114 protein-coding genes, 2 tRNA genes and 1 riboswitch (2 of these 117 cut by a window edge) are annotated in these 115,343 nt (G+C 36.7%); of the genes, 48 read left to right on the top strand and 68 right to left on the bottom strand.

The genetic code is table 11. From position 1 onward, the window contains the following. The 4 genes from AC3FI7_RS22890 to tpiA all read left to right on the top strand — a co-directional run. A protein-coding gene (locus tag AC3FI7_RS22890) for a BT_3928 family protein (RefSeq protein ID WP_142725909.1) crosses the window boundary here: on the top strand, positions 1-45 show its 3' portion. It extends 1,065 nt beyond the left edge of the window; only the last 45 of its 1,110 coding nucleotides appear in the window; its start codon lies off the left edge, out of view; the stop codon is at positions 43-45. A 110-nt stretch (positions 46-155) separates the two neighbouring features. After that, positions 156-503, top strand: coding sequence for a TerB family tellurite resistance protein (locus tag AC3FI7_RS22885; protein ID WP_123870468.1), 348 nt, complete (start codon positions 156-158; stop codon positions 501-503). A gap of 20 nt (positions 504-523) precedes the next feature. After that, positions 524-2,650 carry a S9 family peptidase gene (locus tag AC3FI7_RS22880; RefSeq protein ID WP_491460993.1) on the top strand — a complete coding sequence of 709 codons (2,127 nt, stop codon included), beginning with the start codon at positions 524-526 and terminating at the stop codon, positions 2,648-2,650. Positions 2,651-2,713: 63 nt separating this feature from the next. Then, a complete protein-coding gene (gene tpiA / locus AC3FI7_RS22875; RefSeq protein WP_062671267.1) occupies positions 2,714-3,472 on the top strand; it encodes a triose-phosphate isomerase in 759 nt (252 codons plus the stop codon). A gap of 77 nt (positions 3,473-3,549) precedes the next feature. Here tpiA and AC3FI7_RS22870 read toward each other — a convergent pair whose 3' ends face one another. Beyond that, positions 3,550-4,818, bottom strand: coding sequence for an esterase-like activity of phytase family protein (locus tag AC3FI7_RS22870; protein WP_491460992.1), 1,269 nt, complete (start codon positions 4,816-4,818; stop codon positions 3,550-3,552). Between the two features lie 223 nt (positions 4,819-5,041). After that, positions 5,042-5,232, top strand: a riboswitch (cobalamin riboswitch). Between the two features lie 63 nt (positions 5,233-5,295). On the opposite strand from AC3FI7_RS22870, the gene AC3FI7_RS22865 reads away from it, so the two are divergent. Further along, complete coding sequence (locus tag AC3FI7_RS22865; protein ID WP_142725912.1) at positions 5,296-6,399, top strand: T9SS type A sorting domain-containing protein; 1,104 nt, start codon at positions 5,296-5,298, stop codon at positions 6,397-6,399. Between the two features lie 350 nt (positions 6,400-6,749). On the opposite strand, the gene clpP is transcribed toward AC3FI7_RS22865, so the two are convergent. Next, positions 6,750-7,436, bottom strand: a complete 687-nt coding sequence (gene clpP / locus AC3FI7_RS22860; RefSeq protein ID WP_050021502.1) for an ATP-dependent Clp endopeptidase proteolytic subunit ClpP — start codon at positions 7,434-7,436, stop codon at positions 6,750-6,752. 110 nt (positions 7,437-7,546) lie between these two features. After that, on the bottom strand, positions 7,547-9,529 hold the full coding sequence (dnaG, locus tag AC3FI7_RS22855; RefSeq protein WP_343660887.1) for a DNA primase: 1,983 nt from the start codon (positions 9,527-9,529) through the stop codon (positions 7,547-7,549). 126 nt (positions 9,530-9,655) lie between these two features. Here dnaG and AC3FI7_RS22850 point away from each other — a divergent pair, with 126 nt between their 5' ends. From AC3FI7_RS22850 to AC3FI7_RS22805, 10 genes are all read left to right on the top strand, one after another. Next, positions 9,656-10,261 carry a transglycosylase domain-containing protein gene (locus tag AC3FI7_RS22850; protein WP_491460991.1) on the top strand — a complete coding sequence of 202 codons (606 nt, stop codon included), beginning with the start codon at positions 9,656-9,658 and terminating at the stop codon, positions 10,259-10,261. Next, positions 10,261-10,668, top strand: coding sequence for a tRNA (adenosine(37)-N6)-threonylcarbamoyltransferase complex ATPase subunit type 1 TsaE (gene tsaE, locus AC3FI7_RS22845; protein WP_491460990.1), 408 nt, complete (start codon positions 10,261-10,263; stop codon positions 10,666-10,668). The genes AC3FI7_RS22850 and tsaE overlap by 1 nt, the downstream gene beginning before the upstream one ends. 68 nt (positions 10,669-10,736) lie before the next feature. Continuing rightward, on the top strand, positions 10,737-11,927 hold the full coding sequence (locus AC3FI7_RS22840; RefSeq protein WP_491460989.1) for an alanine dehydrogenase: 1,191 nt from the start codon (positions 10,737-10,739) through the stop codon (positions 11,925-11,927). Further along, positions 11,927-12,298 (top strand): hypothetical protein, encoded by a 372-nt coding sequence (locus AC3FI7_RS22835; protein WP_343660885.1) that lies wholly within the window; start codon positions 11,927-11,929, stop codon positions 12,296-12,298. Before AC3FI7_RS22840 ends, AC3FI7_RS22835 begins: the two co-directional genes overlap by 1 nt. Before the next feature lie 19 nt (positions 12,299-12,317). Further along, on the top strand, positions 12,318-13,091 hold the full coding sequence (locus AC3FI7_RS22830) for a histidine kinase (RefSeq protein ID WP_291902252.1): 774 nt from the start codon (positions 12,318-12,320) through the stop codon (positions 13,089-13,091). Next, positions 13,066-13,776: a LytR/AlgR family response regulator transcription factor gene (locus AC3FI7_RS22825; RefSeq protein ID WP_142725918.1), complete on the top strand. Its 711-nt coding sequence runs from the start codon at positions 13,066-13,068 to the stop codon at positions 13,774-13,776. The genes AC3FI7_RS22830 and AC3FI7_RS22825 overlap by 26 nt, the downstream gene beginning before the upstream one ends. 110 nt (positions 13,777-13,886) lie before the next feature. Then, complete coding sequence (locus tag AC3FI7_RS22820; protein ID WP_491460988.1) at positions 13,887-14,276, top strand: hypothetical protein; 390 nt, start codon at positions 13,887-13,889, stop codon at positions 14,274-14,276. 95 nt (positions 14,277-14,371) lie between these two features. Next, positions 14,372-16,651 carry a cation:proton antiporter gene (locus AC3FI7_RS22815; RefSeq protein WP_491460987.1) on the top strand — a complete coding sequence of 760 codons (2,280 nt, stop codon included), beginning with the start codon at positions 14,372-14,374 and terminating at the stop codon, positions 16,649-16,651. A gap of 103 nt (positions 16,652-16,754) precedes the next feature. Continuing rightward, a complete protein-coding gene (locus AC3FI7_RS22810) occupies positions 16,755-17,237 on the top strand; it encodes a hypothetical protein (protein ID WP_491460986.1) in 483 nt (160 codons plus the stop codon). A 48-nt stretch (positions 17,238-17,285) separates the two neighbouring features. Then, the gene (locus tag AC3FI7_RS22805; protein WP_228451318.1) at positions 17,286-17,813 is read left to right on the top strand and encodes a hypothetical protein; all 528 of its coding nucleotides are present in this window, start codon (positions 17,286-17,288) and stop codon (positions 17,811-17,813) included. Positions 17,814-17,819: 6 nt separating this feature from the next. Here the strand turns inward: AC3FI7_RS22805 and AC3FI7_RS22800 are convergent, their stop codons facing one another. Continuing rightward, positions 17,820-18,467 carry a hypothetical protein gene (locus tag AC3FI7_RS22800; RefSeq protein WP_491460985.1) on the bottom strand — a complete coding sequence of 216 codons (648 nt, stop codon included), beginning with the start codon at positions 18,465-18,467 and terminating at the stop codon, positions 17,820-17,822. A gap of 429 nt (positions 18,468-18,896) precedes the next feature. Here AC3FI7_RS22800 and AC3FI7_RS22795 point away from each other — a divergent pair, with 429 nt between their 5' ends. Beyond that, positions 18,897-19,739, top strand: coding sequence for a prephenate dehydrogenase (locus tag AC3FI7_RS22795; RefSeq protein WP_343660876.1), 843 nt, complete (start codon positions 18,897-18,899; stop codon positions 19,737-19,739). Between the two features lie 112 nt (positions 19,740-19,851). Here the strand turns inward: AC3FI7_RS22795 and AC3FI7_RS22790 are convergent, their stop codons facing one another. The 7 genes from AC3FI7_RS22790 to AC3FI7_RS22760 all read right to left on the bottom strand — a co-directional run bounded on the left by AC3FI7_RS22790 (position 19,852) and on the right by AC3FI7_RS22760 (position 26,691). Next, positions 19,852-21,270 (bottom strand): L-serine ammonia-lyase, encoded by a 1,419-nt coding sequence (locus AC3FI7_RS22790; RefSeq protein WP_142725924.1) that lies wholly within the window; start codon positions 21,268-21,270, stop codon positions 19,852-19,854. A gap of 101 nt (positions 21,271-21,371) precedes the next feature. Next, positions 21,372-22,715, bottom strand: a complete 1,344-nt coding sequence (locus tag AC3FI7_RS22785) for an ammonium transporter (protein WP_343660874.1) — start codon at positions 22,713-22,715, stop codon at positions 21,372-21,374. Positions 22,716-22,818: 103 nt separating this feature from the next. Next, entirely contained in the window at positions 22,819-23,466 is a 648-nt protein-coding gene (locus AC3FI7_RS22780; RefSeq protein WP_142725926.1) for an alpha/beta hydrolase, read from the bottom strand. Positions 23,467-23,549: 83 nt separating this feature from the next. Then, positions 23,550-24,176, bottom strand: a complete 627-nt coding sequence (locus tag AC3FI7_RS22775) for a YceI family protein (protein WP_142725927.1) — start codon at positions 24,174-24,176, stop codon at positions 23,550-23,552. A gap of 78 nt (positions 24,177-24,254) precedes the next feature. Continuing rightward, the gene (locus tag AC3FI7_RS22770) at positions 24,255-24,821 is read right to left on the bottom strand and encodes a YceI family protein (RefSeq protein ID WP_142725928.1); all 567 of its coding nucleotides are present in this window, start codon (positions 24,819-24,821) and stop codon (positions 24,255-24,257) included. A 140-nt stretch (positions 24,822-24,961) separates the two neighbouring features. Further along, the gene (locus tag AC3FI7_RS22765) at positions 24,962-26,011 is read right to left on the bottom strand and encodes a glucokinase (RefSeq protein ID WP_491460984.1); all 1,050 of its coding nucleotides are present in this window, start codon (positions 26,009-26,011) and stop codon (positions 24,962-24,964) included. A gap of 116 nt (positions 26,012-26,127) precedes the next feature. Next, a complete protein-coding gene (locus tag AC3FI7_RS22760) occupies positions 26,128-26,691 on the bottom strand; it encodes a hypothetical protein (protein ID WP_142725930.1) in 564 nt (187 codons plus the stop codon). 356 nt (positions 26,692-27,047) lie between these two features. Here AC3FI7_RS22760 and AC3FI7_RS22755 point away from each other — a divergent pair, with 356 nt between their 5' ends. Both AC3FI7_RS22755 and AC3FI7_RS22750 read left to right on the top strand, forming a co-directional pair. Beyond that, positions 27,048-28,430 carry a DUF1800 domain-containing protein gene (locus tag AC3FI7_RS22755; protein WP_343660870.1) on the top strand — a complete coding sequence of 461 codons (1,383 nt, stop codon included), beginning with the start codon at positions 27,048-27,050 and terminating at the stop codon, positions 28,428-28,430. Positions 28,431-28,480: 50 nt separating this feature from the next. Continuing rightward, positions 28,481-29,665, top strand: a complete 1,185-nt coding sequence (locus AC3FI7_RS22750; RefSeq protein WP_142725932.1) for a DUF1501 domain-containing protein — start codon at positions 28,481-28,483, stop codon at positions 29,663-29,665. Positions 29,666-30,064: 399 nt separating this feature from the next. On the opposite strand, the gene AC3FI7_RS22745 is transcribed toward AC3FI7_RS22750, so the two are convergent. From AC3FI7_RS22745 to AC3FI7_RS22735, 3 genes are all read right to left on the bottom strand, one after another. Next, positions 30,065-30,202, bottom strand: coding sequence for a hypothetical protein (locus AC3FI7_RS22745; RefSeq protein ID WP_002980888.1), 138 nt, complete (start codon positions 30,200-30,202; stop codon positions 30,065-30,067). A gap of 104 nt (positions 30,203-30,306) precedes the next feature. Then, positions 30,307-31,326: a helix-turn-helix transcriptional regulator gene (locus AC3FI7_RS22740; protein ID WP_142725933.1), complete on the bottom strand. Its 1,020-nt coding sequence runs from the start codon at positions 31,324-31,326 to the stop codon at positions 30,307-30,309. 139 nt (positions 31,327-31,465) lie between these two features. Continuing rightward, positions 31,466-31,801, bottom strand: a complete 336-nt coding sequence (locus tag AC3FI7_RS22735) for a HopJ type III effector protein (RefSeq protein WP_491460983.1) — start codon at positions 31,799-31,801, stop codon at positions 31,466-31,468. Positions 31,802-32,544: 743 nt separating this feature from the next. Here AC3FI7_RS22735 and AC3FI7_RS22730 point away from each other — a divergent pair. From AC3FI7_RS22730 to AC3FI7_RS22720, 3 genes are all read left to right on the top strand, one after another. Continuing rightward, a complete protein-coding gene (locus AC3FI7_RS22730) occupies positions 32,545-33,345 on the top strand; it encodes an RtcB family protein (RefSeq protein WP_491462110.1) in 801 nt (266 codons plus the stop codon). Between the two features lie 102 nt (positions 33,346-33,447). Further along, positions 33,448-33,559: transfer RNA gene (locus tag AC3FI7_RS22725), tRNA-OTHER, on the top strand. Between the two features lie 241 nt (positions 33,560-33,800). Further along, a complete protein-coding gene (locus AC3FI7_RS22720) occupies positions 33,801-35,555 on the top strand; it encodes a hypothetical protein (protein WP_491460982.1) in 1,755 nt (584 codons plus the stop codon). Between the two features lie 153 nt (positions 35,556-35,708). Here the strand turns inward: AC3FI7_RS22720 and AC3FI7_RS22715 are convergent, their stop codons facing one another. Then, a complete protein-coding gene (locus AC3FI7_RS22715) occupies positions 35,709-36,263 on the bottom strand; it encodes a histidine phosphatase family protein (RefSeq protein WP_491460981.1) in 555 nt (184 codons plus the stop codon). Then, positions 36,248-37,030: an adenosylcobinamide-GDP ribazoletransferase gene (locus AC3FI7_RS22710; RefSeq protein WP_491460980.1), complete on the bottom strand. Its 783-nt coding sequence runs from the start codon at positions 37,028-37,030 to the stop codon at positions 36,248-36,250. The genes AC3FI7_RS22715 and AC3FI7_RS22710 overlap by 16 nt, the downstream gene beginning before the upstream one ends. A 165-nt stretch (positions 37,031-37,195) precedes the next feature. On the opposite strand from AC3FI7_RS22710, the gene AC3FI7_RS22705 reads away from it, so the two are divergent. Further along, positions 37,196-38,203, top strand: a complete 1,008-nt coding sequence (locus tag AC3FI7_RS22705; RefSeq protein ID WP_491460979.1) for a hypothetical protein — start codon at positions 37,196-37,198, stop codon at positions 38,201-38,203. A gap of 56 nt (positions 38,204-38,259) precedes the next feature. On the opposite strand, the gene cobT is transcribed toward AC3FI7_RS22705, so the two are convergent. After that, positions 38,260-39,267 carry a nicotinate-nucleotide--dimethylbenzimidazole phosphoribosyltransferase gene (gene cobT, locus AC3FI7_RS22700; RefSeq protein ID WP_343660860.1) on the bottom strand — a complete coding sequence of 336 codons (1,008 nt, stop codon included), beginning with the start codon at positions 39,265-39,267 and terminating at the stop codon, positions 38,260-38,262. Positions 39,268-39,553: 286 nt separating this feature from the next. On the opposite strand from cobT, the gene AC3FI7_RS22695 reads away from it, so the two are divergent. The 5 genes from AC3FI7_RS22695 (at position 39,554) to AC3FI7_RS22675 (ending at position 45,547) form a co-directional block, all read left to right on the top strand. Next, positions 39,554-40,300, top strand: a complete 747-nt coding sequence (locus tag AC3FI7_RS22695) for a nucleotidyltransferase domain-containing protein (protein ID WP_491460978.1) — start codon at positions 39,554-39,556, stop codon at positions 40,298-40,300. Between the two features lie 39 nt (positions 40,301-40,339). Then, positions 40,340-41,071, top strand: coding sequence for an ATP-grasp domain-containing protein (locus tag AC3FI7_RS22690; RefSeq protein ID WP_491460977.1), 732 nt, complete (start codon positions 40,340-40,342; stop codon positions 41,069-41,071). A gap of 209 nt (positions 41,072-41,280) precedes the next feature. Beyond that, a complete protein-coding gene (locus tag AC3FI7_RS22685) occupies positions 41,281-41,706 on the top strand; it encodes a hypothetical protein (RefSeq protein ID WP_491460976.1) in 426 nt (141 codons plus the stop codon). An 86-nt stretch (positions 41,707-41,792) separates the two neighbouring features. Beyond that, positions 41,793-44,420 (top strand): P-loop ATPase, Sll1717 family, encoded by a 2,628-nt coding sequence (locus AC3FI7_RS22680; protein WP_491462109.1) that lies wholly within the window; start codon positions 41,793-41,795, stop codon positions 44,418-44,420. Between the two features lie 53 nt (positions 44,421-44,473). Further along, positions 44,474-45,547 (top strand): nucleotidyltransferase domain-containing protein, encoded by a 1,074-nt coding sequence (locus AC3FI7_RS22675; RefSeq protein WP_491460975.1) that lies wholly within the window; start codon positions 44,474-44,476, stop codon positions 45,545-45,547. Positions 45,548-45,657: 110 nt separating this feature from the next. Here the strand turns inward: AC3FI7_RS22675 and AC3FI7_RS22670 are convergent, their stop codons facing one another. Next, positions 45,658-45,999: a TfoX/Sxy family protein gene (locus AC3FI7_RS22670; RefSeq protein ID WP_491460974.1), complete on the bottom strand. Its 342-nt coding sequence runs from the start codon at positions 45,997-45,999 to the stop codon at positions 45,658-45,660. A gap of 164 nt (positions 46,000-46,163) precedes the next feature. Here AC3FI7_RS22670 and AC3FI7_RS22665 point away from each other — a divergent pair, with 164 nt between their 5' ends. The 4 genes from AC3FI7_RS22665 to AC3FI7_RS22650 all read left to right on the top strand — a co-directional run bounded on the left by AC3FI7_RS22665 (position 46,164) and on the right by AC3FI7_RS22650 (position 51,250). Further along, on the top strand, positions 46,164-46,679 hold the full coding sequence (locus AC3FI7_RS22665) for a DUF2975 domain-containing protein (RefSeq protein WP_491460973.1): 516 nt from the start codon (positions 46,164-46,166) through the stop codon (positions 46,677-46,679). A 1-nt stretch (position 46,680) separates the two neighbouring features. Then, complete coding sequence (locus AC3FI7_RS22660) at positions 46,681-46,884, top strand: helix-turn-helix domain-containing protein (protein ID WP_002980904.1); 204 nt, start codon at positions 46,681-46,683, stop codon at positions 46,882-46,884. Positions 46,885-47,132: 248 nt separating this feature from the next. Beyond that, the gene (locus AC3FI7_RS22655; protein WP_491460972.1) at positions 47,133-48,005 is read left to right on the top strand and encodes an ABC transporter ATP-binding protein; all 873 of its coding nucleotides are present in this window, start codon (positions 47,133-47,135) and stop codon (positions 48,003-48,005) included. Positions 48,006-48,007: 2 nt separating this feature from the next. Further along, entirely contained in the window at positions 48,008-51,250 is a 3,243-nt protein-coding gene (locus AC3FI7_RS22650; protein ID WP_491460971.1) for an ABC transporter permease/M1 family aminopeptidase, read from the top strand. A 114-nt stretch (positions 51,251-51,364) separates the two neighbouring features. Here AC3FI7_RS22650 and AC3FI7_RS22645 read toward each other — a convergent pair whose 3' ends face one another. After that, positions 51,365-53,620, bottom strand: coding sequence for a polyribonucleotide nucleotidyltransferase (locus AC3FI7_RS22645; protein WP_142724508.1), 2,256 nt, complete (start codon positions 53,618-53,620; stop codon positions 51,365-51,367). A gap of 438 nt (positions 53,621-54,058) precedes the next feature. On the opposite strand from AC3FI7_RS22645, the gene AC3FI7_RS22640 reads away from it, so the two are divergent. Continuing rightward, positions 54,059-55,480: a sugar MFS transporter gene (locus AC3FI7_RS22640; protein ID WP_228451252.1), complete on the top strand. Its 1,422-nt coding sequence runs from the start codon at positions 54,059-54,061 to the stop codon at positions 55,478-55,480. A gap of 123 nt (positions 55,481-55,603) precedes the next feature. After that, a complete protein-coding gene (locus AC3FI7_RS22635; RefSeq protein WP_142724510.1) occupies positions 55,604-55,963 on the top strand; it encodes a DUF4260 domain-containing protein in 360 nt (119 codons plus the stop codon). An 86-nt stretch (positions 55,964-56,049) separates the two neighbouring features. Here AC3FI7_RS22635 and AC3FI7_RS22630 read toward each other — a convergent pair whose 3' ends face one another. After that, complete coding sequence (locus tag AC3FI7_RS22630; protein ID WP_343660845.1) at positions 56,050-56,820, bottom strand: hypothetical protein; 771 nt, start codon at positions 56,818-56,820, stop codon at positions 56,050-56,052. A gap of 186 nt (positions 56,821-57,006) precedes the next feature. Next, complete coding sequence (rpsO, locus tag AC3FI7_RS22625) at positions 57,007-57,276, bottom strand: 30S ribosomal protein S15 (protein WP_002980912.1); 270 nt, start codon at positions 57,274-57,276, stop codon at positions 57,007-57,009. A 173-nt stretch (positions 57,277-57,449) separates the two neighbouring features. On the opposite strand from rpsO, the gene AC3FI7_RS22620 reads away from it, so the two are divergent. The 8 genes from AC3FI7_RS22620 to AC3FI7_RS22585 all read left to right on the top strand — a co-directional run bounded on the left by AC3FI7_RS22620 (position 57,450) and on the right by AC3FI7_RS22585 (position 61,875). Beyond that, positions 57,450-57,998: a pyruvate decarboxylase gene (locus AC3FI7_RS22620; RefSeq protein WP_142724512.1), complete on the top strand. Its 549-nt coding sequence runs from the start codon at positions 57,450-57,452 to the stop codon at positions 57,996-57,998. Positions 57,999-58,305: 307 nt separating this feature from the next. Further along, the gene (locus tag AC3FI7_RS22615; protein WP_291902087.1) at positions 58,306-58,446 is read left to right on the top strand and encodes a bacteriocin-like protein; all 141 of its coding nucleotides are present in this window, start codon (positions 58,306-58,308) and stop codon (positions 58,444-58,446) included. 29 nt (positions 58,447-58,475) lie between these two features. Further along, positions 58,476-58,622, top strand: a complete 147-nt coding sequence (locus AC3FI7_RS22610; RefSeq protein WP_491460970.1) for a bacteriocin-like protein — start codon at positions 58,476-58,478, stop codon at positions 58,620-58,622. A gap of 148 nt (positions 58,623-58,770) precedes the next feature. Next, positions 58,771-58,920, top strand: coding sequence for a bacteriocin-like protein (locus tag AC3FI7_RS22605; protein ID WP_172617068.1), 150 nt, complete (start codon positions 58,771-58,773; stop codon positions 58,918-58,920). A 19-nt stretch (positions 58,921-58,939) separates the two neighbouring features. Further along, positions 58,940-59,101: a hypothetical protein gene (locus AC3FI7_RS22600; protein WP_172617069.1), complete on the top strand. Its 162-nt coding sequence runs from the start codon at positions 58,940-58,942 to the stop codon at positions 59,099-59,101. A 164-nt stretch (positions 59,102-59,265) separates the two neighbouring features. Then, positions 59,266-60,588 carry a magnesium transporter gene (gene mgtE / locus AC3FI7_RS22595; protein ID WP_002980917.1) on the top strand — a complete coding sequence of 441 codons (1,323 nt, stop codon included), beginning with the start codon at positions 59,266-59,268 and terminating at the stop codon, positions 60,586-60,588. Between the two features lie 26 nt (positions 60,589-60,614). Next, positions 60,615-61,355, top strand: coding sequence for an ABC transporter substrate-binding protein (locus AC3FI7_RS22590; protein ID WP_142724513.1), 741 nt, complete (start codon positions 60,615-60,617; stop codon positions 61,353-61,355). A 52-nt stretch (positions 61,356-61,407) separates the two neighbouring features. Next, positions 61,408-61,875, top strand: a complete 468-nt coding sequence (locus tag AC3FI7_RS22585; protein ID WP_142724514.1) for a cupin domain-containing protein — start codon at positions 61,408-61,410, stop codon at positions 61,873-61,875. Between the two features lie 52 nt (positions 61,876-61,927). Here the strand turns inward: AC3FI7_RS22585 and AC3FI7_RS22580 are convergent, their stop codons facing one another. After that, positions 61,928-62,377 carry a GAF domain-containing protein gene (locus AC3FI7_RS22580; RefSeq protein ID WP_101238988.1) on the bottom strand — a complete coding sequence of 150 codons (450 nt, stop codon included), beginning with the start codon at positions 62,375-62,377 and terminating at the stop codon, positions 61,928-61,930. Positions 62,378-62,389: 12 nt separating this feature from the next. Then, positions 62,390-63,817 (bottom strand): TonB-dependent receptor, encoded by a 1,428-nt coding sequence (locus AC3FI7_RS22575; protein ID WP_142724515.1) that lies wholly within the window; start codon positions 63,815-63,817, stop codon positions 62,390-62,392. Between the two features lie 54 nt (positions 63,818-63,871). On the opposite strand from AC3FI7_RS22575, the gene AC3FI7_RS22570 reads away from it, so the two are divergent. Beyond that, positions 63,872-64,639: an MBL fold metallo-hydrolase gene (locus AC3FI7_RS22570; RefSeq protein WP_142724516.1), complete on the top strand. Its 768-nt coding sequence runs from the start codon at positions 63,872-63,874 to the stop codon at positions 64,637-64,639. Positions 64,640-64,731: 92 nt separating this feature from the next. Beyond that, positions 64,732-64,811 (top strand) — tRNA-Leu (locus AC3FI7_RS22565). Between the two features lie 219 nt (positions 64,812-65,030). Here AC3FI7_RS22565 and AC3FI7_RS22560 read toward each other — a convergent pair. From AC3FI7_RS22560 to AC3FI7_RS22520, 9 genes are all read right to left on the bottom strand, one after another. Further along, the gene (locus AC3FI7_RS22560) at positions 65,031-65,936 is read right to left on the bottom strand and encodes a helix-turn-helix domain-containing protein (protein WP_343660825.1); all 906 of its coding nucleotides are present in this window, start codon (positions 65,934-65,936) and stop codon (positions 65,031-65,033) included. A gap of 183 nt (positions 65,937-66,119) precedes the next feature. Then, positions 66,120-66,620 (bottom strand): hypothetical protein, encoded by a 501-nt coding sequence (locus AC3FI7_RS22555; protein WP_491460969.1) that lies wholly within the window; start codon positions 66,618-66,620, stop codon positions 66,120-66,122. Between the two features lie 227 nt (positions 66,621-66,847). Further along, positions 66,848-67,666: an oxidoreductase gene (locus AC3FI7_RS22550; RefSeq protein ID WP_491460968.1), complete on the bottom strand. Its 819-nt coding sequence runs from the start codon at positions 67,664-67,666 to the stop codon at positions 66,848-66,850. Between the two features lie 278 nt (positions 67,667-67,944). Beyond that, positions 67,945-68,382, bottom strand: a complete 438-nt coding sequence (locus AC3FI7_RS22545) for a DUF2147 domain-containing protein (RefSeq protein WP_491460967.1) — start codon at positions 68,380-68,382, stop codon at positions 67,945-67,947. Positions 68,383-68,831: 449 nt separating this feature from the next. Further along, a complete protein-coding gene (locus AC3FI7_RS22540) occupies positions 68,832-69,947 on the bottom strand; it encodes a glycoside hydrolase family 43 protein (protein WP_142724586.1) in 1,116 nt (371 codons plus the stop codon). 11 nt (positions 69,948-69,958) lie between these two features. Further along, on the bottom strand, positions 69,959-72,427 hold the full coding sequence (locus AC3FI7_RS22535) for a glycosyl hydrolase 115 family protein (RefSeq protein WP_491460966.1): 2,469 nt from the start codon (positions 72,425-72,427) through the stop codon (positions 69,959-69,961). Positions 72,428-73,059: 632 nt separating this feature from the next. Continuing rightward, a complete protein-coding gene (locus AC3FI7_RS22530; protein ID WP_291903823.1) occupies positions 73,060-73,542 on the bottom strand; it encodes a MaoC family dehydratase in 483 nt (160 codons plus the stop codon). 299 nt (positions 73,543-73,841) lie between these two features. Continuing rightward, positions 73,842-74,036 carry a cold-shock protein gene (locus AC3FI7_RS22525; protein WP_142724588.1) on the bottom strand — a complete coding sequence of 65 codons (195 nt, stop codon included), beginning with the start codon at positions 74,034-74,036 and terminating at the stop codon, positions 73,842-73,844. Between the two features lie 52 nt (positions 74,037-74,088). Then, complete coding sequence (locus tag AC3FI7_RS22520; protein ID WP_491462108.1) at positions 74,089-75,207, bottom strand: DEAD/DEAH box helicase; 1,119 nt, start codon at positions 75,205-75,207, stop codon at positions 74,089-74,091. A gap of 457 nt (positions 75,208-75,664) precedes the next feature. Between AC3FI7_RS22520 and AC3FI7_RS22515 the strand changes: the two genes are divergently transcribed. Beyond that, positions 75,665-76,609 carry a beta-1,6-N-acetylglucosaminyltransferase gene (locus AC3FI7_RS22515; RefSeq protein ID WP_491460965.1) on the top strand — a complete coding sequence of 315 codons (945 nt, stop codon included), beginning with the start codon at positions 75,665-75,667 and terminating at the stop codon, positions 76,607-76,609. Positions 76,610-76,697: 88 nt separating this feature from the next. On the opposite strand, the gene AC3FI7_RS22510 is transcribed toward AC3FI7_RS22515, so the two are convergent. The 18 genes from AC3FI7_RS22510 to AC3FI7_RS22425 all read right to left on the bottom strand — a co-directional run bounded on the left by AC3FI7_RS22510 (position 76,698) and on the right by AC3FI7_RS22425 (position 93,646). Next, positions 76,698-78,416: a S41 family peptidase gene (locus AC3FI7_RS22510; RefSeq protein ID WP_491460964.1), complete on the bottom strand. Its 1,719-nt coding sequence runs from the start codon at positions 78,414-78,416 to the stop codon at positions 76,698-76,700. 71 nt (positions 78,417-78,487) lie between these two features. Further along, positions 78,488-78,850, bottom strand: a complete 363-nt coding sequence (locus AC3FI7_RS22505) for a hypothetical protein (RefSeq protein WP_142724591.1) — start codon at positions 78,848-78,850, stop codon at positions 78,488-78,490. Then, complete coding sequence (locus tag AC3FI7_RS22500) at positions 78,847-79,686, bottom strand: tetratricopeptide repeat protein (protein ID WP_491460963.1); 840 nt, start codon at positions 79,684-79,686, stop codon at positions 78,847-78,849. The genes AC3FI7_RS22505 and AC3FI7_RS22500 overlap by 4 nt, the downstream gene beginning before the upstream one ends. 55 nt (positions 79,687-79,741) lie before the next feature. Further along, positions 79,742-80,134 (bottom strand): hypothetical protein, encoded by a 393-nt coding sequence (locus AC3FI7_RS22495; protein WP_491460962.1) that lies wholly within the window; start codon positions 80,132-80,134, stop codon positions 79,742-79,744. 6 nt (positions 80,135-80,140) lie between these two features. Next, the gene (locus AC3FI7_RS22490; protein WP_491460961.1) at positions 80,141-80,716 is read right to left on the bottom strand and encodes a hypothetical protein; all 576 of its coding nucleotides are present in this window, start codon (positions 80,714-80,716) and stop codon (positions 80,141-80,143) included. A 149-nt stretch (positions 80,717-80,865) separates the two neighbouring features. After that, entirely contained in the window at positions 80,866-81,810 is a 945-nt protein-coding gene (locus tag AC3FI7_RS22485; RefSeq protein ID WP_343660809.1) for a hypothetical protein, read from the bottom strand. Between the two features lie 282 nt (positions 81,811-82,092). After that, on the bottom strand, positions 82,093-82,923 hold the full coding sequence (locus AC3FI7_RS22480; protein WP_491460960.1) for a tetratricopeptide repeat protein: 831 nt from the start codon (positions 82,921-82,923) through the stop codon (positions 82,093-82,095). 67 nt (positions 82,924-82,990) lie between these two features. After that, positions 82,991-83,425 carry a hypothetical protein gene (locus AC3FI7_RS22475; protein ID WP_142724597.1) on the bottom strand — a complete coding sequence of 145 codons (435 nt, stop codon included), beginning with the start codon at positions 83,423-83,425 and terminating at the stop codon, positions 82,991-82,993. Next, positions 83,425-84,141, bottom strand: a complete 717-nt coding sequence (locus AC3FI7_RS22470; RefSeq protein WP_172617075.1) for a tetratricopeptide repeat protein — start codon at positions 84,139-84,141, stop codon at positions 83,425-83,427. The genes AC3FI7_RS22475 and AC3FI7_RS22470 overlap by 1 nt, the downstream gene beginning before the upstream one ends. Further along, a complete protein-coding gene (locus AC3FI7_RS22465) occupies positions 84,134-85,399 on the bottom strand; it encodes a glycoside hydrolase family 19 protein (protein ID WP_491460959.1) in 1,266 nt (421 codons plus the stop codon). The genes AC3FI7_RS22470 and AC3FI7_RS22465 overlap by 8 nt, the downstream gene beginning before the upstream one ends. A gap of 89 nt (positions 85,400-85,488) precedes the next feature. After that, complete coding sequence (locus AC3FI7_RS22460) at positions 85,489-86,193, bottom strand: hypothetical protein (RefSeq protein WP_491460958.1); 705 nt, start codon at positions 86,191-86,193, stop codon at positions 85,489-85,491. Further along, positions 86,193-88,019, bottom strand: coding sequence for a phospholipase effector Tle1 domain-containing protein (locus AC3FI7_RS22455; protein WP_491460957.1), 1,827 nt, complete (start codon positions 88,017-88,019; stop codon positions 86,193-86,195). Before AC3FI7_RS22455 ends, AC3FI7_RS22460 begins: the two co-directional genes overlap by 1 nt. A 21-nt stretch (positions 88,020-88,040) precedes the next feature. Next, the gene (locus AC3FI7_RS22450; protein WP_491460956.1) at positions 88,041-89,045 is read right to left on the bottom strand and encodes a DUF2931 family protein; all 1,005 of its coding nucleotides are present in this window, start codon (positions 89,043-89,045) and stop codon (positions 88,041-88,043) included. A gap of 135 nt (positions 89,046-89,180) precedes the next feature. Then, positions 89,181-89,477 carry a hypothetical protein gene (locus AC3FI7_RS22445; protein WP_343660801.1) on the bottom strand — a complete coding sequence of 99 codons (297 nt, stop codon included), beginning with the start codon at positions 89,475-89,477 and terminating at the stop codon, positions 89,181-89,183. A 1-nt stretch (position 89,478) separates the two neighbouring features. Continuing rightward, entirely contained in the window at positions 89,479-91,338 is a 1,860-nt protein-coding gene (locus AC3FI7_RS22440) for a type VI secretion system Vgr family protein (protein ID WP_491460955.1), read from the bottom strand. A 220-nt stretch (positions 91,339-91,558) separates the two neighbouring features. After that, positions 91,559-91,972 (bottom strand): type VI secretion system tube protein TssD, encoded by a 414-nt coding sequence (tssD, locus tag AC3FI7_RS22435; protein WP_142724605.1) that lies wholly within the window; start codon positions 91,970-91,972, stop codon positions 91,559-91,561. 244 nt (positions 91,973-92,216) lie between these two features. Continuing rightward, entirely contained in the window at positions 92,217-92,912 is a 696-nt protein-coding gene (locus AC3FI7_RS22430) for a VIT1/CCC1 transporter family protein (RefSeq protein ID WP_142724606.1), read from the bottom strand. Positions 92,913-93,322: 410 nt separating this feature from the next. Next, positions 93,323-93,646, bottom strand: coding sequence for a low affinity iron permease family protein (locus tag AC3FI7_RS22425; protein ID WP_142724607.1), 324 nt, complete (start codon positions 93,644-93,646; stop codon positions 93,323-93,325). A gap of 374 nt (positions 93,647-94,020) precedes the next feature. Between AC3FI7_RS22425 and lgt the strand changes: the two genes are divergently transcribed. Further along, a complete protein-coding gene (gene lgt / locus AC3FI7_RS22420) occupies positions 94,021-94,857 on the top strand; it encodes a prolipoprotein diacylglyceryl transferase (RefSeq protein ID WP_142724768.1) in 837 nt (278 codons plus the stop codon). A gap of 73 nt (positions 94,858-94,930) precedes the next feature. On the opposite strand, the gene AC3FI7_RS22415 is transcribed toward lgt, so the two are convergent. Beyond that, positions 94,931-95,686, bottom strand: coding sequence for an SDR family oxidoreductase (locus AC3FI7_RS22415; protein ID WP_142724608.1), 756 nt, complete (start codon positions 95,684-95,686; stop codon positions 94,931-94,933). A gap of 684 nt (positions 95,687-96,370) precedes the next feature. On the opposite strand from AC3FI7_RS22415, the gene AC3FI7_RS22410 reads away from it, so the two are divergent. Then, positions 96,371-96,799 (top strand): cold shock domain-containing protein, encoded by a 429-nt coding sequence (locus AC3FI7_RS22410; protein WP_142724609.1) that lies wholly within the window; start codon positions 96,371-96,373, stop codon positions 96,797-96,799. 228 nt (positions 96,800-97,027) lie between these two features. Here AC3FI7_RS22410 and AC3FI7_RS22405 read toward each other — a convergent pair whose 3' ends face one another. The 8 genes from AC3FI7_RS22405 to queG all read right to left on the bottom strand — a co-directional run bounded on the left by AC3FI7_RS22405 (position 97,028) and on the right by queG (position 106,515). Beyond that, on the bottom strand, positions 97,028-98,479 hold the full coding sequence (locus AC3FI7_RS22405) for a TolC family protein (protein ID WP_491460954.1): 1,452 nt from the start codon (positions 98,477-98,479) through the stop codon (positions 97,028-97,030). Beyond that, positions 98,460-101,582, bottom strand: coding sequence for an efflux RND transporter permease subunit (locus tag AC3FI7_RS22400; RefSeq protein ID WP_491460953.1), 3,123 nt, complete (start codon positions 101,580-101,582; stop codon positions 98,460-98,462). The genes AC3FI7_RS22405 and AC3FI7_RS22400 overlap by 20 nt, the downstream gene beginning before the upstream one ends. A gap of 28 nt (positions 101,583-101,610) precedes the next feature. After that, positions 101,611-102,699, bottom strand: a complete 1,089-nt coding sequence (locus AC3FI7_RS22395) for an efflux RND transporter periplasmic adaptor subunit (RefSeq protein WP_491460952.1) — start codon at positions 102,697-102,699, stop codon at positions 101,611-101,613. A 61-nt stretch (positions 102,700-102,760) separates the two neighbouring features. Beyond that, positions 102,761-103,093, bottom strand: a complete 333-nt coding sequence (locus AC3FI7_RS22390; RefSeq protein WP_491460951.1) for a hypothetical protein — start codon at positions 103,091-103,093, stop codon at positions 102,761-102,763. A gap of 284 nt (positions 103,094-103,377) precedes the next feature. Further along, a complete protein-coding gene (locus tag AC3FI7_RS22385; RefSeq protein WP_491460950.1) occupies positions 103,378-103,830 on the bottom strand; it encodes an SRPBCC family protein in 453 nt (150 codons plus the stop codon). A gap of 51 nt (positions 103,831-103,881) precedes the next feature. Next, a complete protein-coding gene (locus AC3FI7_RS22380; RefSeq protein WP_491460949.1) occupies positions 103,882-104,529 on the bottom strand; it encodes a murein L,D-transpeptidase catalytic domain-containing protein in 648 nt (215 codons plus the stop codon). A gap of 3 nt (positions 104,530-104,532) precedes the next feature. After that, positions 104,533-105,216, bottom strand: a complete 684-nt coding sequence (locus AC3FI7_RS22375; protein WP_142724616.1) for a TIGR02117 family protein — start codon at positions 105,214-105,216, stop codon at positions 104,533-104,535. 360 nt (positions 105,217-105,576) lie between these two features. Then, positions 105,577-106,515: a tRNA epoxyqueuosine(34) reductase QueG gene (gene queG / locus AC3FI7_RS22370; RefSeq protein ID WP_491462107.1), complete on the bottom strand. Its 939-nt coding sequence runs from the start codon at positions 106,513-106,515 to the stop codon at positions 105,577-105,579. A 170-nt stretch (positions 106,516-106,685) separates the two neighbouring features. Between queG and AC3FI7_RS22365 the strand changes: the two genes are divergently transcribed. Both AC3FI7_RS22365 and AC3FI7_RS22360 read left to right on the top strand, forming a co-directional pair. Continuing rightward, positions 106,686-106,985, top strand: a complete 300-nt coding sequence (locus AC3FI7_RS22365; protein WP_142724617.1) for a rhodanese-like domain-containing protein — start codon at positions 106,686-106,688, stop codon at positions 106,983-106,985. A 27-nt stretch (positions 106,986-107,012) separates the two neighbouring features. Continuing rightward, a complete protein-coding gene (locus AC3FI7_RS22360) occupies positions 107,013-107,630 on the top strand; it encodes an HD domain-containing protein (RefSeq protein WP_491460948.1) in 618 nt (205 codons plus the stop codon). A gap of 88 nt (positions 107,631-107,718) precedes the next feature. Here AC3FI7_RS22360 and AC3FI7_RS22355 read toward each other — a convergent pair whose 3' ends face one another. From AC3FI7_RS22355 to AC3FI7_RS22315, 9 genes are all read right to left on the bottom strand, one after another. Next, complete coding sequence (locus AC3FI7_RS22355; protein WP_491460947.1) at positions 107,719-108,495, bottom strand: alpha/beta fold hydrolase; 777 nt, start codon at positions 108,493-108,495, stop codon at positions 107,719-107,721. A gap of 15 nt (positions 108,496-108,510) precedes the next feature. Continuing rightward, positions 108,511-109,500, bottom strand: a complete 990-nt coding sequence (locus AC3FI7_RS22350) for an NAD(P)H-dependent flavin oxidoreductase (protein ID WP_491460946.1) — start codon at positions 109,498-109,500, stop codon at positions 108,511-108,513. A 70-nt stretch (positions 109,501-109,570) separates the two neighbouring features. Next, a complete protein-coding gene (locus AC3FI7_RS22345) occupies positions 109,571-110,068 on the bottom strand; it encodes a hypothetical protein (protein WP_491460945.1) in 498 nt (165 codons plus the stop codon). A 62-nt stretch (positions 110,069-110,130) separates the two neighbouring features. After that, positions 110,131-111,498, bottom strand: coding sequence for a peptidylprolyl isomerase (locus AC3FI7_RS22340; RefSeq protein WP_142724621.1), 1,368 nt, complete (start codon positions 111,496-111,498; stop codon positions 110,131-110,133). 86 nt (positions 111,499-111,584) lie between these two features. Further along, positions 111,585-112,508 (bottom strand): PfkB family carbohydrate kinase, encoded by a 924-nt coding sequence (locus tag AC3FI7_RS22335; protein ID WP_142724622.1) that lies wholly within the window; start codon positions 112,506-112,508, stop codon positions 111,585-111,587. Between the two features lie 27 nt (positions 112,509-112,535). Beyond that, complete coding sequence (gene gldD, locus AC3FI7_RS22330; protein WP_291903877.1) at positions 112,536-113,093, bottom strand: gliding motility lipoprotein GldD; 558 nt, start codon at positions 113,091-113,093, stop codon at positions 112,536-112,538. A 44-nt stretch (positions 113,094-113,137) separates the two neighbouring features. After that, positions 113,138-114,220, bottom strand: coding sequence for an A/G-specific adenine glycosylase (gene mutY / locus AC3FI7_RS22325; RefSeq protein ID WP_172617083.1), 1,083 nt, complete (start codon positions 114,218-114,220; stop codon positions 113,138-113,140). An 84-nt stretch (positions 114,221-114,304) separates the two neighbouring features. Further along, on the bottom strand, positions 114,305-114,766 hold the full coding sequence (locus tag AC3FI7_RS22320; RefSeq protein ID WP_491460944.1) for a hypothetical protein: 462 nt from the start codon (positions 114,764-114,766) through the stop codon (positions 114,305-114,307). A 78-nt stretch (positions 114,767-114,844) separates the two neighbouring features. Beyond that, positions 114,845-115,343 carry the 3' end of a DUF5458 family protein gene (locus tag AC3FI7_RS22315; RefSeq protein WP_142724625.1) on the bottom strand. 863 nt of this gene lie beyond the right edge of the window, so 499 of the gene's 1,362 nt are visible here — the last part of the coding sequence; its start codon lies off the right edge, out of view; the stop codon is at positions 114,845-114,847.

Below are 115,343 nucleotides of genomic sequence, written 5' to 3'. Positions count from 1 at the left end.
GGAAAAATTGTAGACAAACAGCCTGCCAAAGACTACGTTAACTAATTATAAATGATGAATGATGAATTATAAATGATCTTTTTGAAGAGAGCTAATCTTGGATCAATTATCAATCAATTATCAAATTTAAACACTAAACTTAAACATAAAAGCACATGCAAAAATCAAATAAATCAATTGCCGGTTACCACTTATTAATGATCCTTTCTTCTGTAGACGGAGAGTTTGCTCCTGAGGAAGGAATGCTGGTGCAGCAATATCTGGCAGATGAATTTCCTTTCAGAATGAATCTTGACAACGAATTGGAAACGCTGGCTCTTTTACAGCCGGAAGAATGGAAAGATCATTTTGAATTCCATGCAAGATGTTTCCATGAAGATTCTACGGAAGACGAACGTGTGAAATTTGTTCAGTTTGCAAAATCTCTGATCAAAGCAGATAACAAAGTAACTGAAGAAGAACATACGTTCTACGTTCTGCTGAAAAATCTTTGGGGATTATAACCCATCAAAAAATAAAAACCATGAAAAGAATTTACCTAGGACTGTTATTAATGAGTGCATCAACATTTCAATCTCAGAAATTTCCGGACATGAAAGCTCCTGTTGCAGAAAAGCAGGAACATATCAGAGAAATCCATGGCGATAAGGTCAATGATCCTTATTACTGGATGATCGATTATTTTAAAAAAGGAAAAGACTCCACGAAAGTCGTTAATTATCTAAAGGCAGAAAATACCTATTGGGAAGGCATGATGAAGGATACGGAACCCTTCAGAGAAAAGCTTTTCCAGGAAATGAAAGCGAGGATAAAGGAAAAAGACGAATCTGTACCGGTTTTTAAAAAGGGGTATTATTATTACAGCCGTACGGAAACTGGAAAACAGTATTTTAAATACTGCAGAAAAAAAGGCAGTCTTACTGCTCCGGAAGAGTTTCTTCTGGATGTTGATAAAATGGCGGAAGGCCATCCTTATTATGCAGCTTCAGGCTTCAGTATCAGCCCTGATAATACCAAGATGATATTTGGTGTAGACAATATTTCCAGAAGGCAGTATTCATTATTTCTGAAGGATCTTACCACCGGAAATATTACAGACCTTGGTATAAAAAATACAGGTGGGTCAGCAGAATGGGCCAACGACAACAAAACCATTTTTTATACAGAGAATAATCCTGTAACCCTTTTATCTGAAAAAATAAAAAAACATATTCTTGGAACGGATCCCGGTAAGGATGCTACAGTGTATGAGGAAAAAGATAAAACAAATTACATTTCCGTATACAAATCCAAGAATGAAAAATTTCTCCTGATTTACTCAGGGGCAACAACTTCCTCCGAAACAAGATACCTGGATGCGGACAATCCAAATGGAACATTCAGGGTTTTCCAGCCAAGAATGAAGAACGTCTTATATACCGTTACTCCATTGGAAGATAAATTCCTGATCAAAACCAACAAGGACGCCCTGAATTTCAAAATTGTAGAAACTCCTATAGATAAAACAGGAGTTGAAAACTGGAAAGATTTTATTCCTCACAGAAATGATGTTCTGATGGAAAGTGTAAGTGTATTTAAAAATTTTCTGGTTTTCGGCGAAAGGCAAAACGGGCTTTCACAATTGGTTGTTTACGACAGAAAAACGGGTAAAAAAGAATTTCTGAAATTTGATGAACCTGTTTACACGGTTTATTCATCAGGAAACCCGGAATACAATACGGATAATTTCCGTTTTGGATATACTTCCATGATCACCCCAAATTCTCAATATGAACAGGATTTAAAAACCGGAAAAAGAATTCTGCTGAAGCAGCAGGAAGTTTTAGGAGGATATAACAAAGAAAATTATATCACAGAAAGACTTTTTGCTACGGCCAAAGACGGAACTCAGATCCCGGTTTCAATAGTTTATAAAAAAGGATTTAAGAAAGACGGTAACCATCCCTTATTATTATATGCTTATGGATCTTACGGCAGTTCTACAGATGCCACTTTTAACAGTAACAGGCTAAGTCTCTTGGACAGAGGTTTTGCAATGGCTATCGCTCACATCCGTGGCGGTCAGGAAATGGGAAGACAGTGGTATGAAGACGGTAAAATGATGAAAAAGAAAAACACATTTACAGATTTCATCGATGCCGGAGAATATCTGGTTAAAGAAAAATATACCTCACCCAAGCATCTGTATGCTCAGGGAGGAAGCGCAGGAGGACTGTTAATGGGAGCGGTCATCAATATGAGTCCTAACTTATGGAATGGAGTGATCTCTCAGGTTCCGTTCGTAGATGTAGTGAACACCATGCTTGATACAAGTATTCCACTAACGACCAATGAATATGACGAATGGGGGAACCCGAATAATAAAGAAGCTTATTTCTATATGAAATCTTATTCTCCGTATGAAAATATAGAGAAGAAAAGCTATCCGAATCTTTTGGTAACAACAGGATTACACGATTCTCAGGTACAGTATTTTGAACCAGCGAAATGGGTTGCCAAGCTAAGAGATATGAAAACGGACAAAAATGTACTGTTATTAAAAACAGATATGGAATATGGCCATGGTGGCGCTTCCGGAAGGTTTGATTATCTGAAGGATTTGGCTTTGGTATATGCTTTCATGTTTAAACTGGAAGGGATTACTAAGTAGTATGCCTCGCAGATTATCCAAAAAAGAAAAATTAAAAAATAAATAAATCTATATTTAAATCTTATGAGAAGAAAAATAGTTGCAGGAAACTGGAAAATGAACAAAAATGTAATTGATGCACAACAATTAATGATTCAGTTACTAAGCTATAAAAACAACAATGCTACGAACTGTGAGGTTTGGATTGCTCCCCCTGCATTGTATTTGATGATGGCAAAAGACGTTTTTGAAAAGGATGAAATCGGAGTATTTTCTCAGGATATGAGCGAGCATGAAAGCGGCGCCTATACTGGTGAAATTTCTGCAGATATGCTGGAATCTATTGATGCAACCGGATCACTAATCGGGCATTCTGAAAGAAGACAATACCATGGAGAAACAGATTCTCACTGTAACAGAAAAATCAAATTAGCTCTTGATAAAGGTCTTATTCCTGTTTATTGTAACGGAGAAACGCTTGAACAGAGAAAAGCAGGACAACACCTTGAAGTTGTAAAAAACCAGACTGAAGTAGCTCTTTTTACACTTTCTGCAGAAGAGATCAAAAAAGTGGTGATTGCTTATGAACCGGTTTGGGCGATCGGAACGGGAGAAACAGCAAGCCCTGAGCAGGCTCAGGAAATCCACGCTCATATCAGAAACATTATCGCTTCAAAATACGGACAGGAAGTTGCTGACGAGGTTTCAATCCTTTACGGAGGTTCTGTAAAACCTGACAATGCTAAAGAAATTTTCTCTCAGCCGGATATCGACGGAGGTCTTATCGGAGGAGCTGCTTTGAAATTAGAGGATTTCTCTAAGATTATTGAAGCTTTTAATTAATATAAAGGATTGATATATTATCCAATAAAAAGCGGCGGAATCAAAGATTCCGCCGCTTTTTCGTTAAAAAAATCTAATTATTGAATATCGACTACGTACATAGTTCCTTTGTCTACTTTACCGGTTTTAGGTAAAATTTTGGCTTTGGGATTTCCGTTTCCATCATCCACTACCCCAAAGTCATCATCGTTGAAAACTGCCAGCTTATTATTTCCCAGATAAACGATTCCTTCAAACTTATCATGTTCGTATCCCAGCTTTGCCACCAGATCTACCGCTAATGTTTTGGTAACGGCTTTGATTCCGGCATTTGTAATTTCATCCCATGAACATTGTTCCAAAGCTTTACCATTCACTTTCATTCCGTCCACGGCATTAATATCAGGTCCATTTACGTCGGTAGCATTGCTCAGATTGATTCTGTATACTTTTTTGATTCCTCCCTGAGAGCCGAAATTTCCATCTCTTTCGATCACCAGGAACTCGTTATTACTTAGTGCGGTAATATCACATACTGAATCAGAAGCTCCCCCCTCCTGCTTGTATAAAAACTGCTTGGTCTGCCCTGTTATAATATCGAAAGTTACGATTCTCGTTAAAGTAGTATTGGTTGCCAATGCTTTGCTGGGTACATGCATCATCGACTGTATGGTTCCTACCAGTGTTCTTCCATCCGGAGTAATACAAAGTCCTTCCATGCCTCTATTGGCTCTCCTTTTTGCTAAAACGGCAGGTAACTTTCTTGGTCCGGTATTTACACCTACCGGGCTTATTCTTTCCATCTCCACTCCGTCAGCACTATAATGCACGATATGAGGACCATATTCATCAGAAACCCAAAATGTACCATCTGCTGCTGCTACAATACTTTCACTGTCTAATCCATATTGATCTGTCCCTAAAACATTTCCGGAAGCATCATAGGCTATTTCTCCGGTACTTCCCATTCCTACAGGGTTTGGTAATCCTGTAATAAGCTGCCCGGATGGATTTTTAAGTTTAATATATTTGATTACCTCTACATTCCCGTCAGCATTAATTTTAAAATGCATAATGGTAGGCGTAAAATTAGGTGCAAGGAATTTTTTCCCGTTCTGGAAATCAGTATTAGGACCTCTGTCTGTAATGACATAAAACTCACCTTTTCTTGTAGGATGGGCGGCTGCTCCTGAACCAAATCCGCCATTGATAACATCTACTCCGTTTATCGTGGCCAGCTTTGTAAATGGAAATTCCTGAGGCAGCTTGGAATAATTAATATCCTGATTAACCATTGTGGTATCGTCATCACTTTTACATGAAGCCAATACAGCCAGTATACCCACAGAACATAGTAATTTTTTCATATGCTATTTTATGGCTGCGAAAATAGGATTTGATTGTAAACTGATCTTAAATGCAATGATAATTGTTTTTTAACAATTGAACAGACAGAATACATTGAAGATAAATAAGAAAAGAATCTATTTAAAATGAAAAACCAACAATCCAACCAAATTATTAATCAATTTGAAAATCATTTTTTTAAAGGAAAATAATTCACAAAACGGACTTATCAATTTATATGATATATTTGCAGCGTTTTAAGGCTGAACAATGTTCATTAATAGGGAATCAAGTGAGAATAATATTCAAATCTTGAGCTGTACCCGCAACTGTAAACTGTTTAAACTTACTGCACAAAAACCACTGGATCTGAAAATCCGGGAAGGAAGTTGTAAGATGTGAGCCAGGAGACCTGCCTTAAAACACTAGATTCAGAGAAAGAATTAGTTCTGCTCTGAAGATAAGTTTCGGGAATAAAACTTTAAATTAATTATATCATGAGAAAAATCTATCTTTTTTTCTTACTGCTTTGCATGCAGGTATTGTCGGCCCAATTCACAGAAAACGACATTAAATTTTGGGTAGGAACCGGTTCTAAAAAAGCATATTTCATTGCAGACTTTAATGATGACAGCACCCCAAATTCTTATGCTTGGGGATACCGTTTTGACGGAAATGGCTTAACCATGGAAGACATGATTACTGCTATTGCCGCTGCAGAACCTAAAATGGAAATTGAAATACCATCCGGATTTCTGTACAGTTTAAATTACAATCATCATACTCCCGGACTTGACGACTATTGGTCAACCTGGTCAGGAAACACTCCATCAACTATGGCATTCAATAATGGTGTGAACAATGATCTTTTAGTGGACGGAAGATGGTATGGAGCTTCTTATAGTTTTTCCCCTCCTACAATGCCTTCCCCACCAGTTGCAGCCTACAGTTCTGCTTGGTTTGTTCCCTCGCAGGTTACAAACTGGGTAGGAAGCGGAACTAATAAAAGTCTTGTCGTTATTGATTTCGGAACTGATAATGCCAACGGAAATGCCAATTCTTTTGTTTTTGGAATTAAATATAACGGAAGCATAACTGCTGAACAGGCGTTACAACTGATCCAGTCTCAAGCTTCCTATTTCAATTTTGCATCAGCGAATAATCAGATTACTAATTTAACATTGAATTCATTTACTGGAAATACTTCCGGATCAGACAGCTGGAAGTTATATAAAGGAAAAGATCTATCAAGCTGGCAAACAAAAGCCAATCTTTCTCAGATTCAACTGAGTAACAATGACTGGTTTGGATTAAGTTTCGGGCAAAGAAGACCATTTACCCCCACCGAGGCACAGCTGACTTTAGGAATTTCTTCTGTGACCAAGAAAAAATTCAATATTTATCCAAATCCGGCAAGTGATTTCATTCAGATTGAAACGGCTGAGAAACTGAAAGAAGTGAATATTTACTCTGTGACAGGACAAAAAATAATGACTTCTCAGATTACTAAGATTGATATTCATTCTTTAAACACGGGAGTTTATTTTGTGGAGATTAAAACAGCTGAAAATACGACAATACATAAGATTGTTAAGAAATAGAGAAAGCGCCATGAGGCGCTTTTTTTGTGAGGATATAGGTAAAATATACTGTTAAAACCACCCCGGCAAAAATTCTTTGAATTTTTGCCACCCCTCCAGCGGAGGGGAATCTTTACGTTTTCAGTTTGAATTTTAGTCAGGATTGTAATTTTTCTCTCGCAGCTAATTCTTGGATCATTATGACTGGATTCCCGCGGAATAACAAACTGCATGAATAAACCATCATTCAAATTGTGTCATTCCGTAGGAATATAAACATGTGATAAATAATTTAAAATGAGTGATTAAAATATAAATCCAACAAAAAACCGCACCAGATGGGTGCGGTTTTCTGATGATGTTACCATCAATTATTTTTTCTCTGTAGATCTTTGTAAAACTTCATCTACCATTCCATAGCCTTTAGCTTCTTCAGAAGTCATCCAATAGTCTCTGTCAGAAGATTTTTCCACCCACTCATAAGTTTGTCCTGAGTGATGAGCGATGATCTCATAAAGCTCCTGCTTCAATTTCAACATCTCTCTCAGGTTGATCTCCATGTCAGAAGCAACTCCCTGAGCTCCTCCTGAAGGTTGGTGAATCATTACTCTTGAATGCTTAAGCGCAGAACGTTTTCCTTTTTCTCCGGCAACCAGCAAGACAGCTCCCATAGAAGCAGCCATCCCTGTACAGATTGTTGCAACATCCGGCTTAATGATCTGCATTGTGTCATAAATACCTAAACCTGCATAAACACTCCCGCCAGGAGAGTTGATGTAGATCTGGATGTCCTTTGAAGGATCAGCACTTTCCAGAAATAAAAGCTGTGCCGTAACGATATTGGCTACCTGATCATCAATACCTGTTCCAAGGAAGATAATTCTGTCCATCATCAGACGGGAGAAAACGTCCATTTGAGCAACGTTTAATCTTCTTTCTTCCATGATGTACGGAGTAAGATTCGTTGGGCCATACATTCCCATATACTGATCGGTTACCAAACCGTTGTTTCCTAAATGTTTTACAGAGAAGTCTCTGAATTCTTTTTTAATGTCCATATTTCTATTATGTATTATTTTTAAATATTCTCGAAGTTTAAATTACAATATTTATTCCTAAAATTTTATAGGACTTTTTGTCACAGAATACCCAAAAATCTGACTTCGGTTTATCTCTTCCTATCTACATAAATCCCTTTGATCGGGGAATATTCGATGATATTGCTCAACCGGATGGAAGCCTGCTTCAGTAAAGTGATTTTTTTGATCAGCTCATAATACTTCACTTCATCTGTATTGCTGTACTGATCAAGCGCCTTAGCCGTTTCTTTGATCAGATAATCAATGTATCTGTATTTATGCAATAAAATATCTCCCTTAATCTGATCTGCCACTTTATCTCCATAATTGGGAGGGTAAATATTTCTGGAAGCCCAGTTTTCAAGCTCATCAAGCGGGATCAGAGCATCTACTACCTTCGTGGTAATCTCTTCATCCATAAAAGATACAAAAAAGTTTCCACTTCTCAGCTCATCTTTTTGAATTCCCTCTTTCACCTGATTGATAATAATCTCATTTTCTTTAACTAAAAACTGATACTGCTCCTCTTCAAAATGATGAAGAATTTCTTCAATTACCGTAATCTGGTATTCTTCATTCTGGTCATTTCTCCTTTTCAGGATAATGTCTCCGAACATCAGCATATGATCCACAAGCTTGTTTTCCATGAATAGCACATCGTACAGAAAGGGATCTTCTTTTTCCTGATCCAGAGGAACAATCTCCATCTTTGGAGCTGCTTTTTCCTTCTGCTGCTGAACATGGTGGGTCTGATTTTGGGTGATCTGTTTCTGAACACCTAATTCATTGAAAAGACTCTGCTCGGAAAGTCCGAATTTATTGGAAACCTCTTTCAGGTAAACCTCTCTTTTCAGAGCATTCTGAACAAAAGATACCGATTTTACAATATCCCTTATCGCCTCAGCCTTTTTGATAGGATCGTTTCCTATATCTTTTAACAGAATTTCTGCTTTAAAGTCGATGAAATCCATCGCTTCGTTTTCGATATACTTTTCAACGTATTCCTGCGGATGTTTTCTGGCAAATGAATCTGGGTCATCTCCGTCAGGGAAAAGCAAAACACGGATGTTCATTCCTTCCGTTAATAGCATATCAATACTTCGGAAACTCGCTTTGATCCCGGCGTTATCTCCATCAAAAAGAATCGTTACGTTTTCCGTAAGCCTCTTAATGAGTTTAATCTGTTCCGTTGTTAAGGACGTTCCGGAACTTGCCACCACATTTTCAATTCCGGACATATGAAGTGAAATCACATCCATATATCCTTCCACCAGGAGACAGGCATTTTTTCTTGATATGGCCTGCTTACTCTGATTTAATCCATAAAGAACATTGGATTTATGATAGATCTCGGTTTCCGGTGAATTGAGATATTTTGCAGTTTTGACATTATTCTTAAGAATCCTTGCTCCAAAACCCAGCACTCTACCTGAAAAACTGTGAATCGGGAAAATGACCCTTTCCCTAAAACGGTCTACCCCTGCAGGGGTATTTTCCGGGAAGATAGAAAGCCCTGATTTCTCAAGAATTTCTTTGGTATATCCTTTTTCCAGTGCGTAGGCGGTGAAAGCATTTTTTTTCTCGGGGGAATATCCGAGCTGGAATTTTTTAATGATATCATCTCTCAATTCCCTTTCTTTGAAATAAGAAAGACCTATGCTTCTGCCCTCCTGATCATCCCAAAGGATCTCCTGAAAATAAGTATTGGCAACCTCATGGATTTTATACAGCAGATCTTTTTCTGTCTGGGCATTTTTTGCTTCTTCAGAAATTTCACGCTGATCTTCCTCAATTTCAATTCCGTATTTTTTTGCAGCGTGGCGAAGTGCTTCAGGATAAGTAAAATTTTCAATTTCCATCAGGAAAGAGATGGCAGTCCCCCCTTTTCCTGTAGAGAAATCTTTCCAGATCTGCTTACTGGCAGAAACTACAAAACTGGGCGTTTTTTCATCGTGAAACGGACTGAGTCCTTTGTAGTTAGACCCTGCTCTTTTCAACTGCACATATTCACCCACAATCTCTTCAACGCGGATCGTGGAGAATATTTTATCAATGGTCTGTTTGGAAATCATGCTGTAAAATTAAGTATTTTTTATAGAAATTTTAGATACAAGAAGGTAGAGGTTAAATTTTTGATTATGCTAAGATTTTATTTATAAATCATATTCATTGATTATTTTTGAACAATGATTTATCTTATGAAGTATCTAAAAAAAATCTTGTTATTTATAATTATCATTGTATTTTTATTCGTCTTATATTTAGAATTAGGTGGAAGTTATATTTTAAATACAACTGATAAAAGATTAATTACATGGTCTGTTAGAAGCAGTAATAAACTACCAGAAAATTTCAATACCTTTTATAATACCGTTTATCCAAATTCTTTATTCCAAAATTCCTGGATTTTTCTTGGAAATGCTATCATAAATCCAAATTCTCAAAAAAAAGAATGTCCCTGTAATCAGATGGCCTCTAACATTTTTCCTAGATTAGAGTATCAAAATAAATCATCTTTCGATCAATTTCTTATAGCCAGATATATTGAACATTCTTACAGCCAGAAAGATTGCCTGAATTTTAATTTCCGTAATTTTGACTTTTTAGAAAATAGAAAAGGGATTGAAAATGTTTCAAAATCATTATTTAATAAAGAAATGAAAGACTTGAAACCAATAGAAATCGCTGAAATATTAGCTTTATACGAAAATCCAGTTAAAAACAACCGTTACAGAAATTCTGAAAGAGCAAAAAACAGAACTGAACATTTTTACAACTTATATTCTGAAAATTTAAAGAGATAATGAATTACACTATCAATAAAATCGAAGACTGGCAGGAAGTTGTTGACAGCATCATTCCTGAATTGAAACATCCTATTCTTTTATTAAAAGGAAATCTCGGAGCCGGAAAAACAACATTCACACAGTTTCTGCTCAAAAAAATGGGAAGCGGGGACGAAGTGAACTCCCCTACTTACTCTATTGTTAATGAATACAATACAGAAAAGGGAAAAGTGTATCATTTTGATCTTTACCGTCTGAAAAACATTGAAGAAGTCTATGATATTGGCATTGAAGAATACCTGGACAATTCTTTTTTATGCATCATCGAATGGCCGGAAGTGTATGAGGAAGAGCTTTACGGGCTCAACTATCACACAATGAGCATTGTGAATACGGGTGAAAACAGAGAAATTTCATTCGATTAAATATTATGTATCTTTGCTCATTAATTGAGTGTAAAAAAACAATCTGTAAGACATAATTTAATTTAAGGATGAGTACAAATATTTTTACTCCTTTCACAGAAGAAGAATTAATGCCGAAAGAGGAAAAATTGGAGGTTATAAAAAAAGGAAAACAGTTCAGTATTGGAATTCCTAAAGAAACCTGTCTCAACGAAAGGAGAACCTGCATCACTCCTGACGCCGTACAGGTGTTGGTAGAGCACGGCCATGAGATCATTATCGAATCAGGGGCCGGACAAGGTTCATTTTTTACAGATTTACAATACTCTGAATCCGGAGCAAGGATCACCAATGATCCTAAAGAAGCTTTCGGACAGGATCTTATCCTGAAGATCAATCCTCCTACAGAAGAGGAAATTGAGTATATGAAACCTAATACGTATCTGGTCTCAGCACTTCAGATCAACCTCAGAGATAAGGAGTATTTCTTAAAGCTTGCAGAGAAAAAAATAAACGCCATCGCTTTCGAATTTATCGTTGATGAATATAAGCAGCTGGCTCTGGTAAGACTGGTAGGAGAAATTGCAGGAACCGTTTCTATTCTATACGCTTCTGAATTATTAGCCTTATCAAACGGTTTAATGCTTGGAGGAATTACAGGGGTAAGACCTACTGAAGTCGTTATCCTTGGAGCGGGAATCGTAGGAGAATTTGCCACCAAAGCTGCCATCGGTTTAGGAGCCAGTGTGAAAGTTTTTGACAATTCTTTATCAAAGCTGAGAAGACTGCACACCATTGTTGACAGCCGTGTACCAACCTCGATTATTGATCCCAAGGAACTCAGCAAAAGCCTGAGACGTGCTGATGTAGTAATCGGTGCACTTCCAAGATTAAACATGACCCCTATCGTTACTGAAGATATGGTCATGAAAATGAAAAAAGGCAGTGTCATTATCGATATCACCATAGACAACGGTAAAGTAATTGAGACTTCAGAACTTACTACGATGGAAGATCCTTATATCATCAAACATGGTGTGATCCACTGTGGGCTTCCAAACCTTACTTCAAGAATGCCGAGAACCACCACCAAGGCTATCTCGAATTTCTTCCTTTCCTATATTTTAAATTATGATGAAGAGGGCGGCTTTGAAAACATGCTGATCCGCAAAAATGAAATGAAACAGAGCTTATATATGTACAAAGGAAGACATACCAAGAAGATCATCTGCGACCGTTTCGGACTTACATATCACGATATCAATCTTTTAATTTTCTAATGAAGAAACTGAAATTTTATGCAATAGGCTTCATTCCGGGGCTTTTAATCGTATTTTTTATTTTAAACAAAAAAGGGGCAAGCTGCAGCGGTTATTTACCTAACAGCCGTGTCATTGCTGAAACACTTTCTAAGGAGTTCAACTATTCTGAAGAAGCTAAAAATGCAATGACCACCTATAAGATTGATGAGAAATTTATAAAAGACAGCATCATTACCAATGGAAAAGTGGATTTTGACCGCAGTCATGCACAGAAAAAACCTTGTCCGGATTATCTTTTAACCTATCCTGAAAAAAATCCGTCTTATGAGATCACCTTTGAAAAATGTGAAGAAAATGTGACGGTAAGCAGTCTTAAGAAAATTAAATAGTTTTCAAGAACTATACGTTATGGAAGGCAACTACTACATGATTCATGATTATCTGATATTCATCGGGGTTTTTGCCATTTTCCTGTTTCTGACCACCAGTATTTATCTTTTCAGCCAACATCAGAAGCTGAAACAGAGAAATATCAAACTATCAGAAACCAACAAACTTATTGAACAGCGCCTGAACGAGGTACGCCTGGAACATATCGGCACAAAACTGAATCCGCATCTGTTTAAAAACATCCTTAATTCAGTTCAGTCACATGCCTATCAGACCTATATGTCACTGGATAAGCTGGCCAATGTACTGGATTATATTTTATATGAGAGCAATAACAAGTATGTCAGCCCTAAAGAGGAGCTCAATTTTGCTTTAAGCCTCATTGAAATTAATAAAATCAAGATCAATCCTCTTTTTGACTTCAGAATTAAATCAAGGATTAATAAGTCGGATGCTTTGTATGAAGAAAAGGTATTTGCTCCGCTGATCTCTGTAGATCTTATTGAAAATGCCTTCAAACATACAGATTTCCTGGCCCAGGACTCTTTCATTTCTATTTATTTGGAGCTTGAAAACGGCATATTCACTATGAAAGTAAGCAATAAAGCTTCTTTAAAAAATATTCTGGAAAAAGAAAAAAGCGGTTTTGGAAGCCAGTCTTTTGATCAGAGGCTTAAGATGATCTACAGTACGTACTACCAGCTGGAAAGAAGCTCAAAGAACGGGATCTTTACAGCAGAATTAAAAATCAATTTAGGAGAATTCTATGATAAAATGCGTTATTCTGGATGATGAATTACTGGCCATCAGTTATTTAAAACTTCTATGTGAGCAGATCGATAATGTAGAAGTGGTAAAAGCATTCAATGATCCTAAAGTTTTTCTGAATGAAATAGACAGCATCGACTGCAATCTGTGTATTCTGGATATTGAAATGCCCGGAATGACAGGCCTTCAGGTAGCTGAAATTATTTCAGGCTCAAAAAAAATCATCTTTACAACCGCCTATAAAGAATATGCAGCAGAAGCTTTCGATCTGAATGTAGTAGATTATGTAAGAAAGCCTATCAAAAAAGAAAGACTGATCCAGGCATTTGAAAAAGCAAAAGAACTGGTGGAAAACAGTCCTAAAAAGGCTTTTATTGAGTGGAATACCAATATCGGAAAAACCGTCATATTTACTGAACAGATTTCTTATATCAAAACCTCAGAAATAGACAGCAGAGATAAAGATATCATTCTCAGTGACGGAACAACCATTGTTCTAAAAAATTTAAATTTTAAAAATCTTCTGGAAATGCTTCCGTCTAAAGATTTCGCACAGGTCAACAAAAAAGAGATCATCGCCCTTTCTTCCATTAAAGTATTTTCAACCAACGAAATCATTACAACGATCCCTTCGGAAGATCATACTTTTCTGAAACTACAGATCGGAGATGCCTATAAAAATTCTCTGATGGAGCTATTCGGAAAATAAACCTCTTCCAGATCTTTCCGGTTTCATTACAGAATATCTGTGCTTTATTACAACTCCTCTTTTTCAACTTACAATCCATTTATTTTTGCACAGAATTAATTGATTGTATAATGAAAAATTTTTTCTATGTTGCGGGACTCCTCATATCCGGATTGTATTTTTCCCAGGAAACTCAGTCAAAAGTTAAGGCTTCATTTTTTGATGGAGTAGCAACAGCCGGATATGTGGACCATGGTGCTTTTATCAATTTTACAGGTCCGAATGTAAGTCTTACCCATAAAAATCTGAAATTTTTGCTCGGAATGCTTCCTTCACTGAGAATAAAAGAAGACCACTCTTCCGGCACCAGAAACAGTCTTATTATGCCTACTTTAGGAGCTGGTCTCACTATGGTCTACAAAAAAATCGCAGTTCAGATTCCGGCTTATTATAATGCCAAAACAGCAGATCAGAATGGCAGCTGGAAAATAGGTTTCGGATTGGGTTATTCATTCAGATAGATTTTATTACATTTTTTAGAACATTCATTACATTTAAAAAAAAAGAGTATTTAACATAACTATATTCTTTTCAACTTTGCATCAAAATTGGAATCATGAATTTGGGGAAATACAAAAATTTAATTTTCTACGTTACTACTATCGCTGTCTTTTCTACCCTGATGTATTATTTCATCATCGAAGGACAGACGCTGGAAGTAAAAGAAAATATCGTTGCTAACACCAGCAGCGGCTCTACCTGGGAAAATTTCCTGGAATCCTTTAAAACCAATCTTCACCATCCGCTTGCATTATTACTGGCACAGATCGTCACTATTATTATGACAGCAAGACTTTTCGGATGGATTTGTATGAAAATAAAACAGCCGACGGTAATCGGAGAAATGATTGCCGGGATTGTACTGGGGCCATCACTTGTCGGAATGTATTTTCCTGAATTTTCAGCATTTCTTTTCCCAAAAGAATCTTTAGGTAACCTTCAGTTTCTGAGCCAGATAGGCCTTATACTCTTCATGTACATCGTCGGAATGGAGCTGGATCTGAGCGTATTAAGAAAAAAAGCGCATGATGCTGTTGTGATCAGCCACGCCAGTATCATTATCCCTTTTGCATTGGGAATAGGACTTTCCTATTTTGTGTATCAGGAATTTGCCCCGGATGGCATTCAATTCACTTCCTTTGCTTTATTCATAGCCATTTCTATGAGCATTACTGCATTCCCGGTATTGGCAAGAATTGTACAGGAAAGAAATCTTCAGAAAACCAAACTGGGAACTATTGTTATTACCTGTGCCGCGGCCGATGACATTACTGCATGGTGTATTCTTGCGGCAGTCATTGCGATTGTAAAAGCAGGCTCTTTCGCCAGCTCTATCTATGTGATCATCATGGCAATTGCCTATGTGTTTTTAATGATTAAAATTGTCAGGCCTTTCCTTAAAAGGATTGGCGATCTTCAGGCAGGCAAAAATACCATCAGCAAACCTATGGTAGCCATTTTCTTCCTAACCCTGATCTTATCTGCCTATGCTACTGAAGTAATTGGTATTCATGCATTGTTCGGTGCTTTTATGGCAGGAGCTATTATGCCGGAGAATGCCAAATTCCGTACACTATTTATTGACAAAGTTGAGGATGTGGCGTTGGTACTGCTGCTGCCATTATTCTTTGTATTCACGGGACTTCGTACCCAGATTGGCCTGCTTAATGACAGCCATCTGTGGATGACAGCAGGATTTATTATTCTGACCGCCGTTCTCGGAAAGTTTGCGGGAAGTGCACTCACAGCAAGATTTGTCGGTATTAGCTGGAAAGAAAGTTTAACCATCGGAGCTCTGATGAATACAAGAGGCCTTATGGAGCTTATCGTACTGAACATCGGATATGACCTTGGAGTTCTAAGCCCGGAGATATTCGCAATGCTTGTGATCATGGCATTATTTACAACATTCATGACAGGGCCTGCGCTGGATTTCATCAACTTCCTTTTTAAATCTAAAAAAGATCCGGATGAAAAGATTCATGAAAACGATTCAAAATACCGGGTACTCCTTTCTTTTGACAAGCCGGAATCCGGCAGCACCTTATTGAAACTGGCGCACAATTTTACCCATAAAATGAATGGTAATAAAAGCATCACTGCCATGAATATTGCCCCTGTAGATGAAATGCACGCTTATGATATCAATGAATATGAAGATTCCCAGTTTCAGAATGTGATTGAAACGTCGCAGGAACTGAATCTTGAAGTGACTACTCTCTTCAAAGCTTCTACTGATATTGAAAGTGACCTTACCAGCATTACCAATAAGGGACATTATGACCTTCTGCTGATCATGCTCGGAAAGTCCATGTATGAAGGGAGTTTATTGGGGAGATTATTGGGCTTTACAACCAAAATCATTAATCCTGAAAAACTTTTGAATACGGTAAAAGGTAAAGGAAATATATTCAACAACTCTCCTTTTGACGACTTTACCCTTCAGATCCTTGACAAAACCAATATTCCCGTGGGAGTTTTGGTGGAAAAAGATTTTAACGCGGCAGACAAAGTATTTGTTCCGATCTTTAACCTGAGTGATTTTTATCTTCTGGAGTATGCAAAAAGACTGATCAATAACAATAATTCTCAGATTATCATTCTGGATGCTGCAGGCCAGATCAGAAATAATATCGAGGTGAAAGAGCTGATCAGAAGTATAGAACAGGTGGCTCCTAATCATATCACCCTCTACAATGAAAAAAAGATTGAGAAAGAATTTCTGAATGCTCAGGACCTGATGCTGATCAGCAGTAAAAGCTGGAAAAACCTGATCGATACTAAAAGTCTTTGGCTCTCTGATATTCCATCCACCTTAATAATATCAAATCCATAATACAATAACACACCGATATTTCTATTTCTACCGGAAGCTGTAAATATTATTCGTTGTCTGTAAAGAAAAAACGGGTATATTTATAGCTTCAATTTTTTGGGACATGCTGATTAACAGTGAAAATGGAGTTATAGAGCTGGAATCCTTTACTACCAGACTTTATAAGGGAATGAGTCTTGATCAGCTGGAACAGTCTGATTTTTATAAAGAAAAATACCATAGTATACAGGATGTAAAAACCGGGTATTTTTGGTACTATTTTAAGAGTATAGAAATACAGGGGTACCAGGTATCTTTCAGTCTGTGCTTTTTCGGAGATCAGCTGGACATTATCCAGATGAACACATGGGAAAATGGCGATGCAAAAGACTGGAATGAATGGACAGAAGAGAAAGAAATGAAAGTCTTCCATCGGAACAACACTTTTCTATCTCAGATTCTGGACAGACTTCCCACCCAAAAACAGAAAAAACCTTACCCAAGCCGGACCTTTATCTTTCCCTGGGGAAATGTATGGTCGGCCTACGATCCGCGAAGTGCCGGCAGCTTTATGGGAATTAATTTTAATGAGGAGGAAAACAAATAAAAATAACTTTTAACCAAAGATTAAGATTATAATATGTGCCGATATGCCATGATGGTTTACAAAGGTCATTATGCCTGTTTCAACTGCCAGAAAACATTCAAACGCCGTATCCTGAAAGATGTGGACAGGGACGCCCAGATATCAGTAGAAGCCAAATGTCCCGAGTGTGGAAATCTGATGGCCAATATGGGATTAGATTTTAAATCACCGGCAAAAAATGATGACAAACAATGGGCCCATATCCGGGATTTGTATACAGTCGGGATCACTTTCCATTCATGTGGATGTTCAGGACCGGGATATATTCCTCAGGACCGGAAAGCTATTATTGACTATCTGGAAAAGGTACGTTCAGAATATATGAGATCTCTGGTGTTCTGGAGGTACCGTATTGAACCAGAAACAAAAAAAGACCGGGAACTGGATTATCAAAAAAACAGTTCACATCTATGGGCTGTTAACCGTAATGCTTTTAAAGAAACGGTAACCAATCAGGAAGGCATCAACTATTGGCTCAAAAGGATCAACGAAGTTGAAGAAAGACTCCATATTATCAAGGCTGATCAACAGAAATAACAGACATTATTCTGCCAGTTTCATAAGCTTTTTGAAACTCTCTGTTAAGTTTTTCTCCTGTTCAGACGTATAATCAGCACTGATATTGAATCCACGTCCTGTCGTATTATTGATCATAATGATGTTTCCATTTTCAAAGTAATTTCTGGTTGTAATAACCTCTGACTTATTGAGATCAAAGGCTTCCGTATCATTATGATCTTTCATAGCTTTAGCATCATAGAAAAAGGGACGGTTATACCTGTATTCTTTCTCCAGAACAAAAGACAGCTGTCCATTCAGCAGATAATACTCCATAAGGATCTGCCCTGTTTCTCCATAATATCTGGCGATCACTTTTTCCAGCTTTTTATCTGCATAATAAAATACTGCTTCTCCCCCTTCAGCCGTTTCTCCTTCAATAGTTTTCTTTTTTACAGAACTCCATTTTGCATAGGAATTAATTCTTTTAAAATTGGCCCGTATAGGCTTCAAACGGTCTTCCAAGGACTTAAAAGCAATGATACCCTGCTCTTCGATCCTCTTCTTAATCTCCCCTGTATCTTTTCTTTTGGTGGTAAAAAAAACTGAAGACTGATGATTGAGGTTTTGGGCATATCCGGTACTGATACCAATCAATACGGTAAAAATTCCATATAAAAATCTATTCTTCATGAGTGTTTTTTACAGATTTAAATGAACAGCTAAATTAACTTATAAACAAGTACAGAAGCATCAAAACATAAAAAAGTTTTAAACACTTAAGTTTTTTCAGTACCTAGCCTTAAGTTTTGTGAAAATCTTTGATTTTTATCTTATGTGAACTTTTCTGCAGGATCATTTTAAACCTGCTTAAGTGAACTCAAGTGTTCTAAAATAAAACCTTTTGAGACTTTTGTGATTGGTAAAGTTTAAACAACTTTATAATTTAGAAAAGAAATTTCATTTCATTTAAAAAATATTTTTACCTTTGCTGCATGAATTTTAACAACGGAACATATTATTATAGAATTTTTACCTCAGCTCTGGGATAGGGATTCTTATGAATATAATTTAAAACCTCGTCCTAAGGACGAGGTTTTTTTATTTAAAAAATTTAAAAAGATGAAAATAAGTATTATTGGAGTGGGATTGATCGGTGGTTCGATGGCTCTGAAATTAAGAGAGAAAAACATCGCCAGCTTCATCTACGGGATAGATAACAATACACAGCATATCAGTGACGCATTGGATCTTAAAATCATTGATGCGGGTGCAGATCTGGAAGAGGGAATCAAAAACTCTGACCTTATTATTCTTGCCATTCCTGTAGATGCGGCCAGAAAACTATTACCCGCTGTTCTAGACCTCGTGTCTGATCAGCAAACTGTTATGGATGCAGGTTCTACCAAAGCCGGAATTGTAAATGCCGTAAAAAACCATCCGAAACGTTCAAGATTTGTCGCATTCCACCCGATGTGGGGAACAGAAAACAACGGTCCGAAGTCCGCAGTCGCAGAAAGTTTCTCAGGAAAAGCAGGCGTAATCTGCAACAAAGAAGAATCTGCAGAAGATGCATTGAATACTGTTGAACAGCTGGTTAATGCCCTTGACATGCATATGATCTACATGAATGCAGAAGATCATGATGTACACACAGCTTATATTTCCCATATCTCCCACATTACGTCGTATGCTCTTGCCAATACTGTACTGGAAAAAGAACGGGAGGAGGAAACCATTTTTCAGCTGGCCAGTTCCGGTTTCTCGAGTACCGTACGTCTTGCAAAGTCACATCCGGAAATGTGGGTTCCTATTTTTAAACAAAACAAAGAAAATGTGCTGGATGTATTGAACGAGCATATTACCCAGCTCAGAAAATTCAAATCTGCCCTTGAAAAAGAAAACTATGAATACCTTGAAGAACTGATTACCAATGCCAACAGAATCAGAGGAATTTTAAGATAAGTTATATTACGATACTGAAAGCCCAACGGTTTTTACTTTTATTTTATTAAGAAACCCTTAAACAGTAATGTCTAAGGGTTTTGTTTTGTATTGTAAATGGGAATTATTTTCATTAACATTCCGGAACGTTTACTGCAATTGCCAGTCCGCCTTCGGAAGTTTCTTTAAAGCGGTCACTCATAGACTGGGCTGTCTCCCACATCGTCTGAATCACCTCATCCAATGTTACCCTTGCTTTGGTAGGATCACTTTCCAGTGCAATATTGGCTGCCGTAATAGCTTTCATGGCACCCATTGTATTTCTTTCAATACACGGAATCTGAACCAGCCCTTTGATTGGGTCGCAAGTTAATCCAAGATGATGTTCCATGGCAATTTCTGCCGCCATCAAAACCTGTCCTACACTTCCGCCGAGGATCTCTGTAAGTCCGGCAGCGGCCATTGCGGAAGACACTCCGATTTCTGCCTGACATCCTCCCATTGCTGCAGAGATCGTTGCATTTTTCTTGAATAATGTTCCGATTTCTCCCGCCACAAGCAGGAATCTTACAATATCATCTTCACTGGTGAACGGGGTAAAAGCCTGAGCATACATCAATACTGCCGGAATAACACCGCTTGCTCCGTTGGTAGGAGCGGTTATAATCCTTCCGAAACTTGCATTCTCTTCATTCACAGCCAGCGCAAAGCAGGCAATCCATTTATTGATATTCGTAAAGTTCTCTTCAGCATCTACCACCTGCTGGAACCATTCGTCTTTATTTTTATAGATTTTATCACCCAGAAGCTTTCTGTTGATTCCGGCGGCCCTTCGGGAAACATTCAGCCCACCCGGAAGAACCCCTTCCTTATTAACTCCTTTGTAAATACATTCTTTGATCTGCTGCCAGATGTAAAGTGCCTCTTGTTTTGTTTCTTCCTGAGTTCTCCAGCTTTCTTCATTGATCAGAATCAGATCTGACATTTTATGAAGCCCAAGCTTCTCACAGTATTTTGCGATATCAGAAGCTTTATGACAAGGATACAGGGTACGTACACACTGCTTTTGGATAGAATTCTTTTCCTGACTGGCAATGAAACCGCCTCCCACAGAATAAAAATCCTGCACAAGCTCAGTTCCATCCTCAAAAACAGCTCTGAAGATCATTCCGTTCGGGTGAAAATCAAGGCTTTTTTTCATATTTAAAACCAAATGATGGCCATAAATAAATGGGATAACCTTCTCGCCCCCCAGATTGATTGTTTGAGTGCTTTTAATATAGTCTATTTTCTCATCAATTTTTGAAGTATTGATTGTTTTAAAATCTTCGCCGTTCAGCCCGAGCATTCCTGCAATATCAGTTCCGTGCCCAATCCCCGTTTTTGCGAGTGAGCCAAAAAACTCAAGAAAAACCTCTTTCACTTCTTCGATTGATCTTTCTCTTTTTATAATCCTGATAAATGCAGCAGCTGCATTCCAAGGCCCCATGGTATGCGAACTGGAAGGGCCTATTCCTACTTTAATAATTTCAAAAACCGATATTGATTCCATAAATGATTCGTCATTTTCCTCAAAAACAAAGATACATGATAAATCCTAAAATCAATCTTCAAATCTTTAATGAAAACAGAGATCTGATCAGAATATAAAAACTATTGCAGACATTCCTCATGCTGGGAGAGATCAAGCCCTTTATTTTCAGACTCTTCAGATACTCTTAATGTGATTATTGAATCTGTAATTTTATATAAAAGCAATGAGCCAAAAAATGTAAAAACGGAAACCAGAACCAAAGCAGCCATATGATGAAGAAAAACATCAAGCCCCCCATGAAGCAGACTTGCATTTTCACCACGGGCAAAAACAGCAGTAAGAATCATTCCCATAATCCCTCCTACTCCATGACAGGCAAAAACATCCAGTGTATCATCTATTTTCTTTAAAGGTTTCCAATTCACCATTACGTTAGAAACTATTGCAGAGATAAATCCTATAAAAAGGCTTTCCTGAATGCTTACAAAACCACATCCGGGAGTAATTGCCACCAGCCCTACTACAGCCCCGATACAGGCTCCCAAAGCCGAAACACTTCTCCCATTGATTCTGTCGAAAAAAATCCATGTCATCATCGCTGAAGCAGAAGCAATAGTAGTTGTCCCAAAAGCTGTCGCTGCCGAAGCGGAAGCACTCAATGCGGAACCAGCATTAAATCCGAACCATCCGAACCAGAGCATTCCTGTACCAAGAAGTACATAAGGAATATTGGAAGGCTCATGATGTGGATTTTTCCTGTTTCCAACCACCAAAGCACCTGCAAGCGCTGCAAAACCTGCGCTCATATGCACGACTGTTCCACCGGCAAAATCTTTCACTCCGAAATATTTATTCAAAAGGCCATCAGGATGCCATACCATATGACAAAGCGGTGTATAAATAAAAATACTGAAAAGAACGATGAATAATAAATAAGAAATAAAACGTACCCTCTCTGCAAAAGATCCTGTAATAATGGCAGGAGTAATCACTGCAAATTTCATCTGAAACAGGGCAAAGAGAATAAAAGGAATAGTGGGAGCCATTATTTTATGCGGCAGATCCCCCACTCCACAGAAAAACGGGTAACTTAATGGATTTCCGATAATACCATAATGTTTTCCGCCAATGGTAATTCCCAGTGAATTTCCAAAAGATAAAGAGAAACCTACGACCACCCATACCAAAGAGATAACACCTAAAGCAATAAAGCTCTGCAGCATGGTTGAAATCACGTTTTTCCTGCCAACCATTCCTCCATAAAAGAAGGACAGTCCGGGGGTCATCAACAGGACAAGTCCTGCCGCAGCCAGAATCCAGGCAACATCGGCCCCTACAATTTTATCTTCGCTTAAAAATTCTCCTGTATCAGGAATATCTGCAACCGGATTCCAGAATAAACCTCCGATTGCTACAAGTGTAATGACAGAAAATGAAACGATCCATTTTAATCCTACTTTCATAAAATTTATATTTAACCCTATCAAATTTAAACATAAATTTTATAAAAACCACCTTTTTAAAACAATACCCCTATAAAAAAATACTATTTAATAAACAATATATTTAATTTTCACAAAACACCTCCTTCAGTATTTTAGAAACTTCTTTGGATTTTGTTGCCGGAAAAAGATGGGTTCCTCCCTTCACCACATAATCCGGATTCGAATAACGGATCGGAAAAACAATGTCTTTATCCCCTAATATCTGAATCACCTGGGGATTTTCTTCAAACTTCCATTCAGAAACTTTTTCTACCGACCATTTGAGGTAATAAGGATCTCTTACTTTAAAATACTGCAGAAGCTTTGGATTTTTCGGATCAAAAAGCTTCCTGATAACAGCGTATACATTGGCTGCCTTATCATTGAATAATCCTACAGGTAATATTCTTGGTATTTTGGTAACCTCACCTGTCTTTATAAATCTGGATTTTTCTTTGTCAGATTTTATACTTCCGAGAATAACGACCTTCTCAGCAGGTTTCAGCTGATTGATTTCCTGGACAATAATTCCTCCAAAAGAATATCCCAGAAGACAGAATGGCTCTGAATCATCTACTTTCTCCGCCATTCTTTTAACATAAGCATCAAAAGGTTCATTTTTTTCAGGGATAAGCCAGTCTATAAAAATCAGTTCACAGTGTTTGGGAAACTCTATTCTTTCAAGGACCTTAAAGTCTGCTCCCAGACCGCTCACAATATAAATTTTCATACCACTAATTTATAAAAAATACAGGAACAGAGCTAAAAAAAGCAGTTCTCATGAACTGCTTTCTGTATCAATAAAAATATATCTTATTTTTTCTTTTTTGGAACCCTGTTTTCATTATCCAGCATTTCTGTAGAAACTTTAAACTGAATATCCATTTCATTCTTGATAAAATAATCTTTCAGTGAAGACTGATAGAATACTTTAAAGTCTCTTCTGTTCAGAGAGAATTTGGCAGATTCAATAGATGTGGTAAACTGGGTAACATATACATTTGCAGGGAAAGAGATTGTTTTTCTCACTCCTTTAAGGGTAAGATCACCATATACGGTAGAATTGTATTCACTGTTTGCTAATGGAATAATTTTAGTCAAATGGAATTTTGCAATAGGGAATTTTTTTACTTCAAAGAAGTTGGAGCTTTTCAGATCATTTGTAAGCTTGATCTGATCTTCATCTGAAACATCTCCTGCCATCAGACTCCTCATATCTATTACAAACTCTCCGTCTACAAGAACTGTATGGTCAAAGTTGAATTTTCCGCTTTTTAACTTTACGGTTCCTGAATGGGAAGTTTCCTGGGTTTTTACCACCTTATACCCCCACCATCTGATCTCTGATGAAGTCACTTTTGAAACCTTATCAAATTTCTTTTGGGCAGAAACAAATGATATACTTGCGCACACCATAGCAAACAATAGTAATCTTTTCATTCTTTTTTATTTACAATTCAACAAAAATAAAAAAAAGTGTAGAACTTCTACACTTTTAACAATCTTTTTTTGATTAATTTACTGAGCAGTTACTTTTACAAGCATATCGATATCATCTTTCACAAAAACATCCTGCATCGTAGACTTATAAGCTACATCAAATTTCTGTCTGTCGAAAGAGAATTTGTTTGATACTAAACTTACCACTCCTTTGCTGTAAGAAATCTTGGCAGGGAAAGAAATAGGGTTTGTTTTTCCTTTCACCGTAAGGTTTCCTGTTACAAGAGAATTGTAGATTTTATCATTATTTTTCTTTACTCCTGTAATTTTGAAGGTTGCAGTAGGGAATTTTTCAACTTCAAAAAAGTCACCATTCTTAAGGTGTCCGTTTAATTTCTGCTGATATTCTCCTGTAAGGTCCGTAGAACTGATAGAAGTCATATCCAATACGAAGCTCCCGCCTACCAATTGGTTTCCTTTCATTACCATATCACCAGATTTTACTTTTACAGTACCATCGTGAGAGCTGGCCTCAGATTTTGCCACTTTGTATCCCCACCAGTGTACATCAGACGCTACTACTTTTTTTGACTGTCCAAATGCTAAGCCACCAGCTAAAACTGCTAATAAAAATATTTTTTTCATTGAATAGAGTTGTTTACTTATTTAACGGTACAAAGGTAGCATCTTCTTTCATAGATTCCATTGATGTATATCAATAAAATTTATTATTTTCATGAATAATATCATCTCATAAAAAAACTCCGGATATCCGGAGTTTTATTTTATAGCTGGTAGTAAGCCGTATAAAGCGCTATACCATTTAATGCTGTGTGATTTTGCTTGACCAGATAGATTGGAGTACTTCTAAGCATCTCCTCCATTTTATCACTGATCTTGAACTTTTCGTAGAATTTAGCCTTGTCAATATATTCTCTTACGATCTGAGGAATATCTCCGGCAATCAGCAGCCCTCCGGTGGCTTTCAATTTTAATGTAAGGTTGTTCGCCTCTCTTGCCAGAAACTCAAGGAAGGTATCTAAAGCAATTCTGCAGATCAGGACATTGTCCTCAGTAGCTGCTTTATATAATTCCTCCACGAAATTTCCCTGTGCAAGACGTTCTCCTAACCATTCCGGCTCAGGATGTCTTTTCACATCTCTCAGGAATCGGTAAATATTGAATAATCCTGATTTGGAAAGTACATTTTCCCAGCTTACAATACCATAGATATTATTCAGGAACTGGTAAAATTCAACTTCTACATTGGTTCTTGGTGAAAACTCCGAGTGTCCTCCTTCTGTTGCAAAAGGTCTCAGGTATTTTCCGTCAAAGAAATATCCGGCTTCACCCAATCCGTTTCCGGGAGCAAGCACAGCTACATTTCCTTTCTCAAGGTGTCCGCCGGTATAGATTGCCTCAAGATCATTATCTTGCAGCAGAGCCATTCCGTAAGCAGATGCTTCAAGGTCATTCAGTATGTCTACTTTCTCAAAGCCGAAATCACGGGCATATTCAGCAACATCTAAATGCCAGCCCAATCTTGCAGGGGTACTCTTTCCGTCTAATACAGGTCCCGGCACAGCCATTCCCAGACGTTTTACATTTTGCAACTGATTGTCCTGAACAAACTTTTTCAAAATATCTGAAAAAGAAGAGTATTCCTGGGTTGCATATGTATTTTCTACTTTTATCTCAAGACCTCCGTTCCCGGAAACGAAATAGCCTAAGATTGTTATGTCTTCACGGAGACTTGCCCCGATGATAGAAACATGATCATTATTACTGTTCTCTACTCCTGGTAAATAAAGTGGAAATTTTGGATTCAGAATCATAACCTCAAATTTTACCAAATATAATAATTGTTTTTGTAAATCCTGCACAGAACAAAAAAACCTTTCCACTTTCGTGAAAAGGTTTTGGTTAATAATTGTTTATATATTAAATCTAACTACTTTCCTAATGGAATATTGTAACCGAATCCTACTCCGATATTTCCCACATTATAGTCCTGACCAGGCAAATCTCCTTTTGTTCCTACAAAAACCTTTTGGTATTGCACGAAGAAATTCCAGTCTCTGTTGTGGTATCCGATCTCCGGTTTAAGGTAAAACCCTCCGTCTGCTCTTTCAACACCGGTATTTGATGCAACTGCTTTATCTCCAACTAAGAAACCATATCCTAAGTCTGTTCCGAAATAAAACCCGGTCTGTTTCGGATAAATTCTGATTAAAGCCGCTACAGGAATTACCCCTACATCATTATTTTTATATCCGTTATTGTCTTTTCCAAAATAGTGAGTATATCCTGATGCGATACCTAGTCCAAATCCCGGTGTAATCAGGTTTTGGTAAGATACATCTACTCCTACTGCAGCGGAAAGATTATCTGAGGGAACTGCTAAACCAACATTTGCACCTACTTTGATCATATTATTCATCTGAGCACTTTGGGCACTTGCTATACCTGCTGTTAAAATACCAGCCAGTACTATTGCTTGTTTAAACATTTTCATAACTCTAATTTTTAAATTTTACTAAACAAAAGGATGTAAAAATCATGCCAAGCAAGGATATCACTTTGATTTTAACACACAAACAAATCATAAACAAATGAATATCAATGATTTATTTTTAACAAAATTTAAATGTTTGTTTAACAAAAATTATCAAAAAATAATCTCAAAAAGTGAATTAAAGGATGAAAAAGGAAGCTGGAAAAAATATACCTCCATAAAATCAATCCTATTTCTATCCAAAACTTCCTGCTTCTTGCCTCCTGTTTCCAGCCCTCTCAACAATATTAACAATCCTTAACCCGTTTCTATTTTAACCTTCTTCTTTGAAATACATCAAAAAAATAAATTCTCCCATGATAGCTGATTCATTACAAAAAAACAAGCATCTTCTTTGGCGGGCAGGTTTTGGCGTTGGTATTAATCAAATTGATGATCTGAAAAATAAGAACACCAAAACATTGATGAATGAATTATTTAAAGAAGACAGCTTCAAAGAGGTTACTTATGATACTCCTGATCCGGTTTCTGCAGCTGATTACATGAACAGTACAGCTTCTGCCGAAATGAAAAAAGAAATGCAGCGGATCAACAGGGAACAAAACAATGAGCTGAATCTGAATTTTCTGAATACTATCGTCAACAGTAAAGAACAGATGAGAGAAAAGATGGCGTTTTTCTGGCATGGACATTTTGCCTCAAGAGTCGTCAATCCAAAATTCAACAGGCAGCTTTTAAATACCATCAGAAAAAATGCGCTGGGAAATTTTAAAGAGTTGCTTTTCGAAGTAAGCCAATCGCCTGCCATGCTGAATTTTCTGAATAATCAGCAGAATAAAAAAGATCATCCCAATGAAAATTTTGCCAGAGAAGTCATGGAACTTTTTACCATGGGAAGAGGTAACTATACCGAAAAAGATGTCAGAGAAGGTGCCAGAGCCTTTACAGGATGGAGCTATGACAAGGAGGGTAACTTTAAAGAAAGAAAAAATCTCCACGATGAAGGCACCAAATCTTTTTTAGGAAAAACAGGAAACTTCAATGGAAATGATATTTTAGACATTATTCTGGAACAGAAAGCTACCGCACAGTTTATTACGGCAAAGATTTATAAATTCTTCGTCAATGAAAAAGCAGACCAGGAGATTGTCAGCAGGCTCAGTACAAATTTCTACAATTCCGGATATGATATCAAAAAACTCATGACTGAGATATTTTCCAGTACATGGTTCTATGATCAGAAGAATATCGGCAACCGGATAAAATCTCCTGTGGAGCTGATGGCAGGTATCATGCGGATCCTTCCGATGCATATTCAGAATCCGGAAAACCTCATCGTTTACCAGAAATTATTAGGACAGATGCTGCTTTATCCACCCAATGTAGCAGGATGGCCCAATGGAAAATCATGGATTGACAGTTCTACACTGATGCTGCGACTCCAGGTTCCACAGATATGGTCCGGCCTCCGGCCTCTGGAATACAGCCCCCGACAGGATGATGATATCGATATGGGAATGAAATCCCGTGAAAATGCCTTGAACAAAAGTTTTAAAAATCCCAATATTACGATCGACTGGGATCGCATCGAAAAACTTTTTGCCAACAGGAATTGTGAAGATTATATTCTCCAGAATACGCGAAGCCTTGATATGAGTTCAGTAAATAATTTTTCTGACAGGAGTATCAAAATGAATGTCATCAACCTGATGTCTACCCCGGAATATCAGTTAATGTAGGCAGAAGATTTCAGGTTACAACCTATCACCTATACCTTAAAAACAAAATTATGTTAATCAAAAGAAGAGAATTCCTTAAGATAAGTTCACTGGCTACCGCTTCTATGCTGATGCCTAATTTCTTAAAAGCCATGACCCTGGATGAAGCTTTGAACCCCAGTCAGAATATCCTGGTAGTTCTTCAGTTTACAGGTGGAAATGATGGGTTGAATACTATTATTCCTGCTAAAAATGATATTTATTTCCGGGAAAGGAAAACGCTGGCTATCCAGGATTCTATGCCATTAACAGATGAAGCAGGGATTAATCCGTCTCTCTCTTATTTTAAAGAACTTTTTGACAACGGAGAGCTTTCTGTGATGAACAATGTAGGATATCCTAACCCGGACAAATCCCATTTCCGGAGTATGGATATCTGGCAGTCGGCAAGCAGAAGCGATCAGTTCCTGGAAACAGGCTGGCTGGGTCGATTTCTGGATGAAGAATGCTATCGCTGCGACCACCCTACTCAGGCACTGGAGGTGGATGATATGCTAAGTCTTGCTTTAAAAGGAGAAAATAACAAAGCATTTGCTTTTAAAGATCCTAAAAGACTGTATCAAACCAGCCAGGAAAAATATTTCAAGTCGCTTTATGACCATCATCATGATGATGAAACCGTGTCTTACCTTTATCAGACTTTAGGTTCCACCATCAATAATGCTGATTATATTTTTGAAAAAAGCAAGGCCAAAAAAACAGAGCAGATTTATCCCAATTCTCAACTGGGAAAAGACTTTAAAACAGTAGCTTCTTTAATAAAATCCGATATCAATACTCAGGTTTATTATCTTTCTGTAGGAAGTTTTGATACCCATGTCAATCAGAATGAAAGACAGAAAAAACTGTTCGATGACATCAATGAGGCTGTAAAATCATTTGTTGCCGATATGAAAAGCAACGGACTTTTTAATAATATCCTGCTGATGACCTTTTCAGAATTTGGCCGTCGTGTAGCCCAGAATGCGAGCAATGGAACAGATCATGGAACAGCCAATCAAATGTTCTTTATCAGTGGCAATCTAAAAAGAAAGGGATTGCTGAATGCCCTTCCTGATTTACAGAATCTGAATGAAGGGGATCTGATCTACAAAGAAGATTTCAGAAAAGTATATGCTACGATCCTTAAAAACTGGCTTAAAGCCGATTCTTCCAAAGTGTTGGGATGGAAAGATGGAATTTATGATTTTGTGTAGGGAAACCGCAAAAGTCACAAAAGTTTTTAACACTTAAGTTATTTGGGATATTTCTAAACGCTGAAGAAGTACACTTAAGTTTTTTTTTAAATCTCCGATTTTTCAAATGATAATAGTATTGTTTAGATTCCTGCGGAATGAAACAATGGGAATGATAGCCAACCCACACAGTTCGTCATTCCGTAGGAATCCGGCCTTAGTTATCAGAAAAAATAATTAAAAAAATACAATCTGACCAAAATTCCAACTGAAGACGTGAAAATTCCCCTCCTCTGAAGGGATGGCGAAAATTCAAGAATTTTTGACGGGGTGGCTATCCATCTTCATCAACAAAAAAAGAGACCGTATATATTATAACAGTCTCTTTTTCAATAATTTTAAATTGTAACTACTTTACGTTTAAGCTGTAATCTGCTTTGGTTCTTTTTCTTTCTGATCTTCTTTTTTATCAAGTTTCTCAGATATTTTTTTAACAATATATTCTATCGCTATGGGTGCTATGATTGCAATTAATGCTTTAAATATTCTTGATTTCATACATTTAATTTTGTGATTATCAATAATGCAATTTCCAAGCCAAGATAATATATGGCAATAGATGATCTTGTGCAGAGTCCTTTGAGAAGCTGTTTTAAAGTGTTTTAATTTTCTTCAGGAACAACCAGATTCTGATAATTTTTACTTCCGGCGTTGAACTTTTCTTCCATTTTCCGCCTTAATTTCTGAGGTTTATGTACTACGAGAGAGTCTCCAAATCCTAGCAGTAACCTTTCCAGTTCAAAATTGATCTGAACACAGATTTTAAATAAAGTTCCTTCATGATCTTCCCTGATAATCTCCTGACTTTTATGCAGCGGTTTGGTTTTCACATACGGAGCATTTCCTGAATCTACCCAAAAAATTACATTTCTGGGAACAATTCCTTCTGAGACCGTAACACCTACAATATCTTTAAAATATTCATCTCCATCCAGCTCTTTATCAATAAACGGCAGGATATCATCTGTTTCAATACGTTCCATTCTGTCCAGTGCAAGATTATACATTTTCTGCTTATAAAGGCAGATGAGAAACCAACGGTTGTTAAACTCCTTCAGCAGCTGCGGGTGCACAGTGTATGTATTGGATTCTCTTGCGGTAAAGCTCTTGTAAAGAATCTTCAATACCTTTTTATTTATAATGCTTTCGTACAGAATATCAATATGCTCCAATCCCTTCAGCTGCTCATTCTTATCCAGATGAATAATAGATTTCTGACTGGTGGAATGAATGGAGTCTTCCAGCTTCTGAATCACCCCATTCATCTCTTTGAACATGGAAAAGTCCTTGAACTGTTTTAATATCTGAACCGCATTATTCATAGCCTTCAGATCACTTTCGTTCACAGAGATGTTATGAATGCTGTATTCAGGATCGCTGTAACGGTAGTATTTTCTTTCGTAAACTTCAATAGGAGCCTCATAACCGAATTTTTCACTCCGCATATTCTGCAGGTCAAGCTGAACCGTACGCTTACTTACATAGGATTCTTTTCCCTCGAATTCAAACAATGCTTCTGAACATTCATCAATGAGATCTTCCAGGGTATATTTCCTGTATTTGTTTTTAAGACATTTATCTAATGTTTTGTAGCGGATCAGGGCGTTTTTATTAGATGACATGGTGGTATTTTTTTGCAAAAAAGCGAAATGGCAGATCTGCTTGTATATTGATCGTTTATTAACTGTTACTCATAACTTTAGCTGACATAAAGATGATAACCGTTTTGAGGTTTCACCTTTTTACCCACTTTTACTCTGGTTATTTCTCTTTCAGAGCATTTTCGTCAAAGGTAATCCCTTCCCAGCCGAATTTTATAAAGTTACGGATATTCTGGTGATCATCTCCCTGCGGGTTTTTCAAAACATCATCCCTGTAGAATTCACCAAAAAGCGAAAGGGTTTCTTCTTTTGTCAGATCATGAATGCTGGCAAAGCTGAACAGTTTACATGAACCATTGTTCTGCCCTGCCTGATTGGTCGTATCTCCATTTTTAAAAGCAGTAGGGGTAAACTCATAATGTTCGTCAATATAGGCTATAACATCACTGAACTGAATGGTTTCAGGGAAATGTTTCAATTGTTCTAATAGTATCATAGATATCGGGGTTTATTATTTTATATTTATTTCAGGCAGATTTTTCACATTGGCTGGTCTGCTCTTTTTAGAATTTTTGTAAAAATAATTAAAATTTCTTTACCTACGCAAAACTATTGCGCAATAAAGGTATTACTTTGCATCATCAAAATGAAACAACAATGGAATTTAATGGAAATCATTTAATCGAATTAGGATATAGACCTGCAAAATGGTTTAAAGATGCCATTAGCTATATCAATGAGAATCACCTGGATGATCAGCAGATTGCAGAATATCTGGTGCAGTTCAGACAGCCGGATCTTATTCCGCTTCATGAAACAGCTAAAGATTTTATGATCAATATACGTGCAGAACATGAAAGTGAAAATGATAATGTAGAAAAAGTAATCAGAACAATGAAAGTTCTGATGAAGACCCCTACACTGATCGGAGGAGCTTTAATGCCGGATGCCTGCCCTACTGGTCCAGAAGGCCAGATTCCGGTAGGAGGTGTGGTGGTTGCCCAAAATGCCATTCACCCGGGATTCCATAGTGCTGATATCTGCTGTTCTGTGATGCTGACAGATTTTGGAAAAGCCAATCCTAAAGATGTTCTGGATGCTGCGCATTCTGTAACGCACTTCGGATATGGAGGAAGACCAAGAGGAGAACAGATGCCGATGTCACAGGAACTGATGGAAGCCTTCAGAGAAAATGAATTCTTAAATGATGAAAAACTGATCAGCATTGCCCGTTCTCATATGGGAACCCAGGGAGACGGAAACCACTTCCTTTTCGTTGGAATTTCTAAAAATACAGGAAATACCATGATGGTAACACATCACGGGTCAAGAGCTCCTGGAGCAGCATTATATGATAAGGGAATGAAGGTTGCCAACAGTTTCAGACAGGAAATTTCTCCTGAAACATTAAAAGAAAACGCATGGATTCCTTATGATACACAAGAAGGTAAATCCTATTGGGAAGCCCTTCAGCTAATCAGACAATGGACCAAAGAAAATCATACCTCTCTTCATGATGCTGTGCTGAGCAAGCTTGAAATGGAAAAGGAGAACAGGTATTGGAATGAACATAACTTCGTTTTCAAAGACGGAGACCTGTTTTATCATGCAAAAGGAGCCACTCCGCTGGATGATAAGTTCATGCCTGATATTACAGGGCCAAGACTGATCCCGTTGAATATGTCTGAGCCGGTACTGATCGTTCAGGGAACAACCAACGAAAGAAACTTAGGTTTTGCCCCGCATGGAGCAGGAAGAAACTTCAGCAGAAGCCAGCATAAAAAATCTCTGGCTCATAAAACAACTGAGGAAATCTTCAATGAGGAAACAGCAGGGCTGGATATCCGTTTCTATTCCAATGAAATTGATATTTCTGAGCTTCCAAGCGCTTATAAAAGCGCAAAGAATGTAAGAGCACAGATTGAAGAATACGGACTGTGTGAAGTATTGGATGAAGTGATGCCTTACGGATGTATCATGGCCGGAGATGTGCAGAAAAATGCACCATGGAAGAAAAAGAAGAAATTCAGAAAAGCATAATTTTTAATCTAATATAAAACCTTACAGGTTTTCAAAAACTAATAACCAACCTTGCAGGTATAAAAGCCTGTAAGGTTCATGAAAACTTTTTTTATAACGGCAGGGGCAGTAGCTCAGATGGTTAGAGCAACAAAATTACTTTTCGATGCAGGCAGATAAAGTTCCTATAAATCACCAAGATTGTGGGTCACAGGTTCGAGTCCTGTCTGCTCCTCATTACAATGAAAATGCTTATATTAACCTATTCATTTTCATTGGTTAAAAAATTTAAGGCAAAGAAAGTTCCTATAAGATTAAAATTACTTTCCGCCTTTTTAACCCATTATAAGGCACAGGGAGTTCCTATATTTTTGGATAAATTACTCCCCGCTTTTTATAAACTATAGGTAAAAGGAGTTCCTATACCCTTCACTTTTAATGAATCTACTCCTCACTTATTTTTTAAACTTAAAACAATGAAAACACTACAATTATTCAATGCGGTACTGGCTAAAGAATCGAGTGCAAAACCATTTATTTCCAATGACGGTTTTATCATTGAACCTAATGCTGTTTGGGCAAAAAATAAAATCATATCCTTCTATGCCAGGGAAAAACTGAACGGAAATGACCTGAACAAAACCTTCCATAAATCATGGGAGAAAATAAAGAATACCTCCAGATATGATTTATTAATTGAACAGATCACTCATTATGTTTCAACCTATGGAAGTGATTTTCAGAACGAAATTTATATTCCTGCTGAAATACTGAATGTCCCGGATATGAAGATGGTTTTTAAAGTCATCAAAGCGTATACTGTGGAAGAAATGCAGGAAAAATGTCTTTCTCTTTTAAGATCAGGAATGGCTTTAAAGGAAGAAACCATAGATGACTTGCTTGATATCCTGCATAACGAACTGGAATATGATTTTACAGGAAAAGAAAATATCAGAAATAAGGAAGCCATTATAAAAATAGCCGATCTGTATGCTATTTATCCTGAAAATCCGGTTGAATTTTTCCGTTATATTATTTATAAAACAACCAATACGACGCTTTTGATCAAAAACGATGACTTAATTAATCTGATCAAACAGAGTAAATTCAATCCAACCTATTTGTTTGAAAGCTTCGGACTGGAAAAAATGGCAGAAATCTTTAACCGATTTAAACCATTATTCCTTGCTTATAAAAACAGAGCTCCGAAAGCCATCAATAAAATATCAAAACTGTCTAAAGTGCATCATAAACCACTGATCTCAAATCCGTTGAATGATGCTACCAATACATTGCTGGAAAACAGCGACTGGCATTGGCTGGAAAATGCGACACCGTTTGCACTGTTCAAAGCATTGTCAGCATGCCATTCAAGAATATATGGGCAGGATACCTTTGTCTACAGAGTGAGAAACGGAAAATCATGGACTAAAAAAGGGAAGGAAACTTATGCGAATCAGTTCAACTATGATTTTATCATGGATTATCTGAAACTGAAGTACGAAAACCTATCCGGAAAGAAATTTTATTTCCCTGAGAATGTAGAATTTGCATTACCAACTTCAGAAAAAATGTTTGTTGGAAATATTCCTACCGGAACCCGTTTTTATGCTGAAAGACTGGCTGTAGGGGTTTATTGGGAAGATCAGTGGGGAGCTCGTGACCTTGACCTTTCAGGACTGAATATCGCCGGAAAAATAGGCTGGAATGCCGCTTATAATCATGGTGACGGACAGCTGATGTACTCCGGAGATATGACTTCTGCTCCAAATGGTGCGGTTGAATATCTTTACGCCAATAAAGGACACTGTGCACCAACACTTGTGATGAACAACGTTTTCAGCGGAAATGCGGATTCGGGATATAAAATCATCATCGGAAAAGGAGACAAGATTTCCTACGACTATATGATGAATCCTAATAATCTGTTTGCTGAAGCCAGATGTAATTCTGTCCAGAAGCAAATGATTTTGGGAATGCTGGTGACAAAGAACGAAAAACAATGTTTTGTACTATTGAATTTCGGAGCAGGTCATTCTCATGTTTCAGGAAATAATCAGGTTTCTACGATGGCCACAACTGCATTATACCAACAATGGTATGAAGCAATGTCTTTCAATGAACTTGTAAAAGAGCTAGGCGCTGAGATCACCACAGAAAAAGCGGAAGCTGATTTTGATTTCTCACTGGAAAGCCTGGAAAAAGATAGTTTTATCAGAATTTTTAAATAAATTCCATGACGTCATCTGATGGTATCGGGTGGCGTTTTTTGTGAAATTCTGCCGGTAAACGCTGAAAACCACCCCGTCAAAAATTCTTTGAATTTTCTCCACTCCTCCGGGAGAGAGGAATTTTTACGTCTTCAGCTGGGATATTGGTCACTGCTATACATTCATCTTTTTAACTGAAAATATTCCTTCATTTAAATTAATGATCATTTTCTTTCCATAATCAATCTGAATACTGAACATATTCTCCAGAGGAAACTGAAGCACCGCCTGAAGGATCAGACGAATGACTCCTGCATGGGTGATGATAAGGACTTTATTGGTATCTCTTTTCTCAGTCAGCTCATTCCAGAAGCTGAGGATGCGGGTCTGCATGTCAAGAAGATTTTCACCGCCGGAGGTTTTTACTCTGATAAAATCACTGTACCACGGATTGATTTCTTCTTCCGGAATATCTGTCCATTTTTTCAGCTCCCAGTTCCCGAAATTCAATTCGCGAAGTCTTTCATCTGTTTGATAATCAAGCTTAAAAAAATCAGCTAAAAGACGGCAGCGTTGAGAAGGACTTGAAATAATTACATCATAATTATCATCAAGGTTCAACATTTTAAAATCTTCAGTGAAATCTTCACGTAAAGGCATTTCAGCAAAACCATAACACCGGTTTTCCGGATTGTCTACAGCAGTATGACGGATTACATGTATTTCCATACGATGATTGTTCCTAAATAAAATAAAACTTCACAAACCTGCTGCACCGACCCCAGACAATCTCCTGTGTAGCCTCCGATATGCTTTTTAAAATACCAGCCCATGTATATTTTACCTGCATAAGCCAACGCAAAAGCGAAGATCAACCTCCAATCCGGAAACAGGGCAAAAGCAATTAAAACACTAATAAATCCTACGAGCAAAGCCATTCCATCCAAGGGTTTATGGGCCAGAGGTTTTGATTTACTGACATCAATATCCGTAACATATTGATGGGTATAGATCATAGTCCCCGAAATAAACCGGCTCACGGTATGCCCTAAAACAACAATGCATAAAATCCCCACCGGATCAGCCATCCCCAAAGCCTGAATACTGTAAAACTTCAAAGCAAAAAGCAGGATAATCCCAATAGTTCCATACGCTCCTACCCGGCTGTCCTTCATAATGGTCAGGATTTTTTCTTTTCCGTATCCGCCTCCGAAGCTGTCACACATATCTGTAAAACCATCCTCATGAAACGCTCCTGTCAGCAAAACACCAGCGATCATCATTAACACGATCCCTATTTCCAGGTTAAACAGCACTGTAGAAAGATAAAGCACTGCTGCGTTGATCAACCCTACCAAAAGCCCGACCCATGCGAAATACTTCTGAGATCTATTCATAATCTCACTGGAATACGGAACCTCAAACGGAACCGGAATTCTCGTGAAAAACATCAGTGCCGTGGCAAAGTAAATCAGTTCATTCTTGAGTACTTTCATCTTTATTTTTAATATAAAAACTGGATTTATCAGTTTTCGTAAAATTAGGAAAGCTTTTAACAATGGTAAAGAGATCGATTAAAAAAGTTAGAAACATGAATCTTATCACCTTAAGATTTACCTTTTACATTAAGCATATTTTTTACTTTTGCTCCATTAATAACCATGAAAAAAGAACAAATGAAAAAAGCGTATTTCGTTGGATTATGTCTTATATCCGTCGTAAGCTGTTCAGCTCCCGGTGATGAGCTGGAAAATGTAAATGAAGCACAGGCTTTAAATGCATCCGGTAATATCAAGCTAGCAAAAGGAGGTTTCAGAGATACTCCGGACACTCCAACTCCTCCCCCCGCAGGAATCTGGTCAAAATCTTTTTATTTAACGAATCCTATTTACGGTTTCTACAGTAATCTGACCAAAAAGCACCTGTACAATACCTCTCCATTACCATCCGAACTTCCTAAATCCTATCCAGGACTGGACTATTACTTTCAGGAAAGATTATTAGGTTCTGCAGACGGGCCCGGTCCTGTCATTACAAGATGGTTTCACACAGGAACCAATGATCTGGTATTAACGACCAATCCTAATGAATTAGTGGGACAAAGTAACTGGGAGAAAAGAAATCTCGGTACCAGCTATAATGGTGATGAGCCGGGAAGTTTTCCTATTTACAGATATTTCAATGGTGATAAAAAGACGCACTTTTATACCAGAGACAAAAATGAGCTGGGAGACGGAAAAGACGGCTATGAATATGAAGGAGTCGCTTTCTACCTGAAAGATTCAGAACCTAAAGCGTATAGGGTTCGTGACGGACAGTTTTTCCAGGATAATGCGACAGGAAACCTTTACATCGTATTTGAGAGTACGCTGAGACGTATTGAATCTTTTGCCGTGATCAATAATCTGTTTGCTGTTCAGGGCAAAGCCTATTTGGTTTTTAAGGTAAATATAGAAGATTACACCGGGGAAAGAGGTCCTGACATCACTTCAGGAACACAACTGGTACGAAACACCAATACCGGAAAGCTGTATCTTGTAGATGATGGTTTATACAGGTATATTCCTACAATGCAGATATTCAATACCTATAAATTCAATGAGGATGCTATTCAAAATAAACCTGTAAGAATGATGTTTACAGGTAAAGATGTTGAGCACACTTATTAACTGTATTTGATTTAAGATAAAAAGGGGCTTCATTGCCCCTTTCTTATTGTATGAAGTTAAGATGATTTATTGGAAATATGTGCATCTTCAAAGCTGGACATTTCATTCAGGAAATTAACAGCGCTTTGAATAATCGGATAGGCCAGTGCACAACCCGTTCCTTCTCCCAGACGCAGATTCAGGTTGAGAATAGCCTGTTCCCTCATCAGTCCCAGCAGCTGAGGATGGGCATTTTCATTGCTTACATGGCAGAAGATACAGTTATTCAATACTTCAGGATTCTTTTTCCAGACGGTGGCTACCGCTACCGTAGCGATAAACCCATCTACCATGACCAGCATATTATGGTGATATGCTTCTTCTATGGCTCCGATCATCTGTACAATTTCCAATCCGCCAAAAGTTTGGGCAATTTCATCTTCGGTCATTTCGGATGGATATTTTTCAACCGCTTCCATTAAGATGTGGATCTTATTCTGCAGCTGATGATCATTCAATCCGGTTCCGCGACCGATACAATGGGTGACCGGAATATCAAAGAGTTTGCTCATCATCAAAGAAGAAGCGGAAGTATTCCCGATTCCCATTTCACCGAAACCAATGATATTGCAGCCTCTTTTAGCGATCTCAGACACCACAGATTTTCCATTTTTAAGGGCCTGTTGAAATTCTTCGGGCGTCATCGCCGGTTCTTCCAGGATATTACGGCTGGATTTCCTTACCTTTTTATCCACCAGATCCAATCCTACCGGAAAATCGAAATTGACTCCAGCATCTACAATTTTGATTGCAATATCATGCTGCCTGCAAAAAACATTGATGGCGGCACCTCCTCCTAAGAAATTCATTACCATCTGATAGGTGACCTCCTGTGGATAGGCACTTACCCCTGCTGTGGCAATCCCATGATCAGCAGCAAAAACTACCATATGAGGGTTTATTAACTTTGGTGAAGTCGTCTTCTGAACCATTCCTATTTTGTGGGCAATATGTTCCAAATGTCCTAATGCCCCTAACGGCTTTGTTTTAAAATCAATTTTATGCTGTAATTCTGATGATAACATGAGTGTTTATAGTTATGTTAAATGGAAAAATGCAATATTAGTGAAATAGAGAGGATTTTGTATGGTTTGTCTGGAATTTTTATAAGCTAGAAGCCGGAAGCTGGGGCTGGAAGTTAAATATCTCTCAATTTCAAACTCTCCGACCTTATAACTCTCTCAAACACTCTCCTACTCTCCTACTCTCCTACTCTCCTACTCTCAAACCCGAATTCCTGATCTCGCAACAAAAACCAACGCAAGAACATTGCGCACTTCATCTTTTACTTTGCACTATAAATCAAAAGCAATGACACCCAAAATACTTGAAAAAATAAAAGAAGTTGAGGCTGCAAAAGGTGTAGAAGTCCTTTTGGCCGTAGAATCAGGGAGCAGAGCCTGGGGTTTTGCATCTCCTGACAGTGATTATGATATCCGTTTTATATACCGGCATAAAAAAGACTGGTACCTTTCTCCATGGGATAAAGATGAAACGATAGAATTTATGACAGAAGATGATCTGGACGGCTCCGGATGGGATCTACGAAAGACATTTCATCTTTTGCTGAAATCGAACGCGGCTTTACTGAGCTGGTTCTACTCTCCCATCGTGTATAAAGCAGATGAAAAATTTGTAGAACTGTTCAGGCCTTTGGCAGATGTCTGCTTTTCTCCGGTAGCGGTTTCTTATCATTATCTGAGTATGAGCAAGAAATATCTGGAAGCCTGCAGACATGATGAAGTCAAGTTAAAAAGTTATTTTTATTGTTTACGAACCACATTAACAGGAAAATGGATCATAGAAAAAGGAACGGTTCCTCCTGTCTTGTTCAGTGATCTGCTTGTTTTGACAGGTGATGCAACCAGACGGAAAATAGAAAAACTTGTTGCCTTAAAAACAACCAAAGGAGAATCTTATTACCATCCGAACGATTGGGAACTTTTTGAATTTCTGGAGAAAACAGTTGCTGAAAATGAGGAAAAATCAAAAGGTTTATCTGGAGGAAAGGCAGATAAAGGGGAGATGGAAAGGGTTTTTAGGGAGATATTAAAATAAAAGAATAAAAGCTTATTTTACGTAAAAATTAAAATACTGATGAAAAATATAATCGCACTTTCTCCTATGTATACGGAGGATAGCAATAATCTGAAAAAAGCATCGCTCAATTCATCCTACGAATTGAGTCGGTTTAATGCAAAATGGAGTGTTCCTGAAGAATTTCGTCAGGATGTGATTGCAGTGTACGGTGAAGATATTTATGCAGAAATTGTTGCAGAACAATGCGATCTGACTTTGACAAAACCCGATGATAATTGGCTCTCAAAAATTTCAGAAGAATTTACAAAAAGAAAAATTTCTTACGGAAAACTGAAAGATTTCGTATATGAAGAAAATATTTTCATCAAATGTTCAGATTTTAAAAGCTTTAAAGCAGGAGTTTTCGATAAAGTTACAAATATCAAAGGCTTTGAAACACTTGATATGGAAAGTATGATTTTCACTGCAGAAGTAGTGGAATGGGAACTTGAGGTTAGATGTTTTGTTTTGAATAATGAAATTAAAACTTATTCTTCTTATTGGAGAAATGATGCTTTCGACACCAACCCGCTTTCTGAACCGGAACAAAAAGATTTGTTTGACTTTTTCGGCAGGTTTATTACACAATATGCTGAAACGCTTCCAAAAGCAATCGTTCTGGATTTCGGGATTATTAAAGGAAAAGGTTGGGCTTTAATTGAAGCAAATCCTGCATGGTGTTCCGGGTTGTATGCCTGTGATGCAGAAAAGGTCTTAGAAGTGATTGTGAAAAGCTGCATTAAAAATTGATTGTTTTTTAAAACCATAATCAAAGAAGTATCTCAGACTACCCCAGTTATTAAAAAGGTAGATTATGTGTTAATGGAATAGAAATTTGCAATTAGTGAGAATTACACATAGTTTTTGAAGGGGTTATTGAGATATTTTAGAATTGGAAATTTATAAAAAATAATGTTTCGAAAAATTAAAAGAATTCTAACTTTGTAAAAACTAAAAAAATGGATAACTACTATGATACAGCTAAGAGAATGCAAAAATCTTCAAAAATATTATTTGATAATCATGACAATCATAATTCTTGTTACCTTGCAGGATATGTAATTGAATGTTACGCTAAAATAATTATCGGAGTCTCATACAATTTTAATTCAGATGAATTAAAAGAATTTGGACATGATTTAAAATTAATGAACAAAGAGTTTCAATACATTTTTTCCCATTCGAGTTGTTCATCATATATTAAAGATTTAAAAATAGACTTTGAAAAAATTTCAAAAGGAATGACTAAATGGCATCCAAATAAAAGATACTCAAATATATCGAATCAATGGTCTCCGCAAAATGCTCAAGATTATCAAAATGAGATTTATATTGCAATGCAAACTTTAACACAAATGAAAGTCAATGGATACACACTACTCTAAAAAAATTAACAAATGAACAATTTTAACAGCATAAAAAATAATATTTTAGAAAGAGTAAAAAATATCTTTTTGAAAAATGTTATTTAATAAGAAACATTTATTCAAGATATGCAATTTATATCATTTCAAATAACGAAATAGAAACTTTTAAAGAAGAAATTTTTAAAGAATTTCAAAATTCTGTAGATACAATTGAAAAAATATCTTATGAGGAAGATTCTTTTATTTTACATGACTTAGAGAATACGAGTGAACTTGTAGAAGGTACTAATAATATTTACTTTTCTGATCGACATATTGAAAATACCAATTGGTATATTAATGAGAAATTTCAATTAAAGACTCCCGTCACTTCATTTTATTCATTTAAAGGAGGAGTCGGTAGAACTACTGCAACTGTACTATCTGCTTTATTATTAGCTAGACAAGGTAAAAAAGTAATGATAGTTGATTTCGATTTAGAAGCACCAGGACTGGCTTCAGTTTTTGCTAATCGGAGTGATAATGCTGAAGAATTATTGGCAGTAAATGGGTTTGTCGATTTCTTAATTGATTATGAATTTCATAAAAGAAATTTAAATGAAATTAATCTAGATGATTACTATTTTAGAATAAATGAACAAGCTTTAGTCGGAAGTAATGGAGGAGAATTGTTAATTATTCCTGCAATTGCGACCAATAGTGAAAGTTCCAATAGTTATATTAGCAAACTTTCAAAAGCCAATATTCGATTTGGGTTTGGAAATGATTACGCACCTGATGTGTTTCTCCAAGCAATGGAAAATAAATTGAAACCGGATCATATTTTAATTGATACGCGAACAGGAATAAATGATGTTGGTGGATTAGTTTTTAATCGATATGCTCAGAATATTTTCCTTTTATTTTATGGGAATCAACAAAATATGTTTGGATTGGAAAGTATTTTACCCGAGCTAAAAAAATTAAATGAACAAGAAATTAAATTTTATTTAGTAAACTCTCCTGTACCAGTAGATGATAAGCTAAGGGAAGAAGAAATTGGATTTTTTGTTGAGAAAAGTTACGAAATTTTTATATATCATTTTTATGATAAAGAAAATTTTCCATCTCAAAATGATGAAACAGCAGATCATTATCCAATTAATATTCCTTATAACCAGAATGCCTTATTATTAAATAGTAATAAAAAACTATCAAGTCTAATTGACTTTTCTGGAAATCCTTATCAGGAAATTGTAAATTTAATCGTTAATAATTCAAAAGAAGAAGTTGAACAAAGCCAAATTTCGGCTGCTACAAATAAGGATTTATTAAATTCAATTATCGACATTCAAACAGGAACTTCCGAAAATGAATTTGTTGGTGAGAAAGATTTAAAACTTAAATTTTATCCTAGAAAAGATTACAAATATATTTTTGAAAAAGACAAATTTTTAATTTTAGGGGAAAAGGGCGTTGGTAAAACAGCTTTATTTTCAGTTTTATCTCATCAAAAATATGCTGAGGCTTTAGCTAAATATTGTAATATTAGTTCCCAAGAAGTCGAAAATACAAAATGGATAATTGGTTTTGAAAAGGATAATACAAACTTCCCTGATAAAACTAATTTTGAATCTTTAAAAGATTTTACACTTACAGAATTTAGAAATTATTGGATTATTTTATTAATTAGAATTTTAGATGAAGATTTTTTAAAACAAGATGACTATAATGAAATAATCGAAAATATAAGAGTTTCTTCGGTAATTAATCTAAAGAGTATAGCAAAAGAAGAAAATATTGGAGAAAAACTAATGCAAATATTATACGAAGTAAATAGTCGTTTGCAAATTAAAAATCAATTTTCCATTATTGTTTACGATCATTTAGATGCAGGATTGCCGGTAGAAAATGATGTTAGAGGTAAAATGGTTAGTGCGTTGGTAAGTTTCTACTACGAAAATATTAACCGTTTAAGTAACTTAAAATCAAAAATTTTCTTAAGAAATGATATATTTACAAGAGAAGTTAAAGATGTTACAGATAAAGTAAAAATCCTGAATTATTCACAGAAAATTGAATGGGAATATGATCAACTTTTAAATGTAGTTTGGAAAAGAATCTACGAACAAAATAAAGACTCTATTTTATTTACTGATTTTAAAGCTAAATTCGATGAAGATGATATTTTGGGAAGTATTCCAAATCTAACCAGTTTGGAAGAACATACTCTAATTTTAGATCAGATATTTGGGAAAAATATGGGTGGTAATAATAAAGCATACCCATATAACTGGATCAGAATTCATATAGAAGATACAAATAACAAAATACATCCAAGAACTTTAATCAAATTGTTTAGTGAAAGTTCAAATTTAGAATCCCAAGAAAAAGATAATCCAAAAGATAGATTAATTAGATCTAAAAATATTGAAAAAGCATTAGAAGAAAATGTTTCACCCGCACAAGTTCAAGAACTAAGAGAGGAATATCCTGAATTAGAAAATGTATTTGATAACTTGTATAACACAGTTCCTGATGGTAGAAGTCCAATGAATGAAAAAGATTTAGAAAATGCATTAGAAAAACTCAAAGAAAATCCAAACGAAATTATTGTAAAATTATCTGATATTGGAGTTTTAAAGGAATATAAAGCGTATTCAAAAACTAAAACTAACAATGAAGACAAAAGATACCATATTCCAGATTTATATTTATATGGTTTAAAATTTAAACGAAAAGGAACCAGATAAGAACATTATTTTTATATATTACGAAAGAATGCTGAGGAATCTTAAGATTTAAAATGACCATTCAAGACCTAAAAAACAAAAACCTCCTCCTCTTCGAAGCCATTTCCGGAAGTAGAGCTTTCGGGCTGGCAACGGAGAATTCTGATACGGATATCCGTGGGGTATATTATTTGCCGAAGGAAGATTTCTTTGGCCTGAACTATATTCCGCAGATTTCCAATGAAACGAATGATATCACGTATTATGAAATCGGGAGGTTTATAGAACTGCTTCAGAAAAACAATCCTAATATTCTGGAAATTCTGGCGAGTCCGAAAGATTGTATTCTGTACAAGCATCCGTTGATGGATTTATTGAAAACAGAAGATTTTCTATCCAAACTATGCAAAGATACCTTTGCAGGTTACGCTGTTTCGCAGATCAAAAAGGCAAAAGGTCTCAATAAAAAGATTGTAAACCCGATTGATAAAGGAAGAAAATCGATCCTGGACTTCTGTTTTATTTTGGAAGGACAAGGTTCTGTACCCTTGAAAAAATGGCTGGATGATGGTGGTCTCTCACAGGAAAAATGCGGATTGATAAAAATTGATCATACCAAGGGAATGTATGCTTTATTTTATGATGAATCGGGAACATTGGGATATAAAGGAGTTATACAGAATGAAGAAGCCAATCAGGTTTCTGTATCCTCTGTTCCTAAAGATGAAAAACCGGTTGCATATCTGTATTGCAATCTGGATGCCTATTCTGTGTATTGTAAAGATTACAGGGAATACTGGAAATGGGTTGCTGAGCGTAATGAAGACCGTTATAATGTCAATCAGACTCACGGGCAGAATTACGACAGCAAGAATATGATGCACACCATCCGCTTGCTTCAATCCTGCGAACAGATTTTTAAAACCGGTTCGCTGAATATCCGTGTAGAAAACCGCGATGAACTGCTAGATATCAAAGCAGGTAATCAGCCGTATGAAAACGTCATGCAAAAAGCAGAAAACCTGATACAATCTATAGAAAATCATTATTCCACTTCCACTCTGCCTGACTCTCCGGATCTGGAAAAAACAACAAAAATATTAATTCAGATCAGAGAAAAACTGTACAATAATAATGATGAATTATAAATGATAAGTTATGAATGGTGGGACTGTTGAATTGCCAATGCTCCCACTCTCAAACTCTCAAACGCTCCACACTAAAACCCTCAACCCCTCTCACTCTCAAACCCGAAAACTCACTTCTTAGACGCCTTTGCCACCGGATTATAATCAAGACAGATTCTGACCCAATATTCAAAATCATCAGGCTTTTGGAAACCTGAAGGTTCTACGTAACAATATCCTCTGAGCTGCTTTCCTTTCATAATCATCGGCAGAAAACCCTTTTTCTCTGCAACCTCATCTTCCAGTTCCGGATCATAGCGGCACATCAGATTTTCATGACTGATGTTGATACACATCTTCCCGTTCACCAGAAAAGACAGTCCGCTGAACATTTTCTTTTCTTCAATCTCCATATTATTTTCCAGGGAAAGCCGTTCACGTACCCGGTCCGCAAGTTCAGTACTGTAAGCCATGATTTTAATTTTTGTTATTTAAAATTAATAAAAAACAGTGATGATCACGTTATTTCTTCCGTTTTAGTCATTGATTTTAATTTGAAAATATAAATTTTATTTAAATTAATTATTGTTTTACGATAATTAATTATACATTTGCAATATCAATTACTATTCATATCATGAACCAGACCAAAATTATTGCAAGGATTTTATTTTATATCTGCTCTGTAGTATCAGCGGGATATCTAATCATTGTGCTCTACTCTCTGATCTGCCTTATGACAGAATTTTCTGTTACGCCTTATGGAGACGGGAAATACCTTCATATCAATTATCCGTTGACAGAAAAACCTTTCCTGAATATTGACAACAGCTATCCGTATATCATCTTTTCATTTCTGTCTGTACTTATCACATATGGAATCTTTTTCTGGTTGGCCGCCAGGGTTTTCAAAGTATTTTTTCAGCAGAAGCTTTTTACCCAGGATAATATACGGCAGCTGACGAGATTTTACCTGTATAATATTTTCATTCCGCTTCCGCTGGTGATTATCGCGAGTTTCTTTGTGGAAGTAGAAAGTATCATCTGGGGACTGGTGTTTATTCACTTTATGCTTGGAATTTTCTGTCTGTTTCTTGCCAATATCTTTAAGCAAGGGCTACATTTGCAAAACGAACAAGATCTATTTATTTAACATGCCAATTATAGTCAACTTAGATGTGATGCTTGCCAAGCGAAAAATGCAGAGTAAAGAATTGGCAGAAAAACTGGGTATCACACCCGTCAACCTTTCTATCCTAAAAACCGGTAAGGCCAAAGGCGTCCGTTTTGATACTCTTGAAGCGATCTGTAAAATCCTGGAATGCCAGCCGGGAGATATTCTTGAATTTAAAGAATAGTTGTTGGGTTTGAGAAGTGAGAGGGCTTGAGGGTTTTAGTGTGGGAGAGTTTGAGAGTGAGAGCGTTTGAATATGGTAGGTGAACCTTCCAGCAGCCAACTTTTAACTTGCAGCATCCAGCAACCAGCAACATCTAAACTCCATCTTCCAGACCCAGTCACTAACTTCTAACTTCTAACTTCTAACTTCTAACTTCTCAATCAGCTGCCGAAAGGCCGCCTGTCCTTCTATTCCCCAAACACAACATTATGAACACATTAACCATCAACAACCTTAGCCTCACGTATAAAAATGGTTTCCAGGCCATTAAGGACATTTCACTAAATATCAAAAACGGAATGTTCGGGCTGCTTGGTCCGAACGGAGCCGGAAAATCTTCTCTGATGAAAACCATTGTCGGGCTTCAGAAACCCACCTCTGGAACACTACTTTTCAATGAAACAGACATCGCTAAAAACCCCGATTATATCAAACAGAATCTGGGATTTCTTCCGCAGGATTTTGGGGTGTATCCCAAAGTTTCGGCCTATGATCTGCTGGAACATATAGCTGTATTGAAAGGTATTAGCGATAAACATCAACGAAAAAATCAGATTCTGAGTCTGCTTGAAAAAGTCAATCTTTCTGATTTTGCCAAAAAAGAGGTCCATACCTTTTCAGGTGGAATGAAGCAGCGCTTCGGTGTGGCACAGGCCCTGTTAGGTGATCCTAAGATTATCATTGTAGATGAACCTACTGCAGGTCTGGATCCCGAAGAACGCAACCGTTTCAATACATTGCTGAATGATATCAGCCAAGAGGTGATCGTTATACTGTCTACCCACCTGGTTGAAGACGTCAGAAACCTATGCTCAGAAATGGCGGTAATGAACCATGGACAGATTCTCAGAAAAGGAAATCCGGGAACATTGATCGCTGAACTGGAAAACAAAATCTGGTCAAAACCCATCCACAAAAGCGAACTGGAAACTTATGGGTCCAATTATGAAATCATCAGCAGTCAGTTGCTGGAAAGAGAGCTTCATATCACCATATTTTCTGAAGAACCTCCGAAAAACTTCAGCCCGGTAACCCCTTTGCTGGAACACGTTTATTTCCATACCCTCACTCAAAAACCTTAATCATGAACACTATATTTTTATTCGAAGCCGGACGCTCTTCCAAGCACTGGCTCACCTATCTTGTGACTTTACTTTTAATAAGCCTGGGGATTTTTTGTGGCAGTCAGTTCAACCTTTCAGCAGGAGAAGGAATTTATCTGAACTCACCTTACACCATCGGATTTATGACCGGAATGCTGAGTCTTGCCGTTATTTTTTTTGCTACTGTTTATGCCTTACAGCTGTTATTCAAAGACCAGGATTCCAAGTTTGAAAGCATTCTGTTTTCGTTTCCTTTTTCAAAATTCACTTATCTGAAAGGGAAATTCTTCGCTTATTTTCTTCAGACCTTACTGAGTTTCACTTTCTTAATGACAGGCTTTCTCCTGGGCCAGCTGATGCGTACAGGAAGTGAAATGCAGGATCATTTTAATATTTTATATTACTTCTACCCGTTATTGATTTTCGGGCTGATCAACAGTTTCTTTGTCTGCAGCTTTCTGTTCCTTATTTCATTTACAGTAAAGAAAAAGCTATTGGTTGTAGTTGGAGGACTGCTTCTATATGTGTTATATATGATCATTTTACTGTTTTCCAATTCTCCGTTTATGGCAGGAAGTCTACCTCAGTCATTGGAAACACAACAGTTTTCAGCTTTGATCGATCCGTTTGGACTATCCGCTTATTTCATGCAGGCCCGTGACCTGACAGCCAGTCAGAAAAATGTTCAGATGGTCCCTTTTACAGCTTATCTTCTGTTCAACAGGATCTTATTTTTCCTGCTCTCATTTGGTTTTTTATTTCTGTCTCTTACATTATTTTCTTTCTCCAATGCATCAGGAGGGAAAGTAAAAACACGGGGAACCCTTCAGTCATTCTCTGAAATGCATACATCGGAATATTCTGCTGTTATACCAAACTTTAACTGGCGGAGCTCATTCCGGTCTGTATTCTCTTTCGTAAAAACAGATCTTACCTATCTTTTCAAAAGCATTGCTGTTCCCGCAATTTCCATTCTGCTATTATTCTTCGTCGGAATGGAAATGTATGCTGAAATTGAAAAAGGGATCCGCCTTCCGCAGAAGTATGCAAGTTCCGGACTGATGGCAACAACCATCTCAGAGAATTTTCATATGCTTGGGCTTCTGATTTCTGTTTATTTTCTCAATGATATGTTCTGGAGAAGCCCATCTTCCGGATTCTATCTGATTGAAAGCAGTACTTTCTTTTCAAAAAACAGGTTAACAGGGCATTTTGTTTCGATCAGCCTGTTGCTGTTCTTCTTTACCGGAATTTTAATCGTTCAGGGAATTGTTTTCCAGGCGGCTTATCTGTATTTTCATATCGACTGGAATGCCTATCTCGGCGTTGTTCTTTTCAATACTTTCCCTTTGATCTTATTTTCCGGATTGATCCTGCTGATTAATGACAGGACCCCCAATAAATTTATAGTATTAGGAATCTCCATTCTTGCTGTTTTCGTATTGTCGGGCCCTGTTTCCGGGAAAGTCATCTCCTACCCTCTTTTCAGGATATTTTCAGATTTCAAAGGGACTTACAGTGATTTTAACGGGTATGGAATTTATAAAAAAGCTTTTGCACAAAGGCTTTTGTTCGGAACAGGAATTATCAGCGTTTTATGGGTTTTCAACAGGAGCATAAAGAGTAAAAAAGTACGTGTTCCTGTTTTTGTTTTCACTATCTTCCTGCTGATTTCAGGGATCGTTGCCGGAATATTCTTTATGAAAGGGTATGTTCCTAAAGATGAACAGCAGATTATCTTAAGCTCTGTAGAATATGAAAAGAACTACCGGAAATATGAAAATATCCCACAGCCTGATATCACTGATATTACCACAGAAATTAAGCTATATCCTTCGAAAAATGCTTATCAGATTACCGGGAAATATATACTTAAAAATCAAACCAATCAACCCATTAATAAGATCCTCATCAATTTTAATGATGATTTACAACTTGAATCAGCAGCAATGACATCAGGAAATGAAAGAACAGAGATTCATAAAAACATTACGGAAGTTTCATTAAAACAGCCTCTGCTGCCGGGTAAAACAGCTTCCCTTAATTTTGTACAGTCATATCAATGGTTTGCTGTGAATGGTCACCAGTCTTTCAATGCTGTTATCGAAAACGGATCTTTCATGAGGATCAGCAGGTATTATCCTACTGTCGGGTACCAAAAGGATGATGAACTTCAGGATGAAAAGCAGCGGGAACAGTTCAATCTGGGAAAACTCACCGGACTGAAGGAACCGGAAGCTCCTGAGATTATAAAAAGGGATTTTATCAACCTCAACATGATTGTTTCAACTGAAGGAAATCAAACAGCTATAGGCACCGGAGATCTGATCAGGAAATGGGTAAAATCCGGGCGCAATTATTTCGAATATAAAGCAGATCAGATTCCTTTCAGATTTGCCGTTTCTTCTGCAGAATATAAAGTAAAAAGTGTAAACTATAAAGGTATAATGGTTAATATCTTTTATCATCAAAAACATTCTGAAAACGTCTGCCACCTTCTTGAAAATGCTAAGCTTACCTTAGATTACTGTCAGCAGAATTTTGAGCGTTATCCTTTTAAAACCATCAGTTTTGCAGAGATTTCTTCTTTTACCAGAGGCTTTGCTGCTACCGCCTACCCTTCTGTGATCTTTATGCCGGAAGATATGGTTTTTCATGCCAATATTGGGGCAGATAAGAAGCAGGATGTCATCAATGAACTGGCCGGACATGAGCTTTCCCACCTCTGGTGGGGCAACAGCCGGATTGACCCTGACGACAGAAAAGGTTCTGTAATGCTTACCGAAACCCTTGCTATGTATACGGAAATGATGCTCTATAAAAAGATGCACGGTAAAGAAAAAATGATGGACAGGATTAAAGTACACCAACAGATCTACGACAGCGAAAAAGGATTATCTGAAGATGTTCCTGTTTATAAAGCTACAGGAAATGCTCCTCACATCTCTTATTCTAAAGGTGCGATTGCCATGGTACAGTTGAGCAATCTGATTGGTGAAGACCATGTGAATGCAGCTTTAAAAAATTTTCTCAATAACAACCAATATCCAAAGAAACCCACTTCATTGGACCTCATCCGTGAATTTTATAAAGTTGCACCTGATGCTTCTATCAGAAAACATATTGACAGATTATTCAAAACCACAGACAATATCACTTTTACATCTGACCCTAAAACCACATCAGTAAAAGCTAATCCAAAGGAACCAATTGACGGATTCTAATTTTTCTGAATTTTTCAGGGACTGTAACAAAATAGATATGTTGTATTTCGCTATCATATAAAAGCAAAAATCCCTCAGTTTTGAGGGATTTTTTATGTTTAAGAATGAATCTTATTATGCTTCGTTAGAAGGAGTCTGATTTTCCACAGGCTTTTCGCTTTGTGGTCTCTCACCCTGCGGCTTCTGTCCTTCAGGTCTTCTTTGTCCTTCCGGTCTGCCCTGTCCTTCGTTTCTTGGTTTTCCTTCCGGCTTCGGAGGTCTTGGTAAAAGCACTTTGCGGGAAAGCTTCATTTTCTTACGGTCATCATATCCCATGAACTTCACTTCTACCTCATCACCTTCTGCATATGGAACTTTGTCAAGACGAGCCCATTCAATTTCAGAAATGTGAAGAAGTCCTTCCGTTCCTTTAGCAATGGCTACGAATGCACCAAAGTCCATTACTTTTACTACTTTACCTTTGTAAACTTCGCCTACTACCGGTACGAAAGTAATTTCATTGATCTTAGCAATCGCTGCATTGATCTTTTCTCTGTCTGTTCCGGCAATCTCGATACGTCCGATTTCTCCGATTTCCTCAATTGCAATAACAGTATCTGTATCTTTCTGTAACTGTTGGATAATTTTTCCACCAGGCCCGATTACAGCACCGATGAAATCTTTTGGAATCTCCATTACCACCATTTTCGGAGCGTGAGGCTTCACGTCTGCTCTTGGCTGGGAAATTGTTTCCGTGATTTTGTTCAGGATGTGTAATCTTCCGTCTTTAGCCTGCATCAGAGCTTTTTCCATGATATCCATAGAAAGTCCCTGGATTTTGATATCCATCTGACAAGCTGTGATACCGTCTGCAGTACCTGTTACTTTGAAGTCCATATCTCCAAGGTGATCCTCATCTCCCAAGATATCAGAAAGTACCGTAAATTTACCTGACTTTTTATCAGTGATCAGACCCATTGCAATTCCTGAAACAGGTTTTGTGATCTGAACCCCTGCATCCATCAATGCCAATGTACCTGCACAGACAGTTGCCATTGAAGAAGAACCGTTAGATTCCAGGATATCGGAAACAATTCTGATTGTGTATGGATTTTCTGCCGGAATTACTGCTGTTAAAGCTCTCTGAGCTAAGTTTCCGTGTCCTACTTCTCTTCTTGAAGTACCTCTTAAAGGTCTTGCTTCACCTGTTGAGAATGGAGGGAAGTTATAATGCAGGAAGAATCTTTCGTCGTGCTGCGTGATTACGCTGTCGATCATGTTGGCATCTTTTACAGAACCCAGGGTTACAGCAGTCAAAGACTGAGTTTCCCCTCTTGTAAATACTGCAGAACCGTGAGCTCCCGGAAGGTAATCAATTTCTGACCAGATCGGACGGATCGTCTGAGGATCACGGCCATCAAGACGGATATTGTCTTCAAGGATCATCTGACGCATCGCTTCTTTTTCTACATCATGGTAGTATACTTTAACGAAAGGAGTTACTCTTGCCAACTCTTCTTCGTTTTCAGCATACTGAGCTAAAAACTCTTCAAGAACCGCTTTGAATTTTTCTCCTCTTTCTTCTTTATTGGATGGCGTTTTTGCTACTTCATATACTTTATCATAGCACTCTTTCCATACTTTTTCACGAATTTCCTCATCGTGTTCTTCGTGGCTGTATTCTCTCTTAGGGAAAGCTTTTCCTACTTTTTCAGCTAATCTTTCCTGAGCTTCGATCTGTTTTTTGATCTCAGCATGAGCGAAGTTGATCGCTTCAAGCATTTCCTGCTCAGAAATCTCCTTCATTTCTCCTTCTACCATTACGATGGAGTCCTTAGTAGCTCCAACCATAATGTCAATATCTGATTTTAATAAATTTTCATAGCTTGGGTTAACAGATAATTCTCCGTCAACTCTTACTACTCTTGCTTCAGACATAGGTCCATTGAAAGGGATATCTGTAATTGCAATAGCTGCAGAAGCAGCCAAACCTGCCAATGCTTCAGGCATTACTTCTTTATCGTAAGAAATCAGTGAAATCATCACCTGTACTTCCGCGTGGAAATCTTCAGGGAAAAGAGGACGCAATACTCTGTCTACCAATCTCATGGTAAGCACTTCATCATCAGATGGTTTTGCTTCTCTACGGAAGAAATTTCCAGGAATTCTTCCACCTGCATAAAACTTTTCTCTGTAATCTACCGTTAATGGTAAAAAGTCTACACCAGGATTGGCTTCTTTGTTGGCTACAACAGTTGCTAAAAGCATTGTTCCGCCACATTTCACCACTACAGATCCGTCAGCCTGCTTAGCCAGCTTTCCCGTTTCGATAGTGATCTCCCTGCCGTCTGCAAGGGTAATCGTTTCTGTAAACGCTTGAGGTATACTCATAAATTTGCTTCTTTATACTCCGTATTGAGTATGATTAATATTTAAACTCTTTAAATTTTCGTCTGCAAAGGTACTATATAATAATGATATATTAAATTTTTCGATTGCATAAATAGGTTCTTAAAATACAAAAAATTGGGTATCAGTGGATGATTTTTTTTAAATTTTATACCATCCTCGACAGCTTATTCGTAATATATGAAAGTAAAAAAGCGTTTTTATGAAGATAATGTATTGAAAAATCCCGCTGTTTTTGTATTATTGTCTCAAAAAATGAAAATAATACTATAATCTGGAAAGAAGTATCTGTTTCTTTCTAAAAAATATTAAAATTATTGCAAACCTATAGGCTGATCCCTATATTTGCCTTACTTCACCAAATACAATGCTGTAGGCAAAAAGTTAAGGACTTTTCCTTATACAGATAAATACATGTTTATGACTAATAAAGAAGTACAATTACAAAGCAGGAATTATACGGTTCCGTTGATTACCATTACCCTGCTGTTTTTTATGTGGGGATTCATCACCTGTATGAATGATATCCTGATCCCCTATCTGAAGCAACTTTTCAATCTTACCTTTTTCGAGTCCATGCTGGTACAGTTCTGTTTCTTTGGAGCGTACTTTATCGGATCGCTGATTTATTTTATGATCTCCATTACCAAAGGAGACCCTATCAATAAATTAGGTTATAAAAAAGGGATCCTGTTCGGGATTTTCCTGGCGGCATTGGGCTGTATCCTCTTTTATCCGGCGGCTACTTTTTCCTATTATCCGCTGTTTTTGGGGGCTTTATTTATTTTAGGACTGGGCTTCACGGTGCTGCAGATTACTGCCAACGCTTATGTTTCCCTTCTGGGAAGTGAAGAATCCGCTTCCAGCCGGCTGAATATGACCCAGGCATTCAATGCATTCGGAACCACCATTGCACCGGTGCTTGGAGGCCATCTTATATTTGAGTTTTTCTCTTCTCCGGATGGATCTTTCAGTGCGGTAGCCACAAGAATTCCTTATCTCATTTTCGCAGGAATCCTTTTACTGGTTGCCCTGTTGATTTCAAGGGTTAAGCTTCCGTCATTCCAGATGGGTGAAGAGGAAGTGGTGAAAGGCTGGGGAGCTCTTGAGTTCAGCCATCTGAAATTCGGGGTATTTGCAATGTTCTGCTATGTGGGCGGAGAAGTAGCGGTGGGTAGTTTTATCATCAGTTTCCTGGAACAGCCACAGATTATGGGCTTTAATGAAATCATCAGTAAAAACTATCTTTCCCTCTATTGGGGTGGAGCGATGATCGGACGTTTTCTGGGAGCGATATCTTTAAACCAATCAATAAGCCAAAGCAAAAAAGCTGTTTATATGCTGGGGGCAGCAGCTGCAGTCTTCCTTGTGATCTTCAGTATTGTTAACCTTACCTTCTCTCAGATCAGCTTTTTCCTGGTATTCATTGTTCTTAATTTCATTGCCTTTTTCGTGGGTAAAGCAGCTCCGGCAAGAACACTATCCATCTTTGCTGCGGTGAATGTTGCGTTATTGATTTCTGCTATGGTGAATCATGGTGAGCTGGCCATGTACAGTATTTTAGGTATCGGAATCTTCAACTCTATTATGTTTTCCAATATTTATACGCTGGCTATTTCAGGACTGGGTAAGTATACCAGCCAGGGATCATCACTAGTGGTAATGGCTATTTTAGGAGGGGCTATTGTTCCTATATTCCAGGGATACCTTGCAGATCAGTTTGGAGTGCAGCATTCATTTATTATTCCTGTATTCTGCTATCTGGTCATTCTTATTTTTGGAGCGTACTGCACCAAATATCTTGGTCATGTAGAAGCTGCTGAAGCTAAATCCGGACATTAAAATCAATTAAAAAAATATACAAAGCGGAATATTTCAAAGTATTCCGCTTTCTTTTTTTCCAAATCCTGAAATGTAACTTTTCGTCATAAAAAACAACTTATCATATGTATCAACACAATTATTATGAAAGCACAGTTAAAGCTTGAATACGCAGCCTTTCTTGTATTAGGAATATATGGTTTTGCTCAGACAGGATATTCCTGGTGGTGGTTTGCAGGACTATTCCTTGCTCCTGATATTTCTATGCTGGGATATACTGTTAATAATAAAGCAGGAGCATTTTGCTACAACCTGTTTCATCATTTTGGCGTGGCTGTCGCAGTTTATCTTGTAGGAATAATCTTATCACTTCCCTATTTACAGATGGCTGGAGCTATTTTATTTTCACACTCTGCTTTTGATAGAATATTGGGATATGGACTAAAATATCCGGATAGTTTTCAACATACACATTTAGGGAAAATCGGGAAAAAGACGGAATAAGTACTCATTCAGAGCGCTAACCACCCGTCAAAAATTCTTTGAATTTTTGCCACCCCTCCGGAAGAGGAGAATGTTTTCCATTAGATTTATCCCCACCAGAACTGATTCAGATAGTAATATTCATTCTGATATTCTATAACAAAACAATCATTATAGAACGTTTTATAAGAAAAAATACGGGTAATATCATAAACGAATAAAGAGTCTATCAAAACAAACAGGGTACTTGCAAAGTTTTTAGAGTGCGCCTCATTATCATAGGTATCATTCAGAGACTTTTCAATAAAGGTTTTCAAAAGGTTTTTATAGTCTGCAAGATTAATTTCATTAAGGCTTTCATCATTCTCAAGCTGTATTTCCGGGATGGGCTTACCTTTATAAAACTCAAAACCTTCAAAATAGTTTCCACCCATAAATTTCCTTTCCATATAAGGGTTTATAGCCATCAGAAAACCCTCGATAAGATGCATTTTATACTTCTCATTCAGTACTCTGTCTTTGTAAGAATCCGGAATTTCATAATTATATTTTTCAAAATACCTTAGAAGCTTACCTGCGACCCAAAGAGATTGTGTATTTATGAATTGTCCTGGTTGCAACGGTAATAATTCTATTAGAAACCGATTAATATAAAATTCTCTTCCATACCCAAGATCATTTCTCTGTATCATATCAGATATATCATGATCTGTAATTTCCACTTGATCATCATTCACTGTTATCTCATGCAGGTTTTCATTAAAAAGAGTATAGCAGTAATATCCCTGCAGGGTTTTCTCTTTAATAATTACTCTATGTTCCTCCTTAAAAAAATGGGAAAGAGCCGCTTGCTTTTGGTTTTTAAAACGTACTTTCATCGTATTACTTTTTACTGGAATTATAATTCCTGTTTTGATAATGCAAAGTAAAAAACAAAGTACGCAACCATACTGCGCACAAATAAAATATTGATTTTTTCTGTTAGAATAATGATATGACTGATGCTTAAAACAAAAAAGCAACCTCTTTCGAAGTTGCTTTTTGTTTTTGAAAATCTTTATAGATTATTTTCTTAAACCTAGTTCAGCGATGATCGCTCTGTATCTTGCGATATCTTTATTTTTAAGGTAATCTAGTAATCTTTTTCTTTTACCTACCAATTTAACCAAAGATTTTTCAGTGTTGAAATCTTTGTGATTGCTCTTTAAGTGAGCAGAAAGGTGGTTGATTCTGAAAGTGAAAAGTGCAATTTGTCCTTCAGCACTTCCTGTGTCTTGTGCAGATTTTCCGTGTTTTGCGAAAATTTCCTGCTTTTTGTCTGTTGTTAAGTACATTCCAATATTGTTTAATGATTATTATGTAACGGGTGCAAAATTACGACTATTTTTTGATTCTGCAAACATTATTGATTTCATGAATCAAATTTGATAGAAAAAAATGTTAAAAATTTCTTAATAAATTATATACAATCCAACGAAAAGGCAGTAATTTTGCATTCGAATTACAAATGAAAAAAATTATACTCTTTACAGCGGTCGCTAGTTTTTTATTCATAGGCTTTACTTCAGTAAAAGCCCAGAAAAATGCTGATGATAAAATAAGAAAAGTTCTCTACTTCAATCCTGAGGTTGAGCCTGATATTGATGAAATAAAAGACCCTACCAACAATGCTTTCTTTGATGCTGTTACTGATAATTTCAGCGGCAGAAAAAATAAAATGCTCCGTGCTGAAGTTCAGGTTCCTTTTGACAGCATTGACAAACAGACCATCGTGGATTACTGCACCAACAATGATGCAGATTTTGCCATTGTTTCCAAAGTGAGGTATTTCAAAGTAGGTTTTGGCAAATATGTTTTTTCCAATCAGGTAGTGGTAAGCATGAAATTATTTGGTGCTGACGGCAATCTGGTGACTGAAACAGATCATGATACCTACAGAAAAAATATGCGCTTGCTGGGATCTACCGTCAACTCAGTTAAGATCGGAACAGAAGGAGCTATAAAAGGAATTATTAAAAAACTGAGAAAACTGAAACCAACAGAAGCAGAACTTTAAGGTTTAAAGGACTTTTACGGTGAATGGTCAATTTGCATCGCAAATCAATGATGAATTTTTTGCTGTAGAGATCAACGTATATATTTAATTAATTCATCATTTATTTTCATTTATATTTTTTATAAAGTATTTCTTCCTGAATTATAAATATTTTAACATTACATAAAGCGCTTATCCGTACTTACGAATAAGTGCTTTTCATTTAAAACATACTATAAATTATTGATTAACAATTAAATATTTTCACCAAATAAGGAATTATTAAATATTTTTTGCTATTTTAATTCAACATTAAAACCAAAATCTTATGAAAAATTTAAAGAAACTCAGCCGAGAGAAATCAAAGCAAATCAATGGAGGCTCGATTGAAAGATGCAGTGAAAGTAATCCATGCACTGTAGGATGGTGCTGTTTTGGTGTCTGTTCACCATTCATTTGTCTTGAATAAAATTTAATACTCACTTAAAATTAAATCCCATGAAAAATTTAAAAAAGATCAGCAGACAGGCACAAAAGGGAATCAAAGGCAGCGGGCCTTTCAAAAGATGTACAGAACATTACGAATGTCCGGGCGGATCATGCTGCCATAACACATGCGTTTTAAATCCATGTCCTCTGGAGTAATACATATGATCATTACAGACACCTGCGAATGCAGGTGTCTCTTATTTAAAACATAAACGAAATATTTATTTATAATAAAATATTTTCACACGCAAAGGAATAATATAGAAATATTTATTATTTTAGTGTAACATTAAATCTAAACTATATGAAAAACCTGAAAAAACTCAGCAGGAGTGCTGCAAAAAAAATCAATGGCGGTATCGGACCGTTCAGATGCAGCATAACAAGACCTTGCTCCGTTGGATATTGCTGTAACGGAGAATGCCTGGATCATGACTGTATGATAGAGCCTTAATTTAAAACACCCTATCTTTATGAAAAACTCAAATCTCAAAAGACTCAACAGACAGGAACAAAAGGGAATACACGGAGGCGCCATAAAAAAATGTGGTGATGATTCGGACTGCGGACCTTACAATTGCTGTACAAACAGTGTCTGCACCTTCATTCCTACTTCAGAATGTGGACCAATTTAAAAAAATATTGGAATTTTAAAATTTAATTTTTTGAACACCTGCTCCGGCGGGTGTTTTTTGTTTTTATATAAAGCATTAAAGTTTAATTAATCCTTAATTTTGCCACTTTATTGCGCAGTCTTAAAAATTTGAATTATTTTTGCATATCCAAAAAATTTCACGTTTTGAATTCTAGAGACGAACTTATCTTCAACCCTGCCGATATTGCCGAAACTCTCAGTGAACTTCCTGCTGATGAGAGGCTGCTCGCGTTCCTGAAAGTTCCGAAAGAATACAAAGCAGAAGTTTTTTCACATCTTGATCCTGATTTTCAAGAAGATACCATCAGGAGTATCGGAAGCGATGAAGTTTCCGAAATCCTGAATGCAATGACGCCGGATGACAGGACCGCTCTCTTCGAAGATTTTCCGGATGAGCTTATCAAGTATTCTATCAATCATCTTAACCCACAGGAAAGAAGAATTGCTTTAAAGCTTCTTGGTTACAACTCGGATTCTATTGCCCGTCTGATGACTCCTTATTATATCCAGATCCGTAAGGAATGGACGGTAAAGAGATGTCTTCAGCAGATCAAAAAGGTAGGAAAAAGAGTGGAAACGATGAACTATCTGTACGTGGTGGACGAAAGAAACCGGTTAATTGATGACCTTGCTATCGGAACATTACTGCTGGAAGAAGAAGATACATTGGTTTCTGATATCACAGACAATCATTTTGTAGCGATTACCACTACCACCTCCAAAGAGGATGCGGTAACCTACTTTGAAAAGTATGACCGTGGTGCTCTTCCGATTATTACCGAGGCCGGTGTTCTCGTGGGAATTGTAACGATTGACGACATTCTCGATCAGATTGAGCAGCAGAATACAGAAGATATCCAGAAGTTCGGGGGATTGGAAGCACTGGATCTTCCCTATACCCAGACATCATGGACTGAAATGATCAAGAAAAGGGCAACCTGGCTGATCATTCTTTTCGTTTCTGAAATGCTGACGGCTTCTGCAATGGGCTATTTTGATAAAGAAATTGAGAAAGCCGTTGTTCTGGCCTTATTTGTTCCGTTAATTATTTCCAGTGGAGGAAATTCCGGATCGCAGGCAGCAACACTGATTATCCGTGCTATGGCGCTTCAGGAAATCAATCTGAAAGACTGGTGGTATGTCATGAGAAAGGAAATTATTTCCGGATTATGTCTGGGGGCTATTTTAGGAGTAATCGGATTTATACGAATCATGCTCTGGCAGCAGATTGGTCTCTTCGACTATGGCCAATACTGGGTATATGTAGGATTAAGTGTTTCTGTTTCCCTGATTGCCATTGTATTGTGGGGAACATTATCAGGTTCTATGATCCCGTTTGTTTTAAAGAAACTAAAACTTGACCCTGCCACCTCTTCTGCTCCATTTGTAGCAACCCTGGTGGATGTTACGGGACTTATCATCTATTTTACTGTAGCCGGGCTTTTCTTAACCGGAAAACTTTTGTAATTTTAGGCATCATCTAACATGCCAATATGAAAATCGTTTCACTCGTCCCTTCTATTACAGAGGCTTTATTTGACCTTGGACTGACCGAAAATGAAGTTGTAGGAAGAACAAAATTCTGCATTCACCCTCAGGATAAAATAAAAAATGTATCCGTAATCGGCGGAACAAAAAATATCAATATTGAAAAAATCAGAACGTTGCAGCCGGACCTTATTATTGCCAATAAGGAAGAAAATGTAAAAGACCAGGTAGAAGCTCTGATGGATGATTTTAAGGTAATGGTGACCAATATTGACACCATTGAAGACAACTATTATCTTCTTAAAAATCTGGGAAAGCTTTTTGGGAAGGAGGAAAGAGCCCAGCTTTTCAATCTTAAAATTTATGATATCCTGAACCAGACAAAACTTGAAAATCCTGTCAGAGCCGCTTATCTGATCTGGAAGAATCCATACATGACGGTTGGTTCGGATACCTTTATTCACAGGATTTTATCAGAAATTGGCTTTGAAAATATTTTCAGCAATACAACCCGCTATCCTCAGATTACTACTGAAGATCTTGCAGATGCTGATGTGATCATGCTTTCTTCCGAACCTTTTCCATTTAAAGAGAAGCATATTGAAGAGCTGAAGCTTTTTTATCCGGATAAAAAGATCATGATCGTAGACGGAGAGGCCTTTTCATGGTATGGAACTCATATTGCAAAATGTGAACAGTATTTTAAAGGATTCCTAGCTGAGATTCAACAGGTGCAGCAAAGCTAGTTTTTCTCTGTCAACTTTAAACCCAAAACTCTAAACTTTAAATATTTAATCCATGTCTGATACCGTTATATTATCTCAAGGAGCAGAATTTGACCATGTTATACAGGAAGTGTCAAAATACATTCATCTTTATGTAATGGCATTCGAAAAAGAAGAAAGAACCATTACGCGGGTGGACAAACGTGAAAATATGTATGGCGGCAAAGGAACGGTATATATGATACAGATGTTTGACCAACAGGACCTGGCCAATAACCGTCTGGCCGCTTATATGGTTTTACTGAATAGAGGGGATGAATCCGGATTTCATACCCATAACATTAGAAATGAGCAGGAATTGTATGTGGTTGTTCATGGGACCGGAGAGTACCGTGAAAGAACCGGAACAGAAGGACCGGTACGGAAGAAAATTCTTCAGAAAGGAGATATTACTGCAATCAGCTCAGTCGGATATCATTCCATCGAAAATACAGGAGACGAGCCCCTGATTATGTTTGTGATCACAACCAACAATCCATAAAAAAACTCCGGATTGGGAGCCGGAGTTTTTTTATATTCGTATTGGAATTCAATTACAAAATCTTAGAAACTTCATTACAAAGCCATTCCAATAATTCACGATCTTCATTGGTAAAAGGATCAATGGTATGGGAATCAATATCGATCTGACCGATATTTTTTCCATCCTTAAAGATAGGAACTACGATTTCAGCTTTTGTATCGATAGAACAGCTTAAATAATTGCTTTCTTCATGTACATCCGGAACTACGAAAGTTTCATTGGAAACTGCAACCTGACCGCAAATTCCTTTTCCGTAAGGAATAATGGTATGATCAGTCGGTGCTCCTACGTAAGGGCCTAAAATCAGTTCATCCTTATCTCCGTTTTTGAAATAGAACCCTGTCCAGTTGAAATAGGAAATCTCCTGATCCAACAGGTGACATACTTTTTCAAGCTTTTCTTCTGTATTATGTTTAGGACTTTCAAGAATAGAGGAAAGTCTTTTCTTTAATTCTGACATTGTATATATATTTTAAGAGAATTGTTTTAAGGAAAGCTCTTCTTTATATCCGAACATTCCACGCTCTTTAATCATTTCTGCTACGCCCTCCGGCACCTGAGTTTCCCAGCCTTTCACACAGCATGCTATCTTTCTCAGTATTTCTCTGGAGTAAATTTCAAGGAACTCCGGATTATAGTTTGTAATATCTACAATACGGTTGTTATGTTTGAAATATTTGTACAGCTCTTTCAGGTTTTCTTCTACTTTCAGGTTGGAAGAATCCAGCAGCTGATGTGTTTCCGGATCTTTATAAGGGTACAGATATACTCTCATTCCGTTTCTGAAAAACTTACCAAACGCTTCAAGAATTCCTCCCGAAAGGTTTTTATAATATTTCTCATCGAATACCATCAGCATGTTATTTACTCCCATGGCCACTCCGATATCTCCGCTTGTATAGGATGCAAAATAATCGATCAGCCTGTAATATTCGGAGAAGTTTGAAATAATAACTGTGTATCCGAGTTTACCCAAAATATCTACTCTATCCAGGAAGTCTCTTTCATCAATATCTCCGTCTGCCCTCAGGTTGGAAATGGTAATTTCAATAAGCACCTCAGTTTCTTCATGGGTACAGGTCGCATCTTTGAAAAACATATCCATACCGTTTTTAAGCATATCAATGTTTACTTTTGTTACCGGCCTGAAACTTCCTCTTACCGCGAAAATATTTTTCTTGTACAGCACATCTGCCGGAAGCATATTGTTTCCTTCAGAATTAAAGATCACTGCATCGGTCATTCCATTCTTTACCAGCTGAAGAGACATCAGCCTGTTATCAACATACGCAAAAGCAGGTCCGCTGAAATCGATCATATCAATCTCAAGATTATCTTTTGCAATATCGTCATACAGAGATTCTACTAAAGTTCTCGGATTATCATAATAATGGAAGGCTCCAAAAATAAGATTTACCCCCAGGTTTCCTAAGGTTTCCTGCTGAAGGGTAGCATCATTTTCTTTGAATTTTACGTGAATCACGATCTCATTGTAGTCCTCATTTTCTTTGGTCTGAAAACGGATTCCTACCCAGCCGTGGCCTTTTACAGTCTTATCAAAGTTGATGGTGGTTACCGTATTGGCGTAAGAAAAGAATTTTCTATCCGGATTATTATCTCTTGAGATTCTCTCTTCAATCAAAGCGACTTCATACCGAAGCATTTTGCGAAGTCTGTTCTGGGTAACGTACCTGTTTTTTACCTCTTTTCCGTAGATAGCATCACTAAAATCTTTGTCATAAGCAGACATTGCCTTAGCAATCGTACCCGAAGCTCCCCCTGCTCTAAAAAAGTGGCGAACAGTCTCCTGCCCTGCTCCAATTTCCGCGAAAGTACCATAAATAGTAGGATCTAGATTAATTGTTAATGCTTTTTGTTTAGGAGTTAGTTTCTGATACATTAGGACATGAAATTTTTTGTAAATTTACCAAAATTAAACCAACCTCAAAACAAAATGAAGTTGAAATTTTTAGGAACCGGTACTTCTCAAGGTGTGCCCGTTATAGGCTGTACATGTGAAGTGTGTACTTCCGAAAATCCCAAAGACAAACGTTTGCGCTCTTCCGTGATGGTAACTACAGAGGAAAATAAAAAAATACTGATCGACTGCGGTCCGGATTTCAGGCAGCAAATGCTTACCAATCATGAACATACCGTGGACATCGCGCTGATTACGCATGAACATAATGACCATGTAATCGGGCTGGATGATATGCGTCCACTGATTTTTAAAAGCGGAAAAGATGTTCCGCTCTACTGCTATTCCAGAGTGGCTCACGAAATAAAAAACAGGTTTCCTTATGCTTTTGCCGATGTAAGGTATCCCGGAGCACCCGCTTTTGAACTTCACGAAATTGAAAATAAACCTTTTGAGGTACTGGATACGGAAATCACTCCTGTAGAGGTGATTCACTATAAAATTACTGTTTTTGGATATAAATTTAAAAATCTGGCTTACATCACAGATGCCGGGTTTATTTCCGACACGGAAAAGGAAAAACTGAAGGACCTGGATATTCTGATCCTAAACTGCATCAGAAAATTTGATCCTCATCCTGCCCATTTTATCCTTCCTGATGTTATTAAGCTGTTTGAAGAACTAAAACCGAAACAATTATTTTTAACACACATCAGTCATCATCTGGGGCTGCATGATGTTGAAGATAAGCAGCTTCCGGACGGAATACACCTTGCCTACGATGGTTTGGAGCTTAATTTTTAAAAAAATTCTATAAAAAGCTTTTGAACATTGAAAAAAGTTCCTATATTTGCACACCAATTTGAAACAAACATCATGTTTGAATTCAACATCAAGCCCAGGTGGCGGAATTGGTAGACGCGCTGGTCTCAAACACCAGTTCTTAGGAGTACCGGTTCGATCCCGGTCCTGGGTACATTAAATCCTCTGAAATCATTTGATTTTCAGAGGATTTTGATTTTTAGGGGTGATCAAAAGGGTGGTTGACTTAAACTTTAATCAATAATCATCTTTTTAAATAAAAAATATTATTTTCAAATTCTAAACAGCTGTTAATAAAAAAATTGACTTAGTTATTAAGTTAATTTTCATAACAGATATATTATTGCCTATATATCTAATAATAGAAGAGTTTTTAATTTAAATTACGATATTCCTGTGGTGTATTACCCGTTTTCTGTTTGAATAACTTGCTGAAATATTGTGGATACTCAAATCCCAACTGGTAAGCAATTTCGCTGATGCTTTTGTCACTACCCAGTAAGATATTCTTCGCTTCTTCTACCAGAAAATAATGGATTTGGTCTTTAGCATTCATCCCGGTTTCCTTTTTGAGAAGGTCGCTCAGATAATTGGGTGACAGGTTGATTTTTTCTGCCAGATAACTTACCGTTGGAAGTCCTTGCTCCCTGATCGTATCAGAGTTGAAATAATCCTGCAAAATACTCTCGACCTGCGAGACGATATCACGATTGGAAATTTTTCTTGTAATGAACTGTCTTCCATAATATCTCGTACAATAATTCAGAAGAACCTCTATATTGGATACGATGAGGCTCTGGCTGTAGTTGTCGATATTCTCTTCCAGCTCATTCTGTATTTTCTGTATGCAGTCGAATAATGTTGTCTTTTCTTTATCAGAGAGATGAAGAGCTTCAGAAGATTCATAAGAAAAGAATGTATATTCTTTCATTTTCGCGCCCAAAGAGGTCCCCCTAACCAAATCCGGATGAAAAAATAAGCCCCAGCCCATCATATCTTCTTTATTATCAATCTCGCTGTCCATTGTGAGAACCTGCCTTGGTCCTATACAGATCAGACTTCCGTCCTGAAAATCATAAGATTGTCTGCCATAACGCAGATTATTGGCACAGTAATTTTTAAACATGATGGAATAAAAGTCACAGCTTACACGTACATCTTCTTCAATCATCTCATCTACTTTACTAAAGTCGATAACTGCGACCAGCGGATGTTTCGTAACTCCTTTTACAAATTTATTGATTTCAGAAATACTTTTTATATGAATAATAGGTTGCATAAAACAAATAATTTAATGATTTAAACGATAAAAAATAAGGCTTGTGCTGTTGAAGCACCGACAAAACAGGAGCTTCTACTCTTGCAATAAAAGGTGATGCCGTATGGAAAACCAGTTCACGCCCATTACGCCGGTTGCCAGAATTGGTTTATTTTATCGATTGTTGTCATTCCTGTATAATTTTCATGATTGTATTTCAGCCAAAATGGCTTTGTAATAAATATCTGCCCTTTCCTGTGAAAAATAATCTACAACAAGACCGGACAGTGCAAAATAAGTCAGCACAATACCCATGCTCAGCCAAGTAGGATTTTTGGTGGTCCAGAATATCAGAAGAGTAGCCAAGAAAAAGACAGTTGCCACAATTTTAGAAACTTTGTATCCATATTGAAAATCATCTACCCGCTTTTTTTCCAGTTTCGCAAATTCCACCTTATCTTTCTGATAGATTTGTGGCAGCTCTACCATACGTTTCGGATTGGAATATAACATCCCGCCACCAATAGCAGAATAAATTGCCCCTGCAACGAGCAAGGGGATGAACAGTGCCTTTGCATTAGTCGTGGTCCCTATTTTCCAAAAAAGAAAACCAGCTATAATTGTTATAATGCCGAAAGCTATGATGAGTTTGGCTTCAAACAATTCGCCTTTTATCCAGCTGATGGTATGTTGTATCAATTCCATAATATGATTTTTTATATTTTTATTAACTGTACTTCGTCCAAAATGCTGCAGGATTCCAGTATATCTAAGCGTTCTGCAGGATTTAATGCATAATCCAGCATCAGGTCGGCAAGGGCATTTACCTGTAGACCTTACCATTAGCTCCGGAAACTCCTATCAGAATGGCTTTCATCATTCTCCTTTTTAAATTTAAACAAAATACAAACAACTCGGGAAGCAGAAACGGCCTAAGCCATTTTTGTAATTATACTATCAAACATCCTGTCACTGAAATATTTACGCATCCATAATACAGGACCTGCGAAATATCCTTTGGCATAGCGGGTTTTAGGTTTTGCCACTGTTGCTGCCTTCACAATTTCTTTAGCCAGCAATTCGGGCTCAGAAAGGTTTTTCCCGGAAGTGTACATTTGCTTCGTATTATCAGCGGTTTTATTAGCGCCTGCCGCATACGCTCCGCTCCCTGATGTTTTCTTCAGGTTATCTGCTGCAATGCTTCCCCATTCAGTCTTGATTCCGCCCGGTTCTACGATCACCACATCAATCCCGAAAGGTTTGGTCTCGATTCTCAGACAGTCTGACCAGCCTTCCAAAGCATGTTTTGTGGCGTGATACCAGGCTCCGTAAGGCGTATAGATTTTCCCGCCAATAGATGAAATATTGACAATGCGACCAAAATGCTGCTTTCTCATTGAAGGAAGAATCAACTGGGTAAGACGTGCCAAACCAAATATATTGACCTCGAACTGTCTTTTTGCTTCTTCAATAGAGACATCTTCCACAGCTCCATAAGAACCGTAGCCTGCATTATTGATGAGGATATCGATTTTACCTTCTTTCTGAAGTATCGTATTGACACAATCGACAATGCTCTCGTCTTTGGTCAGGTCAAGTGAAATTACCGAAACACCTTTCGCTTCCAGAGATTTCATTTTATCTGTTCTTCTGGCAGCGCCATACACCTTATATCCCTTTTGACTTAATAAAACGGCTGTAATCTCCCCCATTCCGGAAGAAGCTCCTGTTACTAATGCTACTTTACTCATAGTATTCATTTTTATTGGTACAAAGTTCCGATTTATTAAGATCACCTGATAAGACAAATCCACTATTGTTGTATACAAATCCATTATGCCCTTTTGTAGAAATTCCTTTCATTTTGATCAAAAATTAAATAATAAAACCTCACAAACTAAAAAGTCTGTAAGGTTCTATTATTATAAAAAGAAATATTTTTTTAAAAATCCTTTCCTCTCATACCATCTATCATCACGGCTCCATTCTACCAATGACGATTCCATAATTTGAATTAATTTTTAAATTTTTACTTGATCCTATGGAATGTAGCTGTCTTTCCAAGCAATGATACCCCCATAAAGCCACGAAGGTTCATCTTTCCGTCTTTTATCCAGGCTTTACACTTGTAAGTGTCTCCACTTGGTGCATTGTATATCTTTCCGTCTACATACTCTTCTCCATCCCATGTAAGCCCTGTGAGGCTTGTCATTCCTATCAAATCTCTCGAGCGGAGTTTTACATCCGGGTTTTTGGTGTCTTTTTTAGAGGTCACCCCATCTTTCTCAACAATCTGGTTGCCCCAAAGATATCTGCTATAATATTTGTCGCCTTGTCTAAAGATTTCCATCTTCACATCTTTTTTGTCAGACTCCCATTTTCCCAATATGGCATCCGCTTTGTCCTGTGCAAAAGTTCTGCCGGCAAAAGTCAGCATCAATACGAATAAGATTTTTAGTGTTTTCATTGCTTAAAAATTTAATGGTTAAAAATTGGTTTATAATGATATATTCTTTTGCTTCAACTTACTGATGCAAAGATGACAAGAACAGTATTGAGGGAGATAATACAAATCCACGGTTGTTGTATACATTTTACAGAAATGTATAATTGGGCAGCTAGAGCATGAAAAACTGCAAACCAGTTATAAAAAACATTGTAACCTACTTATGAGTAGAAAAAGAATCAGGAAATCTTTAAAAACCTCAGGACAATGTCTGGTTTTTGAAAGGACATAGTTCGAATGATTTTATCTTTCAAATGGTTACACTGAGCTGAATCGGAATGAATTATTGATAATGATTATCGAATATTTTGCTGAATATGAATTATTAAGGACATAACAATATTATATTTCATGGTAATGGTGAAAGTATCAGAATATACAAGTTTCAACAAAAGGAAAATGATATTTAATTAATATTTAATAACCTGTTCCGTCCACGTAGGCCCGTCAATAAAAAACCTTCCGTCTTTGTAATGCACCGGCTCGATTCCCATTTGTGGACCCAGTTCCCAAGGTTCGAAGGTCTGGCTGTAAGGATACGGTCGTTTTTCATACATAAAATAGTGGCAGGAATTCCATAAGTTTCCATCCGGACCAATAAATAATGCGTTGTGGCCGGTTTCCTGATAAGGGTCTTCGGTATCGGTAAACTGCAAATTTTCATAACCACCGTCTTTTGCCATTTGCTGTCTGTAGCCTTTTTTGCGGGTTCCGAAAATCGGTTCAGGTGAAGCGAGTTTCCAGGGTCCTAAAGGTGATTTTGATTTCAGCAAACCAACTTCATAACCTCTTGTCCAAGTGGAAAAAAACATAAAATACAATCCTTCTTTTTTAGTAACGAAGGGACCTTCGATTCCACCAACCATCCATTCTGGCCAGCCTGGTTGTTTTTTATCCAGGAATTTTTGAATAGGCGTGGTTAACTTTCCTGTTTTTAAATCGATTTTAGCCTGAAACAATCCATTTCCGCTACAATACAGGTAGACCTGTCCGTCCTCATCTTCGAACAAAGTGGCATCGTTATTATATTGTGGAGTAAGCGGACCATTCAACAGTTTGTATGGACCCGTAACTTTATCTGCTGAGAACAGCCAAATGTTGTGCGTCGCCATTCCTTTCGGATCTTCTTTGGTTACCTTTCCGCTGTTTACAATCAAGTAATATTTTCCTTTAATGAAATGAATTTCTGGAGCCCAGAAACGACCGTTATAAGGACAATCTTTGGGAAGTTTCTTAGCATCAATCAAAAAAGAGTGCTGTTTCCAATTCACCATATCTTTTGAAACCAACATTCGGACACCGGGATTTTTGCCTTCCCAAACAGGATTGGAAGTTCCCACGCAATACCATACATCATCAACCTTAATGATGAAATGGTCTCGCATAGAAATGGCAGTATCTCTGGTAATCGGATTGGTGTATCGAAATTCTCTTTTAGCTGAAACTTTTGGTTTTTCCTGAGCAAAATTCATATTTGAAGTAAGAATAAATAAAAATGATAACAGAATATTTTTAAAATTTTTCATATTTTGAATATTTATCTTTTATAAGGACTTTCATCCATCTTCAAGTAAGTTTCTTCATAACCATCGTTATCAATTACCACTTTGTACAGGACAATTCCCGGGTCTAAGGGTTCAATTGTCAACGTGTAATTTCCGTTTTGATTGGCAGGAAGCGTGAAGATTTCTACTTTTTCTACCAATCTTGCGGCGGCTGCCGGGTACATTTTGGAATAATTATTCGCCCAGGTCAAATCCTGATTGATGTCGATGGTTTTTGTCGCATTCTTATCTAAATAAGCTTTGATGCTGTGACCGCCTTTTTTGAACGGAAGTGTAGAATCAAAGAATAAATGGACTTTTACGCTGAAAGGTTTATCTTTTAATTTGAATTGATATGCAATGGAAGTTCCATCCGTTTTTTCGGTGTAAGGCATCAGTGCAATCCTGGAAAGTGTTCTTCCCAAATCAGGAATTACTGTCCATTTTGTTTTTGATGAGGCTCTGTTTTCATAGAAATGTTCTGCTTCTATTGCAACCACACCATTTTTTTCTTCAAAAATATATCCGCCTGTTTTTGCTTCTTCTCTCTTGACTCTGTAAACGGACGGCTTGATGTTTCCTCCTTTCGGTTCCTCCCAGGATTTGTATCCGATGTGGATCTGGTCCATCATATGATTCCATTTTCCACTGGAAATATTGAGGTTATAATCTTTGGTATATTCTGTATCTCTGGCAAAACACTCATTGGCATAATCTGCCCAATAATTGGCTTTCAAATCTTTTTCTTCAGCCAGTTTATGATTCATCGCAACTGCGTAATACATATCGTAAAGATTCGCCATTGCACGAATGGGATGCAGAACAATCTGTTTGTAGGTATCTCTGTAAGCCTCATCTAAATTGATGAATTGTCTCAAAGCTCTTGTTTCCAAAGATAAATAAGCATCTCTTACCTGCAAAAATTCACCACTTTGAAGATTGTAGGTTTTGTCGTTCAGCATTTCTGCCGAAACTCTTGAATTGTATTTACAGTAAAGATTAATGATTTCTGCAATTTCTTTTGCACTGGTCTTTTCAAAATGTTCTTCTGCAAACTTCACCGAATAATTTTCAAGATTGTCCTGTGTAAAAGAAGTGGGATTCCATGCCATATTCAGGAAGAAATCCATCGGATATTCATTCGGTTTCAAGTCTCCAACGTTCAGAATCCATATTTTATCAACTCCGTAACTGTACGTTAACTGCAACTGTTCCCACATATGTGGAATCTGCGTCATATTCAACCATTGATAGGCTCTCGGGGCACCGTGCAAATCGACGTGATAGTACATTCCGTAACCGCCTGGATGTTTTTTGGATTTCAGCTCAGGAAGCCGTCGCACATTACCCCAATTGTCGTCGCAAAGCAAAATAATGACATCATCTGGAACTTTCATTCCCTGATCGTAATATTCCAAAACCTCACTGTATAAAGCCCAAAGCTGAGGTGTTTTTTTAACAGGTTTTCCTGTTACTTTTTCAATAACTTTTCTTTGATCAGTCATTATCTGCTCCAATTGCTTAAAGTTGGCTTCGGCACTTCCCAGATTGGTCATCGGTTCGTCTCCATCGCCTCGCATTCCCATTGTTACAAGATTGTCATAATTTTTATTACGATTGAATCCGTCTTCCCAGAATTTCAAAAGGGCGTTTTTATTAGTGTGATAATTCCATTCTCCATTTCCGTATTCTTTGCGGTGATTGCCCCATTCTTTCTGGGCTCTCATCATTGGTTCGTGGTGGGAAGTTCCCATGACGATTCCATATTCATCGGCTACTTTAGGGTTGAGCGGATCGTCTTCATTAAAGGCTTTCCCCCACATTGCTGGCCAAAGATAATTGGCTCTGAGACGAAGCAGAAGTTCAAACACATGTGCATACATTTTACTGTTGATGCCTCCGAATTTCGTTCTTGCCCAGGTTCCAAAAGCAGGTTCTTCATCATTAATAAAAATTCCACGATATTTCACTTTCGGTTCGCCTGAAGCAAAATATCCCGGAACTACATATGCTGAAGGACGTTTCTGAAAAGGAACATCATTCCACCAATGCCAAGGCGAAACGCCAAGCTGTTTTGAAATTTCATAAATTCCATAAATCGTTCCCCGTCTGTCACTTCCTGCAATGACGAGCTGTTTTTTAGATTTTGGATTTTCCACGGTTGTAATGACAAAACTCTCCCACTTTCCCTTCAAATCAGCCGCTTTGATTTTTTTTGAGGTAATCAGTTGATCAATCTTCTTACTGGTTCCAACTGTTCCGATGATTACTTCAAATTCACCGGAAGTTTCTGAGGTGAAAAGATTAGGTAATTTTCCGGTCACTTTCTGAATGTCCGACTGTAAGTCTTTTGCAGCGCGAACCACGGCAACATTTTCGGATTTGTCATACCATAAATCTGCAGCTTTTCCTTCTTTTGACACCAACGGAAAACCGTTATCACCTGAAATGAGGCTTGCCATAATTCCAGAAGTTTGCTGGGCAGAAATCAAGGTAAAAAGTGAGAGACAGAGCATACAAGCAGCTATCATATGATAAATTCTGAACATTATGTTTACTTAGTATAATACATTTTTACTCTTAGATGAATTAGCTATATGTTGTAGGATACTTCTTTAATACACAAATTATCTTAGCCAAAGCAAATTTCATCTGCTTCAATAACAGCTTATAAAGATATTATTTTTAAATGTATTTTTTACATTTATTAATTAAAATCATGAAACTGCTCTCCACTTTACTCATAATTTGAAACAGAAAAAACTTATTATTTTATATCAAACCTTTGGTGAATTTTTACCTTATATAAGCCTAATTACTTATTTTAGAATTCCTGAAATTCTTTCCAAATCATCCGTCAAATTTTCGATATATCTTCGGTCCCAGGCACAAAAAATCCTCTGAAATCATTTTGATTTCAGAGGATTTTGATTTTTAGGGGGGGGTGGTCAATTTTTTCTAAATTAAAATGATATTGAAGCCATTCATGAGGCAAAAAATTATGTGATTATTTAAAGATGTGCATCAGTTCAGGTATATATCTGACTGAATTATGCCTCCCCCTATCTGGATTCCTTTTATTTCATGTACCTCATCATAAAAAATGATAGAGAAAGATCACATCTCCTGTATAAGCGGCCTTCAATTGATTCTTAATCAGCAATTTTGCCTGGACAATTACTTTTACGGTTCCTTTAAGATTAGTTACAGACCTGATTGTGGCCTGCAGCTTCACCTCATGATCTACCGGAACTGCCTGCCCAAATTTGAAATTTTCGATCCCGTAATTAATTTCCATTTTAACATTTCTCACATCAGCGATCTGCTTCCAGAGATAAGGAATTAACGACAGTAAAAGATAGCCATGGGCTATGGTAGACTTAAAAGGGCTCTCATTCTCAGCTCTCAGTTTATCTGTATGAATCCACTGATAATCTAAAGTGGCTTCCGCAAACCGGTTGATCTGATCCTGGTCTATTAAATGCCATTCGGAAGTACCGATCATTTGGCCCTCGAAAGACTTATATTCATTAAAATTATTGATGATGGTCATAATATTTTCTGGTCTTCCGACCATTAGATTTTTCGTGGATGCTATTATTTTGATATAATCAACGATTCTAAAAACCAATTTTCCCGCTTAGGAATCTCTCTTTCGATCGCAGATCAGTAAGGTATTTATTCCATTTTTTTAAACCCTTTAAAACCTCTCACCAAAGCGAGAGGTTTATGAACATCATGGAAAATAAAAAGTAATCTAACTTACATTAATGTTCTTTCAAACAATATATCCAGACCCAGAGGTTTATGGATTCTGCATTGTAAAAAAAAATATGATACTGAAAATTATTTATTACTGATGTATCTGAGGTTCAGCTATGCCAACTTTACGTTAATCGCGTTCAACCCCTTTTCACTCTTTTGTACATTGAAAACGACTTTATCGTTTTCACGGATTACACGGGTGTCTAATCCTGAAGAATGTACAAATATATCTTTACTCCCGTCTGCAGGAGAAATAAATCCGAAGCCTTTTGCTTCATTGAAAAATTTTACTGTGCCTTGTTGCATTGTAATTATTATTAAAAATTATATGTATTAAAATCTGTAAACTTTACAGGTTCTATTTTTGAAATAATCTGACAGGCATGGTAAATCCTATCAGCTTCTGAATATTTTTCAGATCCGGACGTTCATCCGAATCGCAAAATGAAATGGCCGTTCCCTGCGCTCCTGCTCTGCCTGTTCTTCCGATCCTGTGAACATAGGTTTCGGGAATATTGGGAAGTTCGTAATTGACTACATGAGGAAGGTCATCTATATCAATCCCTCTTGCGGCAATATCTGTTGCTACCAATACTTTAATTTTGCTGCTTTTAAAGTCATCAAGAGCATTCTGTCTTGCCGTCTGCGATTTATTCCCATGGATCGCAGCTGCAAAGATTCCTACCTTTTCCAACTGCTGAACCAATTTATTGGCAACATGTTTGGTACGGGTAAAAACCAATGACCGTCTCATATTTTCATTTTGTAAGATATCAATCAAAAGACCGGTCTTATCTTCTTTTTCTACAAAATATACAGACTGCCGGATACTTTTGGATGTTGAAGAAACAGGATTCACAAAAACTTCCACAGGATTCCTGAGGATAGAGTCTGCGAATTTCCTGATACTGCCAGGCATTGTGGCAGAAAAAAACAGCGTCTGTCTTTTCTGAGGAATAAGGTTCAGAACTTTTTTCACATCGTTCACAAATCCCATATCAAGCATTCTGTCTGCTTCATCCAGAACAAATATTTCAATTTTGGAGAGATCAATATGTCTTTGGTTCACTAGATCCAGTAATCTGCCCGGTGTTGCGATCAGAATATCCACTCTTTTTCTCAATGCGGCAAGTTGACTTCCAATAGAAACCCCGCCAAAAATTGAGAGCTGTGACAATGGTAAATATTTGCTGTAAATGGCAAAATTCTCTTCAATCTGTACAGCCAGCTCACGGGTTGGGGTAAGGATTAAAGTTCTTATTTCTTTATGTTCAGGAGTATATCTTTTTAAGAGCTGCAGGATAGGCATAGCAAACGCAGCCGTCTTCCCGGTACCGGTTTGAGCACAACCTATAATATCTTTTCCGGCAAGAATATGGGGTATTGCAGTACTCTGTATTTCAGTAGGTTTTGAATATCCTGCTTCTGTTACGGCACGGATAATCGGATTGATTAAATTTAAGTTTTTAAAATTCATCATAAACTCGGGAATCCCGGTATTTTATAAACAAATCCGTTTTACAGAATTTGAATTGGGGTATTGTTGAGGATAAACAAATAAGAATTTTCTTTTCTATTCATCATTCTAATTTGCTTAACTTTTACAATATATATTTATGATAAAATAATACTGATAAGCCTGCAATAACGTATCATTCTAAAATAAAAAGAACCTTTAAAACACCAATTCTTATTATTCGAAACTAGATTGATAATAGGGCAGCTGAAAAAGCAAAAACTGAAAGAAAAAATGTGATTTTAAACTATTACAGAGTAGCAAAGGCAGAAACCTGTTTTATAAATGCACTGCAAAGCTACAATAAATTAAACTAATAAAATCCAATTTAATTCACTGATTATCAAAAATATATTCGTAGCTTTCGCACACAACTAAATTGTTTGCATAGTGCGGATGATTTTTAAATCCATTCTCAATGCAAACCTCAGCGACGATAACACAACCCCAGCCTCAGACTTTAAATACCTCTTCCGCTTCCCATATAAGAATTGCGTATTTTATTATGATCCATCATAAACCTGAGGTATTCAAAGACATGTTTCAGAAAATATATACCAGAGATCAATTTTATCTTATTCATATTGACAGAAAGGCCAATGCAGAAATGACAGAAGAAATACAGCTGTATTTGGTACATTTTCCCAATGTATATCTGCTGGAAAGCATGAATATTGTTTCCGGAGGATTCAGTATGATCCAGGCTGAGCTCAATGCGATGGAATATCTGCTGAATGTAAGTCTGGAATGGGATTATTTCATTAATTTAAGCGGTGAAGACTATCCCCTCAAATCACAAAATATTATACGCCAATTCCTTACGGCCAATAATGGAAGAAACTACCTTTTTTATTACGATCAGAAGTTTTACAGACCAGATACGCTTCAAAGAATACAAAATCATTTTACGGAACTGACACATAAAGTATCTTCCCTCATTTATAAAAGAGAATTTATGGGGGTTATCCCCTATATTGGCGGAAAGTGGCTGATTTTTACCCGGGAAACCTGTGTATTTATGACCAATAACAAGAGGGTCATGGATTTTGAAGATTATTATCTTCATACGCTTTTGCCTGCCGAGTCATTCTTTCAGACTGTTCTCATGAATACGGCCTTCAGTGATATTATTGTAAATGATGATAAAAGAGCTATTATTGAAAAAGTTTTTTTTAACAAAGAACAGTATAGTTATGACTTTATTAAATCGCTGAAATCCGGCAATCAGCTTTTTATCAGAAAAGTCAATAATAAAACCGATAAAAATATTCTTCAGTATATCAGCGACAGTTATCTTCTTCCTTTACCTGAAGTTGATGAGGTAGAAAGGGAGCTCAAGAGAGACAGCCGTCAAAATAATTGATTAAAAGTTATTATAATCCATACATCATACTTCAAAAAGTTCAGTAATATAGAAAAGGAAAATAGAGAGTATCATTCTGTCATAACAACTAATTCAGTCCTTTTAAAACCCTTTCAAGTTCCAGATCTTTTTTCTTGATCATATCATCGTCAGAATACTTAATATATTCATCAATCTTTACTCCTACTTTTTGAGTCTGCGTATTATCATAATAGAAAATACCGTTTCCTGTAAATTCAAGGGTATAATTTCCGGGGAGTTTTATTATGCTGATGTCACCGTCAGCACCGGCTGTTCTCTGCCCAATGGTTTTGGCCTGAGGAAAGACATTCTGAAGATTCATGGCATTCCATTCGCTCATACTTAAAGTTTCAGGATTGACGATCAAAAAAACTTTCCCTTTGTAAGGATGGATGGTTTTGTTTTTGAGATCAGGATAATAGGTCCCGAATTCTTTATAGCTGATAGGAATATAAGTCCCGATATTTTTGATATTGGGCTTATAATATTTTCCAAAATGATTTTCTACAGGTGAAAAGTATTTATAAACATAATGAAACACAAATCCTCCCCAGTCAGGATATCCCCGCATATCAAAGACTATAGCCTTTTTCGATGAAGCATCTTTGAAAACTGCATCCATATGATCATCAAGTTTTTCATCCGGTATATTATTCATAAGGGAGAAAACATCATTAATTTTAAAATAGGCGATATCCTGATGATCTATTTTATAATGCTGACGCCGGCGGGTTTTATTCTGGATATATTCCGTTACGACAGCTCGCTGCTGTTTGTCTGTAAAATTAACAAATTCCGTATCCGCATGATAGGTTTTATGATCCTTTGACTGTATCTTTAAATCTTTACGGGGCTGATCATCCGGCCAGATCAGGTTTCTCTGAAAATCTGACATCATGTACAAAAGTGTTTCCGGATTGGAAGCGGAGAGCAGCTCTTTCTTTTGCTTAATAATCTCACGGACACTCTGACCGTTGACTTCTGTAATCTGATCCCCAACATGAATATTCGCTTTGGAACAGATCTCAGGTAAAAGAAGCTCGGTGATCAATATATAATTATCCTTTATCACATAATCGAAGGGAGGAAAATATAATCTGTGGAAAATTTCATTCTTCTCATTCAGCTCATTATAAAATTTGAAAGAATGAGTATCTTCCATGGCAGCAACCACTTTTGTCAGAATGATTTCAAAATCTTTTCTTGAAGTACAGCGAACAGCCTGTTCTACCCAATCTGAAAAATACATCTCAGCTTTTTTATCCATCAGGTATTTGTGAGGGTAGAGATAATCGATAGTACCCTGTAATTTTGCCAATGCCAGCATACGATAAGCTAAAGGCAGGTTTTCATCTTTTTTAAATTCAGGAGTTTTCTTTTCAGATAATTTATCTTTATTTCCAGGCTCAGCAATAAATCTATGATTATGAATATCATTCAATAATTGCTTATTTTCAGGACTGATTCTTTTATTTTTCTGAAACCATTTGAAATCCTGATTAACAGCCAGTACATCTTTCGGGTTATCAGTAACCGTTAATTCTGGAAACTGGTGAGTGAGGTTTTGCGATAAAAAGGTAATAATTGTATTTTCATCTGTCTTTTCATTTATTTTTCCTACAGTTGCTAAGAACAGACTGTCAGCATCTTTTTTTCCGCTGGCTACATCAGGGTGATAGTATTGTATGAAATTCCAGGTTTTCATAAAATAAACATAATTCCCTTTCTGAGCCCCAACGGCAGTATGAACAGCCATTACAAGAAAAACAATAAAAATATTCTTCATTTACTTGAATTTATGATGTAAAATACACTTTTAAAAGTATAATTTACCTATTTATTGTAAATTTTTATGAATTATCGCTTTTTAATTTCACGGAAATCTTTCTTAAATAAGTGAATATATTTTTCATCACATGCTTTAAAATGCAGATATAGATTCCCAGAATTGCCGGAATTCTGAATCGAAATTGTATCATTTGAAAATACTCCTCCAATATCATCCCTGAAGTCAAGATAGGTCACTTCATTTTCTTTAACAACTTTTACAGTCCCTTGTATTTTCTTATCTTTTTTACTACTGAAAACAAAATGATTCATCGCATCAATTTTCAGGGAAATTTTGCATTTAGAACCAGCAGAGAAATAACTTCCTGAAATACTTTGAGAAAACAAGAGGTATGGAACCAATACAAATAATATAGAGATTGATTTGATCATTTTATTCTTTCTTCCACATACTTTGGAACCTTATTAAAATCTTTCTTTTGGCTTTTCATCAAGGCAAGGTACTTTCTATAGTTTAGGATCGCTGACTCTTTATTTCCAATGCCCCAATAGCTATCTGCCAGATTTAAATAGGCTACAGTCCTGGCAGGAAATTTCTCAATAATCTGCTGCAAAAGCTCAATTCCAACTTGCTGCTTTCCATTTTCTGAAAGTATATATGCTACATTATTATAGCAATCTAAATTAGATTGTGATAATACAAATTTCTTTTTTAATTCAGATATTGTTGTTTTATTAAAACGGTCTGCTAATAGGGGATAGTTAAACAAATCTGTATATAGCTTTTTGAGTTCTTTATAAGGGGTTAATATTCCTTTATCATCAAAAAAAGTTAATGATTTAAATCCCTTTGAATCAACTTCAAGAATTTCAGGATCCACATCTTGCAGAGGAAGATTGATATTTTTAGTTGAGATTTTAAAGTTTTGGTCTTTACATTCCTGACAAGGATTATAAAAATTCATATTTTTTATAATCCAATCGTTTTTATAAAAGATATTTATGGTACCATAGAGTACTTTATCACCAGTATAATATACTGAAATTTCATAGGGATTGGTATACCTGATTGTTGTATTTATTAAAGTCATTATTTCTGGCAATTCAAAGCTATCCGAGGTTTTATTTCCAAAATGAACAGTTAAGAGCCCTTTTTCCAACACAACCGTATCGGCTAAATGATCACGATCCAAGTCATAATAATTGACTTGAGCCGAAACAAAACTCAAGAAAAATAAACAAAAAAGTGATGCTATTATTTTTTTCATTTTTAACATGGAAATAATTTTGATTTTTCATTTGTGCAACAGATAACATTCTATATCATTTTCTATCATTCCCTTTTTGTGCAAATTCCTTAAGAATCTTGAAATAATATTTATCTTTATTTCTTTTAAAATAAAGTCTATCTCCAACAATATTATTTCCTAAAAAAGTTCTATTGATAATCAAAAAATTCTTTTTACAACAATCAGCGGTAACTTCTATCGGGGCATTGTTCCAATAATTAACTGTTTTTATATTTAAATTTTTACCCAACCATTTATTCTCTTTCTTTTCGATTGATAAGTAGACACTATCTTCTCGTACTTGCTGATGAATTATAATATTAGTATTTAAAGCTTTATTCCAAATTTTTATTTCTTGAGCATTAGTAACAATTCCAATTAATATAAAAATTACCAGATAAGCCAACTTAATTGTTTTAACACTCATTATATATTAATATTTTATCAACCTTTCCTTATACTGTGGTGCAATAAACCTCTTAATTTCTTTCCATGTAAAAGAAATTGAATACTCAGGATAGCCACTATTCGTTCTATTCTTCTCATCGTAAAAAATAAAGTTTATTCCTGTGATGTTTCCTGATGTATTTGCATTTATTTTATATTGATTGAGATTGTTTATTGGAAATGATATACTTTTATCTGATTTTAATTTTTTACGACATACCTGCAAAAGCATTTTTTTATTGATGAACAGGTTTTCTCCAACTTCGGTATCATTCATTTCGTCAAAGAAATAATAGACTGTATCTTCCCATGGGGAACCATAAGACTGTATATGTACTGATACATTAAGCAATCCGTTTTTATTCAGATAAATTTTATAATTTTCAAATCCATATTGGTTATCACGCAGTGAATTTGTTGAAATTAAGTTTTTTAAAGTATCTTTTTTCGCGTTCAGTCTTCTCTCTGCACTGTCGAAAAAAGTACCGTTAAAAAGATCATAGCTTTTTTGAATTTTCTTATAAATTCCGATATTCTTAGTTCCTATTTTTAACTCCTGCAACTCGAAGCATTCCTTAGAAGTACAGACCGAATCTTTTAAAATAGAGACCTCTTGAGCATATGAAGTAAAGCTAAACAAAAAAATACATAATATGTTGAGATAATTTATCATCCTGAATATCTTTAACCCTTAAACATCTTAGAAATACTTTATTTTGATGAAATTATTTTAGCAATACTCGCTGAATTTAATCTAAATACCTTGGTTGGAAATGTTTTATAAGAAATCTGTTTAATTTCATATCGGGTTTCTTTTCCTAATCCTGTCTGCAATGAAGTTACTTTTTCGTCATAGATATTTTTATCAGGATGTATAAGAATTTTGCTATCCGTAATAAGCCTGCTTTCTATATTGACATGTTTGGCATATGTAAAAAAACCTTTATCAGCTGAAATTATTTTTTTTTCTATTTCCTGATCTCCTTCTGTAGACTCTTTTAACATATATTTCTGTATACCGGCATCATTATATAAGAATTTAAGATTCCATTTATCAAGATAATCACTCGCCTGGGTCCTGTAAGACTCCATATATCCCTTTAGTATCTTAAAGTCCTTATGTTTATATTTTTCATATGATGAAATATATTTTAAATCATCAAGATTATATCCTGTGAGGAAATCTTCCAAAAAATCAATAAGATCGGGAATGTTTAAATCCTTGCCTACATTTTTCTGTAAATAGGTATAATAAGGGCTGTCTAAATAAAATACATCTTTATCTCCGACTAAAACAGACATATCTTTATCATTGAACACAATTTTAAGCTGGTTGGTATAGCTTTCATTCTTAGAAGTTAACAAAAGGATATTTTCTCTTTTTGTCAGGGTATATAAATCCGGCACCTTCTTTTCTGATAACTTCGCATCTGTAAATCTGTAAAATGCAACGCTGTCTTTTTTTGGACTTAATAAGTAAATAAGATGGCTTGTAGTTATCTTGTCCTTTTTATCAATCCTTTTATCATCAACATATTCTCCCTTGTCAATAGTTTTATTAACAATATGGGTAATACTATATGATTTAGATGCCTGTGCACAGGCATTTGTATAAAACACCGTAAAAATGAATAATATATATGCTAACTTTTTCATTGTTTAATATAGAAAAAATTTTACTTTTTCATTTTAATCCCCATTAATATAAAAATCAGCAGATAGATTGCTTTAACTTTTTTGATAAGCATATAATCTTATTATTGTATCAATCTCTTCCTATATTGGTGCAATAAATTTCTCAATTTCTTTACGCATAAAAGAAACTGAATATTCAGGATAACAACTGTTGATTCTATTTTTATAGTCATAAAAATGAAACTTATGCATGTTATGTTTTCTGTGGCATTTGTGTTTATTATATATTGAATAAGTATTTTATCATTTTATTCTTTCTTCCACATATTTCGGTACTTTATTAATATCTTTTTTTTGAGATTTCATTAAAGAAAGGTATGTTTTATAATTTTCTACAGCTTTCTCTTTTTTTCCTATGTTCCAATAACTGTTTGCAATATTAAGATAGGCTACTACCCGATCAGGATATTTTTGAATGACTTTTTGTAATACATTAACCGATACTCCAGGGTTTATATTTTCAAGGTTCAAAGCAAAATCATTTATTTTAGTAATGTTTCTGGATGAAATAATAACATAATCTAACCAGCTTTTGTTTGCAACCCAATCATAATAGCTAAATTTTGTCTTAGAAAAATCAGCAGCCTCTAATTGTATTGCGGCATCATTATCTGCTTCAACCGAAAAATAACTTTCTTTGTAATTATAAAGATTAAAACTATTGTTTGAAAATTTTAATGTAAAATCAATAACAGAATATTTATCCGAATCAACAGGAGCAATGCAAGTTGTATAACAAAGTAAATTATTTTCAAACTTTAAATTGCCAATATTCATATCAGGTTTACCACTGCATTCTTTACATGGAAAAATCATATTATTTTCATAAGTAGATAATTCCGCATTATTTTTATTCTTAAAAACAATAATTAGCTTTCTTGGAGTAAGTTCCTCAGGCTCTTTAACATTCTTCAATGTTAAAACATATAAATCATCACGAGTTCCATCATTATTAAAATCATTATGGAGCTGAGCTACAACTTCATTTGATTTTAATAAAGACTCTACTTTAGACGTTTGGGAATGACAACTTACCACCGAAAGCAGAAGTAATAAAGAAATTTTATTTATCATCTTTAAATATTTTAACAGTTCTATCAAAAGCATCTCTTCTGTCGCCACTGATACAAATAGAATTTTATCAAAATATTACTTTACCTTCATTAACCCATCTATTTTTTTTATTCCATTTTCCTCCACAGTCTGTTTGTAGTTCCATCACTACTTTTCTGTTCAGAACATCGACAATAACACATAAATAATTCTCGTATAATGTTTTGTTGGTTCCGTCTTCTACATATCCCTTAGAAATATAATCCATTACTATAAATCTTTTATTTGGAGAAATACTTAAAATTTGTCCTCCGGAATAATTTGCATTATCATAACCTTTTATTTTATACTTTTTACCACTTTTCAGAATAAAAGGTTCTTGATACATATTGAATTCTTTATTATACTCATTAAACCCTAATTGGCAACCTTTTGTAATAGAAATAAGTGGCAAGTCCTTTTTCGTCTGTGAATAGGCTATATAATTAATTAGTAATAAAAATATTATTAGATTTTTATTCATTATTTCACTCTTTCCAAAACGTATTGTGGAATCTTTCTTGAATTATTTTTTTGGGATTTCATTAAAGAAAGGTATTGTTCATAATTAAGACTTGCTTCCTCTTTTTCCCCAGCAATCCAAAAACTATCTGCCAAGTTTAAATAAGCAACAGTTCTATGGGGATATTTTTGAATTATTTCTTTTAATATAATGATAGCAAACTGATTTCCGTTTTTAGTTTTAGCTAAATAATATGCAAGATTATTATATTGATCTATATTATTATCTTTTATTGGAACTTCAATAATCATTTTCTTAATATCAGATAATTTACAAGAAACAACAAAATCTGAAAGATTTTTCTGACAAGACAATAATGAGTATAAATTATCGAAATAACTTTTTTTGACCAAATGGATGTACATTTCATTACATTCTTTAAAATGTGTATACTTATTCATTGAATTACCAGAATTTTGTATAGAAATTGTGTCATTTGCATACATACCTGATATACCATCTGTAAAATCAAGATAAGTTACATTGCTTTCTTTAGAAACCTTTAAAAATCCTTTATTTTTTTTTACTTTTCCAACATTAAAAGTAAAAGAATTATCATCATTTATTTTTAAATTTAGTTTACATTTTGATTCTACAGGTGAATAATTGCCTACAATATCCTGAGAAAAGACAAAGTGGGAAGTGAAAAAAATAAAAAATATAAATGGTTTAATCATCAAGTTTCTCAATTTTAGCCTTATTATTTTTACCCCATTTGAGGTTTTTAATATCGCTTGTTTCATATTTATATGTACCTATTGATTTTAATTTATTTGTTTTACAATCCTGCTCTATTTTCATTAATTTAATAATGGATTTCACATTACTTTTCCTATGATCAAAGCCATTTAAACCTCCATTTATTCTAACAGAAATAAAAATAAGATCATATTTATCTGCATAACCTCCAAGCTGTCTATCATCCCAGAACCAAGCTGCTGAATCACAAGTATAGGTTAAATCATTTGCAACAACCTCTGGTGTATCAATTAAGTCTTTTTTACCAATATGTTTAAAATACTTTTCGTAAGTATCTTTCCATGTTAGTTGTATCAATCCTTTTCCTTTATATTTTGGTCCATAACCTTTAACATTATGCCCGTGCTTTATACATTCATTATATCTATTATAAGCTCTTTGGATTTGTTTAATTTGCTGAGCATTAAATTTTTTATTAAGTTCTGCGCTTAACTTTTTATCTTTCTTATAATTAGCGTAAGGTTTAAAGCTGTCATACCCTTCCTGATGAGTAGAATGATCATAATCCCATCCTGAGGCATATTCCATAGTTGTATTCAGCCTATCAGACTCTGTTTCAATCTGAGCTAGAAAATGAGCTTTTCTAAGACATGTATTTATATTATTATCCTTCATTGCTTTATTCAGAGCATCTGTAAAAGCCTTATATGTTTTCATTCCCTCAGGTAAAGGACAATTTTTTGCAGTAAATAATTTCTTAGATTTATAGAAAGATTTTATATCATCTTCTGTAAATTCTTTGTCACAATAACACTTTTTATCATCCTTCTCTTCCGGTACCGGTGCTCCCTTCGGGTCAATTTTTTCCGGAGCATTTACCTGTCCGGAGGTTACAAATTCTATTTTCCCTGATTCAGGTGGTATATTTCCTGGCATTTTTCCTACTCCTGGTAAAGTAGATTTTTTTAGCAGCACGAAGTTTTCCTGCACTTTTGCAGTTCCAAAATCCTGCCATTCTGTGAGGGAAATCATCTGAAAACCATCATCAAAGATAAAATTGGGTATTTGCTTTTCTACGACAGTTCCTGTAAGCTTATCTTGTGTTGTCGGCACATTATTCAATACTTTAAACTTTCCCAAATGGGCATTGAATTTTATTCTTGCCCCATCTATTGCCAATAATAAACCTTCATCTTTTTTGTCTTTTTCATCATTTTCGGCTCGTTTGTCATCCATCTTCTGCTTATTATCAGCCTTTACTTTGTCGTTATCCTGTGCCGTATTCTGATTCTGGGTTTCCGGAGTATTGCCTTCTCCTTCGTTCTTTAGCCTATCCATAATAATGAATGTTTTAAGTGAGAATTCTGTTTTTTTATTTCTACAAAACCTTCTTCATAGTGTTTTCCTTTGCAGATAAATATTCCTCTGAAATCATCAATCCCCGTCTGTTCCAGATTTTGGGCAGAGATTTTTAAAATCATTTTCTCTCCATCTCTTTCAGGTGTCATGATTTCTGTAAATCCTTCCGGAGAGATTCTTTTTCTTGGGGTGTCAAATGATCGCAGCAAACCGTTGAAGAGCAATCCAAACATATTATATTCTGTCAAAAAATCAATCAGTCGGCTTTCATCTTCCAATAGGCTGCTGATCTGACTGAAATAGCTATCTATGGCTTCCCCTTTATGGTTTTTTGATAATTCAGCCTGCAATTTCCCCCATCTCAGCCGAAGAAAAAGCAGGTTATCTACTGCTGTAAGATTGCCTTCATGATCAACCCTGCATTCCAGTTCGTCAAACAGATAACTGATCTTTTTTATAAATCTTCCCATAGCCGTATCGTTATCCGAAAAATCGAAGTCAACCACCAGAATCTGAAACAGGTACTCTTCCCTGGCCTTTCCAAGATAATAGATCTCAATCTGCCGGGCATAGCTTTTGGTGACCGCATAAACAGGATTCCGCTGCTCCGTTACGATTGTTTCCAGCCTGTAGGTTTTCTGATGAAGATTTTCCAATACAGTAATCATCATTAAGGGTATATTCTTCTTTGGTAATCATTATTGGGATCCATACCCATCCAGTCCCTGTTTGCCGACCAATGAAGGTATTTATTACGCATAATTCTCAACAATGTCTGAGGGTGATAAGCCGTAACCACCACCTCCTGCAGAGTCTTTGTTTTAATTATATTACCGTCTTTATCTACTACTTCATCAGGTATTGGCTCCTGTGCCGGCTCCGGATTTTCTAATCTTTCCCTCGCTCTTTCCTGTCTTTCTTTTTCAACTACTTCATCCGGTTTAAAATTCCATTTTTCCCCGCCGTCAAAGACATAATGATGTAAAATATCTCTTGCCTGACTCAGGCAATTATCGTGCTCTATAGAATAGGTGGTTTCTGTTTTTATGTTCAACTGGTGATCATACAGGTTTTTTCCAAGTTCTTCCATAAACTGCAAAGGAATATAGCTGTATTCTTTTCTCAGAAAGCGGATTCCGGTAATCTTCCGGTATACAGCCCCCATCGTTAAAACATTCAGGAAACTGTTATTAATTTCTATCTGATCTTTATTAAACCAATGTTCATCAATCAGTTGCTGTCTGCGCTTATTGAGGAACCACACCGGCTTATGATTGGATGTTTCTATTTCATCTACCGTTTCTTTTCCGCTTTCATAAGCACCACCAATGTCACAATGAACTCCTGGAAATTCTTTTTCAATACTGCCCGGGAACCTTGTTAACGAAAAATTTTCACGATGTTCATTTTCTGCTGTAAAATGAACTGCTTTAAAGTAAGATCCGGGATTCAATAACTGTAACTGCTCCACATCATCTCCAAAATTATATTTGGGACCCAAAACAGAATGCTTCATTCCTTCCCATCCTACACGTCTCATTCCTCCCATATCGCCATATTCTTCATATGATGAAACGGTATCATATACCCCGATAAAACGGACATCCAGCTCTAAATCTTCCAGTTCTTCTTTTGTCAGAATATCTTTGCTCAAAAGGTAATATCCAAGAAAACCAAATTTCGGCAGTTTACCATCTATGATAAACTGAGGGTCTACTTCAGTATCATCTTTATCCAGCCAGATATCACCATATTCAGGAACCATCACCGGGCCTTCAGGAGAATTGAACTGGGTATAGCCAACCACTTTTCTTGATTTTCTGATCTCCACATCTTTGGCTCTTTTCTTTCCGTTGATCTCATAGGCAAAATTCCTTGCGGCTGCAGCTCCACGGCTGAAACCGAAGGTATCAATATATATTTTTGTAAATTGTTTATCCGCATTTAAACTATTTCTAATGATGACTTTAATTCTATCTGCCAGCTTTTCACATCCTTTTCTTACCTTTCCTCTTACCCCTGTTATACCCGATCCGTATTGGAAACCGTCATCTACATCCCTACGGTTATCCAACGTTCCAATACCCTCTATATAAATGGCATAAGTGTTCTGCTCACAACACTTGTATAACCTGGCAACATTGGTAAAGTCATTACTAAAACTGTTGTCAACCCCCATTTTATCTAAGCGGCTTCTGTGAATCGCTTTAAGATACTGATCATACTCAGATCCTGCATCCGGATTTTTTTTATGATCTAAATTATCATATTCTTTTTCCTGTTGCTTAGTAGTAGCTTCTATAGCTTCTTCTTTTTTTGCAACTACTTCATCAGAATCGGTGCTTTCAATTTTATTTTTGCCATCTTTATATTTTTGACGGAGCTCAGTATTTTTAAGATTATTCAAAGTTCCATCAAAGAAAACACCTATCTCCAAATGCAGTTCGTCAATTGGTGGTGTATTATTTCCTGTATTGTACACAAATGTTTTTCCCATAATCTTAAATTTTGAAACTTCTTAATTTTTCTTTTTCGATTTAAACATTTCTAAACTATCTGTCTTAATAAAAGCTTCTTTACCATTTTCCCCTTTTAGTTTTACCGTAAAAAAGCTAAATGCTTCGTTCACTTTTATAACCAATTCGGCTTTGGTACTTTTGGGATCATCACCAAAAACTTTGTTAAAAGCCTCAAAGCTGGATTTTTCATCCAAATTACATCCTGCCCCATATCTGTTATTATCTTTATCTAATACTGACATTGAAATTGAACTGGGAATTGCTCTCAAAACATAGTCCGACAAAGGATTTTTTGCGGCATCAAATTGTTCCCATTCTCCGTTTATCATTGATATTCCAACATCTCTCAAGGGGTTCAATTTTGAGCTTTCCGGAAGTTCAAAAATGACTTTCCAACTAAACCTTGTCCTATAAACGTCCCACAGGCCCAATGGTATGGGTTTTCCTCTATTTTCTTCCTGTATTTTTTTGGGAATAATCTGTTCCCTTGTATGTACCATATCCAAATAATCCTTTCGCCAAAACCGATTTTCATGACTATCCAGTTTAGCAATTTCAGATTCCGGAATAGTTATTTTTTTCCCCAGATATCTTCCTATTTCTTTTTGCCACCCAACTCCGGCCACCCAAACAACCACTACACCTCCCGGTGCCATACCAACTGAAATAAGATTATAGTTTAAATGTTGTACTTTTCCACTCGCTCCTTTTATTTCAAATCCCTGGCTAAAATATTTTCTTATTTTTTCTGTATCAATATCCGTATCTAACTGGTAAAACTGGTTTTCCATGTAAGACATCCAGACGAAATCCAGTCGGGCCGGAAGACTTTTAAAGCCATTATCCATTCCATGATTGATTGAGCCCCAGGCATTACTGCCAGGCACAATACCAAAGCCTAAGCCTACCCATTCTCCTCCTTCACATTCTATTCCTCCTTTGTATACTTCCATAGGATAACCTAAGGGAGCTGAAGTCCCTTCTGTCCATTCATATTTTGTCATAGTCTTAGTTTTTTGATCTTCTTTTTTTTCCTGACACGAGATCTGGATGAAAAATAAAAAGCTTAGCAGGTATTTTATTATTTTATTCATTATAAACATCTTACAACCTTAAAAATAGTTTAGTGGCAGTTATTTTTATGCCATTAAAGGAAGAATAATTATTAAAATCAATGATATTGTAATAAAGCATATTCCAAAAGAGTAAAAACAGTACAAAACAAAGTCTCCTATTTCATTTTTCTTATTGATAGAGGTCAGAAAGAACGGCAGTGCAAACAGTACCGGAAAAAATGCCAAAATCATCCATAGGGCAACCCATGCATAATCTCCATTTCGAAACTGTGTCATATCTATAAAACTTAATTCAATAATGACAAGCACCACTACTGCCAGCAAAGATGAAAAGAAAGAGATCAACGATTTTTTTAACATATTATCCTTTGTTCACTTTAGCATCTATTTTCCCCAGCATTTTGGCGACCCCTGAACTCTGCAGTAAAATATCACCATTTTTTGCTTTGTGTGTAGTTGTAGACGTTGTTTCCTTTAAATCACCAGTCACATTAATCGTTTTATTTTCGTTAACGGTCTGCTTGTAGTTTTTAGAGGTAAACTTATGATTGTTAATGATATTAACAGCATTGTCGTTACCAACACTTGTTTTCATATCCTTTCCTACATTAATATTGAGGTCTTCTCCTGCATTGAATGTCATATTTTTAGGAGCAGTTACTACAATATTACCTTTCCCATCCATGAAATAATTATTCCCGCTCGGGTCTATAATATTGACACTTCCTTCAGCATCATTCATTAAAATCCGGATTCCGCTTCTGGTCTGTATTGATTTCAAATGATTATCTGCCCCGCCTCCGAGAGCAGTACCTCCATGAAACATCCCACCCATTACAAAAGGGCGGTCCGGGTGATTGTGAACGAAACCTACCATCACCTGATCTCCCACTTCCGGTATGGCCACATACCCCCTGTTTTGAGTGATCTGATCTGTGCCGCCGGCATCTGGAGCCATCATTCTGATAAAATTGGTTGTATCATGCAGCTGCCAGTCGAACCTCACAGTAACTCTTCCCTGCCCCAGCGGATCAGTATTGGATATTACAGTGGCAATCTGCGGCTGTGCAATAGGCATAGTAAATTCCGGTGTTGGCATATATCCTGTGTCTGAAGCGATGGCCTCAAATCTTCCTTTATAATGTCCAAGAGTATCTACCTCATGAATCACTTCCGTCATCATCAGTTTGGTGAAATAAGCTGTTTTATTGGTGTCGGTTTTCCGCATATTGATATCAGCAACACATCCGGGATATAAAAAAGGAATCGTAGTTCCTCCGGAGACGGTAAATACCTCTACGGCTTTGCTGCCGGCCAGACTCGTCTGGGAAATAACAACATCCATATCAGTGGCTGCTTTTATAGGAGCAACCTGCAAAGAAGGTGTTTTGAATATTCCTTCATTTTTTTTATAGGCAGTCTGGGCAAGGTTACCTACATGTTTTATAGGCGTTTCTCCGGAAATCAATTTAGCGTTGGAACTGCTATTATAGCCGTAAAACTGAGGCTTGATGTGTACCGCTTTCAGCTCTACATTCACATCGGAAACATTGCTTCCATATATCAACTCCAGAGATTTGTTCTGGGGCGGCATATTACCGAAATGCAGTATCTCCCCGTCATAATAGAACTGTTCTCCATAGGCTTCTGCCATTCTGCAGAGATAATTATAATGGGTTTCATTATACTGGGCGCTGTAAAGGATCTGAGAGGATGCCTTTGCATTGATCTTCACATCAAACTTACTGCTTTCTATTCCCTGCTTTATAACTTCTTCAGCAATGATACCCATATTTACGGGTTTATCCCCGCCAAAGCTTTGATTATGTGGGGCAGCATCCAGTAAAATGGTTGGGCTGTATCCTTTCAGCACAATATTTCCCAGACTGTGATTTTCCTGACTGAATCCTACTTTGGTGATGACTCCTACAAAAGTCCTTTCCGGGCTTCCTTCCACATCTTTATATTTAAAAACAACGGTTAATCGTTTTCCTAAAAACTGCTGGGCTTCTTCCAGATCATGATTCTGTACTCCATCTAAAGTATCGTGAGCTAAAGTGAGTTCGAAATAGTGGTGACTTTTCACGCTCTGCTGTAAACGGAAATGCTTGAAGTGTTTGATGACTTTGCCTTCAATCACAATATCCAGTTTCACTACGCGGTTGATTCCAGGAATATGATTCTCTGAAATCTTTTCAGAATTCGAGATATTTTTATTCATATTATATAAGTGTTTGGTACGTTTTTTATTTCAGAAAAATCTAAAAATAAATTACATTTTTCATAAAATTATAAATTTTTCACCATATAAAATTCACAGTATCAGCTTTATTTTTTCTAAATCTTAGTGTAGTCGTTATTTTTACAGGTGAATATTGACAAAAAAACAGAACAGTATCCTGATGTACTATTCTGTTTTTATATTGATGTGATCATTAATTCTATCCTTGAGACGAAGGCCATCCTCCGTTGTAAGAAGAATTTCCAAGATCAATTTGCTCTGCACTTACTACAAAACTGATGTACATACTGTTTTCATCTACTGCATCGAAATCTACTTCATGCTGGATAACATAACCGTTTGTCCATTTTAATGTTGTTAAAGTTCCTTCTTCGTGAGATTTGTTAAAAGTAACTTCTCCTACAGTCGGCTTATATTTACCATTCAGTAAACTTTCAAGGATATCCGACTTCTCAGTAGCTTCTACTGTAATTTTGATCAATGCATTGGAAGGATCTGATGCTACACGTCCGGATACGTCTGTAGCTCTTGATACGCTGTAATTGAGTTTTAATAATTTTTGTCCTTCACCGTTGTTGAATTTTAAGATTCCTCTTGAATTTCTTTCTGCCATGATTGTAAATTTTAATCGTTAATATTTTGTGATCTGATGTTGTTATATCACCAAATTTAGAAGTATTGAACGAAATAAAATACAATTCAGACACAAATATGAAAAAGTGTCGTACTTTTACGACTAACACCCGTTAGGCAACATATCAATTGTAAATCAGAAGATTATTCACCATAAAGCAGAAATACAAACTGATAAACCAGTGGAAAGAAGACTCTTTTTTTATATACAGTCAGACTAGTTTTCAGGCAACATTAACTCCGAAAATATGTCCTACCAGTGCAGTGATTCCCATGGCAACAGTTCCCCAGAAACAGATTCTCAATACAGCTATTTTAATATTGGAACCTCCGGCTTTGGCAGAAATTGCTCCTAAAAGCATCAGAAATATAATGGCAAACCCATATTGGAAGTATACCATTTGCTTAAGGGGAGCCAATAGAGAGACGGTAAACGGCAATAAAGCTCCCACAGCAAATGAACTGAAAGATGCCATTGCCGCCTGTAAAGGTTTGGCTTGTGTTATTTCGTTTATTCCTAATTCGTCACGGGCATGGGCTCCCAATGCATCATGTTCTGTAAGTTCGATTGCTACCTGCATTGCTGTTTCTTTTGTACAGCCCCTTTTTTCATAGACTTTAGCCAATTCTCTGAGTTCTATTTCCGGCATCTGTTCAAGCTCAATCTGCTCACGAATCAGGTCTGCTTTTTCCGTATCTTCCTGTGAACTTACGGAAACATATTCCCCTGCTGCCATAGACATTGCCCCGGCAATCATCCCTGCCAGCGCAGCAAGAATAATAATATGACGTTCCGGCTCTGCGGCTGCAACCCCGATGACAATACTTGTTGTAGACAACAGTCCGTCGTTCGCTCCCAATACCGCCGCCCGAAGCCAGCCTACCCTGTTTACATAATGTTTCTCCAGCTGATGATGCATAACTTTTATTTTGGTGGTAGGCTAAAGTTACCAAATGTTTCATCAAGAATCATTTTAAATTAAGTATCATTATTATGGATAAATATATTATTCTTTGATCAAAGACTGATCTCTGAATATTAATATCAAAGTTGTTTAAAATTATCCCAGCCAAAAAGGTCACAAAAGGCTTCATTTTAAAACACTTGAGTTCACTTAAGTAAGTTTAAAACGATACCGCAGAAAAGTTCACATAAGATGAAAATCAAAGGTTTTTACAAAACTTAGCGATGCGTATTACGCATAAGGCTTGGCGCTGAAAAACTTCTGTGCTTTTTGTGGTTAAATAATGATTATAATACTTTAAGCAATCTCAACATTATAAAAGTACAGTAAAGAATGAACTAGCAAGGAATAATGTGTAAGATAATCTATTTATACCTATGATAGGGCATTTGCTGATTTTCCGGCCGGTCATTATCCGGTATATTTTTTTCTCTGCGCTGTTTTTCTGTATCTTTATAAAAGTTATGAAGCTGATCCGGCTCATTTTCTGTCAGCTTTTCTGTTTCTTTTATCCTTTCTGTATCTTTGCCTGCTTCAATCAATTCATTAAGTTTATACTGAAGTGCTTTTATGTCTTTATTCTGTGCATTTCTGATAAAAAATATGGCAAGCCCTGCAATTCCCAAAAAGGTACTTCGCTTAAAATAGGTCTGCCAATCCGGCCATCTGTCTAAAATATGCTTAATCATAACTGTTATTTTTTAAATTTATAAAAAACAAGCCATCCTTTTGCTCCATGCTCCATAACAGTATTATTATGGGTTAGTGAATCTTGATCCCTGTTTTTAATTTCTTATTGATATCTTAAATAATCCCGGATTTTAGAATCCGGATCATACACCGAACGGTCCATTGTAAGTATAAATTGCCGAATCCTGTAAAATCTGGACAAAGAGACCGGCAGGTACCATGAATGATACAATGAATTTTATACTATTAAATTTTGTGGTGTGTATAGTTTCAAATATAGCCAATATACACCTAACACTTTATGACTCAGATCATAGAACTTCCGATCTGCACCATTCTTCCCGAAAAATCCTATTTCCCTATCTTTGCAGCAATGAATTTATTATATATCAACTGGGATATCAATCCCGAAATCGTCAATATCTTAGGGCTTCCCATCAAATATTACGGATTGCTATTTCTTGCAGGACTTGTTCTAAGCCTGAATATCTTAAAACGTATCTATAAAAAGGAAGGCCTCAGTGCACAGGCCCATGAAGCTTTATTCTCTTATGCACTGATAGGAATTCTGGTGGGAGCAAGACTGGGACACTGCCTTTTTTATGATTTTGATTATTACTCCCACCATCCGCTTGAAGTATTTTTACCGATTCAGAGAGGACCGGACGGGAGCTACCATTTTACAGGATTTGCAGGTCTTGCCAGTCATGGCGGCGGTATAGGTCTGGTGATCATGCTTCTTATCTATGCAAGAAAATTTTCTATCCCGTTTATGACTGTTTTGGATGCTATAGCGATCGTACTTCCGTTGGGTGGAACTTTTATAAGGCTTGCCAATCTTATGAATTCTGAGATTATAGGAACTCCTGCCAATGTTCCATGGGCCTTTATTTTCCGTCAGGTAGATAATCTTCCGAGGCATCCTGCACAGCTTTATGAGTCGATCTCTTATTTTATCATTTTTCTTGCTGTGTACTTTATTTATAAGAAAAACATCTTTACTATCGGAAAAGGATTTTATTTCGGAATCAGCATTCTGCTGATCTTCATTATGAGAATTCTGATTGAATTCATCAAAGTAGACCAGGTGGAATTTGAACACGGAATGAGCCTGAATATGGGACAGCTTCTGAGTATTCCATTTGTTCTTCTCGGATTATTCTTTATCATCAAAAGTATATTGGAGAAAGGAAAGATCAAAACCACTTAATCTTCTGTTTTTTACAATAAAAACTCACTGAAAGCTGTTTTCAGTGAGTTTCTTTTAATGGATTTACCATAGATTATCTTGTTGTGTAGCCACCGTTGGCAAAGATGGTCTGCCCGGTGATCCACCATCCATCTGTTACCAGAAATTCTACCAGCGGAGCTATATCTTTAATATCTGTCAAACCTCCCAATGCTGATGCTGATTTATGATAGGCTACGGCATCATCGGTTTCCTGCCCATAGAAGAAAGGAGTATCCATTGGACCAGGTGCTACTGCGGTTACAGAAATTCCTCTGCCTCCAAATTCTTTGGAAGCTGCTCTTGTAAAATGCTCTACCGGTGCTTTTGCCCCTGCATAGGTGGAATACAGTCCGGTGTAAGCTGCCAGCAATGAGGTAACAATCGTACAGATTTTTCCGTGATCATTCAGTTTTTTACCAGCTTCCTGTAAAAAGAAGTAGGCTGATTTTGAATTGACATTGAACATCGTATCATATTCTGCTTCTGTAGTTTCTGAAAATGGTTTTTTCAGGACCATTCCTACGGTATTGATCGCAATATCAATTCCTCCGAAGCGGGAAACTGTTTCATCAAAAAATTTTGTGATATGGTCTACCTTGGTAAGATCTCCCTGGAATAAAAATGCTTCTGCTCCCAGTGCCTGTACCTCAGCCAGCGTCTTTTCACTTTCTGCTTTTGAGCTTTCACTGTTGTAATGGATGGCCAGTTTAGCACCTTTTGCTGCAAAATCTCTGCTTAATAACCCTCCTAAGTTTTTACCGCCTCCCGCAATTAAAACAACTTTTCCTTTTACATTTTGTGTTGACATTGTTTTTATTTTAAATGTTAATGAGACAAAGATGGATAATAAAAGCGGTCTCAACATGGTGAAATTTTCGGAAATTTCATTTTATCAATCCTCTACAGAAAAAACATTTGCTATTTTTATGTAAACAATACTTTTTTAATAGAATGTTATTTACCAGTCAGATACGGCTTGAGTCTCTCTTTTTTATTTAAACACTTTAGTATAATTCCCAAACAGCTATCCATTTTAGGCATAACATTTGATACCTTCCTCCCGTATCACGCACCACCACTTCATTTTTAATATATTTTTTTATAATCCTCAGGTTTCTGGGGATTTTTTTATGATGAGTCCTGACTTCATTATGGTGTTGCCCTCAGAATATAAAACATCAGGTAAAACCATTTCTGATAATCAATTATTTAAAACAGGATTATTCATTTTATTTGTTGTATATTTGTACATTATAACCAAAGTCTTTACTTTGTTTTCTGTAACGACCAGAATATTTTTATTCAGTCCTTGCTTTTTGAGCAGCCATATTTTTTAACTTTTATTCTTCTATCAAGAACAATACTCGTCAGAATTTTAAAGCTCTGTATGATTGGGATTACCCAAGACAGGAAACATCGGCAGGCTTTATAGGTCTCATGCGGGCCAGATTGAACCAATTAATTTATAGAAACTAAATACTAAAAATAATTTATGGCAGATTCTTTTTCTAAAAAGGAAAATTTCAAGAAAAAAATTCAAAAGCAAAAAGAAAAGGCGCTAAGACGCGAAGAACGTAAAACGAACAATAACAAAGGGAAGGACATGGAAGACGTATTCATGTACGTAGATGAATTCGGAAGATTAACTTCTACTCCCCCTGAACAAAGACAGGAAGTAAACCTTGATGATATTCAGTTGGGTGCTGCACCTATCGTTGAAGAAGATCCAAGAAAAACAGGAATTGTTACTTTCCTGAGTGAAAAAGGATATGGTTTCATTACGGAAGATAATTCCAAAGAAAATATCTTCTTCCACAACAACAACTGTGCAGAGCCGGTAAAGAAAGGGAACAAAGTATCTTTCGAAAAAGAGAAATCTCCTAAAGGATTTTCTGCTGTTGAAATTCAGCTTGTTAAATAATAGGTACTTATAAAATGTTTCTGCAGTAGAAGCAGATCCATTTTTAAACCATATACAAAGAGACTGCCCTTGGGACAGTCTCTTTTCTGTACATATAAAAATTTAAGTTATAAAAACGGGTGCAGTATCCAGGAATGGAATGATTTTAACTACGAATACGGGAATCCAGAATAGAGTGAAAAAAGAAGCTGCCTGAAAAGACAGCTTCCTTCATCGTAAAAAGTAAAATCAATCCAGTTTCCCGCCCAATGCTTTAAACAGCAGGACGTTATTTCTGGTATTCTGATGCTGAAACTGTAATAAATCCAATTCAGCGGTTAATTTACTCTTCTGAGAGTTAATCAGTTCAAAATAATTCGCGTAGCCTGTCAGATAAAGATCATTGGAAACTTCAACTCCACGGTCCAGAAAAGCCACTTCTTCTGATTTCAGTTTCAAGACACGTTCATAGATTTTAGTTTGTTTCAAAATAGCTTGCAATTCATTAAAAGCTGTCGTAATACTTTTCTGATAGTTTAAAAAAGCAATTTCCTGCTCTTTGCTGGCTACCTTAAATTCGTATTTCAGCTGCCCTTTATTGAAAACAGGAACCATCAGCCCACCCAACAGCTGCCCGGCCAGTGAACCTGGTTTAAAAAACGTTCCCACAGAAAAAGAATTCAGTCCGAAGCCTGCTCCCAGATCGATCTTAGGGTAAAAAGCAGCTCTTGCCGCCTTCGCATCAGCATGAGAAGCTTCTAAAACATAGTAATTGGCCGCCACATCCGGTCTGGAATGAATAACATTTTCTACGTTTATGGTTTTATTCAGGACATCCATATTGGTAGGCATCAGTATTTTCCCCCGTTTCACCTCTCCGCCATAGCTTCCCGTCAATGTTGTGATTGCCTGTTCTACCGTAACGATTTCTACTCTGATATGTTCTATCTCTGCAAGCCAGTTGTTATTCTGTGCCTTGAACTGCTGCACTGCCAGTTCCGTAGCTTTTCCCACTTCACGCTGTGCTAAAACAATTTCAAAAGCTCTTTGCTGAAGATTATAGTTCTTCTGATAAATGGCAAGGCGATTGTCCAAAGCCACCAGCTGATAGTAAAGGTTGGCAATATCAGTGAAAAGCTCTACCTGTAATAATCGCAACCCTTCTGTGGAAGCCAGGTATTTCTTCTGGGCAGCAATTTTTTTATTTTTGAGTTTCCCCCAGGCATCTATTTCCCAGCTGCTTCTTGCTCCCAGCCAGTAATTAGGCGTAAAATCCCGGTTGATTTTCTGATCTTCCGTAATATTGGGCGAAAGATTGGTGTCATAGTTTCCAACGCCTTCCATCGTATATTTCCCGTATCGGTTACCGGAAACGTCTACTCCAACTTCAAGGGAAGGCAACAGGTCCATCTTTGAGCGCTGAAGAAAACTGTTGGCGATCTCCACTCTCTGCTGGGCAATCTGGAAATCAGGATTAGCCTGAACTACTTTATCAAAAAGCTCAAGCAGATGCGGATCTGTAAAGTAAGCCTTAAGATTGATCTGCTGGAATTCATCCGAAGATTTATTTTTATCATTTTGGATGATTTCATTGGGTAATTCCTGCGTCTTTTTCAGTTCTGTTACTTTAGGAACGGCACATGAAACCAGGCACAGCCACACCATTCCATACCATATATTTCTATGATTTGATCTTTTCATTTTTCTTTTTATTTTCAAGTTTTGCAAAGAATATATAAAGTCCCGGAATCACAACCAGTCCGAAGATGGTTCCGATCAGCATTCCTCCGGCAGCAGCTGTACCAATAGAGCGGTTACCGATGGCTCCGGCTCCGGATGCCAAACATAGTGGAATAAGTCCCGCCACGAATGCAAAAGAAGTCATTAAAATCGGTCTTAAACGTTGTCTTGCCCCTTCAATCGCTGCAGGAATAATATCAAATCCCTGCTTATTTCTTGCCACGGCAAACTCCACGATCAGGATAGCATTTTTAGCTAAAAGCCCGATCAGCATGACCAATGCTACCTGTGCATAGATATTATTATCCAGCCCTGTTGCCACCAATGCGATGTAAGACCCGAAAATTCCTGTCGGCAGACTTAATAATACCGGCATCGGAAGAAGGAAGCTTTCGTACTGTGCAGCCAGTAAAAGATATACGAATAAAAGACAGATCGCGAAGATATAAACGGTCTGGTTTCCTGATAGGATCTCTTCTCTTGTCATCCCTGACCATTCGATATCAAATCCTCTCGGTAATGTTTCTTTGGCTACACGTTCTACCGCTGCAATGGCATCTCCGGAGCTGTAACCGTCTGCAGGTTCACCGTTGATCATGGCAGACATATACATATTGTACCTTGTAAGTACTTCAGGGCCGTACACCTTCTCAATGGTGATGAAAGTTGAGAAAGGGACCATTTCGCCCTTGTCATTTTTTAAATATAAATTCAGAATGCTTTCAGGGGTATCTCTGTGCTCAGGACTTGCCTGCACCATCACTTTATACATCTGGCTGAAACGGATAAAATTCGTAGCGTAATATGATCCCAGCATGGTTTGTAGTGTTGACATCGCGTTGTCTACTGACACACCTTTCTTCGCTGCCATATCATAATCTACATTGATCATGTATTGCGGGAAAGTAGCATCAAAACTGGTAAAACTGTTCTGCAGTTCGGGCGCTTCATTGAGTTTTTTAACAAAATCCTTGGTGATCTTATCTGTATTTTCAATGGTTCCTCCGGTTCTGTCCAGCAAACGCAATTCAAAACCACTGGTATTTCCGAATCCGGGAACGGTGGGTGGTGCAAAGATCTCAATCTGGGCATCTGCAATGCTTTTCGTTTTTTCGGAAAGCTCTGCGATCAGATCATTCACTGAAATATTTCTTTCTTTCCAGTCTTTAAGGTTGATCATCGCCATTCCGTAAGATGAGCCTGCAATCTCTGTTACGATGCTATAGCCTGCAAGTGTAGTCACGTTTTCTACTCCATTAATCTTTTTGGCAATAACAGTCACTTCATCCAATACCTTTTCTGTTCTTTCTACCGTTGCTCCCTGTGGTGTGGTTACACTTACATATACCATTCCCTGGTCTTCCATCGGAATAAATCCGGTAGGCAGGAACTTGCTGGTCACAAAAGTCAGTCCGATGAATAAAAATAACAGTCCGAAAGTCACTGTAGTTCTTGTAGCAAATTTTGATAAAATACCGACATAACCATTCGTCAGTCTTTCAAAGCCTGTATTGAAACTTTGGAAAGCCCTGTCGATGATGGTTTTCTTTTTATTAGGATCATGAGGTTTTAAAATAATTGCACAAAGCGCAGGAGTAAGTGTCAGTGCGTTCACTCCTGAAATCACAATACTGATAGCCAATGTTAATGAAAACTGACGATAAAATACTCCAACAGGCCCATCTAGGAACGCCACAGGAATAAATACAGCAGACATTACAATCGTGATGGCCACTACAGCTCCTGCAATTTCTTTGGTGGCACTGATGGTTGCATCCATCGCATTCATTCCCTCCTCCATTTTAACGTGGACAGCTTCTACGACGACAATTGCGTTGTCAACCACAATTCCGATCGCGAGAACCAATGCAAACAGTGTCAAGAGATTGACAGAGAAATCAAGCATATCCATGAATGCAAAAGTTCCTACCAACGCCACCGGAACAGCCAGTACAGGAATCAGTGTGGAACGCCAGTCCTGAAGAAAGATAAATACCACAACTCCCACCAGAATAAAGGCTTCGATAAGAGTTGTCAGTACCGCACTGATGGAAGCATCAAGGAATCTGGAAACATCATACGCCATGTTATATTCCATTCCCGGAGGAAAGGATGTGACTTTCAATTCCTCCATTTTAGCCTTTACACTTTCAATAACTTCAGAGGCATTGGAGCCTGGACGCTGCTTCATCATAATGGATGCCGAAGGTCTTCCGTCCGTTTTGGAAACCATACCATAATTCATTGCTCCGAACTCCACTTTGGCAATATCTTTAAGCTTTAAAATGGTTCCATCCACATCAGACCTGATGGGAACTTCTTCATATTGTTTAGGCTCAAAAAACTTTCCTTTATATTTGATTACATACTGAAGCTGGCTTGAGGTTTTACCTGACGTTTCACCCACTTTTCCGGGTGCTGCGGAAATATTCTGCTTTTGCAGGGAAGTGATGACTTCATCTGCAGAAATATTGTAGGCTGCCATTTTCTGCGGATCCAGCCATACTCTCATTGAATATTCTTTCTGTCCCATGATTTCGGCACGTCCTACCCCTTCAATACGTTTCAGCTCCTGAAGGACATTAATATCTGTAAAGTTATAGATGAACTGCTCATCCTGACTGGGATCCGTACTGGTGATATTAAGGTACATCAGCATGCTGTTGACCTCTTTTTCAGTAGTCACTCCAGCCCTGATCACCTCTTCAGGAAGTTCATCAAGAATAGTGGTTACCCTGTTCTGTACATTTACCGCTGCAACATCAGGATCTGTTCCCACTTCAAAGAAAACCTGGATAAGGGTAAGCCCGTCATTAGAAGTTACTGTAGACATATAGGTCATCCCAGGTACCCCGTTAATTGCCCTTTCCAAAGGCAGTGCCACTGCATTGGCAGACACTTCAGCGTTCGCTCCTGTATATTTTGCTGTAACGGTTACTGAAGGCGGTACGATATCCGGGAATTGAGTGATGGGCATTTTCAGCAGCGCCATGACTCCCAGCAGTACAAATAATATGGAAATCACCAACGAAAGAACCTTTCGTCTTATAAACATTTCTACCATAGTCAATTGGTTTAAAGATTATGAAAGGTTAATACTTCTTTTTGATTTTGATGATATCACCATCTTTCAAAGACTGGGTTCCTTCATAAATGATTAAATCTCCTTTTTTAAGACCGCTTTCTACCATATAGGAATCTCTAAGGGTAGTTCCGATCTTAATGCTGGTCATTTTCACTTTATTCTGCTTATCCACTACAAAAACATAGGTCTTATCCTGAATGGAGAAGGTAGATTTCTGTGGAATTAGGATCGCATTATTCTGCTGTTCGGAAATAATAAGCTTTCCGGAAGTACCGTGCTTGATCAGACGGTCCGGATTCGGGAAAAGGACCTTATAGCGGATAGAACCCGTAGCTCTGTCAATTTCACCTTCGGCTGTTTTTAAAGCTCCGTTGAACTGGTAATTAACTCCATTGGGAAGCGTCAGTTCAATCTTCTGATGATTACCGATTTTATCATTGGCTAAAAGCTCAAAGTACTGGTTTTCAGGAATGGAAAAATAGGCATATACTTCGTTCAATTGGGAAAGAGTGGTCAACAGGGTTCCGTTTTCCACTAAGCTTCCATCTTTATGAGGAATCACGTCAATCACTCCATCAAAAGGTGCCGTGATCTTTGTAAAGCTTATTTTCTGAAGGACGGTTCTCTTTTCAGCATCAGCAAAAGCATGTTTTGCCTTCGCAGAGGAAAGTTTTGCCTTCACCATTTCCAGCTCGTTATTGGCCACAAATTTTTTAGCATGAAGACTCTGGATCTGCTTCAGTTCAACTTCTGCAATACGAACATCTGCTTCGGTCTGCTTTAATGCGGCATTCGCTTTCAGAAGTTCCATCTGCAGTTCAGCATCACTGATTTTAAATAAAGCCTGGCCCTGATGGACAAACTGTCCCTCATTGACATAGATATGCTGTATAATGCCTCCTATTCTGGAACGCATCTCAACATTCTTTTTAGCCTGAATATCAGTAACAAACTGGTTATTCACCAGTGTATCCTTTTCTTTGATTTCCAGTACGGGGACTTCTTTTTCTTTCTGACTGTTTTTTTTCTTGTCTTTACTGCATGACACAGCGAATAATGTTGCAAGAATGCAAATTATTACGTTTTTACAATACATTTTTAAATGTTTAAGTTATAAGATTTCCGTTAAAAGTGATTGGGTTTTCAGAAACTTAAACTTAGTACAGCTGGAGGAGATGGAGAAAAGATTTAACTCCGCAAATAATGGAAACGGCAATTTCCGGAAGGCTAATTTTAGGAATAACTTTTACTATTCCTGAAAAGTCTGCCACTGCAGAATCATTTTTTCTGACTGAGTGTTTTACAATTTTTGAAGCAGCAGGCAGCGCATGCGTGTTCATATCTGCTTCTTCATAAACATCCAGAACGTGAATGTTTGTTACAGGAGGAACGTGAGGAATATTCTGCAACGATTTTTCTGCCCAATTCGAATTGAAAAGGGAAAAAACCAGTATGATATAAAATAAGAAAAATGACCTCAGACCTGCCATGTCAATCAGAATACTTTAGTTTTTCAGTAAAAACGATAGTGCTGCAAAAATAGAGATTTTTGTGGGAAAATCCAGTCACAGAACTGTTAAAAAAACTTAAACAATAGTTGATTATTCTAATTATTGGAATTTAGATTCTCCGGAATGACAAATACACGCATAAACTTAGCAGTCTGTTATTCCGAAGGAGCCTAACTTAAGTTTTGGCTAAAGCCAATGGAATTTTGGTTATCATTTTTAAACGGGCTAAAGCCCGTTTCTATTGAATGATTAAAATTGAATAGTTAGAACAATTTGCTGAGAACCCTGAAACGATAATCAAAGATATATTCCAGCTTCTTTCTGACGAAAAGGCGATGGGCAATTTCACCTAAAAAACCCATAGGAAGTTCATAATCTATAGTATCTCTCATCAAAACGCCTTCTTCATTAGGAATAAATTCATGATGGTGGTTCCACAGTTTGTAGGGACCTTTTTTCTGAAAATCTATGAAACTTTTCTTAAAATCTACGTGGGTGATCTCAGTCTGCCATTTCATCTTGATCCCGAATAAGGGCGAAATATAATAATCGATGAGCATTCCTTTATAGATTTCATCATCTTCCATTTTCGTCAATACAATAAAGCCCATGTCTTTTGGAGTGATCTCTGAAAGATTGTTGGCTGAGGAAAAGAATTTCCATGCGGTTTCTATATCACAGGTGAGCTGTTGCTCACGGAAAAGCCTATGTTTCATAAAATGGAATCAATTGACAGGATTATTGTGGAACAAATCTAAGACAAAAATTTAATGATAGATCCACATCAACACGGGTTTTCCCGATTTCTGAATCATCGGATCAATTTCTCTCATCGCTTTATTGGAAACAGTTGGGCAGCCCCAGCCTTCCGGTGAACCTTTGGGAAATACTTCTTCATCACTCATCAGATTCCAGGAATGAAAGACAATAAACCTTTTCAACGCATTACTGTTGGTCTCCTCAAGACCATGCATCAGGTATTTTATATTAATTCCCCATTCGCTGTAGCCTCTTCCTTCCAGTTTATATTTCCCTAAAGAGGAAAGATGACTTCCGTCTTCGTTGCTGAATTCCGGATTGGCTTTAGAATCATCCTTACTCCATGAATTGAAGCCACAGCCATGACCTACCAGATATTTTTTAGAAATCTTATTGTTTTTAAAATCCCAGACAAAAAAACGGTTAACTCCGGAATGGAGGCTCATATCAATAAGAATACAGAAATCACGGTTGAGGTTCTTTGAAGTACAGAACTCCAAAGCTTCTTTTGCTTTTATTTTTAATCTGGAAAGATCAGCTTCCGGTTTGTTTTCAGCAACAACAGATCTTTCTACTGCTCTTGTTATATTGTCCTTTCTATCCTGTGAACATGAACTTATGCAGAGAAGAATGAAAAGCAGATAAATTCTCTTCATGAATTATTTATAGTGTTGAAAGATTCCAAAGTCTGAAGGTGTCCAAAGTGCAGCCTTCTGTCCTGCCGCTTTTAAAGCATTATTAGACCAGGTATTGCAGGTATAAAGAAAGCTGTATGTACCTTTGGCATCATAGAAAGCATCGTTATCGCTATATACAGCATTTGTAGGGATCAGAATAAAATTCCCGTTCTGATCTCTGTCAAATTTGTCTTCCACAAATTTTACCAGATTCTGATACTGACTCCTGCTGATCATGATCATTTTACAGTCCTTCCCTTCTTTCATCGTATTGTAATAGGTACAGTGCATGGCAGAATCACTTAACCAGAATGCGGCTTTCACTGCGGTAGAAAACTTAAGGTCAGCCCAGGTAGGAGTATCAAGGTAAAAACCTTTGTCTCCCCATCCTATTCCGATGTACTGATAATCTGTCTTTTTTGATTTTGTATTGGCAAAAGGGATGATTCTGCTCCAATCCTGAAGATCGTTTTTTACAGGCATTACTATATCTGTATGCACTCCATTGGTATAAATATAGATCGGGATTTCTTTCTTCTGGCCGTCATTTTTAGCTGAAACAGGAATATATGGAATGAGTAATGCAAGAATTATATAGATAATAACAATTCCCAAAATAATTCCTACCACTTTCAGAAGGTATATCAGTATTGTTTTCACAGTCATGTTTTTTTAATAAAATTTAATCTTTAATTTTTGGTAAAAGTATTTGTTTTAATCGAAAAAATGGCTATATTTATTTACGAAATATTCACAAATATGCGTAAAAATACCAAATCCCAAAAAAGATTTAAAATAAGAGTAAAAACAGCTCCTAAAAGAATACAGAAAAAACGTTGATTTTCGGTGAGATTATGATCTCCTGAAAATCAATTTTTCTTTATAGGAAAGGGTTTTCAAGAAAATTATTGGTATAAATCTTTACCTCCTTAAAGCGGAAAATTTAAGGAATGGTCGGTTATCAGCTTTTGTTTGGAACTTCAAAAAATTCCAAAAGAGGGATTGTCACCGAAAGTTCAGGGAAAATCAGTCAGAAGATTTCTGTAAAAACTCAATATTTCTCTTGAGTCCTGCAAATTTGGTACGTTTCACGGGAGATTTTCTGAAGATTTCAGAGAAGATTTCCTGGGTAAGTTCCTTCCATTCTCCTTTTTTAAAATTTTTCAACGCTTCGTTGGGCTGAAAACGGCTCTGTTTATTAGGTGCTGCAAAACGGTTCCAGGGACAGACATCCTGGCAGATATCACAACCGAACATCCAGTCTTCCATTTTATCTTTAAAATAATCCGGAATTTCATTTTTGAGCTCTATCGTTGCATAAGAAATACATCGGCTGCCATCAATGATTTTTTCAGAAACAATAGCATCTGTGGGACAGGCATCAATACATTTCCTGCAGGTTCCGCAATGATCAGTAGTGGCATGATCCGGAATGAGTTCAAGATCACAGATAATTTCTGCCAGAAAGTAAAAAGATCCATTCTGCCTGGTAATGAGGTTAGCATTTTTCCCTACCCAGCCGATTCCTGATTTTCTGGCCCAGCTCCGCTCCATTACCGGTGCAGAATCTACAAAAACCCGGAACCCGAATTCTCCTATTTCTTCCTGCAGCTCCGCTACCATCTCACGCAGAATTTCTTTGATGACTTCATGGTAATCTTCTGCATAAGCATATTTTGAAATTTTATAATTCTCCAGAACCGAAAGCTTCTCCTCAGGAAAGTAATTGTAGGAAAGTGAAATCACAGATTTGGAACCTTCTACCAAAAGACGTGGATCCAGCCTTTTATCGAAATGATTTTCCATGTATTTCATTTCGCCGTTATAATTGTTCTTCAGCCATTTTTCAAGATGGGGAGCATCTTCTTCAAGAAAATCTGCTTTGGAAATGCCACAACTCTGGAATCCAAAACTTTTTGCCTTGGATTTTATCAGTTGGGAATATTTTTCGGCACCGGCATTCATTAATTTCACACTGCAAAATTAAGATTATTTTATCAATCTGATCATTGATACCGAAGTTCAACTTACAATCGGCTTGCTATCTCTTATTTTCTGAAAAATTTATGTTTTAATTAGGATTTTTTTCAAAAAAAATTTGCGTAATTTCGTTTCTGATTTTAAAACAAACAACTATGTCTTTAATAGAAGTAATACAATCCGGAAACTATGAATTGATCGACGTTCGTGAGCCAATGGAGCTTGAAATGGACGGTAATATAGACGGTGCTAAGAATATTCCTCTGGGTGAAGTAGAAGATAGACAAGATGAAATTCTATCGATTGAAAAACCGGTAATCTTATTCTGCAGAAGTGGAAACAGAAGTGGAAAAGCTTTGGATTATCTTAATACTCAAGGATTAAAGGACGGTTATAACGGTGGAGGCTGGGCCGAGCTGAAGGCTGTTCTGGAAGCAAATCAGGGAACTTTTTAAAAGTTCCTTTTTTTATACTTTACTTCTATGAATCTGAAAAATCAATTTGAACAGCTTTGCTCTCCGTTTACAGGAAATCAGCACCTTATCGGTGACCTGTGGAAGGAGATTGAAACCAGATATTCCGAAAAAGGCAGACACTACCATAATCTTCTTCATCTTGAAAATATGCTGGTGGAACTTGAAGCAGTAAAAAGCAAGATCTCAGATTTTACCACAGTCTCTTTCTCTGTATTTTACCATGACATTATCTACGATGCCACTTCCAAAACGAATGAAGAAAAAAGTGCTGACAAAGCTGAAAAAAGGCTTACCGAACTTCACGTCAGTCAGGGTAAAATTTCAATAATCTCTGAGCAGATCCGCGCTACAAAAACTCATCTACGATCTGATCATGCAGATACCAATTATCTTCTGGATACTGATCTTTCTGTTCTGGGTAAAGATTTTAACACCTATCTGGAATACACTCAGAATATCAGAAAAGAGTATTCCATTTATCCGGATTTCCTGTATAAGCCGGGACGAAAAAAAGTTCTGAAGCATTTTCTGGAGCTTGAAAGTATCTTTAAAACAGAGTATTTTAAGGAAAAATATGAAACTCAGGCAAAGAAAAATCTTGCTACTGAACTTCAGGTACTTTAATTCAACAGTAAATCTTTAAGTTTTCCCATTGAAAAAGACACCCTGGATTACAAGATGTCTTATAAATATTGTTACAGGTAATTCTGTATTAAAAAAATTTACTGATAAATTCTGTTGCTTTCTCCAATATAAGCTCAGGGACTTCTTTATGAGGGGTATGCCCTATTTCAGGAATAATATATTTTTCTGCACTCCCACTGACCTGAGATACGGTTTTTTCAACCTGATTCAAGGTACCGTATTCATCAGCTTCTCCCTGGATAAATAACAATGGACAGGTAATATGTTTCAAAAGGTATTCAATATTCCAGCTTCTGTAATCATCGCGGGTCCATGTTTCTGTCCAGGCTTTGAAAAGCATTTCTACTTTATCTCCGTGGTACTTTTGTAAACGCTCTGCAAGATTAGTTGTCTTATAGGCTTCCCATGCGTCATAAACACCTTTCAACGTTATGTCTTCCACAAAGATATGTCCGGCTTCACAAATAACGGCTCTTACCCATTCCGGATAAACAGCTGCCATAATCAGAGCGATTGTTCCTCCATCGCTATGTCCAAATAAAATAACATCCTCAATATCAGGTTCAATTTCAAGCAAGAGTTCATTCAGTACATGAGCTTCTAATTCCATATAATTCACCGGTCTTTCATGAGTAGGCATGGGGGTTGATTTCCCATATCCTAAACGGTCATAGGCAAGAATATTGCATTGCGTGATTTCGGATAATCTGGCAGGAAAGTCTCTCCAAAGCTGTACTGAACCGAGTGAATCATGCAGAAAAACAATGGTTGGTCTGCCCTCAAACGGATTATAATGTTCTATATATAATTTGTTTCCCTTTACATCAATTATTCTTCCTTCCATTGAGTAAAATTATACTTAAAAAGCAGGTATTTTGGTTTCTTCAAATTCTTTGAGCAAATGATTGAATACGGCTTCCACCGGAAGAATTTCATCAATCAAAGCAGACACCTGACCTATTTCCAGCTCTCCGTCTTCCATGTCACCTTCAAACATTCCCTTTTTGGCCCTGGCTCTTCCCAATGAAGCGATCAAAGCGTCTTTGTTTCTTCCACTTTGGTAAATTTCTTCCAGTTCATTAAAGAATTTATTTTTAACCATTCTTACCGGTGCCAGTTCTTTCAATGTAAGATGGGTATCTCCTTCCTGCAGTTCTGTGATTTTCTTTTTCCAGTTTTCATGGGCGCTGGCTTCTGTAGTGGCAGCAAAACGGGAACCGATCTGTACACCATCTGCTCCAAGAATCATGGCAGCTTTAATTTGTGAACCTAATGCAATTCCGCCTGCAGCAATTAATGGTTTAGAAATGTGTTTCTTCACATTTGGAATAAGACAGAATGTGGTTGTTTCATCCCTTCCATTATGACCTCCCGCTTCGAAACCTTCTGCTACGATGGCATCTACTCCTGCATCTTCGCATTTTACAGCAAATTTGGTAGAGGAAACGACATGGGCTACTTTTATGCCTGCTTTCTGAAGAGTTTCTGTATAGGTTTTCGGGTTACCGGCTGATGTAAAAACGATCTTCACTCCTTCTTCAAGGATAATCTGAATAATTTCCTCAATATTGGGATACAGCATAGGTACATTGACTCCGAAAGGTTTATCTGTGGCCTGTTTACATTTCTGAATATTTTCTCTGAGGATATCAGGATACATACTTCCTGCTCCGATGATACCCAATCCTCCACAGTTGGAAACCGCAGAAGCAAGTCTCCATCCGGAGTGCCAGATCATTCCTGCCTGTATAATCGGATATTTAATATTAAAAAGGGTTGAAATTCTATTTTGAGTTGCCTCCATATCATGAAGTTTTTTAGCAGCGCTGAAATCTATAAAATTGCTCATGCGTAAAAATACTAAAAACAACGATTTCCAGAACCTTCTATTGATTAAAAATATACGGAAAACGATATAATTATTTTGAATACTGATCTAAAAGGTTATCAATAATCGGGCTTATTTTCAAAAATTTTTGAACAAGCTCATGGATATTCTGTTCTATAGTATCTGTATTGAGTTCTGTCCAACCTTCCAATAATGTCAGCGGCCCATAATCTACGCTTACATTTGGCCATTCACTTTGATGAATTGAAAACTCTTTTCTGAAATTTTGAGCAAAATCTCTGCTGGATATTTTGTAAGCTTTCAGCATTCTTAATTTCAAAGCATGGATATTATAAAAAATCTTTTCCTCACGAATTGTCTTGTCATTTACCCAGACTGAAAAGAAAATACGCCCTTTAGCATTTAAAGGTGATTGTGGGGTTCCAGACCATTCAGGTTTATAAACTTTTAGTACAACAGATTCTAAAATGGTATCAATGGATAATTTCAGTCCATATGTATTCAGTATTTCTTCAGAAATTCCGGATGCTGCCAAGTGAAACCTGTCAAGATAAAAATTATCATCCATACCCTTATTTTTTATAAATATATCAATAAAAAAACCTTCAGAAAATCCGAAGGTTTTTTATTTTATTTTTTGATTGATTCTTTCTTCCAGTTAGATTTGAAGTTACAGCTGTCGTAACGTCCGTCTATAGAAATAAAAGTGGTTGGCAACTTAGAATTGACAAACTTTTCAACCATTTCACTTTTCTTTTTATTCAGCGCCATCTGTTTGATTCTGCTGAAATCTGTTTCCAGTGTAATCTGGTGAGAAGGGATCACATCTTCAATTTTGATGATTTTGATCGTCTTTCTTCTGTTCTCCTCATCTTCAAAAGCAGTCGTAATATCTCCTTTGTTCAATCCGGCTAACTCGTAGCTGATTGTTCCCGGGATACTTTCTCTTTCAATTTTATCAGAACCATCCGCTCCGGGAATTACCCCTGCATTGAATTTTGTTCTTTTATCATCTGAGAATTTGAAAGCAGCATCTTTAAATGTTATTTTACCATTCAAGATAAGTCCTCTGATACTGTCTAATTTTGCTTTTGCAGTTTTGATCTCCTCATCAGTAGGAGTAGCTTTCAACAGGATATGTCTGGCATCATATACCTTACCTGATCTTTTCAGTAACTGAATAATATGGAATCCGAATTCAGATTCAATAGGATCTGAAATTTCATTTTCCTGAAGATTCAGTGCAGCGGCTTCAAATGGTTTAACCATCTGGCCTTTGTTGATATTTTTATATAAACCGCCGTTAGCAGCTGATCCTTCATCTTCAGAATAAATTCTGGCCTGGCTTTCAAACGTTTCCCCTCCCAGAATATCCTGTTTGATCTTTTTCAATCTGTTGATAAGATCTTGCTTATGGGCTTCCGTTAAGGTAGGATAGATCATAATCTGAGCCAAAGTAACCTCATCTTTTATCTGTGGCAGCTGTGTTTTATACATATTGTAGAAATCAGTTACCTCATTGGGAGTTACATCAGCTTTATCAGTAACTCTCTGATATTTTGCCTGCCCATAATACTGGTCAGTATCTATCTTTTCGATGGCATTTTTCATCTCATAAGCATTTCTGAACTTATAAGCGGCCAGCAATGTTTTTTCGTCCGGAAATTGAGAAAGCAACTGACGGTATTTAGCGTTAGCCTGTTCTTTGATTGCTGCAGAACGGTTTTCAATTAAGGTATCTTTTTTTGCTTCATATACAAGAAGCTTATTGCTGATCAGGTTTTCCAGGAACTCACATTTATCTGTGTTGGCAGCTCCCTGTTGTTTCCCATAATTCATCTGCTCGATTACATCAGATTCCAAAACAATCTCATCCCCGATAACAGCTGCAATACCATCCACTAAATCTCCTGGTTTAAGCTGGGCTTTCATCATATTTGAAGAGAATATCATGATGAAAATCCCAAGAAGAAAAGTGATTTTTAGTTTATTTGTCATTTTACTATTTTAACAAGTTGCAAATTTAGAATTCTTAACGAATTTCACTCAATTTTTTATTATAAATATTTCTTAAAAAGACTTATTTACTGCAGTTCAACATCAAAAGTCGTCAATTCTTTGAATTGTCTCAATCTACTGAACATATCTGCTTCGTTTACTTCCTCTATTCTTTCTGTACCGAATTTCTCTACAGTGAATGAAGCCATTGCAGATCCAACAATAAGAGCAGACTTCATCGTATCAAAATCGATTTTTCCTTTTTTGGCAAGATAAGCTGCAAATCCTCCTGCAAATGTATCACCAGCCCCTGTCGGATCAAAAACATCTTCTAACGGAAGAGCAGGAATAGCAAATACTTTATTATCATGGAAAAGTAAAGCTCCGTGTTCTCCTTTTTTGATGATTACGTATTCAGGACCCATTGTATGGATCTTTTTAGCAGCTTTTACCAGAGAATATTCTCCTGAAAGCTGTCTTGCCTCCTCATCATTGATGGTAATGACATCTGTTTTTGCAATCATATCCATTAAGATATCCCATGCGCTGTCCATCCAGAAATTCATCGTATCAAGGATAACCAGCTTAGGACGGTTGTTCATTTTTTCCAGTACTGATAACTGAACTCCCGGGTGTAGGTTTCCAAGTAATAAAATTTCGGCATCCTGCATTGAATCAGGGATTTTCGGGTCAAAATTTTCCAGCACATTTACTTCTGTAGCCAAAGTATCTCTTGTATTCAGGTCATTGTGGTATTTTCCGGACCAGAAGAACGTTTTTCCTTCTTTTACAATTTCAATTCCTTCGATATTGACATCTCTGTCTGTGAACATATCAAGATGTTCCTGTGGAAAGTCTCCTCCTACTACAGAAACAATTCCGGATTTAACGCCTAAAATTGATGAAGTGATTCCGATATAAGTGGCTGCACCTCCTAAAATTTTGTCCGTTTTACCAAATGGTGTTTCAATTGCATCAAATGCAACACTTCCTACAACTAAAAGTTTCATATATTTTTCAATGTATATTAAAAATAATTATTTTTTCCATTCAAAAGTGTCCAGCAGATGTTTCATATCATTTTTGATATAGTTTACTGCAGGGGCAAGAGAGTCCGGTTTCGGTCTCGTATTAAAGTATAAATAAGCAGTCACGAAGTGTTTCGTACTGTCTGTAATGTAAAACTGAAGATTGGAAGCGCTCTGTCCTTTCAGTTCATAGAAGTTCCCATATACTTTCTTTTCAGGATATTCGAAGGATTTGGTATCTATAGAACTGGCTTTAATGGTATGTTCATACACCATTTTTTCAGCTTCCTTGATATGAGCATCAAAGTCATTCTGTATCGGATAATAGGTAATAAAAAGCTTAGCCTTCATTTTCGGATAATTCAGATAGAACCAGCAAGGTTTTTTGGCTGGTGCGAGCGAAGCAAAGTCCGAATATTCAAAGGAATAGGCGCAACCGTTTTCAAACTTTTGGTATTTCGGGGCAGGGTATTCAAGACGCAGTTCTCCATAAGGTTTTGGTGAAGGGTCTTTTCCGCATGAAATTAAAAGCAGCGATACAAAAATAAAAATGACTTTTTTAATCATTTTGCAAAAGTACAAATTAGATTTCAGATTTCGGAAGACAAATTTCAGTCTTTCAGAGCGTTTTGAATGTAATTTTCCAGAGGCTTTGGAAACGATTTTTCATGAGAGCCCTCAATATCTGTAATCTGGTATTGATTTTCAGCGATAAAATTATTCCATATCTTTTCTGAAATGACCTCAACATTCAATATTTCAATGCTTAAATTCTTATGAGTCAGCTTATGGGTAACCGTTTTTGAGCCGGTAATAAATGGCTCCATATCAACAGGAATAGCGGTAGGAAATTCAAACAATTTCTTCCAGATAAAATCATCTGCTCTCTGACGGATCAGAAACTGTCCGTTTCTGTGAACAAAATAATAGGTCAGAGCAAGATCTTCTGCTTTTACTTTTTTTGTTTTTACGGGATAATCTGAGATCTTCTGCAGGGAAAATGCCAGACAGTCTTCATTAAGAGGACATTCTCCACACAATGGATTTTTGGGCTTGCAGATCTCTGAACCTAAATCCATCATCGCCTGATTAAAATCTCCCACATTATCAGGCATAACTAAAGTTGCCAGCTCAGAAAAATAGGTAAACGCCCTTGAATTCGAAATATCAAAATCATCCGCAAAAATACGGCTCAGCACCCGGTAAAAATTTCCGTCAACAGCGGGTATTCTTCCATTGAAGCATATACTTGAAACAGCAGCAGCTGTATATTTCCCTACTCCTTTCAATTTTAAAATTTCTTCATACTGGTGAGGAAAAACTCCCTGATAATCATTCATGATCTGTTGGGCAGCTTTATGGATATTGATCGCTCTTGAATAATAACCCAATCCTTTCCAGTAAAGTAAAACTTCATTTTCTTCCGCTCCTGCCAACGTTTTTACATCAGGAAATCTTTTAATAAAATTATTATAATGGTTCAGTCCCTGACTGATCCTTGTCTGCTGAAATACAATTTCGCAGATCCAGATCTTATAAGGATCCTTTGTCTGTCTGAAAGGCAGATCTCTCGCATTATTCCTATACCATTCCAGAAGTTTGTTACCAACGTGTAGAAAGTCTGAATTTCTTTTATCCTTCTCCAAAAATTTTTGTTTTGCTTTTTTATAAGATACTTCGACTCCGTTCAGCATGACACCGCAACTGTTATTCATTTATTAAACAGCAGCTGCATAGCTATATACTGCAAGTCTATGTAACATCTGCAAAGATAAAATTTATTTATCAGCTTTCACAGTATATACAGGAGCTGCTTTTAACCACTGATAATTAAGGTTTCTGTCCTTCTTTAAAAAGCGGTACCCTTCCAGTTTTTTCAAATAAACATACATAGAATCACTGCTTTTTATCTTGAGTTTATACTGGGATAAAAACAGCATGGGCATTTCGACCGTAGAATCTCTCACCGTCTTCAATACTTTTCCTGATTTTACTTTATAAAGAAAGAATGATTTCCCACGTCCTTTGGAGCTGTCGGCCAGCTTTACCTCTGAACTGGAAATAACGAGTTCACTGCCATCAAAGCATTCATCTTTATTCATGATATATGCTTTTCCTTCCTGGTGTTCGTCTGCAAAAAGATCATTTTCGTAATGCCCCGGGCTTTGGTATTTTTTTTCGCAACTCATCAAAAGTACCATCAGCAGAGTGGGTAAGCCAATGATAAGTTTCTTATTCATATTCAATTTCATAGATGTTGGTTGAAAAAAAACCGATGTAAAATTGCATCGGTTTTTATTATTTAAAGTATATTTATTTTACTCCTGAGCATATTCTGCATCCCATTCGTTACCATCATCTCCTTTATGTCCGTCAAGTTTAATAACAAAACTTTTTGTAGGGAAATAAGGTGTCATACGGATATCCAGCCATACTCTGTCTTTATTGACTCTGTCCTGCTCGAAACGAACAATTTTAAATTTTTCGATCAGTTTGTCCGGTCCTTTGATGCTATCAAGGAAGGTTACAATCTGCCTTCTCAAATCGTCTTCGTTTTTTGCATTCCAGTTTTCGAAAGCTCTTCTGTTCAGGAAGTCAAGCAATACCTTGGTTACATAGTCGAATACACGAACTACAGAATAGGTCTGAAGACCAATATTGTCTCCTGTAAATAAGGTCTTTGCAGAGAAAGCCATAATTTTTCCATATTCGTTGACCATTGGTACAAGACCCATTTTTTCCAGCTGAGAAATTTCACTTTTCTTCAACTCGAATTTTACAGCGTCTACTTCGTTGATGTTACCATGTTTTTTACCT

This window comes from Chryseobacterium sp. TQ-BC-N36, from assembly GCF_058382295.1.
Note: the sequence above shows the minus strand (reverse complement) of the source record. Positions and strands in the feature narration are given on the sequence as shown.

Excerpts from the sequence above, each read along its gene's own strand:
- AC3FI7_RS22495 (WP_491460962.1), bottom strand. The coding sequence starts at position 80,134 with ATGAGTGTTAAAACAATTAAGTTGGCTTATCTGGTAATTTTTATATTA.
- AC3FI7_RS22795 (WP_343660876.1), top strand. The coding sequence starts at position 18,897 with ATGAAAATAAGTATTATTGGAGTGGGATTGATCGGTGGTTCGATGGCT.
- AC3FI7_RS22510 (WP_491460964.1), bottom strand. The coding sequence starts at position 78,416 with ATGAAGAATATTTTTATTGTTTTTCTTGTAATGGCTGTTCATACTGCC.
- AC3FI7_RS22515 (WP_491460965.1), top strand. The coding sequence starts at position 75,665 with ATGCAAACCTCAGCGACGATAACACAACCCCAGCCTCAGACTTTAAAT.
- AC3FI7_RS22790 (WP_142725924.1), bottom strand. The coding sequence starts at position 21,270 with ATGGAATCAATATCGGTTTTTGAAATTATTAAAGTAGGAATAGGCCCT.
- AC3FI7_RS22375 (WP_142724616.1), bottom strand. The coding sequence starts at position 105,216 with ATGACTGTGAAAACAATACTGATATACCTTCTGAAAGTGGTAGGAATT.
- AC3FI7_RS22570 (WP_142724516.1), top strand. The coding sequence starts at position 63,872 with ATGAAGTTGAAATTTTTAGGAACCGGTACTTCTCAAGGTGTGCCCGTT.
- AC3FI7_RS22455 (WP_491460957.1), bottom strand. The coding sequence starts at position 88,019 with ATGGGAAAAACATTTGTGTACAATACAGGAAATAATACACCACCAATT.
- AC3FI7_RS22735 (WP_491460983.1), bottom strand. The coding sequence starts at position 31,801 with ATGATACTATTAGAACAATTGAAACATTTCCCTGAAACCATTCAGTTC.
- AC3FI7_RS22350 (WP_491460946.1), bottom strand. The coding sequence starts at position 109,500 with ATGAGCAATTTTATAGATTTCAGCGCTGCTAAAAAACTTCATGATATG.
- AC3FI7_RS22445 (WP_343660801.1), bottom strand. The coding sequence starts at position 89,477 with ATGTTAAAAAAATCGTTGATCTCTTTCTTTTCATCTTTGCTGGCAGTA.
- AC3FI7_RS22395 (WP_491460952.1), bottom strand. The coding sequence starts at position 102,699 with ATGTATTGTAAAAACGTAATAATTTGCATTCTTGCAACATTATTCGCT.
- AC3FI7_RS22730 (WP_491462110.1), top strand. The coding sequence starts at position 32,545 with ATGGGAACCCAGGGAGACGGAAACCACTTCCTTTTCGTTGGAATTTCT.
- AC3FI7_RS22650 (WP_491460971.1), top strand. The coding sequence starts at position 48,008 with ATGAACACTATATTTTTATTCGAAGCCGGACGCTCTTCCAAGCACTGG.
- AC3FI7_RS22320 (WP_491460944.1), bottom strand. The coding sequence starts at position 114,766 with ATGAATAAGAAACTTATCATTGGCTTACCCACTCTGCTGATGGTACTT.
- AC3FI7_RS22385 (WP_491460950.1), bottom strand. The coding sequence starts at position 103,830 with ATGAAACATAGGCTTTTCCGTGAGCAACAGCTCACCTGTGATATAGAA.
- AC3FI7_RS22530 (WP_291903823.1), bottom strand. The coding sequence starts at position 73,542 with ATGGTCGGAAGACCAGAAAATATTATGACCATCATCAATAATTTTAAT.
- AC3FI7_RS22525 (WP_142724588.1), bottom strand. The coding sequence starts at position 74,036 with ATGCAACAAGGCACAGTAAAATTTTTCAATGAAGCAAAAGGCTTCGGA.
- AC3FI7_RS22560 (WP_343660825.1), bottom strand. The coding sequence starts at position 65,936 with ATGCAACCTATTATTCATATAAAAAGTATTTCTGAAATCAATAAATTT.
- AC3FI7_RS22580 (WP_101238988.1), bottom strand. The coding sequence starts at position 62,377 with ATGTCAGAATTAAAGAAAAGACTTTCCTCTATTCTTGAAAGTCCTAAA.
- AC3FI7_RS22585 (WP_142724514.1), top strand. The coding sequence starts at position 61,408 with ATGTCTGATACCGTTATATTATCTCAAGGAGCAGAATTTGACCATGTT.
- AC3FI7_RS22770 (WP_142725928.1), bottom strand. The coding sequence starts at position 24,821 with ATGAAAAAAATATTTTTATTAGCAGTTTTAGCTGGTGGCTTAGCATTT.
- AC3FI7_RS22815 (WP_491460987.1), top strand. The coding sequence starts at position 14,372 with ATGAATTTGGGGAAATACAAAAATTTAATTTTCTACGTTACTACTATC.
- cobT (WP_343660860.1), bottom strand. The coding sequence starts at position 39,267 with ATGTTATCATCAGAATTACAGCATAAAATTGATTTTAAAACAAAGCCG.
- AC3FI7_RS22710 (WP_491460980.1), bottom strand. The coding sequence starts at position 37,030 with ATGAAAGTACTCAAGAATGAACTGATTTACTTTGCCACGGCACTGATG.
- AC3FI7_RS22365 (WP_142724617.1), top strand. The coding sequence starts at position 106,686 with ATGTCTTTAATAGAAGTAATACAATCCGGAAACTATGAATTGATCGAC.
- AC3FI7_RS22575 (WP_142724515.1), bottom strand. The coding sequence starts at position 63,817 with ATGTATCAGAAACTAACTCCTAAACAAAAAGCATTAACAATTAATCTA.
- dnaG (WP_343660887.1), bottom strand. The coding sequence starts at position 9,529 with ATGATTTCCAAACAGACCATTGATAAAATATTCTCCACGATCCGCGTT.
- AC3FI7_RS22755 (WP_343660870.1), top strand. The coding sequence starts at position 27,048 with ATGATAGCTGATTCATTACAAAAAAACAAGCATCTTCTTTGGCGGGCA.
- AC3FI7_RS22640 (WP_228451252.1), top strand. The coding sequence starts at position 54,059 with ATGACTAATAAAGAAGTACAATTACAAAGCAGGAATTATACGGTTCCG.
- AC3FI7_RS22665 (WP_491460973.1), top strand. The coding sequence starts at position 46,164 with ATGAACCAGACCAAAATTATTGCAAGGATTTTATTTTATATCTGCTCT.
- AC3FI7_RS22675 (WP_491460975.1), top strand. The coding sequence starts at position 44,474 with ATGACCATTCAAGACCTAAAAAACAAAAACCTCCTCCTCTTCGAAGCC.
- AC3FI7_RS22460 (WP_491460958.1), bottom strand. The coding sequence starts at position 86,193 with ATGATGATTACTGTATTGGAAAATCTTCATCAGAAAACCTACAGGCTG.
- AC3FI7_RS22355 (WP_491460947.1), bottom strand. The coding sequence starts at position 108,495 with ATGGAAGGAAGAATAATTGATGTAAAGGGAAACAAATTATATATAGAA.
- AC3FI7_RS22825 (WP_142725918.1), top strand. The coding sequence starts at position 13,066 with ATGATAAAATGCGTTATTCTGGATGATGAATTACTGGCCATCAGTTAT.
- AC3FI7_RS22590 (WP_142724513.1), top strand. The coding sequence starts at position 60,615 with ATGAAAATCGTTTCACTCGTCCCTTCTATTACAGAGGCTTTATTTGAC.
- gldD (WP_291903877.1), bottom strand. The coding sequence starts at position 113,093 with ATGATTAAAAAAGTCATTTTTATTTTTGTATCGCTGCTTTTAATTTCA.
- AC3FI7_RS22870 (WP_491460992.1), bottom strand. The coding sequence starts at position 4,818 with ATGAAAAAATTACTATGTTCTGTGGGTATACTGGCTGTATTGGCTTCA.
- AC3FI7_RS22705 (WP_491460979.1), top strand. The coding sequence starts at position 37,196 with ATGAAAAAAGAACAAATGAAAAAAGCGTATTTCGTTGGATTATGTCTT.
- AC3FI7_RS22720 (WP_491460982.1), top strand. The coding sequence starts at position 33,801 with ATGAAAACACTACAATTATTCAATGCGGTACTGGCTAAAGAATCGAGT.
- AC3FI7_RS22600 (WP_172617069.1), top strand. The coding sequence starts at position 58,940 with ATGAAAAACTCAAATCTCAAAAGACTCAACAGACAGGAACAAAAGGGA.
- AC3FI7_RS22440 (WP_491460955.1), bottom strand. The coding sequence starts at position 91,338 with ATGAATAAAAATATCTCGAATTCTGAAAAGATTTCAGAGAATCATATT.
- AC3FI7_RS22540 (WP_142724586.1), bottom strand. The coding sequence starts at position 69,947 with ATGAAAAATTTTAAAAATATTCTGTTATCATTTTTATTTATTCTTACT.
- AC3FI7_RS22465 (WP_491460959.1), bottom strand. The coding sequence starts at position 85,399 with ATGGATGACAAACGAGCCGAAAATGATGAAAAAGACAAAAAAGATGAA.
- AC3FI7_RS22780 (WP_142725926.1), bottom strand. The coding sequence starts at position 23,466 with ATGAAAATTTATATTGTGAGCGGTCTGGGAGCAGACTTTAAGGTCCTT.
- AC3FI7_RS22615 (WP_291902087.1), top strand. The coding sequence starts at position 58,306 with ATGAAAAATTTAAAGAAACTCAGCCGAGAGAAATCAAAGCAAATCAAT.
- AC3FI7_RS22335 (WP_142724622.1), bottom strand. The coding sequence starts at position 112,508 with ATGAAACTTTTAGTTGTAGGAAGTGTTGCATTTGATGCAATTGAAACA.
- AC3FI7_RS22470 (WP_172617075.1), bottom strand. The coding sequence starts at position 84,141 with ATGATTAAACCATTTATATTTTTTATTTTTTTCACTTCCCACTTTGTC.
- AC3FI7_RS22830 (WP_291902252.1), top strand. The coding sequence starts at position 12,318 with ATGGAAGGCAACTACTACATGATTCATGATTATCTGATATTCATCGGG.
- AC3FI7_RS22520 (WP_491462108.1), bottom strand. The coding sequence starts at position 75,207 with ATGAATTTTAAAAACTTAAATTTAATCAATCCGATTATCCGTGCCGTA.
- AC3FI7_RS22750 (WP_142725932.1), top strand. The coding sequence starts at position 28,481 with ATGTTAATCAAAAGAAGAGAATTCCTTAAGATAAGTTCACTGGCTACC.
- AC3FI7_RS22550 (WP_491460968.1), bottom strand. The coding sequence starts at position 67,666 with ATGAGTAAAGTAGCATTAGTAACAGGAGCTTCTTCCGGAATGGGGGAG.
- AC3FI7_RS22450 (WP_491460956.1), bottom strand. The coding sequence starts at position 89,045 with ATGACAAAATATGAATGGACAGAAGGGACTTCAGCTCCCTTAGGTTAT.
- lgt (WP_142724768.1), top strand. The coding sequence starts at position 94,021 with ATGAATTTATTATATATCAACTGGGATATCAATCCCGAAATCGTCAAT.
- AC3FI7_RS22535 (WP_491460966.1), bottom strand. The coding sequence starts at position 72,427 with ATGGCAAGCCTCATTTCAGGTGATAACGGTTTTCCGTTGGTGTCAAAA.
- AC3FI7_RS22415 (WP_142724608.1), bottom strand. The coding sequence starts at position 95,686 with ATGTCAACACAAAATGTAAAAGGAAAAGTTGTTTTAATTGCGGGAGGC.
- clpP (WP_050021502.1), bottom strand. The coding sequence starts at position 7,436 with ATGGACATTAAAAAAGAATTCAGAGACTTCTCTGTAAAACATTTAGGA.
- AC3FI7_RS22635 (WP_142724510.1), top strand. The coding sequence starts at position 55,604 with ATGAAAGCACAGTTAAAGCTTGAATACGCAGCCTTTCTTGTATTAGGA.
- AC3FI7_RS22645 (WP_142724508.1), bottom strand. The coding sequence starts at position 53,620 with ATGAGTATACCTCAAGCGTTTACAGAAACGATTACCCTTGCAGACGGC.
- AC3FI7_RS22820 (WP_491460988.1), top strand. The coding sequence starts at position 13,887 with ATGAAAAATTTTTTCTATGTTGCGGGACTCCTCATATCCGGATTGTAT.
- AC3FI7_RS22660 (WP_002980904.1), top strand. The coding sequence starts at position 46,681 with ATGCCAATTATAGTCAACTTAGATGTGATGCTTGCCAAGCGAAAAATG.
- AC3FI7_RS22360 (WP_491460948.1), top strand. The coding sequence starts at position 107,013 with ATGAATCTGAAAAATCAATTTGAACAGCTTTGCTCTCCGTTTACAGGA.
- tpiA (WP_062671267.1), top strand. The coding sequence starts at position 2,714 with ATGAGAAGAAAAATAGTTGCAGGAAACTGGAAAATGAACAAAAATGTA.
- mutY (WP_172617083.1), bottom strand. The coding sequence starts at position 114,220 with ATGCTGAACGGAGTCGAAGTATCTTATAAAAAAGCAAAACAAAAATTT.
- AC3FI7_RS22765 (WP_491460984.1), bottom strand. The coding sequence starts at position 26,011 with ATGATTCTGAATCCAAAATTTCCACTTTATTTACCAGGAGTAGAGAAC.
- AC3FI7_RS22810 (WP_491460986.1), top strand. The coding sequence starts at position 16,755 with ATGCTGATTAACAGTGAAAATGGAGTTATAGAGCTGGAATCCTTTACT.
- AC3FI7_RS22505 (WP_142724591.1), bottom strand. The coding sequence starts at position 78,850 with ATGATCAAATCAATCTCTATATTATTTGTATTGGTTCCATACCTCTTG.
- AC3FI7_RS22485 (WP_343660809.1), bottom strand. The coding sequence starts at position 81,810 with ATGAAAAAGTTAGCATATATATTATTCATTTTTACGGTGTTTTATACA.
- AC3FI7_RS22840 (WP_491460989.1), top strand. The coding sequence starts at position 10,737 with ATGAGTACAAATATTTTTACTCCTTTCACAGAAGAAGAATTAATGCCG.
- AC3FI7_RS22745 (WP_002980888.1), bottom strand. The coding sequence starts at position 30,202 with ATGAAATCAAGAATATTTAAAGCATTAATTGCAATCATAGCACCCATA.
- AC3FI7_RS22880 (WP_491460993.1), top strand. The coding sequence starts at position 524 with ATGAAAAGAATTTACCTAGGACTGTTATTAATGAGTGCATCAACATTT.
- AC3FI7_RS22695 (WP_491460978.1), top strand. The coding sequence starts at position 39,554 with ATGACACCCAAAATACTTGAAAAAATAAAAGAAGTTGAGGCTGCAAAA.
- AC3FI7_RS22740 (WP_142725933.1), bottom strand. The coding sequence starts at position 31,326 with ATGTCATCTAATAAAAACGCCCTGATCCGCTACAAAACATTAGATAAA.
- AC3FI7_RS22655 (WP_491460972.1), top strand. The coding sequence starts at position 47,133 with ATGAACACATTAACCATCAACAACCTTAGCCTCACGTATAAAAATGGT.
- AC3FI7_RS22555 (WP_491460969.1), bottom strand. The coding sequence starts at position 66,620 with ATGGAATTGATACAACATACCATCAGCTGGATAAAAGGCGAATTGTTT.
- AC3FI7_RS22865 (WP_142725912.1), top strand. The coding sequence starts at position 5,296 with ATGAGAAAAATCTATCTTTTTTTCTTACTGCTTTGCATGCAGGTATTG.
- AC3FI7_RS22785 (WP_343660874.1), bottom strand. The coding sequence starts at position 22,715 with ATGAAAGTAGGATTAAAATGGATCGTTTCATTTTCTGTCATTACACTT.
- AC3FI7_RS22630 (WP_343660845.1), bottom strand. The coding sequence starts at position 56,820 with ATGAAAGTACGTTTTAAAAACCAAAAGCAAGCGGCTCTTTCCCATTTT.
- tsaE (WP_491460990.1), top strand. The coding sequence starts at position 10,261 with ATGAATTACACTATCAATAAAATCGAAGACTGGCAGGAAGTTGTTGAC.
- tssD (WP_142724605.1), bottom strand. The coding sequence starts at position 91,972 with ATGGCAGAAAGAAATTCAAGAGGAATCTTAAAATTCAACAACGGTGAA.
- AC3FI7_RS22805 (WP_228451318.1), top strand. The coding sequence starts at position 17,286 with ATGATGGTTTACAAAGGTCATTATGCCTGTTTCAACTGCCAGAAAACA.
- AC3FI7_RS22405 (WP_491460954.1), bottom strand. The coding sequence starts at position 98,479 with ATGAAAAGATCAAATCATAGAAATATATGGTATGGAATGGTGTGGCTG.
- AC3FI7_RS22850 (WP_491460991.1), top strand. The coding sequence starts at position 9,656 with ATGAAGTATCTAAAAAAAATCTTGTTATTTATAATTATCATTGTATTT.
- AC3FI7_RS22480 (WP_491460960.1), bottom strand. The coding sequence starts at position 82,923 with ATGATAAATAAAATTTCTTTATTACTTCTGCTTTCGGTGGTAAGTTGT.
- AC3FI7_RS22620 (WP_142724512.1), top strand. The coding sequence starts at position 57,450 with ATGAAAAAAATTATACTCTTTACAGCGGTCGCTAGTTTTTTATTCATA.
- AC3FI7_RS22475 (WP_142724597.1), bottom strand. The coding sequence starts at position 83,425 with ATGAATAAAAATCTAATAATATTTTTATTACTAATTAATTATATAGCC.
- AC3FI7_RS22670 (WP_491460974.1), bottom strand. The coding sequence starts at position 45,999 with ATGGCTTACAGTACTGAACTTGCGGACCGGGTACGTGAACGGCTTTCC.
- AC3FI7_RS22380 (WP_491460949.1), bottom strand. The coding sequence starts at position 104,529 with ATGAAGAGAATTTATCTGCTTTTCATTCTTCTCTGCATAAGTTCATGT.
- AC3FI7_RS22390 (WP_491460951.1), bottom strand. The coding sequence starts at position 103,093 with ATGGCAGGTCTGAGGTCATTTTTCTTATTTTATATCATACTGGTTTTT.
- queG (WP_491462107.1), bottom strand. The coding sequence starts at position 106,515 with ATGAATGCCGGTGCCGAAAAATATTCCCAACTGATAAAATCCAAGGCA.
- AC3FI7_RS22885 (WP_123870468.1), top strand. The coding sequence starts at position 156 with ATGCAAAAATCAAATAAATCAATTGCCGGTTACCACTTATTAATGATC.
- AC3FI7_RS22400 (WP_491460953.1), bottom strand. The coding sequence starts at position 101,582 with ATGGTAGAAATGTTTATAAGACGAAAGGTTCTTTCGTTGGTGATTTCC.
- AC3FI7_RS22425 (WP_142724607.1), bottom strand. The coding sequence starts at position 93,646 with ATGATTAAGCATATTTTAGACAGATGGCCGGATTGGCAGACCTATTTT.
- AC3FI7_RS22715 (WP_491460981.1), bottom strand. The coding sequence starts at position 36,263 with ATGGAAATACATGTAATCCGTCATACTGCTGTAGACAATCCGGAAAAC.
- AC3FI7_RS22430 (WP_142724606.1), bottom strand. The coding sequence starts at position 92,912 with ATGCATCATCAGCTGGAGAAACATTATGTAAACAGGGTAGGCTGGCTT.
- AC3FI7_RS22610 (WP_491460970.1), top strand. The coding sequence starts at position 58,476 with ATGAAAAATTTAAAAAAGATCAGCAGACAGGCACAAAAGGGAATCAAA.
- AC3FI7_RS22500 (WP_491460963.1), bottom strand. The coding sequence starts at position 79,686 with ATGAAAAAAATAATAGCATCACTTTTTTGTTTATTTTTCTTGAGTTTT.
- AC3FI7_RS22800 (WP_491460985.1), bottom strand. The coding sequence starts at position 18,467 with ATGAAGAATAGATTTTTATATGGAATTTTTACCGTATTGATTGGTATC.
- AC3FI7_RS22685 (WP_491460976.1), top strand. The coding sequence starts at position 41,281 with ATGGATAACTACTATGATACAGCTAAGAGAATGCAAAAATCTTCAAAA.
- AC3FI7_RS22410 (WP_142724609.1), top strand. The coding sequence starts at position 96,371 with ATGGCAGATTCTTTTTCTAAAAAGGAAAATTTCAAGAAAAAAATTCAA.
- AC3FI7_RS22340 (WP_142724621.1), bottom strand. The coding sequence starts at position 111,498 with ATGACAAATAAACTAAAAATCACTTTTCTTCTTGGGATTTTCATCATG.
- AC3FI7_RS22775 (WP_142725927.1), bottom strand. The coding sequence starts at position 24,176 with ATGAAAAGATTACTATTGTTTGCTATGGTGTGCGCAAGTATATCATTT.
- AC3FI7_RS22605 (WP_172617068.1), top strand. The coding sequence starts at position 58,771 with ATGAAAAACCTGAAAAAACTCAGCAGGAGTGCTGCAAAAAAAATCAAT.
- AC3FI7_RS22545 (WP_491460967.1), bottom strand. The coding sequence starts at position 68,382 with ATGAAAACACTAAAAATCTTATTCGTATTGATGCTGACTTTTGCCGGC.
- AC3FI7_RS22345 (WP_491460945.1), bottom strand. The coding sequence starts at position 110,068 with ATGGATGATAATTTTTATCTTGACAGGTTTCACTTGGCAGCATCCGGA.
- AC3FI7_RS22835 (WP_343660885.1), top strand. The coding sequence starts at position 11,927 with ATGAAGAAACTGAAATTTTATGCAATAGGCTTCATTCCGGGGCTTTTA.
- AC3FI7_RS22760 (WP_142725930.1), bottom strand. The coding sequence starts at position 26,691 with ATGAAAATGTTTAAACAAGCAATAGTACTGGCTGGTATTTTAACAGCA.
- rpsO (WP_002980912.1), bottom strand. The coding sequence starts at position 57,276 with ATGTACTTAACAACAGACAAAAAGCAGGAAATTTTCGCAAAACACGGA.
- AC3FI7_RS22690 (WP_491460977.1), top strand. The coding sequence starts at position 40,340 with ATGAAAAATATAATCGCACTTTCTCCTATGTATACGGAGGATAGCAAT.